The following is a 115,343-nucleotide window of genomic DNA, read 5'->3' as shown; positions in this document are numbered from 1 at the left end:
AGCATCAAGGGCCAGGCGATCTACGCCTACGTCACCCTGAACCATGGCGAAGAGCCGTCGCCGGAGCTGTATACCGAGGTACGCAACTGGGTGCGGAAAGAGATCGGCCCGCTTGCCACCCCGGATGTGCTGCACTGGACCGACTCGCTGCCGAAAACCCGCTCCGGCAAGATCATGCGTCGTATTCTGCGCAAGATTGCCGCGGGGGATACCAGCAACTTAGGCGATACCTCAACGCTCGCCGATCCTGGCGTGGTGGACAAACTGCTCGAAGAGAAGCAGGCCATCGCCATGCCATCGTAACGCCACACCCTCACCCTAACCCTCTCCCTTAAAGGGAGAGGGAATAAAAACAACCCCTCCCCCTACAATACGTCTGGAGACTCTGTGATGAATGATAATATTTGTCAGCAGATAGAGAATAGTGCGCACTACAGGGAGCTCGTCGATAAGCGGCAACGGTTTGCCTTCACTTTATCTATCATCATGTTAATCATTTATGTCGGCTTTATTCTGCTGATTGCTTTTGCCCCACACTGGCTGGGCACACCGCTGCACGCCGGGACCAGCGTCACCCGCGGTATCCCTATTGGGATCGGGGTGATCGTCATTTCGTTTGTGCTGACCGCCGTGTACGTCATTCGTGCTAACGGTGAGTTCGACCGTCTGAATAAAGCCGTTCTGCGTGAGGTAAAAGCATCATGAAGAGAGTTCTGACGGCGCTCGCCGCCACCCTCCCCTTTGCGGCAAATGCCGCCGATGCCATTACCGGCGCAGTTGAACGCCAGCCAACCAACTGGCAGGCGATCGTGATGTTCCTGATCTTCGTGGTGCTGACGCTGTATATCACCTACTGGGCCTCGAAACGCGTGCGCTCCCGTAATGATTACTACACCGCAGGCGGCAACATCACCGGTTTCCAGAACGGCCTGGCGATCGCGGGCGACTTTATGTCGGCGGCCTCCTTCCTCGGGATCTCCGCGCTGGTGTACACCTCAGGCTACGACGGGCTGATCTACTCCCTCGGCTTCCTCGTCGGCTGGCCGATTATTCTGTTCCTGATCGCCGAACGTCTGCGTAACCTCGGACGCTATACCTTTGCCGACGTGGCCTCCTATCGCCTGAAGCAGGGGCCGATCCGTACCCTCTCCGCCTGCGGCTCGCTGGTGGTGGTGGCCCTGTACCTGATCGCCCAGATGGTGGGTGCCGGTAAACTCATCCAGCTGCTGTTTGGCCTGAACTACCATATCGCGGTGGTGCTGGTGGGCGTGCTGATGGTGATGTATGTCCTGTTTGGCGGCATGCTTGCCACCACCTGGGTGCAGATCATCAAAGCCGTACTGCTGCTGTTCGGTGCCAGCTTTATGGCCTTTATGGTAATGAAGCACGTCGGTTTCAGCTTCAACAACCTGTTCAGCGAAGCGATGGCGGTCCACCCGAAAGGGGAAGCGATCATGAGCCCGGGCGGGCTGGTGAAAGATCCGATCTCGGCGCTGTCGTTAGGCCTGGGCCTGATGTTTGGTACCGCCGGTCTGCCGCATATCCTGATGCGTTTCTTCACGGTGTCAGATGCGCGCGAAGCGCGTAAGAGCGTGCTCTACGCCACCGGCTTTATGGGTTACTTCTACATCCTGACCTTTATCATCGGCTTTGGCGCCATCATGCTGGTAGGCGCAAACCCGGCGTTTAAAGACGCGGCGGGCGCGCTGATTGGCGGCAACAACATGGCGGCGGTGCATCTGGCTGACGCGGTGGGTGGCAACCTGTTCCTCGGCTTTATCTCCGCCGTGGCCTTCGCCACTATCCTGGCGGTGGTCGCAGGCCTGACGCTGGCCGGTGCCTCTGCGGTCTCCCATGACCTCTATGCCAACGTCTGGCGTAAAGGCGCCTCCGAGCGCGAGGAGCTGAAAGTCTCCAAAATCACGGTGCTGGTGCTGGGCGTGGTGGCGATCCTGCTGGGTATTCTGTTCGAGAACCAGAACATCGCCTTTATGGTGGGGCTGGCCTTCTCGATTGCCGCAAGCTGTAACTTCCCGATCATTCTGCTCTCCATGTACTGGTCAAAACTGACCACCCGTGGGGCGATGATTGGCGGCTGGCTGGGCCTGCTCACCGCGGTGATCCTGATGATCCTCGGCCCAACCATCTGGGTGCAGATCCTCGGCCACGAAAAAGCCATCTTCCCGTACGAATATCCGGCGCTGTTCTCCATCGCCGTGGCGTTCATTGGGATCTGGTTCTTCTCAGCCACGGATAACTCGGCGGAAGGGAACCTGGAGCGTGAGAAGTTCCGCGCCCAGTTTATCCGTTCCCAAACCGGCCTGGGTGTTGAACAGGGCCGCGCGCACTAAAATCCCCTCCCCGGCCGCTGGTCGGGGATCACATTTTTTTCCCCTTCAGGTGACGTTTATCACGTCACCAAAACAGAAAAAGCCGATGCGCATCACAGGCTTTATCTGCGATCCGCAAAGGCCATCACACTTTTCCCGATTTCACGCCAATCCACGGCTTTCCCTCTGCCCCCCGTACAGACAATCCCCCTTCCAGTTTTTATGCTTTAGTCACAGCGACTCGCTCAGGCTTCTGGCAAAGCGCTCCAGCCGCGCCGGGCTCAGCAGTAGCGGCAGGAATAGCGGGCCGCTGGCGGGCGGGTCCACCAGCCAGCGATCCAGGGTATCGGCGTAGTGAAGCAGCCGTTGCTGATGCTTCTGCAGGGTATCAGCAGGCAGGCTGTTCGCACCGTAATGGTCGAGCCAGAGCACGTCGGTCACGGCGGCAGCCACGTGGGAGAACATCTGGCTGTAGATCTCCGCGCTGCGCCAGGCAGCCAGCAGGATCGCCAGCGTGTCGTCCGGGCAGGTAATACGCGGCATCAGCTCACGCAGGTTTTGCAGCGTGCGGGATGCGAGGAAGCAGGCGGCCTCTTTCTCCAGCGCCATCCGCTCCCGCTGCTCTTTGCCAAGCTCGGGATCGTCGGTGGGCATCAGCGGCTGCCAGGCGTGCAGCCAGTTGGCGCTGCGGGTGTCCATATGCAGCAGCTGTTGCGCCTGAGCGATGCTCTCCGGGATCTGGCTCTGATAGTGCAGCCGTCGCCCGAGGAGGTTCGGCGTTTTACACAGCCAGTCGTAGCTGGCATGCACGATGGCCGAGAGCTGATGCTTGTCCTGTAGGGAGCGAAAGCCGAGCTGATGATGTTCCGCCCAGCGATCGAAGGTGGCGGGCAGCGCTGCGTCGGCGGCCTGGTTGGCGGCGGTAAGGCCGAACAGGTTGATGGCGTTGGCGGAGTCCATCACCCGGCTGTCGGGTAGCCACTGCCAGCTCACGCGGGAGGTAATAGCTTCAATTTCGTTTTCAGCGACGCTGAGCGCCCAGCTTAAGCGGCCGCTGATCTCATCGGCCAGATAGCACGGCAGCGCGGTCCAGCCGTAGCCGGTGCCAAAGAGGTCGTACTCGATCCACTTTTTATGCCCCGGCAGGGTGGCGATGTGCGGATGGTTGGCAAAGCCGGGGTGGTAATCCAGCTCGGTGGCTTTTACCGAGGCGCGCACGTCGTCCGGGAGCGTCGCCAGAATGTTAGCGAGCTGCTGGCGCGGCCAGCTGTTATCAATAAAGTCGCGCAGGATGAGCTTTTTGCCCCGGGCGCGCAGCAGGCTCCAGACATCATGCAGGCTTTGCTGCCAGCGGGCGGTCTGAAAGTCCGGCGTCGTCAGGCTGAGAATAAGCCCGCTGAGATGGGGCAAGGCGTGTAATAGCGGATGCAATATCGCGGCATAAAAATGGTGCCAGAAATCCGGCGCGCTTTTTTCGTCGAACGTCAGTTCCGGAAATTTACGCTTAATAATGTCGTCATTGGGCGCGGCTTCACCCTGAAGCCAGAACGACAGATTATTTTCCGCCAGATAGCGATCGACGCGGATTAAATATTGCAGGGCGTAATGTTGCTGATGAATAAGGTTCTCGACGTTGAGCTTCTGGCTTAACGGCGAGGGCGTCGCAAGTACCGAAAGCAGTTCCTGTTGGTGCAGGATGATCCCAGTGAAACCGTGCTGCTTCGCGCTTTTTACTCCCTGAATAAACCAGGGCCAGTGCCAGATAAAAGTGCTGTTCAGCTCCATCAGCTGATGTGGAATACGTTTCATTGCGTCACCTTGCTGATATTTATTTTGCTACTTTAGCTGAGGATGCCATGAAAAAATATGCTCTGGTCGGGACCGGTGGGCGTGCCGGTTTATATATTTCCGCCATCGGGGGGGCCTGGCGGGAAAATGCCAGAATGGTCGCGTTCTGCGATACCAATACCACGCGCATGCACTATGCCAATCAGCTCTTAAAAAACGAAGGGGCGGCGCCGGTTTCCACCTGGCAGGCGACGCAGTTTGAAGAGATGATCCGCGAAACACGCCCCGATGTGGTTATCGTCACCACCATGGATCGTACCCATGACGACTACATCGTTCGCGCCCTGCACGCCGGCTGCGATGTAATCACCGAAAAGCCGATGACCATCGATGAACAGCGCGCCCTGCGCATTCTCGACGCCATCGAAGAGACCGGTCGCAGCGTGCGCGTGGCCTTCAACTACCGCTACGCCCCGCACCACAGCAAGGTGCGCGAGCTGCTGATGCAGGGGACGATTGGCAAGGTCACTTCGGTGCACTTCGAATGGCTGCTCAACACCGAACATGGCGCAGACTACTTCCGCCGCTGGCACCGGGAAAAACGCAACAGCGGCGGCCTGCTGGTGCATAAATCCACTCACCATTTTGACCTGATGAACTTCTGGCTGGACAGCTACCCGGAGCGCGTTTACGCCGAAGGCAGCCTGCAGTTCTACGGCAGGGAGAACGCGGAGAAGCGCGGCGTGACGCACTTCTACCCCCGCGCCCACGGCTTCGCCGAGGCGAAAGCGGATCCCTTTGCCCTGCAGATGGCGGAGAACGCCCAGCTTAAAGCGCTCTATCTCGACGCCGAACACGAAGATAACTACTTCCGCGACCAGAGCGTGTTCAGCGACGGCATCACCATTGAAGACACGATGTCGGTGCTGGTGAAGTATCAGAACCAGGTCCAGCTCACTTACTCCCTCAACGCCTACCTGCCGTGGGAAGGGCTGAACGTGGTCTTTAACGGCACCGAAGGCCGGCTGGAGATGAAGATCGTCGAGAAGTCCTACGTTAACGCCGGGGGCGAGCGCGAAAACGAGGGCAGCCTCGAGCAGTGCGATCTCGCCGTCTTCCCGATGTTTGCCGAACCCTGGAAAGCAACGTTCAGCCTCGGCGAAGGGGGCCACGGCGGCGGCGACAACGCCATGCTGGCCGACCTGTTTGGTACGCCGGGCCACGACCCGCTACAGCGTGCGGCGGACCACCGTGCCGGGGCGATGTCGATCCTCACCGGGATTGCGGGCAACATCTCCATGCAGCAGCAGCGTCCGGTCAACTTTAAGGAGTTTGAGCTGGTTTCCCGTCTGACGAAACGCTAAAGGCATGGGGAAGGCGCGGCAGGAGACCGCGCCGGAGCCACTGGTCAGTATTGTGCCGTTACTCACCTGTTTAATAATAAAAAATCCGGAGATAAATAATGAATAAACTCCTGTCAGGTGTCATCGCATCGCTGTTATTTTCCTGTACCTCTACATGGGCGCAACCCGTTGAATTACGTATGTCGTGGTGGGGTGGCAACAGCCGCCACCAGGCCACGCTGAAGGCGCTCGACGCCTTCGAAAAAGCACATCCGGATATTAAGGTGAAGCCCGAATACACCGGCTGGGACGGGCATCTTTCGCGCCTGACCACCCAGATGGCGAGCGGCACCGAGCCGGATGTGATGCAGACCAACTGGCCGTGGCTCATCATCTTTTCCAAAAACGGCGAAGGTTATTACGATCTCGACAAGCTGAAAGCGGAGCTGGATTTAAGCCAGTACCAGGCCCAGGATCTGCAATCCACCACCATCAAAGGCAAGCTCAACGGCCTGCCGATCTCGGTCAATGCCCCGGTCTTTTACTACAACGACGTAACCTGGCAGAAAGCCGGGCTGGCGTACCCGAAAACCTGGGATGACTTTTTTGCCGCCGGGAAAGTGTTCCAGCAGAAGCTCGGCAACAGCTACTACCCCTACGCGATGGTCGATCAGGACGTCATCCTGCTGCTCAATGCCTGGATGATGCAGACCCACCATAAGCCGATGTTCAACAGCGATGGTACCTTCGCCTGGAACGACGCCCAGTGGGAGGAGGCCTTCAGCTTTGTGAAGCGCCTGAGCGACGACCATGTTCTCCCGTCGCCAAAGACCCTCTCCTCCTACGGCAAAGGCAATCTCTATGAGATGAAGCCGTGGATTAATGGCGAATGGGGCGGCCTGTTCACCTGGAACATCACCATCCGCATGTTTGCCAACAACATGACGCCGCCGGCAAAGCTGGTGCTGGGCGACTATGTAATGCACCCCGGGACGGAAGAATCAGGTGTGTACTTCAAAACGGCGCAGATGCTGTCGGTGGCGAAATCAACGAAGCATCCAAAAGAGGCGGCGATCCTGGTCAACTACCTGCTCAACGATCCGCAGTCGGTTGAAGCCCTGGGGCTGGAGCGCGGCATTCCGCTCAACAAGGCGGCGGAGGCGCAGCTTATGGAGAAAGGGGTAATTGACCCGCAGGATCCGGTCATTGCCGGGCTGCGCCAGGCGCAGGCGCTGCACACCACGGTTGTCGCCACGCCCTATATTGAGGACTTGCAGGTAATCGACAGGTTTACCTCGGCGCGGGAAAAGCTGGAGCAGGGGCAAACGCCCGCTCAGGTCGCGGCGGATTTCCGCCAGCAGGTGGAGCGGATTGTACGGCGTGTGAACCGTTAGCATTGTCGGGTGGCGCTACGCTTAACCGGCCTACAGAACCGTAGGCCCGTGCAAGCGCAGCGCCGCCGGGCAAAACTCAGAACATCAACCAGCCCACCAGCGGGGCCACCAGCACCATCACCACCCCGGAGAGCATCATCACCAGGCTGGCGACCACGCCCTCCTGCTGGCCCAGCTCATAGGAGCGGGCGGTGCCGGCACCGTGGGAGGCCGCGCCAAACCCGGCTCCTTTCGCCATCCCTTCGCGGATCGAGAGCCGCAAAAACAGCATATCCCCCACCGCCATGCCAAACACCCCGGTGACCACTACGAACAGCGCCACCAGATCCGGCTGCCCGCCGAGCGGTTTTGCCGCGGCCAGGGCAAAAGGCGTGGTGACGGAGCGCACCGCGAGGCTGCGCTGGATCTCATCCGACAGGGTAAACAGCCGCGCCAGCCAGACCGAGCTGGTGACGGCTACCACCGTGGCGGTGATCACCCCGGCGGAGAGCGACATCCAGTGGCGTTTGATCACCGCGAGGTTGTCGTACACTGGCACCGCAAAGGCGATGGTCGCCGGGCCGAGCAGCCACAGCAGCCAGTGCGCTTCACCGATATAGTTCTGCCAGGAGATATGGCCCCACACCAGCATCATCACCAGCAGAATCGGGGTGAAGACCAGCGGCATCAGGGGCAGTTTACGAAAACGGCGGTAGAGACGTTTGTTGGCAAAATAGATAACCAGCGTCACCACCAGGCAGAGGACGCTGACCTGAAAGTTAGTCATGTTTCTGCCTGCTGATTTCATAGCGATAGACTTTATCCACCACCCACGCGGTGGCACCCAGCACCATTAGCGTGCTCAGGGCGATCACCACAAAGATACGCCAGCCGTCCACCATCAGCAGCTGGACGTAATTGACCACCGCCACCACCGCCGGCACAAAAAAGAGCAGCATTTCCGCCAGCAGCCAGCGCGAGCCCGCCCGCACCCAGTTCAGGGGAATAACGCGACAGAGGATCAGGCTGAACATCAGCACCATGCCGACCAGATTGGCCGGCAGGGGCAGATGCAGCCAGCCAACAAGGTATTCAGCGAAGACAAAAAGACCCGCATAAAGCAGTACCTGAACCGGTACCTGGAGTCGTTGCACGACGGCAGGCGTAACGCGACCTAACGCCACGGTCATGGGGATTTCCTAAAAATGAGAGGGAGCGCCAGTATAGTCAGCGCCCGTAATTGACTGAAATGAATTAAAATCATCAAAGGTATAGTTTCGAGGAATAGTCATGGACATACGCACGCTGCGTTACTTTGTCGAAGTGGTACGCCAGCAGAGTTTCACCCGCGCCGCGGAGAAGCTTTTTGTCACCCAACCCACCATCAGCAAAATGCTGAAAAACCTCGAAGATGAACTGAACTGTACTCTGCTGATCCGCGACGGACGCAAGCTGCTGTTAACCGACACCGGCCGGGTGGTGTTTGAGCGCGGGCTGGCGATCCTCGCGGAGTTTCGCCAGCTGGAGGCCGAGCTGGGCGACATCAACCACCTCAACAAGGGGATACTGCGCCTCGGTATTCCCCCGATGGTGGGGATGATGATGGCCGGGCCCATCGGCCTGTTTCGCCAGCGCTATCCCGGCGTGGAGCTGAAAATTTCTGAATTTGGTGGTTTAACCGTCCAGCAGGCGGTAATCAACGGCGAGCTGGATCTGGCGATGACCGCCCTGCCGGTAGAGGAAGACAGCGGCCTGACGGCCCTGCCGCTGTTCAGCCATCCGCTGTGCGTTCTGGTGCCGCGCTCCGGCAGCTGGCTGACGCTTAAGGCTATTAATCCGGCGCTGCTGGCCGAGCACCCGTTACTGATCTACAACGAAGATTTTGCCCTCAGCCGCCAGCTGATGCAGCTCTTCAGCCAGCACGGCGTTAAGCCGCGCATTGCGGTGCGCAGCGGGCAGTGGGACTTTCTGGCGGCGATGGTGCAGGCGGGGGTGGGAATTGCGATACTGCCGCAGCCCATCTGCGAGCGGCTGGATAAAAACACCCTGCGCTGGATCCCGCTGCAGAGCGATCTGCACTGGCAGCTGGGGATGATCTGGCGGGAAGGGGTGTATTTGTCGAACAGCGCCCAGGCGTGGCTGAAATGCTGTGAAGGATTTTGGACTTCGGTGGAATAACGCCGGGTGGCGGCTTCGCCTTACCCGGCCCAGAGTTTAACAGGCCCGGTAAGCGTAGCGCCACCGGGCAATCAACGGCTACTGCTTCTCAATCAACAACGCTTCCATCAAATCGAGATCGTGCAGCAGCTTTTGCAGCGTCTCGTTGCTGATCTCCCGGGTGGCGCGCAGGTGATACAGCTCCGCGCGTTCAGAACGCAGCGCGGCAAGGCGGAAGCGGCGCTCGAGGTTCTCTTCCATCAGCGAGCTTTCCACGTCGTTGCGGCCATCCGCACGGCGGCGCAGGTTACCAATTACTCGCGAACTCACCTCTTTCAGCAGTTGGTTATCGATGTTCTCTTCGGTATCCGCGGCCAGACGTTCCTCCATCTTCTGGATGGCGACAATGGCTACCTCCGCCGTTGCCGCCCGTGCGATACGCGCCTCTTTATGCTGCTGAACGTGATCGCCCACCTCCATGTGTTGCAGCAGGATCGGCAGCATCACCACGCCAACAAACAGTGAGAACAGAATCACCCCTGCGGCGAGGAACACCAGCTCGTAGCGGGCCGGGAAGACGTCGCCGGTCGGCAGCAGCAGCGGAATGGAGAGTACACCGGCAAGGGTAATGGCCCCACGCACCCCGGCGAAGGTGGAAATCAGCAGCTCACGGGTGGTCCAGGAGCCAAACTCCATCGGTTTCTTTTTCAGGAAACGCATGCTGAAGTTTTTCATCGTCCACAGCCAGCCAAAACGCACCAGCATCAGCGCGGCGTAAATCAGCACGATGTCGGTAAACAGCATCCAGGTTTCGACATTCGGATCGGCCTCGGCCGCCACCAGCGAGGACTCAAGGATGCCCGGCAGCTGGAGGCCCAACAGCAGGAACACCATGCCGTTAAAGACAAACTCCAGCATCGACCAGGTGCTGTTGGCGCGCAGGCGCATCGCCAGCGGCGCGCGGCGCATAACCCCGGCGCGGGTGATGGTCATCCCGGCCGCTACCGCCGCCAGAATGCCCGATACGCCGATGTGTTCCGCAATCAGGTAAGAGGCGAACGGCAGCAGGAACAGCAGCACGATCTGCGTGGCGGGCTCGTCGCCGCCCCAGCGGCTGAGGAAGCGCAGCGAGCGACCGTACAGCCAGCTCACCACAAACCCCGCCAGAATGCCGCCAATGGCCACTTTAAAGAATTCAACGGACGCCCCGCCGATGGTGAAGACCATGGTGCCCATCGCCACGGCGACGGCAAACTTCAGCGCCACCAGGCCGGAGGCGTCGTTCATCAGCGCCTCGCCCTGCAGGATGCCCATGATTTTCTTCGGAATGCGTCCTTCGCCAACAATTCCGGACAGCGCCACGGCATCGGTGGGCGACAGTACCGCCGCCAGCGCAAAGGCCGGTATCAGCGGGATCCCCGGCACCACCCAGTAGATGAGAAAACCAATCCCCACCACGGTGACCACCACCAGCGCCAGCGCCAGACCGAAGATCTCGCGCCCATGCTCGAGAAACTCACGGGTTGGGGTTTTCCAGCCGTCGGCAAACAGCAGGGGCGGAATAAACAGCACCAGAAACAGTTCGGGATCAAACTCGACATGCAATCCGAACGTCGGCCACGCCAGCAGAGCACCGATGGCGATCTGCATCAGCGGCAGCGGTAACTGGAAGGGCAGTACGCGGGTAACTACCCCGGAGAGGGAGACCAAAAGGGTCATGATGAGTATTGTGAAAAAGATTTCCATGCGTTCCCTGTTTGCGAGATTTCTGTACGTTTACATCACTGGCATCTTGCCACAGTGTATCTCCCCCAGAGTAACGCATAAGGCAACAAGATGTGTTCCGAAAATAAAAACGGGCGGCCTGAGCCACCCGTCTTTTTACGCAGTTGACGGCTTAGATAGCCCAGCCGCCCGCGTAGAAGGCCACCAGCGCCACGGCAATCACCACCGTACCGATGTTCAGCTTACGCCATTCGCCGGAGACGATGCGGCCGATCACCAGCGATGCGAAACCGATCATGATGCCGGTCACGATGTTACAGGTCAGCACGATGAACACCGCGGTGATCAGACCGGCCATCGCGTCAACGAAGTCGGCAAAATCAATTTTCGCCACGTTGCTCAGCATCAGCAGACCAACGTACATCAGCGCAGGCGCGGTCGCATACGCCGGAACCAGATACGACAGCGGAGCGAGGAACAGGATCAGCAGGAACAGCACGCCGATGGTAATCGCCGTCAGACCGGTTTTACCACCTGCCGCCGTACCCGCCGCAGATTCGATATACACCGCCGCCGGGGCTGCACCCACCAGACCGGAGAAGACGCTGCTCAGGGAGTCGGTGGTCAGCGCTTTGCCGCCATCGATAATCTGACCGTCTTTATCCAGCAGGTTCGCCTGGCCCGCCACCGCGCGGATGGTGCCGGTGGCGTCGAAGACCGCAGTCATCACCAGCGCCAGCACGCTTGGCAGCACAACCGGGTTCAGCGCGCCCATGATATCCAGACTGCCGATCAGGGAGTTGCCGTTTTCATCGCTCAGGGATGGCATGGCGAACACGCCGGAGAAGTGCACCGCGGGATCGAAAATCAGACCCACAACAGAGACGCCAATGATGGTCAGCAGAATGCCGCCCGGCACTTTCAGTTTTTCCAGACCGATGATCACCGCCAGGCCAATCAGGGACATGATCACCGGGAAGCTGGCGAAATTACCCAGCGCAACCGGCAGACCGTCCAGCGGATTCTTGATCACAAGGCCAACGCCGTTGGCGGCAATCAGCAGGAGGAACAGGCCGATACCAATCCCGGTGCCGTGCGCAACGCCCTGCGGCAGGTTGCGGAGGATCCAGCTACGGATGCCGGTAGCGGAGATGATGGTAAACAGCACACCCATCAGGAACACGGCGCCCAGCGCAACCGGGACGCTGATCTGCTGGCCCAGCACCAGGCTGAATGCGGTAAAGGCAGTCAGGGAGATGGCGCAACCGATCGCCAGCGGCAGGTTGGCCCACAGCCCCATCACGATGGAGCCGACACCGGCCACCAGACAGGTGGCGACAAAGACCGCCGCCGGTGGGAAACCGGCTTTGCCCAGCATACCCGGCACCACGATCACGGAATAGACCATGGCCAGGAAGGTCGTCAGACCGGCAACGATCTCCTGACGCACGGTGCTGCCGCGAGCAGAAATTTTGAACATGGCGTCGAGTGAACCGCCGGTACGCGCAGATGGCGTAGACATAGAAAACATCCCCTGAAAATGATAATCGTCGTCGGTCAGCGTGATGGACACTCCACGACCAGCGAAACGTCATATCCCTGTGCTGCGTTTATGACAAAAAGGGGCGTCATAAAAAAAGCAAACGTTTAGCTTCGCGCTGACAAAACGGGTGTTGAATTAAAGGCAAACGATTATCCGTCCTGAAGATGGGCGTTTTCAACTTAACTTTGCCGTTTTTCGCTAATTTCCCTGCGCAGTGGTGAAGAAGTAGACAGAGTATGCGCAAACGTTATCGTGAATGCGCAATTTGATAACATTTTCAGGACTCGCCAGGGATTTCGAACGGACCGCCCTGCTGGATCGCACGCTGCCAGGCGGGACGCATTTCGACATTTTTCTTCCACGTCTGCAGGTGAGGGAGATCCTTGATACCGCCACGTTCCAGCAGGGCAAATACCGGAAAGCTCATTTGGACATCCGCCATGCTGAGGCGATCCCCGGCAAACCAGCGGTGATCCTTAAGCCAGGATTCCAGAAAACGGGCGTGGGTTTCCAGCTGGCGGTTGAGATACGCTTTCTGCACCCCCTGCCCCAGCACTTTGCCCAGCGAGCGCAGGCCAAACGGGATCGGCGGTTTACCGAGGCTGGAGAAGACCAGCTTCATCAGCAGCAGCGGCATCAGGGAGCCTTCCGCGTAGTGCAGCCAGAATCGGTAGTGCAGTTTCAGCTCGCGATCCTGCGGCTTAAGCTGCGACCCGGGATCGTAGGTCTCCTGCAGGTATTCAAGAATAGCGCCCGACTCCGCCAGGATCAGACCGTTATCTTCCAGCACCGGAGATTTACCCAGCGGGTGGACTTTGCGCAACGCGGCGGGTGCCATCATGGTTTTATCGCGCTCATAGCGCTCAATCTGATAGGGCAGCGAGAGCTCTTCCAGCGCCCAGAGCACGCGCTGGGATCGGGACTGGTTGAGGTGGTGGACCTTAATCATGGTCATCTCCAGTTGGGCTTATCCACTAACTATAGAAAATTGCACAACCTGGCGAAAAAATTTCGCCGAGTTTTTGCTCAGTGACGCTGGCAAACCCGGGCCCCCGGCCTAGACTTAAATTGTCAGCACAAACCGGAACCTCCAAAGCATGCTCGACTGAGGGGTGTTGATGTCGGGGGAAACCCTCCTGTGAACCAGCGGGATAGAGAGAAAGACAAAGACCGGGAATAAACTAAAGCGCCCTGTTGTGGCGCTTTAGTTTTTTATGCGTCGGGCTAATCCTCTTCCAACAGCCGCGCGCCGGTGCCCTGCTCGCCCAGCTTATCGCCAGGGTTACGCAGCGGACAGTCGCTGCGCGACAGGCATCCGCAGCCAATGCAGCCGTCAAGCTCATCGCGCAGCGCTTCCAGGGTGTGGATGCGCCGATCCAGTTCGTCGCGCCACTGGGAGGAGAGCGCTTTCCACTCTTTCGCACTCAGGGTATGCCCCTCCGGCAGGATACCGAACGCCTCGCCAATGGTGGCCAGCGGGATGCCGATACGTTGGGCAATCTTAATGATCGCCACGTAGCGCAGCACGTCGCGGGTATAACGGCGCTGGTTGCCGGTGTTGCGGATGCTCTTAATTAACCCTTTGCTTTCATAGAAATGCAGCGCTGACACCGCCACGCCGCTGCGCCTGGCCACCTCGCCCGGGGTGAGCAGCGGTTTTATCCGCGGTAATTTCTTTTCCATAAAACCTCTTTACCTCAAGTTAACTTGAGGAATTATACTCGCCCGCAGACAAAACGACGAATTAACCGATACAGGTGTAACCAGAAAGAGGCTGCTCTATGTCGCATCAACAAATTATTCAGACACTTATTGAATGGATGGATGACCATATCGATCAACCCTTGAGTATCGATGTGGTGGCTAAAAAGTCGGGTTATTCGAAGTGGTACTTACAGAGGATGTTCCGCGCCGTTATGCACCAGACGCTCGGCGAGTACATTCGTCAACGCAGATTATTGCTGGCCGCCCAGGCGTTACGCACCACCCAGCGCCCTATTTTTGATATCGCCATGGATCTGGGTTATGTCTCCCAGCAGACGTTTTCCCGCGTATTCCGCCGCGAGTTTGATCGGACCCCCAGCGACTATCGTCATCAGCTGAATTAATGGCTGTGGGCGAGTGTTGCCGCGACAGGCTGTTGCTGCCAGGTCATGAAATCCTGCGGCGACATTGCCTTTGCAAAGTGCCAGCCCTGACAATACTGCACGCCGCGCTTGTTTAACCACGTGACCTGTTCCGCCGTTTCCACCCCTTCCGCGATGGTTTTTAAGCGCAGGCTTTGGGCCATTTCGATAATGTGCTCGACGATCAGATGGCTGGTGCTGTTGGTGGTCAGCGTATCAATAAAAGATTTATCGATTTTCAGGATATCCACGTTCAGCGAGTAGAGGTTGTGCAGGTTGGAATAGCCGGTACCAAAATCATCGATCGCCACTTCATATCCTGCCTGTCGAAACGCCTGAATCACCGGCGTCGTTTTCGGCACGTCGATAAACCCGCGCTCGGTCACTTCGATTTTGATTTGCTGGGCCCGGACGTTGTAGTGGCGGGCTTTATCGGAGATCATGGCAATCAGGCGTGAAGAGTGAAAGTCCGTGGCCGACAGGTTAATGGAGATATAGATATGTGGGTTGCAGGCCAGGAAAGGACCCAGATCGCTGAAGACTTCTTCCACCACGTAGTCGGTAATGCGCTCGCTCATGCCCTCTTTTTCTGCCAGCGGGATAAACTCTACCGGGCTCATCACCGGACCGTTAAACCCAGGCCATCGCAACAGTGCCTCTGCCCCGACACAAAGGTTGGTTTTAATATCGATAATCGGCTGGTAGTGCAGACAAAGCTGTCTTTTATTTAATGCCCGATGCAATAAGCGACCCGGGGAGTTAAATTCGCGTCGTGTTCTCGACCACATCAGTAAAATAATAATGCTGCTGATCATCCCCAGCGGCAGGGTTAATGTCGCCTGATGATAGAGCACTTCATAAAAGCGCTGGTTAGTCGTTGAAACAATAGCGGCAATCGGGCGCTTGTCCGAGCGAACAATAGTATAAAAGCGGCCTTCATTCTGGAACGCCAGATCGTTATCGCTAATCAGCGTTTTTAATTCATTCTGATTGGCCTGTTCGCTGACGGAGAAAAAGGCATTGGTTATCGTATCAAATACGCCCCATGCCAGAGAACGATCCGAAGACATCACTTCGCTATAGGTCAGCGGATTAACCACCACCACATAATGACCTAATTGCATATAAGTCATCTTATATCCCGCATAAAATGGGGTGTCGCGGTAATAATAGATAGAGACGTCAGGCTGGCGTTGGTAATTGGCGGCGGAAATAATATAGGGATTATCGGGGGTGCTCGTCGTTGAGCAGAGGAATTCACGCCCTTCAGCATAGAGCAGGTCGGCAATGTAAAGCCGGCCCCGGACGATATTTAACATATTTTGCCGATGTGCCGGCGTGCAAATATCACCCGAATACTGTTCAGCCGCCTGCCGGGCCAGATCCACCTGCTGAATGACCAGTTCAGTTTTGTCTAAAGCGAGTTGGGCAAAGGATCGAAGCTGACTACTTGTTTCGTTGACCGCGCGTTGCTGGGCAAACCATAACGCAAGCATCACAGGTAGCAAAACTACCATGATAACCCCGACTATCCTCAGCACCTTGTCCCGTGCGCTACGATTCATTTCCGCCCTATATCCCTGCTTTTTATGTGCCTGTAATCATGAAGGCCGGATGCTTTGCTAAACAGGTGATTACGTTGCATGAATCATGCGAAGTTAGCAACTGACTTTTAACACCAATAACCTAATATTTGGTTATGCCGATAATATTTGTCCGTAAGCCAAACTGAAAGTATTCGTTTCCTGTTTATTAAGTAAAATAATTACCGGTGGCGAAAGCCAGGCTCCCGGATAACTCAACAGAATGTCGTCGATTAAGTCAAACTACCGACAGCGTCAAAAAAGCGCAACTTCATCATGAAATTTTGTGCTATTTATCCCATGATAATGATTAAAGTGATTTATAAATAATCAACCGCGACGATTGTTTTTCCTCTTCCCGCGCGTTTGGCATCATAAAGTGCCTTATCTGCGCTAATGAGTAGCGAGGAGGTATCGTGCTGTTCACCGCTTACCTCCACCACCCCCGCGCTAAAGGAGAGGATCAGCGTCCGGCTGCCAACGTTAAGCGGCGTCACGGACAGCGCCTTGCGAAGCCGGGTGGAGAGCTGCACCGCCGCGTCGCTGCGGCTCTTCGGCATCAGCAGTAAAAACTCCTCTCCACCGACCCGGCCCAGCGCCGAACCGGGCGGGATCAGCGCCCGCAGGCAGTCGCAGAAGTGCACCAGCGCGGCATCCCCCACCAGGTGGCCCCACTGGTCATTAATCTGTTTAAAGAAATCCAGGTCAAACATCAGGACCGAGAAATGGCTGTCGACCTCCTGCCGCCGGCTGGCCTCCAGGGCAGCGGCAATCCGCTGCAGGATGGCAAAGCGATTTAAACAGCGCGTCAGATCGTCGGTCATGGCCTTCATCTCCAGCTGTCGCTCCGCTTTTTTACGGGCGGTGATATCGAGCCCGATATTGAGGATCGAGCCGTCCGGCAGGGCGATATTCGACCACAGGACCGTCAGCTGCGTACCGTCCCGGCGTACCGGGTGCCATTCATACATATCGTTCAACGGGGTGCTGTTCACCGACTCGTGCACCCGGCGTCGCATCTCCGGGTCAGGATAAAACAGCGCCAGCGGCTCGGCATGGGCGTTAATCTCCGCCATCGACCAGCCAAACACCTTTTCGCATTCGGCATTCCACAATACGCAGCGGCTATGCCTGTCGAAAGAGTTCATCAGCACCGGCGCCCGTTCAAACAGCGTTTTGTACTGGGCGATCATCCGCTGCATCTCTTTTGCCGTGCGTTCACGCGCGACAAGCCCGGTGACAAAATCCTTTAGCTTTTCTACCAGGATAATCACCACCTCTTTCAGCACGGTGATAGTGCTTTGCGGTTGCGTAAACCCCAGGAAGAAGTAACCGTGCTGATGCGGGGCCATTTGACACAGCACCCCGCACTGTAACTGGCGATGTCCCGGATGCCCTGGAGGAAATATCAACGCACCCATATTCTCTTTCCAGCCGATGACCTGCCACGGACGGCGATGGCGTTGCAATAACAGGCTGGCAAGAAATGCATTAATTTCCAGCGGATGGCAGGTTAATTCCCCGGCACTGACAAACTGCGGCTGGCCCGTATCATCCTGCATCATCACCCAGCTAAGCTGGGCACCAAAGGTATGATTAATCGTCTCCAGCAGATCCGTTAAGGTGGCGTGGGACGATAATTTTGGCATTAATTTAGCTAATGCGTGCAGGGCTCGGGTACTGTCTTTAATATTCTCTCGATTTACTTGCGTCATTGTTTATTCGCAGCTCATTAACGAGACAGAAATACCGCAACGAATTAATCAGGAATAAAGTGATATTCAGTCAGCATACATTAATGCGACTCTCTTACTGGGATGCGTGTGTAAAAATAAAAGGACAAAGAATAATAAACAACAAAAAGCACAAGCCTGATTTATTTATTACGAACAGAGTAAGCAACGGAAAGAAGCATAATCTATAGCCCTGAGGCTGTAAATATTGTACATCAGCTGCCGCGCTGTACATGTTTTCTTATCCCGATGAATTATCAGTAAAGTTGTCATAAATACACCGGTTAGCAGGCTAAATATATATTTTCGATCGCAATAACCACGTTAATAGAAAGGTTATAAAAAGCCATTTTTATGCATTTGCCCAGTGGCGAATAAAAGAACAAACGTGATATAGTTCACATATCTTATGTAACAAGAAACATCGTTTCATTGTTGTGAGTCTGAGCCTGCCGATAGCCAGTTTGCCACAGCGTGTGGGCAACGTCGCGCTTTACCCGGCGGCGGTTATCTTTGAGGATCGTTTTATGGCAGCTATTACCGCCGGTGTTGTGTTTGCACGCTGGGAGTTGTTGAGCGCAGTGCTGATGTTTCTGGCCAGCACGCTGAACATTCAATTTCGTAAATCGGATTACACCGCGCTGGCGGTGATCAGCACCTGTCTGGGTCTGGCGGCGGCATGCTGGTTCGCGACCGGCCTGCTGGGCATCACCCTGCTGGATGTGGCCGTTATCTGGAACAACGTTAAAGCGGTAATGGTCGAGGCGATGAGCCATACGCCACCAGACTGGCCAATGATGTACACCTAGTAGATATAAAAAAACCCAGACATCGTCTGGGTTTTTTGTTGTTACGAAAGGCAGGTTCTGATTATCAGAACGGGATATCGTCGTCGAAATCCATTGGCGGTTCGTTGGACTGTGCCGGTGCAGACGGCTGCTGCTGCGGACGGGACTGTGCGCCGCCGCTGAACTGGTTGCCGCCCTGCGGCTGCTGAGGCTGACCCCAACCGCCCTGCTGCTGCTGGCCGCCACCTGCTGGTGCGCCACCGCCCTGACGGCCACCCAGCATCTGCATGGTGCCGCCAACGTTGACCACCACTTCGGTGGTGTATTTTTCTGCGCCGGACTGATCGGTCCATTTGCGGGTACGCAGCTGGCCTTCGATATAGACCTGGGAGCCTTTACGCAGATATTCACCGGCCACTTCGGCCAGTTTGCCAAACAGCACAACGCGGTGCCATTCGGTCTGCTCTTTCATCTCACCGGTCGCTTTATCACGCCAGGATTCGGAAGTAGCCAGCGTAATGTTGGCCACTGCACCACCACTCGGCATATAGCGTACTTCCGGGTCCTGGCCCAGATTACCGACGAGAATCACCTTGTTTACGCCTCTGCTGGCCATGATCGTGTCTCCTGAAAACTTGTCTGAATAGTGTAAGCGCGCGAGTGTACCATTTCCACGTGGTCTTCCGATAGTTGGGAAGCATCTTCCAGACTTCTCACGAAGGATACATTGTTGCACAAGTAATCAGAATTTGCATTCCAATACTGTATATCCAGCCAGGTCAATTTGTGTCATAATTAATCGTTTCTGCCGGTTGTCCTTCAAACAAACCAGGCATTCCGTGTATCTACCTACCGGGAAAGGTGAATGGATAAGATAGAAGTTCGGGGCGCCCGCACCCACAATCTCAAGAATATCAACCTCGTCATCCCTCGCGACAAACTGATCGTCGTGACCGGGCTTTCAGGCTCAGGCAAATCCTCACTGGCTTTCGACACCCTGTATGCCGAAGGGCAGCGTCGTTACGTTGAATCGCTCTCTGCATATGCGCGCCAGTTCCTGTCGCTGATGGAAAAACCGGACGTCGACCATATCGAAGGGTTGTCGCCGGCCATCTCCATTGAGCAGAAGTCGACTTCTCACAACCCGCGCTCCACCGTCGGGACCATCACCGAAATCCATGATTACCTGCGTCTGCTGTATGCCCGCGTGGGCGAGCCGCGCTGCCCGGACCACGATGTCCCGCTGGCGGCCCAGACCGTCAGCCAGATGGTGGATAACGTGCTGGCGCAGCCGGAAGGCAAACGCCTGATGCTGCTGGCGCCAATCATTAAAGAGCGCAAAGGCGAGCACACCAAAACGCTGGAAAACCTGGCCAGCCAGGGTTATATCCGCGCCCGTATCGACGGGGAAGTGTGCGATCTCTCCGATCCGCCGAAGCTGGAGCTGCAAAAGAAACACACCATCGAGGTCGTGATCGACCGCTTTAAGGTGCGTGATGACCTGACCCAGCGCCTGGCGGAGTCGTTCGAAACCGCGCTGGATCTCTCCGGCGGTACGGCCGTGGTGGCCGATATGGACGACCCGCAAGCGGAAGAGCTGCTCTTCTCTGCCAACTTCGCCTGCCCGGTGTGCGGCTACAGCATGCGCGAGCTGGAACCGCGCCTGTTCTCGTTCAACAACCCGGCTGGCGCCTGCCCAACCTGTGATGGCCTGGGCGTGCAGCAGTATTTCGATCCTGACCGGGTGATCCAGAACCCGGAACTGTCGCTGGCTGGCGGCGCGATCCGCGGCTGGGATAAGCGTAACTTCTACTACTTCCAGATGCTGAAGTCGCTGGCTGAACACTATAAATTCGACGTCGAAGCGCCGTGGGGCAGCCTGAGCCCAACCGTGCACAAAGTGATCCTGTTCGGTTCCGCTAAAGAGAACATCGAGTTTAAATACATGAACGATCGCGGCGATACCTCGGTGCGCCGTCATCCGTTTGAAGGCGTGCTGCACAACATGGAACGCCGTTACAAAGAGACGGAATCCAGCGCGGTACGTGAAGAGCTGGCGAAGTTCATCAGCAACCGCTCCTGCGCCACCTGTGACGGTACCCGTCTGCGCCGCGAAGCGCGCCACGTGTATGTTGAGAACACGCCGCTGCCGACCATCTCAGACATGAGCATCGGCCATGCGATGGACTTCTTCAACAACCTGAAGCTCTCCGGTCAGCGGGCGCAAATCGCTGAGAAAGTGCTGAAAGAGATCGGCGATCGCCTCAAGTTCCTGGTCAACGTCGGTCTGAACTACCTCACTCTTTCCCGCTCGGCAGAGACCTTGTCCGGCGGTGAAGCCCAGCGTATCCGTCTGGCGAGCCAGATCGGCGCGGGCCTGGTGGGGGTGATGTACGTGCTGGATGAGCCGTCCATCGGCCTGCACCAGCGCGACAACGAACGTCTGCTCGGGACGCTGATCCATCTGCGTAACCTCGGCAACACTGTGATTGTGGTTGAGCACGATGAAGACGCGATCCGCGCGGCCGACCACGTGATCGACATCGGCCCCGGGGCCGGCGTCCACGGCGGCCAGGTGGTAGCGGAAGGTCCACTGGACGCCATTATGGCGGTACCAGAATCCCTGACCGGCCAGTACATGAGCGGCAAGCGCAAGATTGAAGTGCCGAAACAGCGCGTACCCGCCAACCCCGAAAAAGTGCTGAAGCTCACCGGGGCGCGCGGTAACAACCTGAAAGACGTGACCCTGACCCTGCCGGTCGGCCTGTTCACCTGTATCACGGGTGTCTCGGGTTCCGGTAAATCAACGCTGATTAACGACACCCTGTTCCCGATTGCTCAGACCCAGCTGAACGGGGCAACCCTGGCTGAACCGGCGCCGTATCGCGAGATCCACGGCCTGGAGCACTTCGACAAGGTGATCGATATCGACCAGAGCCCGATCGGTCGTACGCCACGCTCGAACCCGGCCACCTATACCGGCGTGTTTACGCCGGTACGTGAACTCTTTGCCGGCGTGCCGGAATCGCGTTCGCGCGGCTATACGCCTGGACGTTTCAGCTTTAACGTCCGCGGTGGCCGCTGTGAAGCCTGTCAGGGCGATGGGGTGATCAAGGTCGAAATGCACTTCCTGCCGGATATCTACGTGCCGTGCGACCAGTGCAAAGGCAAACGCTATAACCGCGAAACGCTGGAGATTAAGTACAAAGGCAAGACCATCCACGAAGTGCTGGATATGACCATCGAAGAGGCCCGTGAGTTCTTTGATGCCGTTCCGGCGCTGGCGCGTAAGCTCCAGACCCTGATGGATGTCGGTCTGACCTACATTCGTCTGGGCCAGTCGGCAACCACCCTGTCGGGCGGCGAGGCGCAGCGCGTGAAGCTGGCGCGTGAGCTCTCCAAACGCGGCACCGGGCAGACGCTGTACATTCTGGATGAGCCGACCACCGGTCTGCACTTTGCCGATATCCAGCAGTTACTCGACGTGCTGCACCAGCTGCGCGATCAGGGCAACACTATCGTGGTGATTGAGCACAACCTGGACGTGATTAAAACCGCGGACTGGATTGTCGATCTCGGTCCGGAAGGCGGCAGCGGCGGCGGCGAAATCCTGGTTTCCGGCACCCCGGAAACCGTCGCGGAGTGCGAAGCCTCGCACACGGCCCGCTTCCTTAAACCACTTCTGTAGTCGTCACACTGACAGCTGCTGCCGGGTCATCTCCGGCAGCAGTTCCACCGCCTGCTTGTACGAGGCATCCACCAAATAGTAAATCTGCGAATCCGGTATCGACCCATCCAGATAGACCGTGCTCCAGTGCGCTTTATTCAGGTGCTTGCTGGGACGCACGTCGGTGTGCTGCTGGCGCAGCAAATCCGCCAGTTCCGGGCTGGTTTTTAGCGAGGCCGCCGGACGCCCCTCCACGTCTTTCACCATCGCAAACAGCACGTCTGCGACCTTGATCTGGGTGGCCTTCCAGTCACTGTGTACGCTTTGCTCCGCACCCGGCTTATTCATGCAGTACTGAAGTATCTCCGAAATGGTCATCATTATTCCCCTTGTAGCGTAGCGATAATTTTGCGCGAACCGCCATGGATACGGTGTTCTCCCAGCCAGATCCCCTGCCAGGTGCCGAGCTGCACGCGGCCGTGATTCACCGGCAGCAGCAAAGAGACGCCCAGCAAGGAGGATTTAATATGGGAAGGCATGTCGTCTGGCCCCTCATCATCATGTTCCCAGCGGGCATCGTCGGGAACGGTTTTGAGAAAATGCTGCTCCATATCGGAACGGACGGTGGGATCGCAATTCTCGTTGAGGGTGAGGGAGGCTGACGTGTGTTGCAGCAACAGATGCAGTAAACCGACGTTAATGCGGGGAAGATCGCGGATCTGTCCAAGGACCTCGTCCGTCACCAGATGAAAACCACGAGACCTGGCGCGCAGGGTCAGGGTTTGCTGATACCACATGTGCTGCTCCGTTTTACAGGATAATCCTTCTAAGTGTGCAGCAATACGACGAAAGGTAAAACCCGTAGCGGGAAAATGTGCTTAAAAAAGCGTCTTTTCTGCCCGAACACTCAGTATTCTGAATTGACGATCACCTCTTCGCCAAACGCTCCCGCCTGTGGGAGCGGTTTGTACGTCGAGTTGGAGGCGCGCAGCACCCGGATGCCTCTGGCACCCGCCTCGCGAGCCGCAGTTATGTCGCTGTCCGCATCGCCGTAGTAAATCTTGATCTGCTTCTGCTCCATCCACTGGGCTTTGTTGTTTCTGCCAGATTTCTCACCGGCAAAAATGACCGGATTCATGGCCGCGGCGGGGATCAGGAAAGCGTCCTGCAACGTTTTGGTGACGGTTTCGGTTTTAGTGGGATGACGCCCGGTAATAAACCAGATCCTGTCGCCACGCTTGACGTGCATGGCAATCAGCGCGCGGGCCACCTCTTTCGGAATGCTGAACTCGTCCCAGCCGTTGTTCATCTGCTGCCAGAAGGCCGGGTTTTTCAGGTAGTCATCACTGTCCGGTGACCAGGTTTTTTTACCCCGCCAGAAGCCCGGGCTGGAGAACAGCACGGTGTCATCAATATCAAATCCCACCGACATGGGCGGACGCCCCATCAGGCTGTTTTCAATCTGGGCAACAGACACCCAGTGGATCGGTGCCTGCTCGGCCAGTCTGGCGGTGGTGGTGCCGGTGTATAACGGTGGAGGTGATGAGGGGCGCGCCACCACCGGGTGGCTGAGCGGGAGCAATAAGCAGACGGCGCTGAGCGCCAGTTTGATTTTGCGCATGTTTTCCCCTGAATATTGAAACCGTTATTTTTTATTTTGAGCGGATGGTCAAAAACCACCTCGAAAATAACCGTAGCCGGAGGGGAATGAAAGGGAATTCTTTATATAAACCATAATAAAAAGAGGGGTATCACAAAGCGGGGTTTACCTATTCCGGCCCCCTTCGCCAACGGAAGGAGACCGTGAGTAAGTGCTTACATCACAGCGGCAAAAGCCTGCGCCACGCGCTGAACGTTGCTGCTGTTCAGACCCGCCACGCACATGCGTCCGCTGGCAATCAGGTAGACGCCAAACTCATCACGCAGGCGATCCACCTGCTGCGCGCTGAAGCCGGTGTAGCTGAACATGCCGCGCTGCTGTAGCAGGTAGTCGAAGTTGTGCCCCGGAACCGCCTCTTTCAGCACGTCGACCAGCGTCTGACGCATGGAAAGGATACGGGTACGCATCGCTTCCACTTCCGCCAGCCACTCGGCCTTGAGTTCATCATCGCCCAGCACGGTCGCCACCACCTGCGCGCCAAAGTTTGGCGGGCTGGAGTAGATGCGACGCACGGTGGCTTTCAGCTGGCCGAGCACGCGTCCGGCAGCATCCTGATCCTCGCAGACTACCGACAGGCCGCCGACACGCTCGCCATACAGCGAGAAGATTTTGGAGAAGGAGTTACTGACCAGTGCCGGCAGGCCTGCGCTGGCGATGGCGCGAATGGCGTAGGCGTCCTCTTCCATCCCGGCACCAAAGCCCTGATAGGCAATGTCGAGGAACGGGATCAGGTTGCGGGCCTTCAGCACTTCAATGACCGCATCCCACTGATCGTTGGTCAGATCGGCACCGGTCGGGTTATGGCAGCACGGGTGCAGCAGCACAATGCTGCGTTCCGGCAGGGTGCTCAGTTTTTCCAGCAACGCGCCAACGCGCACGCCGTTGCTCTGATCGTCAAACCACGGGTAGGTATTCACCGTAAAGCCTGCGCCTTCAAAGATGGCGACGTGGTTTTCCCAGGTCGGGTCGCTCACCCAGACCCCGGACTCCGGGAAATACTTGTGCAGGAAGTCGGCCCCGACTTTCAGCGCGCCTGAGCCGCCCAGGGTCTGGATAGTGGCAACGCGCTTTTCCACCAGCACCGGATGCTCTGCGCCAAACAGCAGCGGAGCAATGGTGTGACGATAGCTGTTCAGCCCTTCCATCGGCAGATAGAGCGACGCGCCGTGTGGCGTGGCATTAAGACGCGCTTCGGCTTTGGCCACCGCCTGCAGCTGCGGAATAATGCCTGCTTCGTTGTAGTACAGACCGATACTGAGGTTAACTTTATCGCCCCGGGGATCTTCTTTGAAACGCTCCATTAAGGAGAGGATGGGGTCGCCAGCATAGGCGTCGACTTTCTGGAACACGCGATGGTTCTCCGGATAATAATGAGGCAGGGAATTCAACAATAAACCGGAAGCAGCAGAAGATCGAGAGGATGTTAAGGAAGATGGGGGTTGGGCAACAGAACCTGCTTTACTCCCTCTCCCATCAGGAGAGGGAACATAGCCGTCAGTCGAGGTAGTGCATCGCCACCCGCGACGTCAGGCGTGTAATAAGTTCGTAAGCACTCACTTTTGTGATTTCCGCGATCCGCTCTACGGGTAAACCTTCGCCCCAAAGGGTCACCGGATCGCCCGCTTTCTCCTGCGCCTCGGGCCCGAGGTCAATACAGATCATGTCCATCGCCACGCGTCCGACGATGGTCACTTCGCGGCCGTTCACCAGCACCGGCGTACCGGACGGCGCGGCGCGCGGGTAGCCGTCGCCGTAGCCCATCGCCACCACGCCCAGACGGGTATCGCGCTCGCTGACCCAGGTGCCGCCATAGCCCACCGGCTCCCCGGCTTTATGCTCGCGCACCGCAATCAGGCTGGAGGTGAGCGACATCACCGGCTGAAAACCAAAGTCTGGCCCCCAGGGTTTACCCTCCAGCGGCGAGACGCCGTAGAGGATAATGCCCGGACGTGTCCAGTCGAAATGGGACTGCGGCCACAGCAGAATGCCGCCGGAGGCCGCAATCGAGCGCATCCCCGGCTTGCCTTCGCAGAAGGTGTTGAAGATATCGAGCTGCTGCTCGGTCGCACCGCATTCGGGCTCGTCGGCCCGGGCGAAATGGCTGACGATATTGACCGGCTGGTGAACGTTCTGGCACTGGCTTAAGCGCTGATAAAAGGCCTCTGCCTGCTCCGGGCGAACGCCCAGACGGTGCATGCCGGTGTCGAGCTTCATCCAGACGGTGACAGGCTCGCTGAGTACCGCGTTCTCCAGCGCCTCGAGCTGCTCCAGGTTGTGCACTGCGGTATGCAGCCGTTTTGCGGCGATGGTCGGCAGGTCGGTGGCGTTAAAGAAGCCCTCGAGCAGCAGGATCGGCTGGGTGATCCCCCCTTCGCGCAGGCGCAGGGCTTCTTCGAGACGGGCGACGCCAAAGGCGTCGGCATCGGGGAGCGTTCGCGCGGTCTCGATCAGACCGTGTCCGTAAGCGTTCGCTTTCACGACTGCAACCAGTTTGCTGGCGGGCGCCAGTTCACGCAGGCGTTGCAGGTTGTGTCGCAGAGCGCGGCGGTTAATGACTACAGTTGCCGCTTGCATTGCAATTCCTTGTTAAAAGAATGTCGGAGAGTTATTCATCGTCGTATTGCGGTCCCGCATAATTATCAAAGCGCGACCACTGGCCGTTAAAGGTCAGCCGCACCGTACCGATCGGGCCGTTACGCTGCTTACCGATAATAATTTCGGCGATCCCTTTCAGGTCGCTGTTCTCGTGATAGACCTCATCACGGTAGATGAACATGATCAGGTCGGCATCCTGCTCGATGGAGCCGGATTCACGCAGGTCGGAGTTGACCGGGCGCTTGTCGGCGCGCTGTTCCAGGGAGCGGTTAAGCTGCGACAGCGCCACCACCGGTACCTGTAGCTCTTTCGCCAGCGCTTTCAGCGAGCGGGAGATTTCGGCAATTTCCAGGGTACGGTTGTCCGAGAGCGACGGAACGCGCATCAGCTGGAGGTAGTCAATCATGATCAGGCCGATGCCGCCATGCTCGCGGGCGATACGGCGCGCGCGGGAGCGCACTTCCGTCGGCGTCAGGCCGGAGGAGTCATCGATATAGATGTTTCGTTTTTCCAGCAGGATGCCCATGGTGCCGGAGATCCGCGCCCAGTCCTCATCGTCGAGCTGGCCGGTACGAATGCGGGTCTGGTCCACGCGCGACAGCGAGGCCAGAGAACGCATCATGATCTGCTCGGAGGGCATCTCCAGACTGAAGATTAAAACCGGTTTATCCTGCAACATCGCCGCATTTTCGACGAGGTTCATTGCAAAGGTGGTTTTACCCATCGACGGACGCGCGGCGACGATAATCAGATCCGACGGCTGGAGCCCGGCGGTCTTTTTATTCAGATCGTCATAGCCGGTATTGACCCCGGTGACCCCGTCGTGCGGCTGCTGGAACAGCTGCTCAATACGCGAGACGGTGGCATCGAGCACCTCGGCGATGTTTTTCGGCCCTTCGTCTTTATTGGCGCGGCTTTCAGCGATTTTGAAGACCCGCGACTCGGCCAGATCGAGTAGCTCGTCGCTGTTACGCCCCTGGGGGTCGAAACCGGCTTCGGCGATCTCGTTGGCGACGGAGATCATGTCGCGCACTACCGCACGTTCACGTACGATATCGGCATAAGCGCTGATGTTCGCCGCACTTGGCGTGTTTTTCGATAACTCGGCCAGATAGGCGAAGCCACCCACCGACTCCAGTTGCCCCTGACGCTCCAGCGATTCCGCGAGCGTGATCAGGTCGATGGGGCTACCGGATTCCTGCAGACGCGCCATCTCGGTAAAGATATGGCGGTGCGGGCGGGTATAGAAATCGTCGGTGACGACGCGCTCGGCAACGTCATCCCAGCGCTCGTTATCCAGCATTAAACCGCCCAACACCGACTGTTCCGCTTCAATCGAGTGCGGCGGGACCTTTAACCCGGCTAACTGCGGATCGCGCTCGCGGGGCTCAGTCTGTTTGTTGAAGGGTTTGTTTCCTGCCATAGTGAATGGAGTTACCGAGATAGAGAGTGGGTCGAAAGATTACCATATTTTCTAAGTCTAATGGAGGGAGCATGGCAACGCGTATTGAATTTCATAAGCACGGCGGCCCGGACGTTCTCAGGGCGGTAGAGTTTACCCCCACCGCGCCTGGCGATAACGAAGTCCAGGTGGAAAACAAAGCCATTGGCATTAACTATATCGATACCTATATCCGCGGCGGCCTCTATCCGCCCCCGGCCCTGCCAAGCGGACTGGGCACCGAGGCGGCCGGAGTGGTGGTCAAAGTGGGCAGCGCCGTGAAGCATATAAAGGAGGGCGACCGCGTGGTGTATGCGCAATCCGCCCTCGGCGCCTACAGCTCGGTCCACAACGTCCCGGCGGATAAAGCCGCCATTCTGCCGGATGCCATCTCCTTTGAGCAGGCCGCCGCCTCCTTCCTGAAAGGGCTGACGGTCTTTTATCTGTTACGCAAAACCTATGAGATCAAACCTGACGAACAGTTTCTGTTCCACGCAGCCGCAGGCGGCGTCGGGCTGATTGCCTGCCAGTGGGCAAAAGCGCTGGGGGCCAAGCTGATCGGCACCGTCGGCAATGCGCAAAAGGCGCAGCGTGCGCTGCAGGCGGGTGCCTGGCAGGTGATCAACTATCGCGAAGAGAGCATCGTCGAGCGGGTGAAAGAGATCACCGGCGGTAAAAAGGTGCGCGTGGTCTATGACTCGGTGGGCAAAGATACCTGGGAAGCCTCGCTGGACTGTCTGCAACGCCGCGGCCTGATGGTCAGCTTCGGCAACGCCTCCGGCCCGGTGACCGGCGTCAATCTGGGTATTCTTAACCAGAAAGGTTCGCTGTTCGCCACCCGCCCTTCGCTACAGGGCTACATCACGAATCGTGACGAACTGGTTGAGGCCAGCAACGAGCTGTTCTCGTTGATTGCCAGCGGCGTGATTAAGGTGGATGTGGCAGAGGCGCAGAAGTATCCGCTGAGTGACGCGCAGCGTGCGCATGAGGTGCTGGAGAGCCGGGCGACACAGGGTTCAAGTTTACTGATCCCCTAAAAAGAAATTGGGCTTCCCGTAGGAAGCCCTTTTCTTTTCTTTTTTTAGTTCGGCTGTATGTAGGGTACAGCGCGATGAATTCTTTAACGGCGGCAATAGTGACAGATTCGATAACTAAATCCTATTCTGTTCTAAGCAATGCTGCCGTAAAAGTTGCAAGGATGTGACGAACCACTCAATACCTTAGTAACGAAAGCGGTTATTGCGCTGATAGCGTGGGATTTTTGGCGATTTAATCGCCCGTATCGCCCACACCACCGCCACGGCCAGCAGCAACCACGGCAGCAGTTTCAGCATCAGGGCAAACAATCCGCCGATAAACATCACCACGGTAGCGACCACCAGTGCGGCAACAATACCCAGCAGTGAGACGCCGGTGACCAACAGCATGACAAAAAATCCAATCACAAAAAGTAGTTCCAGCATGGCTCTCTCCCGAATGCATCACAACGATACGCTGGTATCACCATTACAAGATCCGTGCCAAAAATTAACCTATTGATATAAAAAGAAAACGCCCGGCAATGCTGCGCCGGGCGTGGTGAATTTGACGAACTTTTAGTGAAAATTATCGCTTGTCTGCCACCAGACGCAGCGCCTGCTCCAGCACCTCGATATCGGCGCCCGCCTTATGGGCGTTTTCACTCAGGTAGCGGCGCCACTGGCGCGCGCCCGGGATCCCCTGGAACAGACCCAGCATGTGGCGGGTCACATGGCCCAGATAAGTACCATTGCTTAGCTCGCGCTCAATGTAGGGGTACATCGCCCGCACCACCGCCACCGGATCGCGATCGGCGGCGTCCATACCAAAGATTTCGCGGTCCACCGCTGCCAGCACGCCCGGGTTCTGGTACGCCTCGCGCCCTACCATGACGCCGTCCATATGCTGTAAATGCGCTTTCGCCTCGTCAAGAGACTTGATGCCGCCGTTGATCGACATGGTCAGCTGTGGGAAATCGCGCTTCAACTGATAAACGCGTGGGTAATCCAGCGGCGGGATCTCACGGTTCTCTTTCGGGCTCAGGCCCGAGAGCCAGGCTTTGCGGGCATGGATGATAAACATCTCGCACTCGCCCTTGCCGGCCACCGTGCCGATGAAGTCACAGAGAAATTCGTAGCTGTCCTGCTCGTCGATGCCGATACGGGTTTTGACCGTCACCGGAATGGAGACCACATCGCGCATCGCTTTCACGCAGTCGGCCACCAGCTGCGCATTACCCATCAGACAGGCGCCAAACATGCCGTTCTGCACGCGATCGGACGGGCAGCCGACGTTGAGGTTAATCTCGTCGTAACCGCGCGCCTCTGCCAGCTTCGCACAGTGCGCCAGCGCGGCCGGATCGCTGCCGCCAAGCTGCAACGCCACCGGATGCTCTTCTTTGCTGAAGGCGAGATAGTCGCCCTTGCCATGAATAATCGCCCCGGTGGTCACCATCTCGGTATAGAGCAGGGTATGGCGCGACAGCTGGCGCAGGAAGTAGCGGCAGTGTCTGTCGGTCCAGTCGAGCATCGGCGCGATGGAAAAACGGTGAGCAGGATAGAGGGACGAGTATTCTGACGACATGGCGAAGTTTTAAGCATCTGCTGAAAATGGGGCGCTACTATAGCACATATTCGCCGGAGGCAGAGCGCCTCCGGATCCCGTCAGAAGGTGACGCTGAACTGCGCCCCGGCACCCCAGGTTTCATCTTCGCCGTAAATGCCGGTTAAATCGATATGCACGGTATTAAAGGGGGCGAAGCCAAAGCCGCCGGTGAAGACGTTACTGTCGTTGCCCTTCACGTCCCCGCGAAAGCCGCCGCGCACCGCCAGCCAGCCCAGCAGGGACACTTCTGCCCCCACCCCGACATACTGCGAGTCTTCTTCACTCCTGAAGCCCCGGGTTTTGGTCAGATCGCCATCGGCGCTGAGGGTGAGCAGGCCGGTATGCCAGGCCACCCCTGCCGTGACCAGAGGGCGGATCTGGTACGTGTCCTGATAGCTCACCTCCTGCCCGGTACGCCCGTTGAGAATGCGAATATCGTTGGTATCAATATCCCGTGAGAACAGGTTCTGCCCGCTCAGGCCGACCGTCCAGTTTTCACCGAAGTCGACCGCGACGCCGACATCGACGTTAAAACTGGTATCGTCATTGCGGTTACGACTGCTGTTAAAATCGCTGCTGTCGTAGGTATAGATGGAGGTGGTGTAGTTGTAGAGCCAGGTTTGCTGCAGTTTTGGCGTCACGCCGACCGAGACTGGCAGGCCGTTGAAATCAAACTGGCGGGCAACCGCCACGCCGTAGTCGGAAACGATCGCCGCCCTGCCCATGGCGACGGAATTCAGGTTGCGGGTAATCACGTCGCTGCCGTTCCGGGCCGCCCCCAGCGCCATCTGGTTAGTCATGCCTGCGTTGCCCTGCAATCTGCGCAGGAATGCAATGTCCTGCTGATCGATCTCCGAGCTGATGCGCGCGTGAGCATTGGCCTTAGCGACAAACGCCAGCGACAGCCCCGAACCCGGAATGCTGACGGCTATCCCTGCCCCCGCGTTGCCGTGGGCGGTTTTTCCTTCGAGGAACTCCAGCTGATCGGCCAGATTGCCCGCGGCCCCCTGAAGCTCACTGAGCGTTCCCTGCGGATCGGCCAGGATCCGCGCCACGGTCAGATCGTCGATCATCTCCCGATCGGCCCTGATCTCATCGCTGATCTCATCGATCTTGTCCTGCAGATTGTCTTTATCGCTGATCTGCGCCCCCACCGAGGGGAATATAATGGCGACGTCGTCTTCTGCTTTGGATTTTGCCAGCAGGGCCGGGTTGATCAGCACCCCGCTGCTATAATGCGCCGACGCAACGCCCGTTCCACCCATTGCATCGCCGCGTGCTTCCGTCCAGGTATTTGCTGCTCCAGCCTGATTAGCCAAAAGAATACCGGTGGCAATTCCCGCCACAGAAAATTTGAATTTTATTTTCACAGGACACCTGACTTATTTTGGGTGAATAAACCCCGGCGGCTAAATACCGCGCAGGGGCATACGTCCTTTGTGAAAAAAGTATGAGGAGCCGAATTTATCTAAACTTTAGTATTAGATTAAGTTATTGATTTCCTTATTTCTTTAATATGTATAGAACAAGAAATTACTTTTGCCCTGGTTTTCCGTCATGAGGACCAAAAAATTGCGGGGGATGATCGATCCAGCGATCTTCACGCGTGGCGGCATATACCGCATTCAGCGGATAATAAATTCGGTTATGTTTTTTATTCGCCTCTCCCACCACTAATAACCGCACTTCTTCACTGGTATTATTAATAAAGGTGTGGCAGACGCCCGTCCCGGCAGGAAAACCGACGCTGTCTCCTGGCTCCAGTTTCCATAAATAACCGTTTATCCAGGCTTCGGGATAACCCTCGAGCACAAAGATGAACTCCTCTTCATCGCTTTCGGCATGCGGGTACGAAGTACGGCGCCCTGGCGGGAGGCGCTCATGATGGATACCAAGGCGGCCCAGCCCCAGCGCACGGGCCAGCGGCGCGCCAATGGAGAAACGCTCTGTGCTGTCGGGATAGGTCGAGTTGTCGGCGCCTTCTACTTCGCGCCAGTGTCGAATGCAGTCCGGTCTTTTCATCTTTTCACCCCCAGTGGTTTTTCGACAGGGTAGCACACCCGGTGGATCTCGGCGTTTAGGTCAGAACATGGTAAACTGGCGGTTTGTTATTCCACGTCATTCGAGGTGCAAAATGGAAACGACCACAATGCAGGCACTGTTAGCGCAAGCCGAAAAGCTGTGCGCGCAACGCAATGTGCGCCTGACTCCGCAGCGCCTTGAAGTGTTGCGTCTGCTGAGCCTGCAAAACGGGGCCATCAGCGCCTACGATCTGCTCGACCTGCTGCGCGAGAGCGAGCCTCAGGCCAAGCCGCCCACCGTCTATCGGGCGCTCGATTTTTTACTCGAGCAGGGCTTTGTGCATAAAGTGGAGTCAACCAACAGCTACGTGCTGTGCCATCTGTTCGATCAGCCGACCCACACCTCAGCGATGTTTATCTGCGACCGCTGTGGCAGCGTGAAGGAAGAAGGCGCTGAAGGGGTGGAAGATATCATGCACACTCTGGCCGCGAAGATGGGCTTTGCCCTGCGCCACAACGTAATTGAAGCGCACGGCCTGTGCCGCAACTGCGTTGAAGTGGAAGCCTGTCGCCATCAGGAGGATTGTCAGCACGATCACTCCATCCAGCTGAAGAAAAAGCCGCGCTGAGGGCAAAAAAAGGGGCGACCTGAAAGGTCGCCCTAGGCGTACATCCGTGTACCTGCGGGTATAGGTTAATTACCAGCGATAGTTGTTACGGGTTTCCCAGTCACCAACCTCTTTCTCCGCCTGGTCTTTCTCATAACCATAGCGTTCCTGAATTTTACCCACCAGCTGGTCACGTTTACCTTCAATGACGGTCATATCGTCATCAGTCAGGTCGCCCCACTGTTCTTTCACTTTACCTTTAAATTGCTTCCAGTTACCGCCGACTTGGTCTTTATTCATCATCGATTCCTCTTCGTTCGGTCGTTAAGGTTAAGTTCGTCCTGAAATACGTTTCGTGCTGGACGTGATAATAATTATAGATAAGCCTGCGGCGTTGGGTTTGTTATTCGGAATCTTTTACCATTCAGTCGGGTGAAGCCGCTATGAAAACCAGCTGCCGTTGCGCCAGTGCCGGTGCCAGATCCAGGCCAGAGAGAGCCCCCGCAGGGCAAGAAACACGCACAGAGCCAGCCACAGACCATGATTACCCAGCCACGGCAGGGTGAACAGCGTCAGGCCAAAACCGGCGGCCGCTACGGCCATGCTGTTGCGCATCTCTGCCCCGCGGGTTGCGCCGATAAACATCCCATCCAGCAAATAGCACCAGACGCCCACCACCGGTAAAACCACCTGCCAGATAAGATAGTGGCTCGCCAGCGCGCGCAGTTCGGGCAGCGAAGTCAGCAGGGCAATGATCCGATCGCCTGCCAGGGCGTAGACGAGCGCGAAGGCGAGCGCCACCAGGCCGGACTGACGGCAGGCCGCCCGCCACACTTCCCGCAGCTGGCCGCTTTCCCGTGCGCCATAGGCCTGCCCGGAGTGGGCCTCAACCGCGTAGGCGAAGCCATCCAGCGCGTAGGCGGTAAAGGTCAGCAGGGTCATCAGCACGGCGTTGACGGCGATAATCTCCGGCCCCAGCCGCGCGCCCATTACCGTCAGCGCCCCGAAACAGAGTTGCAGCAGCAGCGAGCGCAGCATGATGTCGCGATTGAGGGCCAGCAGTTTGCGGATGTTGCCCCGCCAGCTCGCTTTCAGCAGCGCCAGCGAAATACCGCGCAGGGCCAGCACCCGCCAGACCATCCATAAGCCGATCAGCAGGGTGGCGTACTCTGCGATAGCGGTCGCCAGCGCAGCCCCCTGCACGTTCATCTGCAGGCCCATCACCAGCCAAAGATCCAGCACGATGTTGAGCAGGTTCCCCACTACCAGCAGGATCACCGGCGCCCGGGCATACTGCACCCCCAGCAGCCAGCCGAGCAGCACCAGGTTAGCCAGCGATGCCGGGGCGCTGAGCCAGCGGATCTCCAGGAAGCGCCTCGCCTGATGAAGAACGGCCTCGCTGCCGCCAACGATATGCAGCGCCAGATCGATGAGCGGTGTGCGCAACAGCACAATCAACAGACCGGCACCGAGGGCCAGGATCAGCGGCTGCACCAGCGCGCGGGCCAAACGCTGTGGATCCTTCGCGCCATAGGCCTGGGCAGTAAGCCCGGTGGTACTCATGCGCAAAAAGAGCAGCAGCATAAACAGGAAGCTGGTTGCCGTCGCGCCGATGGCGACACCGCCCAGATAGACGGGCGAATCGAGATGACCAATGACAGCCGTATCCACCAGCCCGAGCAGAGGGACGCTGATATTGGAGACGATCATGGGAAGTGCAAGACGCCACAACGCCTTGTCTGAAGCAGTCAGGAGAGACATGAAAATGTTCGCCGGAGGCAGGAAAAGCAGACTGCGACAGGGTCGCAGTCTGTCAGAAAGGCGTTATAACCACTCACCGTTGCGGATGACGCCAACCGCAAGACCTTCGATGGAGAAGTTATTTTCACGCAGGTCGACAACAATCGGGGAAAACTCGCTGTTTTCCGGCAGCAGCTGCACGGTGTTGCCCTGCTTTTTCAGACGCTTAACGGTGACTTCATCATCGATACGCGCCACAACCACCTGACCGTTACGCACGTCCTGCGTTTTGTGTACTGCCAGCAGATCGCCATCCAGAATACCGATGTCTTTCATCGACATGCCGCTCACGCGGAGCAGAAAGTCTGCGCTCGGTTTAAACATGCCCGGATCGACCTGATAGTGGCCTTCAATGTGCTGCTGCGCCAGCAGCGGTTCCCCGGCGGCGACGCGGCCGACGAGCGGAAGGCCCTCTTCGGCTTCAACCAGCAGGCGAATACCGCGAGACGCTCCGGAGACAATCTCAAGCACACCCTTACGCGCCAGTGCCTTAAGGTGCTCTTCAGCGGCATTTGGAGAACGGAAGCCCAGACGCTGCGCGATTTCTGCACGCGTCGGCGGCATACCCGTCTGGCCGATATGATCCCGAATGAGATCAAACACCTCTTGCTGCCTGGTCGTTAACGCTTTCATTCCGCCCCCTGGGTGTATATACAGTTATGCTGTGAGTATATACAGCTAAAGGTGATTTTGGAACCACAAACCGCATAAAAAACCAGAGACTTGTTCGGTTTCTGAAGGCTTATCGTAAATGTCCCCAAAGCAGCGTGACCCAGGTAAACAACGCAACGATAATCGCCATCAGCACCGCGGCAGAACCCATATCTTTTGCCCGGCCCGAGAGCTCGTGAAAGTCAGTGCCGATACGGTCGACCACCGCCTCGATCGCACTGTTCAAAATTTCGACTATCATCACCAACATCACCGAGCCAATCAGTAATACGCGAGTGATGGGATCAACATCCAGCCAGCAGGCAATAATAATCGCCGCGACGACAGCAACCCCCTCCTGGCGAAATGCGGCTTCATTGATCCAGGCAGCACGGATGCCTTTCCATGAATAGCCGGCAGCTTTAATGATTCGGGTTAACCCAGTGGTATTATTGGCCATTAAAAGAAACCTTTCTTCGAAAATAGCGTCAGAAACGGTGGTTTAAGCGCCTGGCGCAGCCACCGGAAGTATGACGGGTAACAACAGAAATTTTGCGCGCTTTCTGTTATCCTTGCGCCGCAATTGCATTTTTAACCAGAGGCTTTACATCGTTTATGTCTGGCTGGCCACGAATTTACTACAAATTACTTAATTTACCATTAAGCGTCCTGGTAAAAAGCAAGTCTATTCCGGCGGTTCCCACGCTGGAGTTGGGACTCAATACCTCGCGTCCTATTATGTACGTTTTGCCTTATAACTCGAAGGCCGACTTGCTGACGCTGCGCGCCCAATGCCTGGCGCACGATCTTCCCGATCCGCTGGAGCCGCTGGAGATCGACGGCACTCAGCTGCCGCGCTACATCTTTATCCACGGTGGCCCTCGCGTGTTCACCTGGTACACGCCGAAAGAAGAGTCGATCAAGCTGTTCCATGACTACCTCGACCTGCACCGCAGTAACCCGCTGCTGGACGTGCAGATGGTGCCCGTATCGGTCATGTTTGGCCGTCGTCCGGGGCGTGATAAAGGCGAAGAAAATCCGCCGTTGCGCATGCTTAACGGGGTGCAGAAATTTTTCGCCGTTAACTGGCTCGGCCGCGACAGCTTTGTCCGTTTCTCGCCGTCAGTCTCACTGCGCCGCATGGCCGATGAGCACGGTACGGATAAGACCATCGCCCAGAAGCTGGCCCGCGTGGCGCGCATGCACTTTGCCCGTCAGCGTCTGGCCGCGGTAGGCCCACGCCTGCCGGCACGTCAGGATCTGTTTAACAAGCTGCTGGCCTCGAAAGCGATCGCCCGCGCCGTCGAAGACGAAGCGCGCAGCAAAAAAATCTCCCACGAGAAGGCGCAGCAAAACGCCATCGCCCTGATGGAAGAGATTGCGGCCAACTTCTCCTACGAGATGATCCGCCTTAGCGACCGTATCCTGAGCTTTACCTGGAACCGTCTCTATCAGGGGATCAACGTGCACAACGCCGAGCGTGTGCGCCAGCTGGCCCACGACGGCCATGAGATTGTTTATGTGCCCTGCCACCGCAGCCACATGGACTATCTGCTGCTCTCGTATGTGCTCTATCACCAGGGGCTGGTGCCGCCGCACATCGCTGCGGGTATCAACCTCAACTTCTGGCCGGCTGGCCCGATCTTCCGCCGTCTGGGTGCGTTCTTCATTCGCCGTACCTTTAAGGGCAATAAGCTCTACTCTACCGTGTTCCGTGAGTATCTGGGCGAGCTGTTCAGCCGCGGCTACTCTGTGGAATATTTCGTGGAAGGCGGCCGTTCCCGTACCGGGCGTCTGCTCGATCCGAAGACCGGCACCCTGTCGATGACCATTCAGGCGATGCTGCGTGGCGGTACGCGTCCAATCACTCTGGTGCCGATTTACATCGGTTACGAGCACGTGATGGAAGTGGGTACTTACGCCAAAGAGCTGCGCGGCGCCACCAAAGAGAAAGAGAGCCTGCTGCAGATGCTGCGCGGCCTGAGCAAGCTGCGCAATCTTGGTCAGGGATATGTTAACTTCGGCGAACCTATGCCGTTGATGACTTATCTCAATCACCGTGTGCCGGAGTGGCGCGAGTCCATCGATCCGATCGAAGCGGTGCGTCCGGCCTGGCTGACGCCAACGGTGAACGCCATAGCCGCCGATCTGATGGTACGTATTAACAACGCCGGGGCGGCCAACGCCATGAACCTGTGTTGTACCGCTCTGCTGGCCTCTCGCCAGCGCTCGCTCACCCGTGAACAGCTGACCGAGCAGCTCGACTGCTACCTGAACCTGATGCGCAACGTGCCGTACGCGGCTGATGCCACGGTGCCGACCGCCAGCGCCAGCGAGCTGATCGAGCACGCGCTGCAGATGAACAAGTTTGAGGTCGAGAAGGACACCATCGGCGATATCATCATTCTGCCGCGCGAGCAGGCGGTACTGATGACCTACTACCGCAACAACATTGCGCATATGCTGATGCTGCCGTCGCTGATGGCGGCCATCATCACCCAGCATCGCCAGATCACCCGTCAGGCGCTGCTGGAGCATGTCACCGCCCTCTACCCGATGCTGAAAGCCGAGCTGTTCCTGCGCTGGGAAAACGACGAGCTGGCAGAGGTGCTGGATAAGCAGATTGAAGAGCTGACCCGCCAGGGACTGATTTCGCAGAAAGATGACCTTCTGCTGATCAACCCGTCCCGGGCACGCACGCTGCAGCTGCTGGCGGCGGGCGCACGCGAAACCGTGCAGCGCTATGCCATTACCTTCTGGCTGCTGAGCGCCAACCCGTCGATCAACCGCGGGACGCTGGAGAAAGAGAGCCGCACGCTGGCACAGCGTCTGTCGATGCTGCACGGCATCAACGCGCCGGAGTTCTTCGATAAAGCGGTCTTCAGTTCGCTGGTGTTGACGCTGCGTGACGAGGGCTACATCAGTGACAGTGGTGATGCCGAGCCGGAAGAGACGATGAAGGTGTACCAGATGCTGGCGGACCTGATTACCTCGGACGTGCGCTTAACGATTGAGAGCGCGACGCAGGGGGAATAAAAAACGCCCGGTGGCGCTAACGCTTACCGGGCCTACAGGGTTTGCCAGATCGTAAGCCGGGTAAGGCGAAGCCGCCACCCAGCTTTTTTTATGCCCAGTAACTCGCCGCCAGGCCTAAAAACAACACCAGCCCCACATAGTTATTATTCAGAAACGCTTTAAAACAGGCGTCGCGCTCGCGGTTGGCGATAAGCTTTTGCTGGTAGATAAACAGCACCCCTGCCGCCGCGACCGCCGCGTAAAAGGCCCCGTTCAGCTGGTTCAGATAACCAATCGCCACCATCAACCCCAGCACCGCGACCTGCAGAATCCCGATGATCAGCTTGTCCTGACGCCCAAACAGAATGGCGGTGGATTTGATGCCGATCTTCAGGTCATCGTCCCGGTCGACCATCGCGTACTGGGTATCGTAGGCCACCGCCCAGAGGATGTTGGCCAGGAACATCAGCCAGCAGCTCAGGGGCACGCTTTCGCTGACGGCGGCAAACGCCATCGGGATCGACCAGCCAAAGGCGGCACCCAGCACCACCTGCGGCAGATGGGTGTAGCGCTTCATAAACGGATAGACCCAGGCCAGGGCCAGCGCTGCTACGGAGAGCAGAATGGTCATGGTATTCAGGGTCAGCACCAGCAGGAACGAGAGCAGGACCAGCACTACAAACAGCGTGCGCGCCTCTTTCTCGGTGACATCGCCGCTCGGTAGCGGACGATTAGCGGTGCGTTTCACATGGCCGTCAAACTTACGGTCGGCATAGTCGTTGACGACACAGCCTGCCGCGCGCATTAACCAGACGCCCGCCACAAACACCGCCAGGATCCACAGCGGCGGCAGCCCGGGGGTCGCCACCCACAGCGCCCACAGGGTCGGCCACAGCAGCAGCAGCGCACCAATCGGCTTGTCGGTTCGCATCAGGCGGTGGTACGCCAGCAGCTTGTTCTGCGTCAGACTCCACTCCATTTTCTCTTCCTCTTAGTACAACGGCGACGCCGGTAAAAACAGCTCGGTCAGCATCAGGGGTTTACCACTTAAGCGCAGGCGGGAACGGCGTCCCAACAGCCCGGCATCGCGACCAATCTCAATAAAATCTCGGGTAAGCTCGGAGGAGGTAAACAGATAGCGGCCCAGCGGGGTTTTGCCCATCTGCTGCAGCGCCAGCTCCGGTCCGGTGAGGGTGGATTCAGGCACCACGGTGCGTCCGGCCAGCCACGGCTCGCCGTCGGCACAGAGCAGGATCTCCCGCAGCCAGTAGCGTGCCTCTTTCGGCAGTAATGGCAGTTCGTCCGCTACCGCATCAGGCGTGACAAATCCCTCCTGAATGAGGGTGACGGTAACCTTTTTGCCCTGCTGCTCAAAACGTTTGGTCATGGAATCTTCCAGCAGCAGCCAGTCGAGCTGCTCCGGTTCCAGCGCAGGTATTTCGTCAAAATAACGCAGCGCGCGCAGGAGCAAAAGCGCGGGGTGTGACATGCCAGACTCTCCGATACATAACGTGAAGCTATTGTATCGCAGAAACGCGGAATGGGGGCGGGCAAACGTGAACTAGCGAACATTATCGCAACAGAGGTGCAACAGCGGCAGAGATCGCAAAAAAAGTGCGCCCGCAAGGGCGCACCAAACTACTGACAAAATCAGCACTGTGGGGAGACGGTCACCCCTTGCCTTTTACACTGCTGATAAAGGTGGAACGGGCAGTGGTCGAGCCTAAACGCTCGGCTTCATCAAGGAGTTTCAGCGCCTTGTCGACATCGCCTTTATCTACTGCCTGTTTAATGGCCTGATTGAAGTAGGTTTCGGTGTCGTTAAGCACCGGCTCGCTCTTCTTCGCGGCGACCGGGGCAGCGACAGGAGCAGCAGCGGTGGCAGGTGCTGCGGCTGGCGCGGCATAGACCGGGGCAGGTGCTGCGGTGTTACCCACGGTGACCGGGCCCGGGCCGGAGGAGCCAAACAGTGGGCCGACCAGCACGCTGGAGGCGCTGTTGGTGGAGACTTTCAGCTTCAGCTCACCATCAGTGACGTGACGGGCAAGCGGGTCCGGAATATCCGGTACGGCATTGCCGGTGCCTTTGGCATAGGCTTTTGCCGGGTTGATAAGCTTGGTGGTTTTTTGCAGATCGCTATCGGTGGTAAACACCAGCACATAGAGTTTTTGCTGGCCCAGCGCAGGCGTCAGGCGCATGACCCCTTCCAGGCGGTCGGCGCTCATGACGCCCGGCTCCTGATAGGTGAAGTATTCGCTTGGGAAGTAGGCCGATGGCGTCAGGTTCTGATCCAGTATCAGCACGTTCGGTGCGAATACGCTGGTTTGTTTGTTCACTTCACTGGTCAGCGTAAGCGTGATTTCACCGATATTGGCCGGCACGCTGTAGGCTGCCACCGGGCCGGTGATGCCCGCCACATTCAAGGACTGGCCGCCGGTTGAAAGCTGGGTGGTCTGGGCTTTGGACTGATCGACAGGTGTCCAGACTAACTGTTGCAACGCGGCAGCCGGGACAGCAGGCGCGGCGCTGGTGTTTTGCGGTACAAAATTAACGTTGGCGAGCGTGATGGCTGGAGCACCTGCCAACAACCCTGCGGAGAGGCACAGCGCGACGAGACTTTTCTTCATTTTCATTGTTTTTACCTCAGATAGCATAAGCACTGCGGTGGCCAGGCAATAGCGCGCAGAACTCTATGAAAAGAGGGGCTTGCGCCCCTCTTTCAGGTCAATACATCAGATACTACGTATTACCACCAGATTTCCATCTGGGCACCGAAGGTCCACTCATCGTTGTCGCCACGGCTGAAGGTACGTGCAGAAGTGTCGTTATACGCTACGCCAGAGGTGTAGCCTGCATTCGTGTCGCCGTTGTTTGCGTAACCCCATTTCTCATCCCACTTGGCGTAGGTTGCGAAGACACGGATAGCCGGACGAGACCAGATGCTGTCGCCTGCCTGCCACTGTTGCGCCAGGGTAATTTTGTACTGGCTGTTGGTGTCGTCAGTTTTCTGAGATTTGACGTTGTCGTAGCCCACTTCCAGCAGGGTGGACATGATTGGCGTCCATTTGAACATCGGACGAACACCGACGGTCCACCACTCGGTACCGTTGTTGTTGTCCAGGTCGATGTTCTGGTACATACCGACGTACATCAGATCCCACTGGTCAGCCAGAGTGATTGCACCGTGGTCGATGACGCGAATCAGGGAGCCGTCGTTGTTCAGGCTTGCACCCTGCGGAATACCTTTACCGTTGGAGGTCATGGAATCCGTTGCGTACTGCACAACAAACTTGTTGAAGCCTTTCATCATGCTCTGGGTATGTTCAGCGGTGAACATCCAGCCATCTTTAGAGGCGCCAGGCTGCAGATAGTAGTCGTCAGGAATGTTGGTGTGGCCGTAGTCAACGCCCAGCTCCAGGGTACCGCCTGGGTTGATTTCCATACCGGCTAAACGGATATCGAAGACGTCGTTTGGTACAACGTTGTCGTAAATACGGTCGCCGTTTGCATCGAAATCTGCGAACGCGGAAGAGCCGCCGGATTCAGATGAGCGGGTCGCTGCCATAGACAGTTTACCGAAGCCCAGATCGATGTTTTCGATACCGGCACCAGGACCTGAAATATCCCAGTAGTAGAAGTCGATCATGTGAACGTCATGACGCTGATAGAAGCGCTTACCGGCCCAGATAGTGGAGCCTGGCAGCCATTCGATCAGGTTTTTACCCTGCACGTTTGCTTCACGGAATGCCGGATCGGTGGCTTCCCAGTCATTACGCTGAGAAACGGAATACGCTACGTTGGTGTCGAAGTAGAAGCTCTTGTCACCCTCTTTCCACACTTCCTGGCCAAGTTTCAATTCAGCATAGGTTTCACATTCGTTACCAAGACGGTATTTACTTTGTGCACCTGTTGCCTGGAAACACTGCTGTTCGCCACCACTCCCGGTCCAGCCAATGCCAGAACGAGCATAACCTTTAAAGTCTACAGCGCCGGCCTGGGCAGACAGGATGCCTGCCGCAATGGCGACCGCCAGAGGGACTTTGCGCAGAGTAATCATTATTCTATCTCCTGAGATCATTGCTTTTCTTTGAACACTTCACCTGATGGTTTCGTGCTTATTATTGGGATTCCTTAAACGCCTGGCTCCTGGTGCAGCCGACGACATGCAGTGCCATCTTCCCGGAAGAGATGGCAGCGCTCTGGCGGCAAGCCGATAGCGAATGTGGCACCCTCTTTTACCAACACCACGTCATTCTGGCGGTACACCAGGTTCTGACGAATGGCGGGGATCTGGATATGAATCTGTGTTTCATGACCAAGTTGCTCAACCACCTGAACCTCGCCTTCCAGCGTCACATCAGCGATGTGGCTCGGCAGCAGATGCTCAGGGCGGATCCCGAGGGACATGTTCGCCCCCACGTTGACGTTTGCACTGTCTACCGGTAACCACACCTGCTGGCGGTTCGGCAGTTCAACCTGAACCTGTTCAATGGCGGTGGCGGTGACTTTGACCGGCAGGAAGTTCATCTTTGGCGAGCCAATAAAGCCCGCAACAAAGCGGTCTGCCGGGTAGTGATAGAGTTCCAGCGGTTTACCTACCTGCGCCACGCGACCGGCATCCAGCACCACAATCTTGTCGGCCAGAGTCATCGCTTCGACCTGATCGTGGGTGACGTAAATCATGGTGCGGCCCAGACGCTTGTGCAGGCGGGAGATCTCAATACGCATCTGCACGCGCAGCGCGGCGTCGAGGTTCGACAGCGGTTCATCGAGCAGGAACACGCGCGGTTCCGCCACCAGCGTACGGCCAATCGCCACACGCTGACGCTGACCACCGGAAAGTGCCTTCGGCTTACGCTCCAGCAGGTGCGCCAGCTGCAACACTTCGGCAACCTGGGTCACACGCTGGTTGATAATCTCTTTTTTGGCGCCGGCCAGCTTCAGGCCGAACGACATATTCTCGGCAACGGAGAGATGGGGATAGAGGGCATAAGACTGGAATACCATCCCGACGCCGCGTTCCGCTGGCGGGATATCGTTCATCCGGGTATCGCCAATCATCAGATCGCCGCTGGTGATCGTTTCCAGACCGGCAATCATGCGCAGCAGTGTGGATTTACCGCAGCCTGACGGGCCCACAAAAACCACGAATTCGCCTTCCTGGATATCGAGATTGATATCTTTCGACACCACCACGTCACCCCAGGCTTTCGTTACGTTACGCAGTTCTACGCTCGCCATGCCCTACTCCCTTCGTTACAACCTGTCATCGACAGAAACATTCAATATGGGCTGACTATGCGGTATCGCGCGGCACCGCGAATCCTCCACCCCCTGCCTTTTTTATGGGGGAGGAGGCGGGAGGATGAGAGAGAGGACTCAGCCAGCGCGACCCGGGGGCTGAGGCTAAATTCGTGATGTCACTGGCAAAATTCAGCGTACTTTTATGTGCGCTGGGACACATAACTCAATTTTATGCAACGCAGATCACATAAAACGGGGGTGGGGCGTAGGGGACGGGAGGATGGAAAGAGGATGTCAAATAAGGAGACTGAGCGACGTTGAACTACCTCATGTATCCACAGCACATCACCAAAAAGGATGGCAGATATGAATATCAAGACTGGCGCACGCGTTTTCGCATTGTCCGCCCTTGCAGCAATGATGATCTCCGCTCCGGCGCTCGCCAAAATTGAAGAAGGTAAGCTGGTAATCTGGATTAACGGCGACAAAGGCTACAACGGCCTGGCCGAAGTGGGTAAGAAATTCGAGAAAGACACCGGCATCAAAGTCACCGTTGAACACCCGGACAAACTGGAAGAGAAATTCCCGCAGGTTGCGGCGACCGGCGACGGCCCGGACATTATCTTCTGGGCGCATGACCGTTTCGGTGGCTACGCACAGTCTGGTCTGCTGGCGGAAGTCTCTCCGGATAAAGCCTTCCAGGACAAGCTGTTCCCGTTCACCTGGGATGCCGTGCGTTACAACGGCAAGCTGATTGCTTACCCGGTCGCGGTTGAATCGCTCTCCCTGATCTACAATAAAGACCTCGTACCGAACCCGCCGAAAACCTGGGAAGAGATCCCGGCTCTGGATAAAGAGCTGAAGGCGAAAGGTAAGAGCGCGCTGATGTTCAACCTGCAAGAACCGTACTTCACCTGGCCGCTGATTGCTGCCGATGGCGGCTACGCGTTCAAATTTGCTGACGGCAAATATGACGTGAAAGACGTCGGCGTGGACAACGCAGGCGCGAAAGCGGGTCTGACCTTCCTGGTTGACCTGATCAAGAACAAACAGATGAACGCGGACACCGATTACTCCATCGCCGAAGCCGCGTTCAACAAGGGCGAAACCGCGATGACCATCAACGGTCCGTGGGCGTGGTCCAACATCGACAAGAGCAAAATCAACTACGGCGTCGCGGTGCTGCCAACCTTCAATGGCAAGCCGTCTAAACCGTTCGTTGGCGTGCTGAGCGCCGGTATCAACGCCGCCAGCCCGAACAAAGAGCTGGCGAAAGAGTTCCTGGAAAACTACCTCCTGACCGATCAGGGTCTGGAAGAAGTGAACAAGGATAAACCGCTGGGTGCCGTGGCGCTGAAATCCTTCCAGGAAACGCTGGCGAAAGATCCACGCATCGCCGCCACCATGAGTAACGCCGAGAAAGGCGAAATCATGCCGAACATCCCACAGATGGCTGCCTTCTGGTATGCCACCCGTACTGCGGTGATCAACGCCGCCAGCGGTCGTCAGACTGTGGATGCCGCGCTGAAAGATGCTCAGGGTCGTATTACCAAGTAGTAAGTAACAGCGGCGGGTGGCGCTTCGCTTACCCGCCCTACAACTACGGTTCGAACCGTAGGTCAGGTAAGCGGAGCGCCACCTGACAATAAGTTTTCACAGTTGTAGAGGAAGATCCCCATGGATGTCGTTAAAAAGAAACACTGGTGGCAAAGCGACACGCTGAAATGGTCAGTGATTGGTCTGCTGGGCTTGCTGGTGGGTTACCTTATTGTTGTAATGTACGCCCAGGGGGAGTACCTGTTTGCCGCCATGACGCTGATCTTAAGCGCGGTCGGCCTCTATATTTTTGCGAATCGTAAAGCCTACGCCTGGCGTTATGTCTATCCGGGCGTGGCCGGGATGGGGCTGTTTGTCCTGTTCCCCCTGATCTGCACCATCGCCATTGCCTTCACCAACTACAGCAGCACCAACCAGCTCGCGCAAGAGCGCGCCCAGCAGGTGCTGATGGATCGTTCCTATCAGGCCGGTAAGACCTTCAACTTTGGCCTCTACCCGTCCGGTGACGAGTGGAAGCTGGCCCTGACCGACGATGCCGCGGGCAAATACTACGTTTCCGATGCCTTTAAATTTGGCGGCGAGCAGAAACTGGCCCTGAAAGAGGCAGACGCGCTGCCGGAAGGGGAACGCGCTAACCTGCGTGTTATCACCCAGAACCGCCAGGCGCTGACCCAGGTGACCGCCGAGCTGCCGGATGAAAGCAAAGTGATCATGAGCTCGCTGCGCCAGTTCTCCGGCACACGTCCGCTCTATACGCTGGGCGATAACAGCACGCTCACCAACAACCAGACCGGCGTGAAGTACCGCCCGAACAATGAGATTGGTTTCTACCAGTCCGTCAATGCCGACGGTAACTGGGGCGACGATAAGCTCAGCCCGGGCTACACCGTCACCATCGGCTGGGACAACTTTACCCGCGTCTTCACCGACGAAGGCATTCAGAAGCCGTTCTTCGCCATCTTCGTCTGGACCGTGGTCTTCTCGATACTGACCGTGATCCTGACCGTGGCTGTCGGCATGGTGCTGGCCTGCCTGGTCCAGTGGGAAGCGCTGAAAGGGAAAGCGATTTACCGCGTCCTGCTGATCCTGCCCTATGCCGTGCCGTCGTTCATCTCGATTCTGATTTTCAAGGGTCTGTTCAACCAGAGCTTTGGTGAAATCAACATGATGCTGAGCGGGCTGTTTGGCATCAAGCCGGCCTGGTTCAGCGATCCGACCACCGCCCGCACCATGATCGTCATCGTCAACACCTGGCTTGGCTATCCGTACATGATGATCCTGTGCATGGGGCTGCTGAAGGCCATCCCGGATGACCTGTACGAAGCCTCGGCGATGGACGGTGCGACCCCGTTCCAGAACTTCTTTAAAATTACGCTCCCGCTGCTGATCAAGCCGCTGACGCCGCTGATGATTGCCAGCTTCGCCTTTAACTTTAACAACTTCGTGCTGATTCAGCTGTTGACCAACGGTGGCCCGGACCGTCTCGGCACCACCACGCCAGCCGGTTATACCGACCTGCTCGTAAGCTACACCTACCGTATCGCCTTCGAAGGCGGCGGCGGCCAGGACTTCGGTCTGGCGGCAGCGATTGCCACCCTGATCTTCCTGCTGGTAGGCGCGCTGGCGATTGTAAACCTGAAAGCTACTCGCATGAAATTTGACTAAGGAGGGCACTGATTATGTCTATGGTTCAACCCAAATCTCAGAAGTTGCGCCTCTTTGCGACCCACCTGGGCCTGCTGATTTTTATCGCGGCGATCATGTTCCCGCTGCTGATGGTTATCGCCATCTCCCTGCGTTCGGGTAACTTCGCGACAGGCAGCCTGATCCCGGATGAGATCTCCTGGGAGCACTGGAAGCTGGCGCTGGGCTTCAGCGTGGAGCACGCCGATGGCCGCGTGACGCCGCCGCCGTTCCCGGTGCTGCTGTGGCTGTGGAACTCGGTGAAAGTCGCCACCATCACCGCGATCGGTATCGTGACCCTCTCCACCACCTGCGCCTACGCGTTTGCCCGTATGCGCTTCAAAGGGAAAGCGACGCTGCTGAAAGGGATGCTGATTTTCCAGATGTTCCCGGCGGTACTGTCGCTGGTCGCCCTGTACGCCTTGTTTGACCGCCTCGGCCAGTACGTGCCGTTCATCGGCCTGAACACCCACGGTGGGGTGATCTTCGCCTACCTCGGCGGGATCGCGCTGCACGTCTGGACCATCAAGGGCTATTTCGAAACCATCGACAACTCGCTGGAAGAAGCGGCCTCGCTGGATGGCGCCACCCCATGGCAGGCGTTCCGCCTGGTGCTGCTGCCGCTCTCCGTGCCGATTCTGGCGGTGGTCTTTATTCTGTCGTTTATCGCCGCCATCACCGAAGTGCCGGTCGCATCACTGCTGCTGCGGGATGTGAACAGCTACACCCTGGCGGTAGGGATGCAGCAATACCTCAACCCACAAAACTACCTGTGGGGCGACTTTGCCGCAGCCGCCGTACTCTCCGCTATCCCGATCACCGTCGTGTTCCTGCTGGCTCAGCGCTGGCTGGTGAACGGCCTGACCGCGGGGGGTGTGAAAGGTTAAGTTTCATTGTTATGCCACTGCAACCCTCAACTTTGCCTTGATGTCTTGATCCAAACTTGTGACTGTATTCGGCGGCCCTCGGGCCGCCCTTTTTTTATTCCCGTTTTAATCGCTTCGAGTTGCACAGCCAGAGTGTGACCACCAGCAGCAGGATTGCCGCCGAGTAGAGCAGCACGTCGAGGGGCGATTTATGATCGACGATAATCAGTCGCACAATCGCGGTGATACCAATGTAGATAAAGTAGCGCAGCGGGAAGTGAAAGCCAGACTGAAAGTACTTCACGATCAGGGCGATAAATTCGAAGTAGAGAAAGTAAACCACCAGCCCTTCAACCAGCTCGTATTTGCTGGTTTGCTCAGGGGCAAAAAGCACATCAGCCAGATGCACCGTCTCTTTACCGAGGAAGACGACCAGGATCAGGCCAAGGCTCAGCAGACCCAGGTTCAGCACGGTCTGCAGAATGGTTGAGATAAACTCAACGCGTGGGCGAGTCAGGGATGTCATACAGCACCTCATTCTCCGGGGCGAGGTTCCTGTATAACGCAAAAATGTGACGGGGATCTATATTTTTTGTTTATATTTTGTGCAGATCTGCCGGGCGGCACTCCGTTTGCCCGGCCTACGGGGTTTTGTAGGCCCGGTAAGCGTAGCGCCACCGGGCACACAGACCGCAGCAGACTTACTTATGCGCGCCAGGCTTTATAACGGTTAATCAGACCGTTGGTGGAGCTGTCGTGGCTGTTGATATCCTGGTTATCACCCAGCTCTGGCAGAATGCGGTTAGCCAGCTGTTTGCCCAGCTCTACGCCCCACTGGTCAAAGGTGAAGATATTCAGGATTGCGCCCTGGGTGAAGATTTTATGCTCATACAGGGCAATCAGCGCGCCCAGACTGAACGGGGTGATCTCACGCAGCAGGATGGAGTTAGTCGGACGGTTGCCTTCGAACACTTTGAACGGTACCACGTGGTCCAGCGTCGCCGGATCTTTACCCTGATCGCGATACTCCTGCTCAACCACATCACGCGCTTTACCGAACGCCAGCGCTTCAGTCTGCGCGAAAAAGTTCGACAGCAGCTTCGGATGGTGGTCAGACAGCGGGTTATGCGTGATGGCCGGGGCGATGAAATCGCAAGGAACCATCTTGGTGCCCTGGTGGATCAGCTGGTAGAACGCGTGCTGACCGTTGGTGCCTGGCTCGCCCCAGATGATTGGGCCAGTCTGGTAATCCACGGCGTTGCCGTTACGGTCAACGTATTTACCGTTGGATTCCATGTTGCCCTGCTGGAAGTAGGCCGCGAAACGGTGCATGTACTGGTCGTACGGCAGGATCGCTTCGGTTTCAGCGCCGAAGAAATTGTTGTACCAGATGCCGATCAGCGCCAGCAGTACCGGCAGGTTTTTCTCTGGGGCGGTGGTGGAGAAGTGTTTATCCATCGCGTGCGCGCCGGAGAGCAGCTCAACAAAGTTGTCGTAGCCCACGGAGAGGATGATCGACAGGCCGATAGCGGACCACAGGGAGTAGCGTCCGCCAACCCAGTCCCAGAATTCAAACATGTTGGCAGTGTCGATACCGAACTCGCCTACCGCTTTGGCGTTGGTGGAGAGCGCCGCGAAGTGTTTCGCTACGTGCTGCTGGTCACCGGCCGTTTTCAGGAACCAGTCGCGCGCGCTGTGGGCGTTGGTCATGGTTTCCTGAGTGGTGAAGGTCTTAGACGCCACCAGGAACAGGGTGGTTTCCGGGTTCACGTTTTTCAGCACTTCCGCGATGTGGGTGCCATCGACGTTAGAGACAAAGTGCATGTTGAGGTGGTTTTTGTACGGACGCAGCGCTTCGGTCACCATGAACGGGCCGAGGTCGGAGCCGCCGATACCGATGTTCACCACGTCGGTGATCGCTTTGCCGGTGTAGCCTTTCCATTGACCTGAGATGATCGCTTCAGAGAAGGATTTCATCTTTTCCAGGACGGCGTTCACTTCCGGCATCACATCTTTGCCGTCAACGATAATTGGGGTATTGCTACGGTTACGCAGGGCCACGTGCAGCACCGCGCGATCTTCGGTGCGGTTGATCTTCTCACCGGAGAACATGGACTTGATGGCACCGCTCAGATCGGTCTCTTTCGCCAGATCCTGCAGTTTTGCCAGCGTCTCTTCGGTGATGCGGTTTTTGGAAAAATCCACCAGCATCCGATCGTCGAAGGTCGCGGAGAACTTGCTGAAACGATCGCCGTCTTTCGCGAACAGGTCCGCGATGGTGACGTCTTTCATTTCTTCAAAATGTTTCTGTAATGCCTGCCAGGCTGAAGTCTGCGTTGGATTGATATTTTTCATAGCAATACTCTTCTGAATTGAGAATTGTGACCTCGGTCGATTGTAGCCTCTGTCGCTGAAAATTGTGATGGTTTTTATGCCATTGGCCTGGCCTGTATCAAGTGCGGCGCAAAAGCCCCAAAAGTATAGCTGTTATAAGTCCTGTTTCTCATATGGAAGGCAGCATGAAAAATCCGCATAATCCCGGCGTTGACAGGATCCTCCACACATTTTATTTATACACACGGTATTTGCGCCTGCACCGATAAAACTATTTTGTCCTTGTGCCATGGTCGCTTTTTTCCTTCCCTGACACGAGGTTGTTATGACGAGTTTTGTTGTCGCCAAATTTGGCGGTACCAGCGTGGCCGATTACGATGCCATGAACCGCAGCGCCGATGTGGTGCTGGCCGATCCTGATACCCGCCTGGTGGTGTTGTCCGCTTCGGCTGGCGTCACCAATCTGCTGGTCGCCCTTGCTGAAGGGCTGGAAGCGAGCGAGCGCCAGGCTAAGCTCGAAGCGCTGCACAAAATTCAGTTCGATATTCTTAGCCGCCTGCGCGATCCGAGCGTGATTAGCGAAGAGATCGAGCGCCTGCTGGAAAATATTATCACCCTGGCGGAAGCCGCCTCTCTGGCCACCTCTACCGCCCTGACCGACGAGCTGGTCAGCCACGGTGAGCTGATGTCGACCCTGCTGTTCGTCGAAGTGCTGCGCGAGCGTAACGTTCAGTCGCAGTGGTTTGACGTGCGTAAAGTGCTGCGCACCAGCGACCGCTTTGGCCGCGCCGAGCCGGACGTTACCGCTATTGCCGAACTGACGACCCAACAGCTGGCGCCGCGCCTGGCGGAAGGGATTGTCATCACCCAGGGCTTTATCGGTAGCGAAGCCAAAGGCCGTACCACCACGCTGGGCCGCGGCGGCAGCGACTACACCGCCGCCCTGTTGGGTGAAGCCCTGCAGGCCTCCCGCGTCGATATCTGGACGGACGTGCCGGGCATCTACACCACCGACCCGCGCGTGGTGCCTGCGGCAAAACGTATTGATGTGATCGCCTTTGAAGAGGCCGCTGAGATGGCGACCTTTGGCGCGAAAGTGCTGCACCCGGCAACGCTGATGCCTGCCGTGCGCAGCGACATTCCGGTGTTCGTGGGCTCCAGCAAGGATCCAAAAGCGGGCGGTACCATGGTGTGCAACACCACTGAAAACCCACCGCTGTTCCGCGCTCTGGCGCTGCGTCGCAAACAGACCCTGCTGACCCTGCACAGCCTGAGCATGCTGCACTCCCGCGGCTTCCTGGCCGAAGTGTTCAGTATTCTGGCGCGCCACAGCATCTCGGTAGATCTCGTGACCACTTCAGAAGTGAACATCGCCCTGACCCTGGATACTACCGGCTCTACCTCCACCGGCGATACCCTGCTGACGCAGTCTCTGCTGATGGAGCTTTCGGAACTGTGCCGTGTTGAGGTGGAAGAAGATCTCGCCCTGGTGGCGATCATCGGTAACGAGCTGTCCCGCGCCAGCGGCGTGGGCAAAGAGGTGTTTGGCGTGCTGGAGCCGTTCAACATCCGCATGATTTGCTATGGTGCTTCCAGCTACAACCTGTGCTTCCTGGTGCCTGGCGCCGAAGCCGAGCAGGTCGTGCAGAAACTGCATCATAACTTGTTTGAGTAACAGAAAAATGGCCCGGGAAACCGGGCCATTTTTTTATCCTGCCAGTACCGTTCTCATCAGCAGCGAATCCAGCGAGGCTATCTTGCCATTACGGCTGTCCGGCAGCGTAGGAGGGTTTTCACCCCGCGCCAACTCCTGAGTGATGAAAGCATGCAGCAAAGGCCGTCTGGGGCCGTATTGCGCTTCTCCCGCACGCTGTTTTATCGCCAGCAGGTCATCGATTTCCTGACGTAACGGCGCATCAAGCTCGCTTCCCGCCAGCAGTTCGGCAAAACGCATCGGTGGCATACCTTTTCCGGCCTCCACCCACCGCACCGCTAATAGAGGACGCAGGACGTAAAAGTACTTTTTCAGCCGGACCTCTGCGTCCTGCAAATAGCCGCGGAAATTTTTGCGCGCCATAGAGTAGTAGTGCCAGCGCGCACGCACGGGGGAGAACCAGGCGGGCACCTGCGTGCGTAGCTCGGTTATCACCTTGTCGCTCTGCTGATAGACCACCGGCGAATCCAGCCACTCGATAAGCGTGGGGTTAGCCGCTTTCAGCAGGCCAAGCGCCTTGCGCCACTCCCAACCGCTCACGTCAAGTTCGTCGTCTATGGGCAGCTCAATGACATCCCGCTGCGGCTCGACGCGCAAATACCAGTCAGGTTTATGCACATACAGGAAGCGCACGTCATAATCGCTATCCGGCGATGCAAAGCCCCAGCCGCGGCTGCCCGATTCACAGGCATATAGCACGGTCACATTGAATCGTTGCTCTATTTCGTTGAGTTGCTGCCGCACACGCTCGCGCATGGCGGTATCCACACCGTTATCAGCCATCTGCTTTATCCTTTTACACATACTACCTGGCGCAACGTATGGACGATTTCGACCAGGGATGCTTGCGCCGCCATGACGGCATCGATGTCTTTATAGGCCATCGGGATTTCATCGATGACCTCGTTGTCTTTTCTGCACTCGACGTGGGCCGTGGCGCGGATCTGATCGGCAACGGTGAAGCGTTTTTTGGCCGCCGTGCGGCTCATCACCCGTCCTGCCCCATGGCTACAGGAGCAGAAGCTCTCCTCATTGCCCAGGCCGCGCACGATAAAGCTCTTCGCCCCCATCGAGCCGGGGATGATGCCCATTTCGCCCTTCTGTGCCGACACTGCCCCTTTGCGGGTCACCAGCACCTCTTCACCAAAATGACGCTCTTTCTGCACATAGTTGTGATGGCAATTCACCGCCTCCTGCTGGGTCAGAAAAGGCTTTGGCACGATGCGCGACAGCGCGGCCAGCACGCGCGACATCATCACCTCGCGGTTATGGCGGGCAAAATCCTGCGCCCACTCCACGGCCTCGATGTAGTCGTTATAGTGTCGGCTCCCCTCCTGGAAATAGGCCAGATTCCTGTCAGGAAGGTTGGCGATATGCTGCTGCATATCCTTCTGCGCCAGGGTGATAAACACGTTGCCAATCGCATTACCCACGCCACGTGAGCCGCTGTGCAGCATGACCCACACGCGCTGCTGCTCGTCCAGGCACACCTCGATAAAGTGGTTCCCGGTGCCCAGCGTCCCCAGATGCTGATGGTTATTGGTTTTCAGCAGTTGCGGATACTTATCCGTCAGCCGCTTAAAGCGCGGCGCCAGCTGTCGCCAGTGGTTATCCACTTCATCCGGCGTCTTTTCCCACGCCCCCTTGTCGCGACGGGAGCGGGTGTTGGTGCGCCCGTGCGGCACCGCCTGTTCAATGGCGCTGCGCAGCCCGTGAAGGTTATCCGGCAGATCGCCTGCCAGCAGCGACGTCCGCACGGCGATCATCCCACAGCCGATATCTACCCCCACCGCCGCCGGAATAATGGCCCCTTTGGTGGGGATCACGCTGCCAATGGTGGACCCTTTCCCGAGATGCACATCCGGCATCACCGCCAGATGTTTGAAAATAAAAGGCATCTTCGCAGTGTTCAGCAACTGCTCGCGCGCCTCTGGCTCTACGGGCACCCCGTGCGTCCACATTTTTACCGGTGCGCTGTGATGCGCCGTTAATACGTCAAAATCATTCTGTTTCATGGTGCTCACCCTCAGGGATGTCTGTTACTGAGAAGTATTGCCAGAAGCGTGCCAGAATATTAAGCCTTCATAAATAAAACATATCCTTTTGATTATATTTACTTTAATTCACATAGTTTCTTCAGACATTGCTTAAGCCGCAGAATATTTTTATCTTTTAGTATCAGTTTTTATCTTGAAGGATAAACATGAAAAAGCGGCGAGTGGTTATTGGGGTCCTGGGCACGGTGATGGACAAACGCGGCAAGCGGGCCAACCGCTTACGCAAATGGCGCCCGACGGTCGGGCTTTGCCAGCAGCCCGACCTCCCCGTCGACAGGCTTGAGCTCCTCCACCAGCCCCAGGATCGGGGGATGGCGGAACAGATAACGGAAGATATCAGGCTGCTCTCGCCCCATACCACCGTGCGCCCGTGGTCCGTCACCATTGCCGATCCCTGGGATTTTGAAGAGGTCTACGCCGCGTTCCTCGACTTCGCCACCCACTACAAGTTTGACACCGAGCATGAAGAGTACCTGGTGCATATCACCACCGGCACGCACGTGGCGCAGATCTGCTGGTTTTTGCTGACCGAAGCGCGGTATCTTCCCGCTAGCCTGATCCAGACCGGCCCTGCCAGCAGGGATGCGCCCGAAGAGGCAGTGCCTGTCGGACGTTACTCGATCATCGACCTGGATTTAAGCCGCTATGCCGCGCTGACCAGCCGCTTTCAGCGCGAGCAGCAGGAATCCGTTTCGTTCCTCAAAGCCGGGATTGATACCCGCAATGCCACTTTCAACGCCCTGATCGATCAGATTGAACGCGTGGCGCTGCGCTCGACCGCCCCTGTATTGCTGACGGGCCCAACGGGGGCCGGAAAATCCTTCCTCGCCAACCGTATTTACCAGCTTAAGCAATCCCGCCATCAGCTGACGGGCAGGCTGGTGGCAGTAAACTGCGCCACGCTGCGGGGTGACAACGCCATGTCGACCCTTTTCGGTCATGTCAAAGGGGCATTTACCGGGGCGGCAACGGCGCGTGCCGGGCTGCTGCGTGAGGCCGACGGCGGCGTGTTGTTTTTAGATGAGATCGCCGAACTGGGCCTCGACGAACAAGCCATGCTGTTGAAGGCCATCGAAGAAAAAACCTTCTTCCCGTTTGGCTCTGATAAAGAGGTCAGGAGCGATTTTCAGCTGATTGCCGGTACGCACCGGGATATGCGCCAGTGGGTGGCGGAAGGTCGCTTCCGGGAGGATCTCTGGGCCCGTATCAATATGTGGAGTTTTGCCCTGCCCGGCCTGGCGCAGCGTCGGGAGGATATCGCCCCCAACGTGGGGTACGAACTGCAACGCTTCGCGACTGAAGCGCAATCCCAGGTGCGTTTCGACAGAGAGGCACGTGAGCGCTATCTGCGTTTTGCTGACTCGCCTCAGGCGTTGTGGCGGGGTAACTTTCGTGAACTGGGTTCCTCTGTGGCGCGGATGGCCACGCTTGCCGAACAGGGGCGCATCACCTTAGCGCTTGTTGAGGAAGAGATCGTCAGGCTGCAGGAGAGCTGGCAAATCGCCACGCCATCCGCGGCGATGGCGCTCGATCTCTTCGACCAGCGACAGCTGGAAACCGTGCTGGAGGTGTGCCGTCGTAGCGCCTCATTATCCGAGGCCGGTCGCGAACTCTTTGCAGTCTCCCGGATGAAAAAGGTCAACCCCAACGATGCCGACAGGCTGCGCAAATATCTCACCCGCTTTGGGCTGAGCTGGGAAAGTCTTCACCCGGGATCATGAAGAAAATTTGGTTGAACAAAATTCATTAGCAGGATAAACAATATCTCTAAGCCGGGCTCGAACCCGGCTTTTTTATAACTACATGACACAACACAATCGCAAGGAATCCGTATGTTATCCGCCATTACCCGGCTGTTCCCGTTATGGGCGCTGCTGCTCTCTGTTCTCGCGTATTACACGCCATCCACCTTTACCGCTATCGGCCCGTGGGTCACCACGCTGCTGATGCTGATCATGTTCGGCATGGGCGTGCACCTGAAAGTCGACGATTTTAAACGCGTGCTGTCACGCCCGGCCCCGGTCGCGGCGGGTATTTTCCTGCACTACCTGGTGATGCCGCTGGCGGCATGGGCGCTGGCTATCGCCTTTAAGATGCCGCCTGACCTCTCCGCCGGGATGGTGCTGGTGGGAAGCGTGGCCAGCGGTACAGCCTCCAACGTGATGATCTATCTGGCGAAAGGCGATGTGGCGCTGTCGGTGACCATCTCCTCCGTCTCCACGCTGGTGGGCGTGGTAGCAACCCCGCTGCTGACGCGTCTGTACGTGGATGCCCACATTCAGGTGGATGTGATGGGAATGCTGCTGAGCATTCTGCAGATCGTGGTGATCCCGATTGCGCTGGGGCTGATTATCCACCATCTGTTCCCTCGACTGGTGAAAGCCGTGGAGCCGTATCTGCCGGCGTTTTCGATGGTCTGTATTCTGGCCATTATCAGCGCCGTGGTCGCCGGTTCTGCGGCGCATATCGCCTCTGTCGGTTTTGTGGTGATTATCGCCGTGGTTCTGCATAACACCATCGGCCTATTGGGCGGTTACTGGGGCGGAAAGCTATTCGGCTTTGACGAATCCACCTGCCGCACGCTGGCGATTGAGGTCGGGATGCAGAACTCCGGCCTGGCCGCTGCGCTCGGCAAAATTTACTTCTCGCCGCTGGCGGCTCTGCCGGGTGCGTTGTTCTCGGTATGGCATAACCTGTCCGGCTCGCTGCTGGCGGGTTACTGGTCGGGTAAGCCGATCGATGAACAAAAGAAACGCGATGTGGTGAAGGAAGGTTAATTCAGCTTCGCGACTGCGAAGGCATGCTTTACACTGAAGCCTCTCTCACAGGAGGCTTCAGGTATGTCCACACCGAGATTGACCCAGAAAGACATGACGGAAAGCGAGCAGCGCGAACTGAAAACCCTGCTCGATCGCGCCCGTATCGCCCATGGCCGACTGCTGACCAACGCCGAAACCAATCACGTAAAGAAAGAGTACATCGACAAACTGATGGCGCAGCGTGAACTGGAAGCCAAACAAGCCCGCAAGCTTAAAAAAGCGCAGGCTTATAAGGTGGATAAAGAGGCGACATTCTCCTGGTCGGCGAATACCCCAACCCGTGGAAGGCGCTGATCAGCGCCCTTTCTTTTTACGCCCTGGCTGGGTAAAGCGTTTTCCGTTCCCGGCCGGTTTGGCTTTACTTTTCTCTTCCGCCTGTGGGGCCTTGACCACCGGTCGCTTGATGCCCTGCATTTTCGGTTTTGCCTTCGCTTTCGGCTTCGCTTCTGAGGATGAGTTCTCGATCAGCTTAAACAGCTCAATCAACTCGTCCCCGGTCAGATCGCGCCACTCGCCCAGCGGAATGCCGGAGAGGCTGACGTTCATGATGCGCGTACGCTCCAGCTTCGTCACTTCAAAGCCAAAATGTTCGCACATACGGCGGATCTGGCGGTTTAAGCCCTGAACCAGGGTGATACGGAAGGCGAACGGCGCCTCTTTCTTCACCTTGCACTTCTTCGTGACTGTGCCGAGGATCGGAACGCCCGCCCCCATCCCGCGAATGAATTCGTCCGTCACCGGCTTGTTGACCGTGACGATGTACTCTTTCTCGTGGTCGTTACCGGCCCGCAGGATCTTATTCACCAGATCGCCGTGGTTGGTGAGGAAAATTAATCCCTGGGAGTCTTTATCCAGACGGCCAATCGGGAAGATACGGCTGCTGTGGTTGACGAAATCAACGATGTTGTCGCGCTCGCCATCTTCCGTGGTACTGACAATGCCAACCGGTTTATTCAGCGCGATAAACACCAGGTCTTCTTCGTCCCGGGGCTCGATCAATTGACCATTCACTTTGACCACGTCGCCAGGGACGACCTGATCGCCAATGGTGGCGCGTTTACCGTTGATAAACACGTTGCCCTGTTCAATGTAACGGTCAGCCTCGCGGCGCGAGCAGATCCCGCTCTCGCTAATGTATTTGTTTAATCGGGTAGATTGAGTTGGCAGCATAATTTCTCCTGTAGAGGCGAAATATACCCCAGGTTTGGGCTGGTAAAAAGCTAAGTACCAGGAAATACGAGACGCATTCAGTATGGTCCTGGCTATCTTGCGCAAGCCCCCGGCGTCGTTGCCCGCGCCAAAGGCTTAACGCAGATTAATACTCATCCCGGCCATCATCTTCATCCGGCTGCTCCATCACGCTGTACGCCACCGCGCAGAACAGGGAGTTCAGACGCTTCATGTCGCCCAGTAGCCCCATATGCAGGGAGCTGGTCTCGATACTTTGCACGTTCTGCTGGTGCAGCCGGTCAACGTGCGCGTGGGAATAGCGGCGGTTGAGGATGCGGAAACGGTGCTTGTTACGACGCAGGCGACGGGCGCTGGCCAGATCGCTGGAGAAAAAGACCGACATCGCCAGCTTGAGGTTGGCAAGCAGCTGATCGTGCAGCGCATCCAGCTCTTTGACCCCTTCGAGGGAAAACGCCCGGCGGGCCGCCAGCGATTTGTCAGCGATTTCACTCCCCATGCGTTCGACGATATCGGAGGCTTGCTCCAGGTTGAGCGACATCTCTATGATCTCCGCCCAGCGGCGGGACTCTTCTTCCGCCAGCTCATCTTTTGGCATCCGCGCCAGATAGAGCTTGATGGCGGTATAGAGCACGTTGATGTCATCCGCGAGCTTGCGCAGCGCTTTCTCTTCCCGCGGTTCGCCGTGCATCACCTTTTTCAGCCCCTCCAGCATCTGCTCCATGGCATCGCCCATGCGCAGCGTTTCCCGGGCGGCATTGGCCAGCGCCAGCGCCGGGGTATCCAGAGCTGAGGTGTCCAGATGTTTCGGTTTCAGGCGCGCATCGAGCTCGGGTTCATCGCGGATAATCCGTTCACAGAACCGCGCCATCACCCCGGCAAAGGGTACCATCGCCAGGCAGCGCACCAGGTTATAAAAGACGTGGAAGTAGATCACCATCTCCGATTCCGGCAGCGACAGGTTATCCATCAGATTCGCCAGCGGATAGACGAAAGGCAGGATGGCCAGGCTACCCACCAGCTTAAACAGCAGGCTGCCGAGCGCCACGCGACGGGCCGCGGCGTTGGCGGCGCTATTATTGAGTACCGCCAGCAGGCCGGAGCCGAGGTTAGCGCCAATCACCAGACACAGGGCCACCGGGAAGGAGATGATCCCCGCCGCGGTGAGCGTGGCGGTTAGCAGCACCGCCGCCAGGCTGGAGTAGCTAATCAGGGCAAACACCGCGCCAATCAGCGCATCCAGCAGGATATCGCCGGTCAGCGAGGCGAAGATGACCTGCACGCCGCTGGCCTGGGTAATGGGTGTGACGGCCTGGACGATCAGCTCCAGCGCCAGCAGAATCAGGCCAAGGCCGATCCCCACCCGTCCCAGCTGTCCGGCGCGGGTCTGTTTACGGCCAAGGAAAAATATCACGCCGATGAAAATCAGCAGCGGCGACAGCCAGGAGAGATCGAAGGTTAACACCCGCGCCATCAGCGCGGTCCCCACGTCGGCACCGAGGACAATCACCAGCGCAGGGGTCAGCGCCACCAGATCCTGCGCCACAAACGAGGTGACCAGCATGGTGGTGGCGTTGCTGCTTTGCACCAGCGCGGTCACGCCAATGCCGGCGCAGAACGCGAGCGGTTTTTTCTCAACGCTGCGGCTGAGTACAGTACGTAAGCGGGCACCAAAAACACGCATCACGCCGGTACGGACAATGTGCGTGCCCCAGACCAGCAACGCCACGGCAGAAAGCAGATGTAGCAGAGTCAGCACGGATGTAGGTTCTCCTTTTCGTTATCAGTTCCTTAAGCCCACGCCAGAAACGCCGGATGGCGCTTCGCTTATCCGGCCTACGCCTGACCTGAGCTCTTCTCAAGTATAAGGGGTCAAACGTAAGAAAGAGACAGGGCACCCTGTGGGTGCCCTGTTTGTTGTAAGGAAACGTGACGTGAACCGGGCACTGACCGTCGGCGGCGCAGTCAGATTGCACACGGACTGCCCGCAGTGAGGGGAGCGTACACAAAGTACGTGACCCGAGTGAGGACAGCCCTGGTGCAAGCTGGCAAGTAAGCCAGGTCAGTCTGCGTCGTAGCCGAGGTTCGGTGCTAACCAACGCTCCACTTCCGAAACGCTCATCCCTTTACGCAGGGCATAATCCTCCACCTGATCGCGCTGGATCTGCGCCACGGCGTAGTACTTGCTGTCAGGATGGCTGAAATACCAGCCGGACACCGACGCCCCAGGCCACATGGCGAAAGATTCGGTGAGCTTCATGCCGGTATGGGTTTCAACATCCAGCAGCTGCCAGATAGTGCCTTTCTCGGTGTGCTCCGGGCAGGCCGGATAACCCGGGGCCGGACGAATGCCCTGGTAGTTCTCGCGGATCAGCTCCTCATTGCTGAGGTTCTCGTTCGGGGCATAGCCCCAGTACACTTTACGCACCCGCTCATGCAAGTATTCGGCAAAGGCCTCGGCCAGACGGTCGGCAATCGCTTTAATCATGATTTTATTGTAATCATCATGCTGCGCTTCGTAGGCATCCGCCAGCGCGTCCTCCTCCAGCCCGCCGGTTACGGCAAAGGCACCGATGTAGTCCGCTTTACCGCTCAGCTTAGGCGCGACGAAATCGGCCAGGCAGTAGTTGGCAAAACCGACCTTCTCGGTCTGCTGACGCAGATGATGGCTGACCGTCAGCACGTGGGTGCGAGTTTCATCGCGATAGATCTCGATGTCATCGCCCACACGGTTGGCCGGGAACAGCCCCACCACACCGCGCGGGTTGAGGGTTTTCTCCGCGCTGAGCTGATCGAGCAGGTCGTTGGCATCCTTAAACAGGCGCTGGGCCTCTTCACCCACCACTTCATCTTCGAGGATGCGCGGATATTTTCCGGCCAGCGACCAGGTCATAAAGAACGGCGTCCAGTCGATGTAGTTGCGCAGGGTTTCAATGCTGGCCGTCACCTCCTGCACGCCCAGACGATGGGCAACCGGCGGCGTATAGCTTGACCAGTCAAAGGCCAGGTCGTTATCACGAGCCGCGGCCAGGGTGACCGGCGGGGTGCGCGGCTTTTTGCGCGCGTGCTGGATACGCACCGTCTCGTACTCTTTGCGGGTTCTGGCAACAAAGTCGTCGCGCTGGGTTGCTGAAAGCAGCGCCGAGACCACGCCCACCGTGCGCGACGCGTTCTGTACGTACACCGTCGGCCCGCTGTAGTTCTGCTCGATCTTCACCGCCGTGTGCGCTTTCGAGGTAGTCGCCCCGCCAATCAGCAACGGCAGGGTAAAGCCCTGGCGCTCCATCTCTTTCGCCACGTTGACCATCTCGTCAAGCGACGGGGTAATCAGCCCCGAGAGGCCAATCAGGTCAGCATTCACCTCGCGCGCGGTTTTGAGGATTTTATCCGCCGGCACCATCACGCCGAGGTCGATAATCTCGTAGTTATTACACTGCAGTACTACGCCGACGATGTTTTTGCCGATGTCGTGTACGTCGCCCTTCACGGTGGCAATCACCATCTTGCCGTTGCTGGAGCCTTTCTCTTTGCTGGCTTCGATGTAGGGCTCGAGATACGCCACCGCCTGCTTCATTACGCGGGCGGATTTCACCACCTGCGGCAGGAACATTTTACCCTCGCCGAACAGATCGCCGACCACGTTCATGCCGTCCATCAGCGGGCCTTCGATCACCTCAATCGGACGCGCGGCCTGCTGGCGGGCCTCTTCGGTATCCAGCTCGATAAACTCGGTGATGCCTTTTACCAGCGAATATTCGAGACGCTTTTTCACGTCCCACGAGCGCCACTCGGCCTGCTGAACATTGGCGCCGTCGTCGGCTTTGCTGCCGCGATATTTTTCCGCCAGCTCCAGCATGCGCTCGGTGGCGTCGTCACGGCGGTTAAGGATCACATCTTCTACCGCATCGCGCAGCTCCGCTGGCAGATCGTCGTAAATCGCCAGCTGGCCAGCGTTAACGATCCCCATGTCCATCCCGTTGCGGATGGCGTAGTAAAGGAACACCGCGTGGATGGCTTCACGCACCGGGTCGTTACCGCGGAACGAGAACGACACGTTCGACACGCCGCCGGAGATCAGCGCGTGCGGCAGCTCGCGCTTGATGTCTTCACAGGCACCGATAAAGTCCTGGGCGTAGTTGTTGTGCTCTTCAATCCCGGTCGCGACGGCGAAGATATTCGGGTCAAAAATAATGTCTTCCGGTGGGAAGCCGACCTCTTCGGTCAGGATCTGGTACGCGCGGCGGCAGATCTCAATTTTACGCTCGCGGGTATCCGCCTGGCCCACTTCATCAAAGGCCATCACCACTACGGCGGCACCGTAGCGGCGCAACAGTTTGGCATGATGGATAAAGGGCTCAACCCCCTCTTTCATGGAGATGGAGTTAACGATGCCCTTGCCCTGAATGCACTTCAGCCCTTTCTCGATAACTTCCCATTTCGAGGAGTCGATCATGATCGGCACGCGGGCAATGTCCGGCTCACCGGCGATCAGGTTGAGGAAACGCACCATCGCCGCTTCGGCGTCGAGCATCCCCTCATCCATGTTGATATCGATAATTTGCGCGCCGCTCTCTACCTGCTGGCGGGCCACATCCAGCGCTTCGCTGTATTTCTCTTCTTTGATCAGACGCTTGAACTTCGCGGAGCCAGTGACGTTGGTACGTTCCCCGACGTTCACAAACAGGCTCTCATCACCGATGTTCAACGGTTCAAGCCCGGCCAGTCGACAGGCAACCGGCAGCTCGGGTAATTTACGCGGCGGCAGGCCTGCCACGGCGTGGCTCATGGCGGCGATATGCTCCGGCGTGGTGCCGCAGCAGCCGCCGACAATATTCAGGAACCCGGACTCGGCCCATTCGCGGATCTGCGCCGCCATGGTCGCGGCGTCGAGATCGTATTCACCGAAGGCGTTCGGCAGGCCGGCGTTCGGGTGAGCGGTCACGTAGCATTCGGCGATGCGCGACAGCTCCTGTACGTACTGGCGCAGTTCGTCCGGCCCCAGCGCACAGTTCAGGCCAAAGCTCAGAGCATCGGCGTGGCGCAGGGAGTTATAAAAGGCTTCGGTGGTCTGCCCGGACAGGGTTCGGCCAGAGGCATCGGTGATGGTGCCGGAGATCATGATCGGCAGATCCACGCCGAGGGCCTCGAACTCCTCTTTCACCGCATAGATAGCGGCTTTGGCGTTGAGGGTATCGAAGACCGTTTCAATCATGATCAGATCGGAACCGCCTTCCACCAGCGCACGGGTCGACTCGCGGTACGCCGCCACCAGCTGGTCAAAGGTGATATTACGAAATGCCGGATCGTTCACGTCCGGAGAGATAGAGGCGGTGCGGTTGGTCGGGCCAAGCACGCCTGCGACGTAGCGCGGTTTCTCTGGCGTGCGGGCCGTCCATTCGTCGGCACAGGCACGCGCCAGCTTCGCCGCCTCATAGTTGATCTCCGCCGACAGGGATTCCATCTCGTAATCCGCCATGGCGATAGTTGTCGAGTTGAAGGTGTTGGTCTCAACGATATCCGCGCCCGCCTCGAAATAGGCGTAATGAATGGCGGCGATAATCTCTGGCTTGCTGAGCACCAGCAGGTCGTTGTTACCTTTCAGATCGCAGGGCCAGTCGGCGAAGCGGTCGCCGCGAAAGTCGTCTTCACTCAGACGATAGCTCTGGATCATGGTGCCCATACCGCCATCCAGCACCAGAATGCGTTCATTTAACTGCGCACGCAGTTGATCTACTTTGCTGCTCACACTTGCTCCCGCCAACGCTCAACCAGGCCAAAAGGCCAGCAGACCATACTGGCATAATCTTGCAAAGGGGAAAAGTCACACCGCGGTAACATGAGACATGTTCACTATAACTCCTCCGATCAGTAAGGATAGCGGTTGCAAAACAGCCAAATAAAACGAAAATGATTTCCACGATACAGAAAAAGGAGCCTGTCATGGTTGCCACCGTTCCCGCTAAACGCGGCAGAAAACCCGCCGCCGCAACCGCCCCGGCGGGCGGACAAGTCCAGTCCCTGACGCGGGGCCTCAAACTGCTGGAGTGGATAGCCGAGTCGCACAGCAGCGTGGCGCTGACCGAGCTGGCCCAGCAGGCTGGCCTGCCGAACTCCACTACCCATCGCCTGCTTACCACCATGCAGCAGCTGGGCTTTGTCCGTCAGGTGGGCGAGCTGGGGCACTGGTCCGTAGGTGCCCACGCGTTTATCGTCGGCAGCAGCTTTTTGCAGAGCCGTAACCTGCTCGCTATCGTGCACCCGATCCTGCGCAAACTGATGGAAGACTCCGGCGAGACGGTCAACCTGGCGGTGCTCGACCAGAGCGATCATCAGGCGATTATTATCGACCAGGTTCAGTGTACCCAGCTGATGCGCATGTCGGCGCCGATTGGTGGCAAGCTGCCGATGCACGCCTCCGGGGCGGGAAAAGCATTCCTGTCCCAGCTGAGCGAAGAGCAGGTTACCGGGCTGCTGCACCGCAAAGGCTTACACGCCTATACCCATGCGACGCTGGTGTCTCCGGTGCATCTGAAAGAGGATTTGGCCCTGACGCGCAAGCGCGGCTACTCCTTTGATGATGAGGAGCATGCGCTGGGTCTGCGCTGTCTTGCCGCCTGCATCTATGACGAGCATCGCGAGCCCTTTGCCGCCATCTCTATTTCCGGGCCAATCTCGCGAATGACCGATGATCGGGTGACCGAGCTGGGGGCGCTGGTGATTAAGGCGGCGAAAGAGGTCACGCTGGCGTATGGTGGGATCCGTTAAGATGGTTTTGCCGGGTGGCGGCTGCGCCTTACCCGGCCTACATTCGGACCGTAGGCCCGGTAAGCGCAGCGCCACCGGGCGTTAAACCGCAAATCTGATGCTAAACCTCTGCTTACGCCGGTAAGCATACACATCTTCCACATGACCGTTCTGGATGCGCTTTTGCAGGCCCCGCCAGTAGTCGGCGCGAAACAGATCGGCGTGCATCTCCTCAAATAGCGTCCCGATGCGCGGGTCAGCGCAGAGCCAGTGACGAAACTCTTCCGGGAAGACATCTCCCGGTGAGACGCTGTACCAGGGCTCGCTGGCGAGCTCATCCTCCGGGTAACGCGGCGGCGGGATCTCCCTGAAATTCACTTCCGTCATGTAGCAGATTTCGTCGTAATCGTAGAACACCACCCGCCCGTGTCGGGTGACGCCGAAGTTTTTGAACAGCATATCGCCCGGGAAGATGTTAGCCGCCGCCAGCTGGCGGATAGCATTGCCGTACTCTTCGATGGCGTCGTGAAGGGCCTGTCCCTCCGCCTGCTCCAGCCAGATATTGAGCGGCACCATCCGTCGTTCAATGTAGAGATGGCTGATGATAATCCGGTCACCCAGATCGCTGATTTTTCCCGGCGCTTCCTGAAGCAACAGTGCCATCAGTTCCGGCGCAATCTGTCGCTTATCGAGTACGAAGTTCTCAAACTCCTGGGTATCCGCCATTCGCCCGACGCGATCGTGCTCTTTAACCAGCTGATAGCAGGCGCGCACGTGGGCGGCAGACATCTCTTTTTGTGGGGCGAATTTGTCCTTAATCACCTTAAACACCCGGTCAAACCCCGGCAGGGTAAAGACCAGCATCACCATGCCGCGAATACCCGGGGCTTCAATAAACTGCTCGTCGGCATGGGCGATATAGTGCAGATACTCCCGGTAGCTCTCGGTTTTGGCATGCTTCTGACACCCTATCGCCATATAGAGCTCGGCGGTGGTTTTACCCGGAAGGATTTCCCGCAGCCACGCCACCAGCGCGCCAGGCTGCGGGGCATAAACCATAAAATAGGAGCGGGCGAAGCCGAAAACGATGCTCGCCTCGGCGCTGGTGGTCAGGCAGGTATCCACCATCAGCTCCCCTTCATCACTGCGATGAATGGGCAGCAGAAACGGCAGCGTGGCGTCCGGCGTAACCAGCTTGCCCACCAGCCAGGCGGCTTTGTTGCGATAGAAGAGTTCGTTCGCGACCTGCAGATAGCCGTTGCGCAGCTTGTCTGCACCCAGCGTGTCAGAGAGATGGGCGATGATATACCCGACATCACGCGGGCGATTTTGCCAGGGCAGCCGCAGGGGGAGATCGGCTAACACTTTGGTTAACAACGCCTCCCAGCCCTGATCGGGAAAGAAATCTTTCGCCAGCGGTCGCGGCAGGGTGCGAAAACGTTGTCCGGATTGAGAGCTGAAAATAAAGAGCCGCTCCGGTGACAGCGAGCGGTGATCGAACAGCCGACAATAGACGGAATTGAAAAAGCTTTCTGCAATTTCAAAGCGAGGGTAATCCGGCAGCAGATGGGTGTAATGCTCTTTCACACGCAGTAAGAACGCGGCATCGGTACTGGTGTGCCCGGTGATGCAGCGCAATTGCTCCGCCACCAGCCCAACGTGATGATCATAAAGGTGAATACGCTGCTTCATCGCCTGCTGCACGGCGTGCCAGTCGGCCTGCTCAAAGCGCTGTTGCGCCCCGGACGTCACTTCAAGGAAACGACCATACTGGGCATCGAAGCCCTGCAGAATGGTTTGTGCAATCAGTAACTCCAGGCCACGCGACATAGCTTCCCTCTCCCCAGGAAACAGAACCGTAGGCCCGGTAAGCGTAGCGCCACCGGGCGTTTCCGTTATCAGAACTGTGCTTCTTCGGTCGACCCGGTCAGCGCGGTCACGGAGGAGGCGCCGCCCTGAATGATGGTGGTGACTTTGTCGAAGTAGCCCGTTCCCACTTCCTGCTGATGTGAGGCAAAGGTGTAGCCCTTTTGGCTTGCCGCGAACTCCGGCTGCTGGACCTTCTCGACGTAGTGCTTCATCCCCTCGCCCTGGGCGTAGGCGTGCGCCAGGTCGAACATGTTGAACCACATGCTGTGAATGCCCGCGAGGGTGATGAACTGATACTTGTAGCCCATGTCCGACAGCGCCTGCTGGAAGCTGGCGATGGTGTTATCGTCCAGGTTTTTCTGCCAGTTGAAGGACGGTGAGCAGTTATAGGCCAGTAGTTTGCCCGGGTATTTCGCATGAATGGCGTCAGCGAAGCGTTTAGCCAGCGCCAGGTCCGGGGTAGAGGTTTCGCACCACACCAGATCGGCATAAGGAGCATAGGCCAGGCCGCGGCTAATCGCCTGCTCAATGCCGGCATGGGTACGGTAGAAGCCTTCGCTGGTACGTTCCCCGGTAATAAACTGGCTGTCGTAAGGGTCGCAATCGGAGGTGATCAGGTCTGCGGCATCAGCATCGGTACGGGCAATCACCAGCGTCGGAACGCCCAGCACGTCAGCGGCCAGACGGGCAGCCACCAGTTTCTGGATCGCCTCCTGCGTTGGCACCAGCACTTTACCGCCCATATGCCCGCACTTTTTCACCGAGGCCAGCTGATCTTCGAAGTGAACGGCCGCTGCACCGGCTTCAATCATCGATTTCATCAGCTCGAAGGCGTTCAGCACCCCGCCAAAGCCCGCTTCGGCATCGGCGACAATCGGCAGGAAGTAATCCACAAAGCGCGGATCGTTTGGCTCAATGCCGGACGCCCACTGGATCTGATCCGCACGGCGAAAGGTATTGTTGATCCGCTCCACCACCGCCGGGACAGAGTTTGCCGGATAGAGAGACTGATCCGGGTACATGCTGGACGCCAGGTTGGCGTCCGCCGCGACCTGCCAGCCCGACAGATAGACCGCTTCAATGCCCGCTTTCGCCTGCTGCAACGCCTGGCCGCCCGTCAGCGCGCCGAGGCTATTGATGTAACCCTTCTTCGATTCGCCGTGCAGCAGACGCCACATTTTGGCCGCCCCCAGCTGCGCCAGAGTGCACTCGGGGTTGACCGAGCCGCGTAACTTCACCACTTCCTCTGCGCTATAAGGGCGTTCAATGCCTTCCCAGCGCGGTTGAGTCCACTCGTTCTGTAATGCTTCGATTTGTTGGGTACGGGTTTTCATGTGCAGATGCTCCATATTGTTATGTGGTGAAATCAGGCCAGCAGGCGGTAGCCAGGCAGCGTCAGGAAGTCGATGAGCTCATCTGAGGTGGTGATCTGTTCCATCAGGCGTGCGGCGGCGTCGAAGCGGCCGCTGCTGAAGCGGTGCTCGCCCAGCTCGTCCTGAATGTTCAGCATCTCTTCCGACAGCATCTCGCGGAACAGGGCTTTGGTGACCGGTTTGCCGTTGCTGAGGGTCTTCTGATGGTGGATCCACTGCCAGATAGAGGTACGGGAGATCTCAGCGGTGGCGGCATCCTCCATCAGACCGTAAATCGGCACACAGCCGTTGCCGGAGATCCACGCTTCGATGTACTGCACCGCCACGCGGATATTGGCACGCATTCCCTCTTCGGTGCGCTCGCCCTCGCACGGCTCGAGCAGCTGTGCGGCGGTGACTGGCGTATCTTCTTCGCGGGTTACGTGCAGCTGATTTTTGCTATCGCCCAGAATGCGGTTGAACACCTCCATGGCGGTATCGGCCAGTCCGGGATGCGCCACCCAGGTGCCGTCATGGCCGTTGCTGGCTTCCAGCTCCTTGTCGGCCTTCACTTTGTTCAGCACCTGATTGTTACGCTCGCTGTCTTTGCTCGGAATAAAGGCCGCCATGCCGCCCATCGCGAAGGCGCCGCGTTTGTGGCAGGTTTTGATCAGCAGACGCGAGTAGGCATTCAGGAATGATTTGTCCATGGTCACCACCTGGCGATCCGGCAGAACACGATCGGGGTGGTTTTTCAGGGTCTTGATATAGCTGAAAATGTAATCCCAGCGGCCGCAATTCAGGCCAACAATGTGGTCACGCAGGGCATGCAGGATCTCATCCATCTGGAACACTGCCGGCAGGGTTTCAATCAGCAGCGTGGCTTTGATGGTGCCGCGCGGCAGGTCGAAACGATCTTCGGCATAGCTGAAGACCTCACTCCACCAGGCCGCTTCCTGCCAGGACTGGGTTTTCGGCAAGTAGAAATAGGGGCCGCTGCCTTTTGCCAGCAGATTTTTATGGTTATGGAAGAAGTAGAGGGCAAAGTCGAACAGGCTGCCCGGGATCGCTTCCCCGTTCCAGGTAACATGCTTTTCCGGTAAATGCAGGCCGCGCACGCGGCAGACCAGGACCGCCGGGTTAGGTTTAAGCTGATAAATTTTGCCGGCTTCATTGGTGTGACTGATGGTGCCGTTCACCGCGTCGCGCAGGTTGATCTGGCCTTCGATCACTTTGTTCCAGTCAGGCGCCAGCGAATCTTCAAAATCCGCCATAAAGACTTTCACATTGGCATTCAGCGCATTGATCACCATTTTACGCTCTACCGGCCCGGTGATCTCGACGCGTCGGTCCTGCAGATCCTGCGGAATGCCGCGTATCGTCCAGTCACCTTCACGAATGGAAGCAGTTTCCGAAATAAAGTCAGGCAGCTTTCCGTTATCAATGTCTTGCTGCTGCTGGATACGTGCGGCCAGTAACTTATTGCGTTTTGGCGTGAAGCGGGTCACCAGCTCGGTAAGAAACTCAACGGCATCTGGCGTCATAATCTGCTGCTCCTGCTCGCCATGCGGTTGGTTAAAGGCCAGTTCATCGATAATGGTTGCCTGTTGATTCATTCCACTGCTCCTCGTCGTTGATCCAAATTCATTTCCCCACGCGAACGAAAGATCGTTGTGTAGTTTTCGTTCAGCAAAATTAAGACTATCCATATTTATCGCAAAATCAAAAACTATTTCCATTTTTAATTTAAAATGAACTTAAGCGATTGATATTTATTAGATTAAAAATCATTCATCAAGCGGAGGGGATTTCGGAAATAAAAAAGGCACCCGAAGGTGCCTTAACTGGAGAGCTGAAACGCTACAGGATCAAGATCCTCAGAGGATTACTCCAGTGTCGGATTCATGTGGCGCAGATCGTATGGCGTGATCTGGTAGACGTAATAGTTGAGCCAGTTAGTAAACAGCAGGTTGCCATGACTGCGCCAGGTTGCCCGCGGTTTGTTCTGCGGATCGTTTTGCGGGAAATAGTTATAGGGCACGTCCGGGTTCAAACCCGCTTCCACATCGCGGAAATATTCGCTCGCCAGAGTATCGGGATCGTACTCGGGATGACCGGTAACAAAAGCAATACGCTTATCTTTGCTGGCGAACAGATAGGCATCCCCCTCCTCGCTTTCTGCCAGAATCTCCAGATCGGTGTAGTCACGGATCAGTGCTGCCGGGAAATCGGCATAGCGTGAATGGGGAGCCAGGAAGGTGTCATCAAAGCCCCGCGTCAGCAGTGCATGGGGGTGCAGAATATGGTGTTCGTAGACGCCAGAAAGTTTTTCGCTGCGGGTCTGCTTAGGGATACCGTAAAGAATATTGAGTGCCGCCTGCACCGCCCAACAGACAAACAACGTGGAGGTGACGTGATCTTTGGCCCACTCCAGCACCTGCTTAATCTGCGGCCAGTAGGCCACGTCGTTGAACTCAACCAGGCCCAGCGGCGCACCGGTGACAATCAGTCCATCGAAATTGTCGTCGCAGATATCATCAAAGTTACAGTAGAAGTTATTAAGATGCTCCGAAGGCGTGTTGCGGGACTCACGCGCATCAATACGCAACAGCTGAATATCGACCTGGAGGGGGGAGTTTGAGAGCAAGCGGAGGAATTGATTCTCCGTCTCAATCTTCTTCGGCATCAGGTTGAGGATAAGCACCTTCAGAGGACGAATTTCCTGACCTGTAGCGCGCGATGCCTTCATGACAAAGACATTTTCTTCACGCAAGAAATTGACGGCTGGTAGCTCGTCCTGCACCCGAATCGGCATAACCTTAGATCCTCAAAGCATACGTATAAACGTTTAGACATCCAGATAGCTGACAATAACCAGGAATAAGGCAAATGTCGAGTCTGCATGTGAAAGGTGAGAAAGTTTCAAGGAAGGGGGTTGGGTGCGGCAGGATTGCCCGGTGGCGCTACGCTTACCGGGCCTACTAAACCACTGGAAGGCGCAGCCGCCCGGCGGGTTTTTCCGCCGCAACGCAAAAAGCCCATCCGGGAGGATGGGCTTTCGCGTGATTTGATGCCTGGCAGTTCCCTACTCTCGCATGGGGAGGCCCCACACTACCATCGGCGCTACGGCGTTTCACTTCTGAGTTCGGCATGGGGTCAGGTGGGACCACCGCGCTACAGCCGCCAGGCAAATTCTGTTGTTCACCCCGCCCGCAGGCGCAGTGACTAATCTGTATCAGCTGAAAATCTCTCAAATCCGCCGAAACAGCTTCGGCGTTGTAAGGTTAAGCCTCACGGTTCATTAGTATCGGTTAGCTCAACGCATCGCTGCGCTTACACACCCGACCTATCAACGTCGTCGTCTTCAACGTTCCTTCAGGAGCCTTAAAGGCTCAGGGAGAACTCATCTCGGGGCAAGTTTCGTGCTTAGATGCTTTCAGCACTTATCTCTTCCGCATTTAGCTACCGGGCAGTGCCATTGGCATGACAACCCGAACACCAGTGATGCGTCCACTCCGGTCCTCTCGTACTAGGAGCAGCCCCCCTCAATTCTCCAGCGCCCACGGCAGATAGGGACCGAACTGTCTCACGACGTTCTAAACCCAGCTCGCGTACCACTTTAAACGGCGAACAGCCGTACCCTTGGGACCTACTTCAGCCCCAGGATGTGATGAGCCGACATCGAGGTGCCAAACACCGCCGTCGATATGAACTCTTGGGCGGTATCAGCCTGTTATCCCCGGAGTACCTTTTATCCGTTGAGCGATGGCCCTTCCATACAGAACCACCGGATCACTATGACCTGCTTTCGCACCTGCTCGAGCCGTCACTCTCGCAGTCAAGCTAGCTTATGCCATTGCACTAACCTCCTGATGTCCGACCAGGATTAGCTAACCTTCGTGCTCCTCCGTTACTCTTTAGGAGGAGACCGCCCCAGTCAAACTACCCACCAGACACTGTCCGCAACCCGGATCACGGGTCTACGTTAGAACACCAGCCATTAAAGGGTGGTATTTCAAGGATGGCTCCACGCAGACTGGCGTCCACGCTTCAAAGCCTCCCACCTATCCTACACATCAAGGACCAGTGTTCAGTGTCAAGCTATAGTAAAGGTTCACGGGGTCTTTCCGTCTTGCCGCGGGTACACTGCATCTTCACAGCGATTTCAATTTCACTGAGTCTCGGGTGGAGACAGCCTGGCCATCATTACGCCATTCGTGCAGGTCGGAACTTACCCGACAAGGAATTTCGCTACCTTAGGACCGTTATAGTTACGGCCGCCGTTTACCGGGGCTTCGATCAAGAGCTTCGCGTTGCCGCTAACCCCATCAATTAACCTTCCGGCACCGGGCAGGCGTCACACCGTATACGTCCACTTTCGTGTTTGCACAGTGCTGTGTTTTTAATAAACAGTTGCAGCCAGCTGGTATCTTCGACTGATTTCAGCTCCACCCGCAGGGGCTTCACCTACACATCAGCGTGCCTTCTCCCGAAGTTACGGCACCATTTTGCCTAGTTCCTTCACCCGAGTTCTCTCAAGCGCCTTGGTATTCTCTACCTGACCACCTGTGTCGGTTTGGGGTACGATTTGATGTTACCTGATGCTTAGAGGCTTTTCCTGGAAGCAGGGCATTTGTTGCTTCAGCACCGTAGTGCCTCGTCATCACACCTCAGCGTTAACAAGGTTCCGGATTTACCTGGAACCTCCGCCTACATGCTTAAACCGGGACAACCGTCGCCCGGCCAACATAGCCTTCTCCGTCCCCCCTTCGCAGTAACACCGAGTACAGGAATATTAACCTGTTTCCCATCGACTACGCCTTTCGGCCTCGCCTTAGGGGTCGACTCACCCTGCCCCGATTAACGTTGGACAGGAACCCTTGGTCTTCCGGCGAGCGGGTTTTTCACCCGCTTTATCGTTACTTATGTCAGCATTCGCACTTCTGATACCTCCAACATGCCTCACAGCACACCTTCAACGGCTTACAGAACGCTCCCCTACCCAACAACACATAGTGTCGCTGCCGCAGCTTCGGTGCATGGTTTAGCCCCGTTACATCTTCCGCGCAGGCCGACTCGACCAGTGAGCTATTACGCTTTCTTTAAATGATGGCTGCTTCTAAGCCAACATCCTGGCTGTCTGTGCCTTCCCACATCGTTTCCCACTTAACCATGACTTTGGGACCTTAGCTGGCGGTCTGGGTTGTTTCCCTCTTCACGACGGACGTTAGCACCCGCCGTGTGTCTCCCGTGATAACATTCTCCGGTATTCGCAGTTTGCATCGGGTTGGTAAGCCGGGATGGCCCCCTAGCCGAAACAGTGCTCTACCCCCGGAGATGAATTCACGAGGCGCTACCTAAATAGCTTTCGGGGAGAACCAGCTATCTCCCGGTTTGATTGGCCTTTCACCCCCAGCCACAGGTCATCCGCTAATTTTTCAACATTAGTCGGTTCGGTCCTCCAGTTAGTGTTACCCAACCTTCAACCTGCCCATGGCTAGATCACCGGGTTTCGGGTCTATACCCTGCAACTTAACGCCCAGTTAAGACTCGGTTTCCCTTCGGCTCCCCTATACGGTTAACCTTGCTACAGAATATAAGTCGCTGACCCATTATACAAAAGGTACGCAGTCACACCCCAAGGGTGCTCCCACTGCTTGTACGTACACGGTTTCAGGTTCTTTTTCACTCCCCTCGCCGGGGTTCTTTTCGCCTTTCCCTCACGGTACTGGTTCACTATCGGTCAGTCAGGAGTATTTAGCCTTGGAGGATGGTCCCCCCATATTCAGACAGGATACCACGTGTCCCGCCCTACTCTTCGAACTCACAGTGCATGTATTTTTGTGTACGGGAGTATCACCCTGTACCCTGCGACTTTCCAGACGCTTCCACTAATACATACGCTGATTCAGGTTCTGGGCTGCTCCCCGTTCGCTCGCCGCTACTGGGGGAATCTCGGTTGATTTCTTTTCCTCAGGGTACTTAGATGTTTCAGTTCCCCTAGTTCGCTTCGTTAAGCTATGTATTCACTTAACGATAGTGTGTCGAAACACACTGGGTTTCCCCATTCGGAAATCGTCGGTTATAACGGTTCATATCACCTTACCGACGCTTATCGCAGATTAGCACGTCCTTCATCGCCTCTGACTGCCTAGGCATCCACCGTGTACGCTTGGTCGCTTAACCTCACAACCCGAAGATGTTTCACTTCTGATTGCGAAAATTTGAGAGACTCTGACACACCGCTTATCTGCTCTTATTACGGAGAACAGACAGGGCATGTCGTTTCAATTTTCAGCTTGATCCAGATTTTTAAAGAGCAAATATCTCAAACGTAACTCAGAGAGTTAGTTTTGAGATATAAAGGCAGGTGACTTTCACTCACAAACCAGCAAGTGGCGTCCCCTAGGGGATTCGAACCCCTGTTACCGCCGTGAAAGGGCGGTGTCCTGGGCCTCTAGACGAAGGGGACACTGAAGTCTGCTTCGGCAAGACGCCTTGCTTTTTACTTTTCATCAGACAATCTGTGTGAGCACTACAAAGGCAGGTTCTTTAAGGTAAGGAGGTGATCCAACCGCAGGTTCCCCTACGGTTACCTTGTTACGACTTCACCCCAGTCATGAATCACAAAGTGGTAAGCGCCCTCCCGAAGGTTAAGCTACCTACTTCTTTTGCAACCCACTCCCATGGTGTGACGGGCGGTGTGTACAAGGCCCGGGAACGTATTCACCGTAGCATTCTGATCTACGATTACTAGCGATTCCGACTTCATGGAGTCGAGTTGCAGACTCCAATCCGGACTACGACGCACTTTATGAGGTCCGCTTGCTCTCGCGAGGTCGCTTCTCTTTGTATGCGCCATTGTAGCACGTGTGTAGCCCTACTCGTAAGGGCCATGATGACTTGACGTCATCCCCACCTTCCTCCAGTTTATCACTGGCAGTCTCCTTTGAGTTCCCGGCCTAACCGCTGGCAACAAAGGATAAGGGTTGCGCTCGTTGCGGGACTTAACCCAACATTTCACAACACGAGCTGACGACAGCCATGCAGCACCTGTCTCAGAGTTCCCGAAGGCACCAAAGCATCTCTGCTAAGTTCTCTGGATGTCAAGAGTAGGTAAGGTTCTTCGCGTTGCATCGAATTAAACCACATGCTCCACCGCTTGTGCGGGCCCCCGTCAATTCATTTGAGTTTTAACCTTGCGGCCGTACTCCCCAGGCGGTCGACTTAACGCGTTAGCTCCGGAAGCCACTCCTCAAGGGAACAACCTCCAAGTCGACATCGTTTACGGCGTGGACTACCAGGGTATCTAATCCTGTTTGCTCCCCACGCTTTCGCACCTGAGCGTCAGTCTTTGTCCAGGGGGCCGCCTTCGCCACCGGTATTCCTCCAGATCTCTACGCATTTCACCGCTACACCTGGAATTCTACCCCCCTCTACAAGACTCTAGCCTGCCAGTTTCGAATGCAGTTCCCAGGTTGAGCCCGGGGATTTCACATCCGACTTGACAGACCGCCTGCGTGCGCTTTACGCCCAGTAATTCCGATTAACGCTTGCACCCTCCGTATTACCGCGGCTGCTGGCACGGAGTTAGCCGGTGCTTCTTCTGCGAGTAACGTCAATTGCTGCGGTTATTAACCGCAACACCTTCCTCCTCGCTGAAAGTACTTTACAACCCGAAGGCCTTCTTCATACACGCGGCATGGCTGCATCAGGCTTGCGCCCATTGTGCAATATTCCCCACTGCTGCCTCCCGTAGGAGTCTGGACCGTGTCTCAGTTCCAGTGTGGCTGGTCATCCTCTCAGACCAGCTAGGGATCGTCGCCTAGGTGAGCCGTTACCCCACCTACTAGCTAATCCCATCTGGGCACATCTGATGGCAAGAGGCCCGAAGGTCCCCCTCTTTGGTCTTGCGACATTATGCGGTATTAGCTACCGTTTCCAGTAGTTATCCCCCTCCATCAGGCAGTTTCCCAGACATTACTCACCCGTCCGCCGCTCGTCACCCAGGGAGCAAGCTCCCCCGTGCTACCGCTCGACTTGCATGTGTTAGGCCTGCCGCCAGCGTTCAATCTGAGCCATGATCAAACTCTTCAATTTAAGTTTGATGCTCGTGAATTAAACTTCGTAATGAATTACGTATGTTCACTCAGAGACTTTGGTATTCATTTATTGTCCGAAGACATTAAGAATCCATGTCACTTTGAGTGCCCACACAGATTGTCTGATAAATTGTTAAAGAGCAGTGCAACGCGGCTTTCGCTCACCGTTGCGAGGTGGCGTATATTACGCTTTCCTCTTTCAGAGTCAAGCGTTTATTTTCGCTTTTCTCTTCAACCGACCCGGCTGTTTGTGTGAAGTGATTTACATCCGCCGTGTCGATGGAGGCGCATTATAGGGAGTTCTCCGCAGCCCGCAACCCTTAAATGACAGAAAAATGACTGACTGCTGCATTCCCCAGCAAAACCCCGCCTTATACCTGATTACTCACAGACTTATCCACAATGCGACGAAAAAGTGAAAATGTGCGAGCGTTGCGCAAACGTTTTCGTTAAAATGCTCGCGCTAAATAAAGCGGCCCCGCCAGGTGTGTTAGTTGAGTTTTTATGTGGAAAATTCACCTAACGCTCTCTGTAATCGTCAAATCCAGGGGATTTACCATGCAACAACGTCGTCCAGTCCGCCGCGCTCTGCTCAGTGTTTCTGATAAAGCCGGTATCGTCGAATTCGCTCAGGCACTTTCTGCACGTGGTGTGGAGCTGCTGTCCACTGGCGGTACCGCCCGCCTGTTAGCAGATAAAGGCCTGCCGGTAACCGAAGTGTCCGATTACACCGGTTTCCCGGAAATGATGGATGGACGCGTCAAAACCCTGCATCCAAAAGTCCACGGCGGCATTCTGGGTCGTCGCGGTCAGGACGACGGCATTATGGATCAACACGGGATTGCGCCAATCGATATGGTTGTTGTTAACCTCTACCCGTTCGCTCAGACCGTTGCCCGTGAAGGCTGCTCTCTGGAAGATGCGGTAGAGAATATCGATATCGGCGGCCCGACCATGGTGCGCTCCGCCGCCAAGAACCATAAAGATGTTGCCATCGTAGTTAAGAGCAGCGACTACGAGGCCATTATTAAAGAGATGGATGCCAACGAAGGCTCCCTGAATCTCGAGACCCGTTTCGACCTCGCCATTAAAGCGTTCGAACATACCGCCGCCTACGACAGCATGATCGCCAACTACTTCGGTAGCCTGGTGCCAGCCTATCATGGCGAAAGCAAAGATCCTTCCGGCCGCTTCTCACGCACCTTAAACCTGAACTTCATTAAGAAGCAGGATATGCGCTACGGTGAGAACAGCCACCAGCAGGCTGCCTTCTATATAGAAGAAGAGGTTAAAGAAGCCTCCGTTGCCACTGCACAGCAGGTTCAGGGCAAAGCGCTCTCCTATAACAACATCGCGGACACCGACGCGGCGCTGGAGTGCGTGAAAGAGTTCAGCGAGCCGGCCTGCGTGATCGTCAAACACGCGAACCCATGCGGCGTGGCGGTCAGCACCTCGATTCTGGATGCCTACGATCGCGCGTACAAAACCGACCCGACCTCTGCGTTCGGCGGCATTATCGCCTTCAACCGTGAACTGGATGCTGAAACCGCTCAGGCAATTATCTCCCGTCAGTTTGTGGAAGTGATTATCGCCCCTTCCGCCACCGAGGAAGCCCTGAAGATCACCGCGGCGAAACAGAACGTTCGCGTACTGACCTGCGGCCAGTGGGCAGAACGCGTTCCGGGCCTGGACTTCAAGCGTGTGAACGGCGGTCTGTTAGTTCAGGATCGCGATCTGGGTATGGTGACAGAAGCCGACCTGCGCGTGGTCAGCAAGCGTCAGCCGACCGAACAGGAACTGCGTGATGCGCTGTTCTGCTGGAAAGTAGCGAAGTTCGTGAAATCCAACGCCATCGTCTATGCGAAAGAGAACATGACCATCGGGATAGGCGCAGGCCAGATGAGCCGCGTCTACTCCGCGAAAATTGCCGGTATCAAGGCAGGCGATGAAGGTCTGGAAGTGAAAGGCTCCGCCATGGCCTCTGACGCCTTCTTCCCGTTCCGCGACGGTATCGACGCGGCTGCGGCTGTGGGCATCACCTGCGTGATCCATCCTGGCGGTTCTATCCGCGATGACGAAGTCATTGCCGCTGCCGACGAACACGGTATCGCGATGATCTTCACCGACATGCGTCATTTCCGCCATTAATTTCCGGAGCAGAGAATGAAAGTATTAGTGATTGGTAACGGCGGGCGCGAGCACGCCCTGGCGTGGAAAGCGGCGCAGTCACCGCAGGTGAACACCGTCTTCGTGGCACCGGGTAACGCCGGTACGGCGCTGGAGCCCGCCTTGCAGAACGTCGCCATCGGCGTGACCGATATTCCGGCGCTGCTGAGCTTTGCCCAGAATGAAAAGATCGACCTGACCATCGTCGGCCCGGAAGCGCCGCTGGTAATTGGCGTAGTAGACGCTTTCCGAGCGGCGGGTCTGACCATCTTCGGCCCAACCGAAGGCGCCGCCCAGCTGGAAGGCTCTAAAGCCTTCACCAAAGATTTCCTCGCGCGTCATAACATCCCGACCGCGGAGTATCAGAATTTCACCGAAGTGGAGCCCGCTCTGGCGTATCTGCGTGAGAAAGGCGCGCCGATTGTGATCAAGGCCGACGGTCTGGCCGCCGGTAAAGGCGTGATCGTGGCGATGACCCTCGAAGAGGCAGAGGCCGCGGTTCAGGATATGCTGGCGGGTAATGCCTTTGGCGACGCGGGCCACCGCATCGTGATCGAGGAGTTCCTCGACGGTGAGGAGGCGAGCTTTATCGTGATGGTCGACGGCGAGCACGTCCTGCCGATGGCCACCAGCCAGGATCACAAGCGCGTGGGCGACGCCGATACCGGCCCGAATACCGGTGGCATGGGTGCCTACTCCCCTGCCCCGGTAGTGACGGATGAAGTGCACCAGCGCACCATGGACCGCATCATCTGGCCTACCGTGAAAGGCATGGCGGCGGAAGGCAATACCTACACCGGTTTCCTCTATGCCGGCCTGATGATCGACAAGCAGGGCAACCCGAAGGTGATCGAGTTCAACTGCCGCTTTGGCGATCCGGAAACTCAGCCGATCATGCTGCGCATGAAATCCGATCTGGTGGATCTGTGCCTGGCGGCCTGCGAAGGCAAGCTGGACACGAAAACCTCCGAGTGGGACGAGCGTGCGTCGCTGGGCGTGGTGATTGCGGCGGGTGGTTATCCGGGCAACTACAGCACCGGGGATGAGATCCACGGTCTGCCGCTGGAGCAGGTTGAAGGCGCGAAGGTGTTCCATGCCGGCACTACGCTGTCTGATGACGATCGCGTGCTGACCAACGGCGGCCGCGTCCTGTGCGCCACCGCGCTGGGACATACGGTCGCGGAAGCGCAGCAGCGCGCCTATGCCCTGATGGCGGATATTCGCTGGAACGGCAGCTTCAGCCGTAACGATATTGGTTATCGTGCGATTGCGCGTGAGCGAGGGGAGTAACTTTTCCCCCATCCTGACCCTCTCCCTCAAGGGAGAGGGAACTTAAAAACTCTTCTCGGTCGGCTGCCAGGTACAGAAATCTTCGTTAGCCACCAGCAGCAGCTGTGACCCTTCTGGCGCTTCCAGCCACGCCACGCTTACTTCCATAGAGGAGTGGCTCTGACGGCGTCCAATATGTTCCGTCGCCCAGCTATCAAGATCCGGCTTCAGGGTCTGGCCTTCGCAGGTGGTCACGGTGCCATCGGCATGCCAGCGCCCCTGATGCAGCACTACCCGTCCCTGTCGCAGCGCGTCACTGGTCTGACGAACCTGGTCGGCACGGTAGCGATAGAGGTCAATTTGATCGGTGGAGAGTTGCTGCTTAAGACCGCCGATTTCGCGCTGCATAAAGCTCAGCTCACCGTGGTCGTCAAAACGCACCCGCACATGCTCGGGCACCTTGCTGTAGATATTCACGTCAATATAAGCAAGCGTATCACCCTGCCAGCGGTACTCACTGGTGGTGGTACTGCCGCTGTGCCAGGGACTAAAGGCGGAGAGCAGATGGACTTCATCGTCCGTGTCTTTACGCCAGATACGTACCGCACCCCGATCGTCAGCGTAACCGCTGGCGGTAAAAGGCGGCAGAGAGGCGTCATGGCTGCAGGCGGACAGCAAAAGTATGCCTGCGAGCGCTATTGCCTGGCGCCAGACAGACAAAAGGGGCGAAACCGCCCCCTCGATAAAACTGTTCACTGCTACGCGGCTTACTTAACTGCGTCTTTCAGTGCTTTGCCAGAAACAAATGCTGGCACGTTAGCTGCAGCGATTTTGATTTCGTTACCGGTCTGCGGGTTGCGGCCAGTACGCTCAGCGCGGTGGTTCACTTTGAAGGTACCGAAACCTACCAGTTGTACAGCATCGCCTTCTTTCAGAGACTCAGTAATAGCAGCCAGGGTGGATTCCAGAGCAGCTTTAGCCTGTACTTTAGACAGATCAGCCTTGTCCGCAATTACATCAATCAGTTGAGTCTTGTTCATAAGTTATCCTTTCAATGTGTTTATCGCTTGCTAAGCATCGAGTGCGACGAAAATGCCAAAAAAGCACTCTCCTGCATACACGCACCGATAGCCACTTATTTTCGCCCCCCAAATGTAGACCAGACGGGGGGCAGAAGGGAAGAGTACAGGCATGACAAAACAGGCGTAAAATCACGTTTTATTGTTTCACTGGTGAAGATTTATACCAATGTTACTCTCGCCTGCCTCACGCAAGTCTGCACGCAGACCTTTAATCAGCTCGATATCGCGTTCTTCGCACTCTGCCAGCAAACGGAATATTTCCCACTGGATGTCCCATTCCTGCTCAACGGCCGGGTTTAAACGGAGCTCTTCATCGGTCATTTCACGACCTTCCTGGGTCATCTCCAGCATCGCCACGGAAGTAATTGAGGCCTTACTGACTTCGATGGCATGTTCCAGAGTTTCGCCACTCAGGCGCGAGTGAATCAGTTCACTTAATGCCACACAGGCATCGATCGCCGGATAGACGCCATAGACATCATAGTCATCGGCAGCCGGGATCGCCTCTTCCAGCTTATCGAGCTGAGAATCGAAGTTCACCTTCGCATCTTTGACCGTCAGCGTCTCCCATACCAAATCGAGAATACGGCGATACAGCTGGCCGTCACCAAATTCAGTCTGCTTACAGAACATGGCGTAGTTCGGGTACATGCGTTCGCACAGGCAGGCCATAAAGGTGACATGCTGCCAGCTTTCCAGCTTCTCGAGGCGCAGGTGAATCGGGTTTTGTAACATGATGAAGTCTCGAATCGAAAATTAGCCGCAGTTTACCTGAATCAGCGCTGAATTTCCTGCCATCGCACAAAAGCGGGACGGCCGGAAGCCACCGCATCGGCCCAGCGGGTCGGCTCCGGTAATCGATAGCCCTTCATGCAGCGCTGGACCCACGCCAGCGCGGTGTCGGTACTGACGCGATGGCCGGTGGCGATGAACAGCGGATTGCAGCGCGCCTTACTGCGCCAGACCCACGCCAGCTGTTCGCCTTTGTCCATCAAGGGTGCCAGCGCGCCGGGCTCTGCCGACAGAGGTTCAAACTTACCGCAGAGGCGCTTTTTCGCTACCCCGATGGTCGGCACATCCACCAGCATGCCAAAATGGCTGGCAACGCCGAGACGGCGCGGATGGGAGATCCCGTGGCCATCGACGAACATCAGGTCGGGTCTTTGCGAAAGCTGGTCCCACGCGGCCAGCAGCGCGGGATATTCACGAAAAGAGAGGAATCCGGGGATGTAAGGCATGGTGGTGGCGATACGCGCTACCTGATACTCGACCAGCTCCAGTTCGGGCCAGGTCAGGAGTACTATCGCCGCCCGCGTCACCTCACCGCCCTGCTCAAACCCGACATCCGCCCCGGCAATCAGCGCGGGTGGGTCTTTATCCAGCCGGTCTTCACGGGAAACCGACGCAGCAAGTTTAAGTTGTTGAGCGCGAAGTGACGCAAGATCCATAACGACTCCTTACAGGTGATACTGGGCAGAAAGTCGGTGCACCGCCTCCACAAACACGCCTGCATGTTCTGGCGGTACATCCTGATGAATACCGTGCCCCAGGTTAAACACATGGCCTTCGCCCTGACCGAAGCCCGCCAGAATGGTCGCGACTTCTTCTTCAATACGGGCGGCCGGAGCATACAGCATAGACGGATCCATGTTGCCCTGCAGGGCGACTTTGTCCCCAACGCGGCGGCGCGCATCGGCAATATCGGTAGTCCAGTCGAGGCCCAGCGCATCACAGCCAGTGTCTGCCAGGGCTTCCAGCCACTGACCGCCGCCTTTGGTGAACAGGGTCACCGGCACGCGACGACCTTCGTTTTCACGCAGCAGGCCATCGACGATTTTATGCATGTAGTAAAGCGAGAACTGTTGGTAATCGCGGCCCGTCAGCACCCCACCCCAGGTGTCGAAGATCATCACCGACTGGGCGCCGGCTTTAATCTGCGCGTTCAGGTAGAGGGTGACGCTTTTCGCCAGCTTATCCAGCAGGGCGTGCAGCGCCAGCGGATCGGCGTACATCATCTTCTTGATCACGGTGAAGGCTTTGCTGCTGCCGCCTTCGACCATGTAGGTCGCCAGCGTCCACGGGCTGCCGGAAAAACCGATCAGCGGCACGTCGCCTTTCAGCTCGCGGCGAATGGTGCGCACCGCATTCATCACATAACCGAGCTCCTGCTCCGGGTCCGGGATCGGCAGGTTGTCGATGTCCGCTTTGCTCTTAATCGGCGAGCTAAAGCGCGGGCCCTCGCCGGTTTCAAAGTACAGGCCAAGCCCCATCGCGTCGGGGATAGTCAGGATATCGGAGAAGAGGATCGCCGCGTCCAGCGGATAGCGGCGCAGCGGCTGAAGGGTCACTTCACAGGCCAGCTCCGCGTTTTTGCACAGCGACATAAAATCGCCCGCCTGCGCGCGCGTGGCTTTGTACTCCGGCAAATAGCGGCCCGCCTGGCGCATCATCCATACCGGGGTGATATCAACGGGTTGGCGCAGCAGCGCACGCAGATAACGATCGTTCTTCAGTTCGGTCATTTTTGCAGTTCCTTAAGCGTCTTATCTCCAGTGTAACATGTCTCACACATCGTCAGCCCGACACATTGCCACGGTATCTTCTATCAGGCGGCGCGCCACGGTGCCCGGCGGTGGCAGCAGGGGTAAATCGTCGTAGCGATACCAGTCGGCGGACAGCAGCTCTTTCGGATCGATGACGATCTCGCCGCTGTCGTACTCGGCCATAAAGGCGGTCATCAGCGACTGTGGGAACGGCCACGGCTGGGAGGTGACATAACGTAAATTTTTTACCTTAATCCCGCTCTCCTCCATCACTTCTCGCGCCACGGCCTGCTCCAGGGTTTCGCCCACTTCGACAAATCCGGCGAGCACGGTATGCACCCCGTTGCGATGACGGGTGTGTTGCGCCAGTAAGATGGAGTCATCCCGACGGATGGCGACAATGATGCACGGCGCGATTTGCGGGTAATAGCGTTCCCGGCAGTGGCTGCAGAGCATCGCCCACTCGGTTTTGCTCGGGTGCATGGTGTGGCCACAGTAGCCGCAGAACTTATGCGAGCGATAAAACTCGGCAAGCTGCACAGCACGACCCGCCAACTGGAACAAGCCGACATCGAGATCGAGCACCTGGCGCACCGATCCCATATCGTGACGACGATTTTGTTGGATCAACCACACAGAATCGCCCTTCCACTCACCTATATTTAGTGCGTGTTGCCCCGCAAGATCGAAATTTCCGGCCTCGCCATATGGTAATTCACCACTGGGCAACCATAATTTTTGTTCATGGCTGACTAACCACCAGCCACGATCCGATTTTTCAATTATACGATCCATATCTATTGCACTACCTTTGCTTCACAGGCATGTTGGTAACAATACTATTACATTTTGGGTGGGCAGCTTTTAATCTTAACCTTGCGGAGTCAAACATGCTAAACCAGCTAGAAAACCTGACAGAGCGCGTTGGCGGAAGTAACAAACTGGTCGATCGCTGGCTGCACGTGCGGAAACATCTGCTTGTTGCCTACTACAATCTCGTTGGCATTAAGCCTGGCAAAGAGTCCTATATGCGCCTGAATGAAAAAGCGCTGGACGATTTCTGTCAGAGCCTGGTCGACTACCTTTCCAACGGTCATTTCAATATTTATGAACGTTTTATCCGTGAAATGGAAGGCAACAGCCCGTATTTAGCGGCAACCAAACTCTATCCCCTGCTGGAGGCCAATACCCAGCAAATCATGGATTACTATGACTCCACGCTGGAAAACGCCATCGATCAGGATAACTACCTGGAATTTCAGCAGGCGCTTTCCGATATCGGCGAGGCGCTGGAGCAACGCTTTACGCTGGAAGATAACCTGATCGCCCTTGCGCTGGATCACAATCTGAAAGCGAGCAACGAAGATAACGTCGCCCGACCGGCTTGAGTTATTCCTCGTTAACGCGTAGTTTACATTCACTGCTCCCGCTGTAGGGGAGCCTATTCTTGTCGGAGTGCCCAGTGCGAAAGCCGGGCTGAGACCGTTAATTCGGGATCCGCGGAACCTGATCAGGTTAAGACCTGCGAAGGGAACAAGAGTCAATTTATTGTATCGCCCCCGGGCGATCCTCTCTTGCTTCATCCGTCGTCTGACAAGCCACTTCCTGAACTTACTGGAACGAGCTATGTCTGCCACAAAAATGACCCGCCGCGAACAGCGCGCACACGCCCAACACTTTATCGACACCCTGGAAGGCACTGCTTTCCCCAACTCAAAACGCATTTACCTGACGGGTTCGCAGGAGGATATCCGCGTGCCGATGCGCGAGATCCAGCTCAGCCCGACGTTAATCGGCGGCAGCAAAGAGAACCCGCAGTTTGAAGAGAACGAAGCGGTGCCGGTGTACGACACCTCCGGCCCGTACGGCGATCCGGCTGTGGCGATTAACGTCCAGCAGGGTCTGGCGAAGCTGCGCCAGCCGTGGATTGAAGCCCGTAACGACAGCGAAACCCTGAATGCGCAAAGCTCAGCCTATACCCGGGAGCGTCTGGCCGATGACGGGCTGGACGAGCTGCGCTTTACCGGACTGCTCACGCCGAAGCGTGCCAGAGCGGGTAAATGTGTGACCCAGCTGCATTACGCCCGCCAGGGGATAGTGACGCCGGAGATGGAGTTTATTGCCATCCGCGAAAACATGGGCCGCGAGCGCATTCGTGGCGAAGTGCTGCGCCACCAGCATCCGGGAGAAGGCTTTGGCGCCCGCCTGCCGGAGAACATCACCCCGGAATTTGTACGTGACGAAGTCGCCGCTGGCCGCGCCATTATTCCGGCCAACATTAATCACCCGGAATCAGAGCCGATGATCATCGGACGTAACTTCCTGGTGAAAGTGAATGCCAACATCGGTAACTCGGCGGTCACCTCCTCCATCGAAGAAGAGGTGGAAAAACTGGTCTGGTCCACCCGCTGGGGCGCGGACACGGTGATGGACCTCTCTACCGGGCGCTATATTCACGAAACCCGCGAGTGGATCCTGCGTAACAGTCCGGTGCCGATTGGCACGGTACCCATCTACCAGGCGCTGGAGAAGGTGAACGGCATTGCGGAAGATCTCACCTGGGAAGCGTTCCGCGATACGCTGCTGGAGCAGGCCGAGCAGGGCGTGGACTACTTCACCATCCACGCGGGCGTGCTGCTGCGCTACGTGCCGATGACCGCCAAACGCCTGACCGGCATTGTCTCCCGCGGCGGTTCTATTATGGCGAAATGGTGCCTGTCCCATCATCAGGAGAACTTCCTGTATGAACACTTCCGCGAGATCTGCGAAATCTGCGCCGCGTACGACGTATCGCTGTCGTTGGGCGATGGCCTGCGTCCGGGCTCCATTCGCGATGCCAACGACGAAGCCCAGTTTGCCGAGCTACATACCCTGGGCGAGCTGACCAAAATTGCCTGGGAGTATGACGTCCAGGTGATGATTGAAGGCCCGGGCCATGTGCCGATGCAGATGATCCGCCGCAACATGACCGAGGAGCTGGAGCACTGCCACGAAGCGCCGTTCTACACCCTGGGGCCGTTGACCACCGACATCGCACCGGGCTATGACCACTTCACCTCCGGAATTGGCGCGGCGATGATCGGATGGTTTGGCTGCGCGATGCTCTGCTACGTCACGCCGAAAGAGCATCTCGGCCTGCCGAATAAAGAGGACGTGAAGCAAGGATTGATCACCTACAAGATTGCCGCCCATGCTGCCGACCTGGCGAAGGGCCATCCGGGGGCGCAGATCCGCGATAACGCCATGTCAAAAGCGCGCTTTGAATTTCGCTGGGAAGATCAGTTCAACCTCGCCCTTGACCCGTTCACCGCCCGCGCCTACCACGACGAAACCCTGCCGCAGGAGTCGGGCAAAGTGGCGCACTTCTGCTCCATGTGCGGGCCAAAATTCTGCTCGATGAAAATCAGCCAGGAAGTGCGCGACTACGCCGCGGCGCAGACCATCGAAGTGGGGATGGCCGATATGTCGGAAACCTTCCGCGCCCGGGGCGGCGAAATCTACCTCAAAAAAGAGGAGGCGTAATGTATCAACCCAACTTTCCGCCGGTGCCCTTTCGTCTGGGGCTCTATCCGGTAGTCGACAGCGTGGCGTGGATCGAACGCCTGCTTGCCGCGGGCGTACAAACGCTCCAGCTGCGCATCAAGGACAAGCAGGAGGATGAGGTCGAAGCCGATATCGTGGCGGCCATTGCCCTGGGGCGTCGCTACAACGCCCGGCTGTTTATCAATGACTACTGGCGCCTGGCGATTAAACATCAGGCTTACGGCGTGCATCTGGGTCAGGAGGATCTGGAGACCACCGATCTTGAGGCCATTCGTGCCGCCGGGTTACGTCTCGGCGTCTCGACCCACGACGATATGGAGATCGACGTGGCGCTGGCGGCGAGTCCGTCCTATATCGCCCTGGGGCACGTTTTCCCTACCCAGACCAAGCAGATGCCTTCCGCCCCTCAGGGGCTGGAGCAGCTGGCCCGGCATATCGAACGACTGGCGGATTACCCCACCGTTGCCATCGGCGGTATTAGTCTCGAGCGCGCCCCGGCGGTACTGGCGACCGGCGTCGGGAGCATCGCGGTAGTAAGCGCCATCACCCAGGCCGATGACTGGCAGGCAGCGACGGCGCAGTTACTGCAACTGGCGGGAGCAGGCGATGAATGACCGTGACTTTATGCGCTACAGCCGCCAGATCCTACTGGACGATATCGCCATCGACGGGCAGCAGAAGCTGCTCGCCAGCCGGGTCCTGCTGGTCGGTCTCGGCGGATTAGGCGCCCCGGCGGCGCTGTACCTGGCCGGGGCCGGGATCGGCACTCTGGTGCTGGCCGACGATGACGAGGTTCATCTGAGTAATTTGCAGCGCCAGATCCTCTTCACCACCGACGACATCGCCCAGCCAAAGGCGCAGGTAACGCAGCGTCGGCTGCAGCAGCTCAACCCGGATATCCGGCTGATTGCCCTGCAGGCGCGCCTGGAAGGCAAAGCGCTGGAGGAGGAGATCGCCCGCGCCGACGTGGTGCTGGACTGCACCGATAACATGGCCACGCGCCAGGCGATCAACGCCGCCTGCGTGATGCTCAATACTCCGCTCATTACCGCCAGCGCTGTGGGTTTTGGTGGCCAGATGATGGTGCTGACGCCGCCCTGGGCGCAGGGCTGTTACCGCTGTCTGTGGCCGGAGGATGACGAGCCGCAACGCAACTGCCGCACCGCAGGGATCGTCGGGCCGGTGGTTGGCGTGATGGGAACCTTGCAGGCGCTGGAGGCGATCAAGCTGCTCAGCGGCATTGAGACCCCGCGCAATGCGCTGCGCCTGTTTGATGCCCGGGCGGGCAGCTGGCGACAGCTGGGCCTGCAGCGCGCCAGCGGCTGTGCGGTGTGTGGAGGGCAGCATGCAGATCCTGTTTAACGACGAACCGATGCAGTGCGTGGAAGGTTTAACCGTCGCCACCCTGCTCCACCAGCTGCGCCAGTTAAAACCCGGGGTCGCGCTGGCCCTGAACCAACAGATCCTGCCGCGCGAGCAGTGGGATAAACAGCAGGTCCGCGAAGGCGATCGGATCCTGCTCTTTCAGGTGATTGCCGGAGGCTGAGATGTTACGTATTGCTGATAAAACCTTTGATTCGCATCTGTTTACCGGCACCGGCAAGTTCGCCTCGCCGCAGCTGATGGTGGACGCCATTCGCGAGAGCGGCAGCCAACTGGTGACCCTGGCGATGAAGCGGGTCGATCTGCGTCATCACAATGACGCTATTCTGGCGCCGCTGCTGGAGGCGGGCGTGAGCCTGCTGCCCAATACTTCCGGAGCCAAAACCGCGGAGGAAGCCGTGTTCGCCGCCCGACTGGCGCGCGAGGCGCTGGGGACGCACTGGCTCAAACTGGAGATCCATCCCGATGCCCGCTGGCTACTTCCCGATCCCATCGAGACGCTGAAAGCGGCGGAGATGCTGGTCAAAGAGGGGTTCACGGTGCTGCCCTACTGCGGCGCCGATCCGGTGCTGTGCAAACGGCTTGAAGAGGCGGGTTGCGCCGCGGTGATGCCGCTCGGAGCGCCGATAGGTTCCAATCAGGGGCTGGAAACCCGCGCGATGCTGGAAATTATCATTCAGCAGGCGACGGTGCCGGTGATCGTGGACGCCGGCATCGGCGTGCCCAGCCATGCCGCGCAGGCGCTGGAGATGGGTGCCGATGCCGTGCTGGTCAACACCGCCATTGCGGTCGCGGACGATCCGGTGAGCATGGCACGGGCCTTTCGGCTGGCGGTGGAGGCGGGCGTGCTGGCGCGTCAGTCTGGCCCCGGTTCACGGAGCCCTGAAGCCCAGGCCACCAGCCCGTTAACCGGATTTCTGGAGACCTTCTCATGAACACCTTTACCGATCGCTGGCGCCAGCTCGACTGGGACGATATTCGCCTGCGTATCAACAGTAAAACCCCGGCGGACGTTGAACGCGCCCTGAATGCCCGGCAGCCGACGCGCGAGGACATGATGGCCCTGCTCTCCCCCGCCGCCAGCGCGTATCTTGAGCCGATGGCGCAGCGGGCCCAGCGTCTGACGCGCCAGCGCTTTGGCAACACGGTGAGCTTTTATGTTCCGCTCTATCTCTCCAACCTGTGCGCGAACGACTGTACCTACTGCGGCTTTTCAATGAGCAACCACATCAAGCGCAAGACGCTGGATGAACATGAGATTGCCCGGGAGTGTGCCGCGATCCGCGAGATGGGGTTTGAGCATCTGCTGCTGGTGACCGGCGAGCACCAGACTAAGGTCGGGATGGACTATTTTCGTCGCCATCTTCCGGCCATTCGCCGCCAGTTCGCCTCGTTGCAAATGGAGGTTCAACCCCTGTCAGAAGCCGAATATGGCGAGCTGAAAACGCTGGGGCTGGATGGCGTGCTGGTCTATCAGGAAACCTATCACGAGGCGGTATATGCTCAGCACCATCTGAAAGGTAAAAAGCAGGACTTTTTCTGGCGGCTGGAGACGCCGGATCGACTGGGCCGCGCCGGGATCGACAAGATCGGACTCGGGGCACTGACCGGGCTCTCCGACAGCTGGCGGGTCGACAACTTTATGGTGGCGGAACATCTGCTGTGGCTGCAGCAGCGCTACTGGCAGAGCCGGTACTCGATCTCCTTCCCACGGCTGCGCCCCTGTGCCGGGGGGATCCAGCCCGCGTCGATCATGGATGAACGCCAGCTGGTACAGACCATCTGCGCGTTTCGTCTGCTGGCACCGGAGGTGGAGCTGTCGCTGTCGACCCGGGAATCTCCCGCGTTTCGCGATCGCGTCATTCCTCTGGCCATTAACAACGTCAGTGCTTTTTCAAAAACGCAGCCAGGCGGCTATGCCGACAATCGCCCCGAGCTGGAACAGTTTGCGCCGCACGACAATCGTCGCCCGGAAGAGGTTGCCGAAGCGCTCAGCCTGCAGGGATTACAGCCGGTGTGGAAAGACTGGGATAGCTGGCTGGGACGCGCCTCGCAGCCGGGCTGAGAAAGAATGCAACCCGATGAAGTTATTACGAGGCGTCACGTAACCTGATCAACGGGCCATTGCCAGACTGTGCCCGTATTTTTTACGCTTACTTCGTCAGCAGGGGATGCTGACCAGGGCGGAAAGCTTCTTCCTCGTTTCGCCCTGCCTTTCCCCGTTCTGTAACAGTTGTAACCGGTTTCAGAAAATGCGGGTTTCTTTGTGATGCCTCACACACAATCGCGGTAACGCGGTTGTCGAAGCGGGCGGCGCGGGATAATTATCAATAAACACATGTACATTGAGGCTGACTATGAAGAACATCGTTTTATGCTGTGCAGCGGGAATGTCCACCAGCATGCTGGTTCAACGCATGAAAGACGCCGCGCAGAAAAAAGGGGTCGAAGTAACCATTAAAGCCGTACCGGTTGCTGAGTTTAAAGATGAAATCGCCGCAGCCGACATTGTGTTGCTTGGCCCGCAGGTCAAATACGAACTCAATAATCTTCAGGCACAGGCAGAACCGCTGGGCAAAAAGGTCGCGGTTATCGACATGATGGATTACGGCATGATGAAAGGCGATGCCGTTCTCGAAAAAGCCCTCAAACTGCTGGAGTGACCCATGGACGATTTAGAAACCATCATTATGGAGCTGCTGGTGAATGCCGGTGCAGCCCGCAGTTCAGCATTAACCGCCCTGCAGATGGCGCGTAAAGGCGATTTTGCCGACGCAGAAAAGGCGATGGAAGAGTCGCGCGAATTCGTTAAGCATGCGCATACCATCCAGACGAAGCTGATTGGTATGGATGAAGGCACCGGCAAGCTGCCGGTTAACCTGATTACCGTTCACTCCCAGGATCATCTGATGAACGCGATGGTGATTCAGGATCTGGCGGGAGATATGATCGAGCTGTATCGCCGGTTACCGCTGGTGAACTAACACGCCCGGTGGCGCTGCGCTTACCGGCAAAAACCACACCAAACAGACAAAAAAAAACCCGCCGAAGCGGGTTTTTTTATGGGCTGACGTAACGATTACTCGTTGTCAGAACCGCCCAGGCCTGCGTTCAGCAGCTCTGCCAGGCTGGCAGATGCATCTTCAGCAGTCACCTGTGGTGCAGCAGGGATTTCGCCCGCTGCGCGACGGCGCATACGATCCTGGTGGTACGCATAACCGGTACCGGCCGGGATCAGACGACCCACGATAACGTTCTCTTTCAGACCGCGCAGTTCGTCGCGTTTGCCCGCAACAGCTGCTTCGGTAAGCACACGAGTGGTCTCCTGGAACGATGCCGCGGAGATGAAGGACTCGGTTGCCAGAGACGCTTTGGTGATACCCAGCAGGTCACGTGCGAAGGTCGCACTGAGCTTGCCATTCGATTCCAGATCGCGGTTAGCAATCTTGACGCGAGAGTATTCAACCTGCTCACCTTCGAGGAAGTCGGAGCTACCGGCATTCACGATGGTGGCTTTACGCAGCATCTGACGAACGATAACTTCGATGTGCTTATCGTTGATCTTAACGCCTTGCAGACGGTAAACGTCCTGTACTTCGTTGGTGATGTAACGCGTTACCGCGTGCACGCCACGAAGACGCAGAATGTCGTGCGGTGCTTCCGGACCGTCGGAAACCACGTCACCACGTTCTACACGTTCACCTTCAAACACGTTGAGCTGACGCCATTTTGGAATCATCTCTTCGTACGGATCGCTGCCATCCAGCGGCGTGATCACCAGACGGCGCTTCCCTTTGGTCTCTTTACCGAAGGAAATGATACCGCTGATTTCAGCCAAGATTGCCGGCTCTTTCGGACGACGTGCTTCGAACAGGTCCGCAACGCGCGGCAGACCACCGGTAATATCTTTGGTACCGCTGGATTCCTGAGGAATACGCGCCAGAGCATCACCCGCACCGATCTGAACACCATCTTCCAGCTGGACAATCGCTTTACCTGGCAGGAAGTACTGAGCCGGCATGTCGGTGCCCGGGATCAGAACGTCGTTGCCGTTAGCATCAACGATTTTCAGTGCTGGACGCAGATCTTTACCACCCGCGGTACGTTCTGCAGAATCCAGAACCACCAGGGAAGAGAGACCGGTCAGGTCGTCGGTCTGACGAGTAATCGTCTGGCCATCGATCATGTCAGTGAAGCGGATGAAACCACTTACTTCGGTGATAACCGGCATGGTGTGTGGATCCCAGTTCGCTACGGTTTCGCCGCCGGCAACCTGCTCGCCATCACCTTTCGCCATAACAGCACCGTAAGGCACTTTATAGCTCTCTTTGGTACGACCGAATTCGTCGATCAGCTTCAGCTCGGTGTTACGAGAAGTCACAACCAGCTTGCCTGCGGAGTTAACAACAGACTTCGCATTGCTGAGCTTGATGCTACCTTTATTTTTCACCTGGATGCTGGATTCAGCAGCCGCACGAGATGCCGCACCACCGATGTGGAACGTACGCATCGTCAGCTGTGTACCCGGCTCACCGATGGACTGTGCCGCGATAACGCCGATGGCTTCACCTTTGTTGATGATGTGGCCACGCGCCAGGTCACGACCATAGCAGTGCGCACATACACCAAAGTCGGTGTCACAGGATACAACGGAACGTACTTTCACTGAGTCAACAGAGTTGGCTTCCAGCAGGTCACACCAGTGCTCGTGCAGCAGCGTGTTGCGTGGAACCAGGATGTCTGCAGTACCCGGCTTCAGAATGTCTTCCGCAGTAACACGACCCAGAACGCGATCGCGCAGTGGCTCTTTAACATCACCACCCTCGATAACCGGGGTCATGGTGATACCTTCGAGGGTGCCACAATCGTCTTCGGTAACAACCAGATCCTGTGCAACGTCAACCAGACGACGCGTCAGATAACCGGAGTTTGCTGTTTTCAGTGCGGTATCCGCCAGACCCTTACGAGCACCGTGGGTGGAGATGAAGTACTGGAGTACGTTCAGACCTTCACGGAAGTTCGCGGTGATTGGCGTTTCGATGATGGAGCCATCTGGCTTCGCCATCAGACCACGCATACCTGCCAGCTGACGAATCTGTGCTGCAGAACCACGCGCACCGGAGTCGGCCATCATGTAGATGCTGTTGAAGGAAACCTGCTGCTCTTCGACGCCGTCACGGTTAATAACGGTTTCGGTCTGCAGGTTGTCCATCATCGCTTTGGATACACGATCGTTCGCCGCTGCCCAGATATCGATAACTTTGTTATAGCGTTCGCCCGCGGTTACCAGACCAGACTGGAACTGCTCCTGGATCTCAGCAACTTCGGCTTCCGCTTCAGAGATGATTTCGTGTTTCTTCTCTGGGATGACCATGTCATCAATACCAACAGATGCACCTGAACGCGCTGCATAAGCAAAGCCGGTGTACATTGTCTGGTCAGCGAAGATAACGGTCGGCTTCAGGCCCAGGATGCGGTAACAGGTGTTCAGCATCTTGGAAATTGCTTTCTTGCCCAGCGCCTGGTTGACGATGGAGAAAGGCAGACCTTTCGGTACGATCATCCACAGAATGGCACGGCCAACGGTCGTGTCAATCAGGCTGGTTTTCGCAACGAGTTCGCCGTTTTCAGCTTTTTCATACTCGGTGATACGCACTTTTACACGCGCATGCAGAGAGGCCAGGCCAGCGCGATAAATACGCTCAGCTTCTTTCGGGCCAGTCAGCACCATGCCTTCGCCTTTGGCGTTAACACAGTCACGGGTCATGTAGTACAGACCCAGTACAACGTCCTGAGAAGGAACGATAATTGGTTCACCGTTCGCTGGAGACAGGATGTTGTTGGTAGACATCATCAGCGCACGCGCTTCGAGCTGGGCTTCCAGCGTCAGCGGTACGTGAACAGCCATCTGGTCACCATCGAAGTCGGCGTTATATGCCGCACAGACCAGCGGGTGCAGCTGGATAGCTTTACCTTCGATCAGTACTGGCTCAAAGGCCTGGATACCCAGACGGTGCAGGGTTGGTGCACGGTTCAGCAGTACCGGGTGTTCGCGGATCACTTCGTCCAGGATATCCCAAACGACAGCCTCTTCACGCTCAACCATCTTCTTAGCGGCTTTGATGGTGGTGGCCAGGCCACGCAGTTCCAGCTTGCCGTAGATGAACGGTTTGAACAGCTCCAGTGCCATTTTCTTCGGTAGACCGCACTGATGCAGACGCAGGTATGGACCTACGGTAATTACAGAACGACCGGAGTAGTCAACACGCTTACCGAGCAGGTTCTGACGGAAACGACCCTGTTTACCTTTGATCATGTCGGCCAAAGATTTCAGAGGACGCTTGTTAGAACCGGTGATCGCACGACCGCGACGACCGTTATCCAGCAGGGCATCTACCGCTTCCTGCAGCATACGTTTTTCGTTGCGTACGATGATATCTGGCGCAGCCAGATCCAGCAGACGCTTCAGACGGTTGTTACGGTTAATGACGCGACGATACAGATCGTTCAGGTCAGAAGTCGCAAAACGACCACCATCCAGCGGAACCAGCGGACGCAGATCTGGCGGCAGAACCGGCAGAACGGTCAGGATCATCCACTCTGGTTTGTTACCAGACTGAACGAACGCTTCCAGCAGTTTGATACGCTTGGTCAGCTTTTTACGCTTGGTTTCGGAGTTGGTTTCGTTCAGCTCTTCACGCAGAGTTTCACACTCTTGCTCCAGATCCATGCTCTTCAGCAGGGCCTGGATAGCTTCCGCACCCATCTTCGCGTCGAATTCGTCACCGAACTCTTCCAGCGCGTCGAGATACTGTTCTTCGGTCAGAATCTGGTTACGTTCCAGGTTCGTCATCCCGCCTTCGATCACAACATAAGATTCGAAGTACAGAACACGTTCGATATCGCGCAGCGGCATATCCAGCAGCAGACCGATACGGGACGGCAGAGATTTCAGGAACCAGATGTGGGCAGTCGGAGACGCCAGCTCGATGTGGCCCATGCGCTCACGACGCACTTTAGTCTGGGTCACTTCAACGCCGCACTTCTCACAGATCACACCACGGTGTTTCAGGCGCTTGTACTTACCGCACAGGCACTCGTAATCTTTTACTGGCCCGAAAATACGCGCACAGAAAAGGCCGTCACGCTCAGGTTTGAACGTACGGTAGTTGATGGTTTCTGGCTTTTTAACTTCACCAAAAGACCATGAACGGATCATGTCTGGCGAGGCCAGAGCAATTTTGATCGCATCAAACTCTTCGGTTTTAGTTTGCGCTTTCAGAAACTTTAATAAGTCTTTCACGGATTTGCTCCCGTCGGAGTTAGCACAATCTGGTGCCGGAAACTACTCCGGCACCAGTGACCTGTTTGAGCGAGAGTTACTCGTCTTCCAGTTCGATGTTGATACCCAGCGAACGAATCTCTTTCAACAGTACGTTGAAGGATTCTGGCATGCCCGGTTCCATCTGATGGTTGCCGTCCACGATGTTTTTATACATCTTGGTACGACCGTTCACGTCATCAGACTTAACGGTGAGCATTTCCTGCAGGGTGTATGCCGCGCCGTATGCTTCAAGCGCCCACACTTCCATCTCCCCGAAGCGCTGACCACCGAACTGCGCCTTACCACCCAGCGGCTGCTGAGTAACCAGGCTGTAAGAACCGGTAGAACGCGCGTGCATCTTGTCATCAACCAGGTGGTTCAGTTTCAGCATGTACATGTAACCCACGGTTACCTGGCGCTCGAACTGCTCACCGGTACGACCGTCGAACAGTGTGATCTGGCCAGAGCTTGGCAGGCCACCCAGCTGTAACAGTTCCTTGATTTCAGACTCTTTCGCACCATCGAAGACTGGCGTTGCGATTGGCATACCTTTTTTCAGGTTCTCAGCCAGGCGCAGCACTTCTTCATCGCTGAAGGTGTTCAGGTCGACTTTCTGACGAACATCAGTACCCAGATCGTACGCACGCTGGATGAATTCGCGCAGTTTCGCGACTTCCTGCTGCTGTTTCAGCATGGCGTTGATCTTATCGCCAATACCTTTTGCAGCCATACCCAGGTGAGTTTCGAGGATCTGACCAATGTTCATACGAGACGGTACGCCCAGCGGGTTCAGTACGATATCTACCGGCGTACCGTTAGCATCGTGCGGCATATCTTCGATCGGGTTGATCTTAGAGATAACACCCTTGTTACCGTGACGACCTGCCATCTTATCACCAGGCTGGATCTGACGTTTAACGGCCAGATAAACCTTAACAATCTTCAGCACGCCCGGTGCCAGATCGTCGCCCTGAGTGATTTTACGGCGTTTCGCTTCGAGTTTTTTCTCAAACTCGTGTTTCAGTTCGTCATACTGCTCAGCCAGCTGTTCCAGCTGATTTTGTTTCTCTTCGTCGGCCAGGCCCAGTTCCAGCCAGCGGTCACGTGGCAGCTTGTCGAGCTTCTCAGCTTCAACACCACCGGCAACCAGCACCGCGTAGATACGACCAAACAGGCCAGCTTCGAGGATCTGCAGTTCTTCAGACAGGTCTTTCTTAGCCTGCTTCAGCTGCATCTCTTCGATTTCCAGCGCACGTTTGTCTTTTTCTACGCCATCGCGAGTAAAGACCTGAACGTCGATAACCGTACCGGAAACACCGTTCGGCACACGCAGAGAAGAGTCTTTAACGTCAGACGCTTTCTCACCGAAGATCGCGCGCAGCAGTTTCTCTTCTGGCGTCAGCTGGGTTTCACCTTTCGGCGTAACCTTACCAACCAGAATGTCGCCGCCGGTCACTTCTGCACCGATGTATACGATACCGGATTCATCCAGTTTGGAGAGCGCAGCTTCACCCACGTTAGGGATGTCAGCGGTGATCTCTTCTGGCCCCAGCTTGGTGTCACGGGACACACACGCCAGTTCCTGGATGTGAATAGTGGTGAAACGATCTTCCTGAACCACACGCTCGGAGACGAGGATGGAGTCTTCGAAGTTGTAACCATTCCACGGCATGAACGCTACGCGCATGTTCTGACCGAGCGCCAGTTCACCGAGGTCGGTGGACGGACCGTCAGCCAGCACGTCGCCGCGCTCAATTGGCTCACCCAGAGACACACATGGCATCTGGTTGATACAGGTGTTCTGGTTAGAACGGGTGTACTTGGTCAGGTTGTAGATGTCGATACCCGCTTCGCCTGCATGCATCTCGTCTTCGTTAACTTTGATAACGATACGGGAAGCATCGACGTACTGAACAGTACCGCCACGTTTAGCAACTGCAGTAACACCGGAGTCAACGGCAACAGCACGTTCCATACCGGTACCAACCAGCGGCTTATCAGCGCGCAGAGTTGGAACCGCCTGACGTTGCATGTTCGCACCCATCAATGCACGGTTGGCGTCATCGTGTTCCAGGAACGGGATCAGGGACGCACCGACGGAAACCACCTGCTGGGTGGAAACGTCCATGTAGTCAACCTGGTCGCGGCTGAACAAGCTGGATTCGCCTTTGCTACGGCACGTTACCAGGTCTTCTACAAAGTGGCCTTCGTCATCCAGGTTGGAGTTCGCCTGAGCGATGACGTAGTTACCTTCTTCGATAGCAGACAGGTAGTGAATTTCGTCGGTTACAACACCGTCAGTCACTTTACGATACGGGGTCTCAAGGAAACCGTATTCGTTAGTCTGTGCGTACACGGACAGGGAGTTGATCAGACCGATGTTTGGACCTTCAGGCGTTTCGATTGGACATACGCGACCGTAGTGAGTCGGGTGTACGTCTCGAACTTCAAAGCCTGCGCGCTCACGGGTCAGACCGCCCGGGCCGAGTGCAGAGATACGACGCTTGTGCGTGATCTCAGACAGTGGGTTGTTCTGGTCCATAAACTGGGACAGCTGGCTGGAACCAAAGAACTCTTTCACTGCTGCGGAGATCGGCTTGGCGTTGATCATATCCTGAGGCATCAGGGTATCCAGATCGCCCAGAGACAGACGCTCTTTCACCGCACGCTCAACACGTACCAGGCCAACGCGGAACTGGTTTTCCGCCATTTCGCCTACGGAACGGATACGACGGTTGCCGAGGTGGTCGATATCGTCCACTTCGCCTTTACCGTTACGGATATCGATGAGCTTCTTCATCACTTCGATGATGTCTTCTTTGCTCAGGATACCGGAACCTTCGATCGCGTCACGCAGCAGAGAACGGTTGAACTTCATACGACCAACCGCGGACAGATCGTAGCGGTCTTCGGAGAAGAACAGGTTCTCGAACAGGCTTTCAGCCGCTTCGCGAGTCGGTGGCTCACCCGGGCGCATCATGCGGTAGATTTCTACCAGCGCGCTCAGACGATCGGTGGTTGGGTCGACACGTACGGTTTCGGACATGTACGGACCGTGGTCCAGATCGTTGGTGAACAGCGTTTCGATACGCTTGTGGCCAGACTGGCTCAGCTTAGCCAGCAGATCCAGGCTCAGCTCCATGTTAGCCGGGCAGATCAGCTCGCCAGCGGATGCATCAACGTAATCTTTTGCAGCGACTTTTCCAGCAATGTATTCAACCGGGACTTCGATGTGTTTGATATCATCTTTTTCCAGCTGACGGATGTGGCGCGCAGTAATACGGCGGCCTTTTTCCACATACACTTTGCCGTCGGCTTCGATGTCGAACGACGCGGTATCACCACGCAGACGCTCAGGCACCAGCTCCATTTGCAGCTTGTTGTCGCGAATTTCGAAAACAACTTTCTCAAAGAACAGATCAAGAATCTGCTCAGTGGTGTAGTTCAGCGCACGCAGAATGATGGTCGCAGGCAGTTTACGACGACGGTCGATACGGACAAACAGGTTGTCTTTCGGATCGAACTCGAAGTCCAGCCAGGAACCACGGTAAGGAATGATACGCGCGTTATACAGTACTTTACCGGAAGAGTGCGTTTTACCTTTATCGCTGTCGAAGAAGACGCCCGGGCTACGGTGCAGCTGGGAAACGATAACACGCTCGGTGCCGTTGATGACGAAAGTACCGTTGTCGGTCATGAGCGGAATTTCGCCCATGTAGACTTCTTGTTCTTTAATGTCTTTAACGGTGCCTTCCGGCGCTTCGCGCTCGTAGATCACCAGACGCAGCTTAACGCGCAGCGGTGCCGAGTAGGTCACGCCACGGATTTGACATTCCTGAACGTCAAATACCGGTTCGCCAAGGCGGTAGCTGACGTATTGCAGCTCGGAATTACCGCTGTAGCTCTTAATCGGGAACACGGAACGGAAGGCTGCTTCCAGACCGTACTGCCCTTCAGGATCTTGCTCGATAAACTTCTGGAACGAGTCAAGCTGGATAGAAAGGAGATATGGAATGTCCAGAACTTGTGGACGTTTACCAAAATCCTTACGAATACGTTTTTTCTCGGTATAGGAGTAAACCATAGGGTTCCTCAGCTCGCTGACAAGTCGACCCATCTGTCCATTGGCGGACAGTTTGTGCAACACCATTTTGTTGATCGGAAAATCGAACACTTTCCGCAATGCCTGTTGCTATCACGCTTAAACCATTTCATTGCGATTTACCCAGAGCGAGCACCCTGTCGCAGTATATTAAGTCGTCGATAGAAACAAGCATTGTCAGGACAGCCAGCAGTCAAACAGTGTGAAACTCTACTGGCGCCTTACAGCGCAAAAAGGCTGGTGACTAAAAAGTCACCAGCCATCAGCCTAATTTCTCAGGCTGCAACCGGAAGGGTTGGCTTATTTAACTTCAACTTCAGCGCCAGCTTCTTCCAGAGATTTTTTCAGTGCTTCTGCGTCGTCTTTGCTCACGCCTTCTTTCAGCGCAGCTGGAGCAGATTCTACCAGGTCTTTAGCTTCTTTCAGACCCAGGCCAGTTGCAGCACGTACTGCTTTGATTACAGCAACTTTGTTCGCGCCAGCAGCTTTCAGAACTACGTCGAATTCAGTTTTTTCTTCAGCAGCTTCAGCCGGGCCAGCAGCTACAGCTACAGCAGCAGCAGCGGAAACACCGAATTTTTCTTCCATTGCAGTGATCAGTTCTACAACGTCCATTACGGACATAGCTGCAACTGCTTCAATGATTTGATCTTTAGTGATAGACATTTAAATTGTTCCTGAAAATCAGAATAAGTTTATACGTAAGCGAATACTTGATAAAGATGACTGCTATTAAGCAGCTTCTTTCGCATCGCGAACAGCAGCCAGAGTGCGAACCAGTTTGCCAGCCGAAGCTTCTTTCATGGTTGCCATCAGGCGTGCAATTGCTTCTTCGTAGGTCGGCAGGGTTGCCAGGCGATCGATTTGCGATGCCGGGATCAACTCACCTTCAAAGGCTGCAGCTTTAACCTCGAATTTTGCATTCGCTTTCGCGAACTCTTTGAACAGACGAGCAGCAGCGCCCGGGTGTTCCATAGAGTATGCAATCAAGGTTGGACCAACAAACGTGTCTTTCAGGCACTCGAACTGAGTACCTTCAACTACGCGGCGCAGCAGGGTGTTACGAACAACACGCATGTAAACGCCAGCTTCACGACCTGCTTTACGCAGTTCAGTCATTTTATCTACAGTAACGCCACGGGAATCCGCAACTACTGCAGACAGCGCGCCTTTGGCTACTTCGCTGACTTCAGCAACAATCGCTTGTTTGTCTTGAAGATTTAAAGCCATTAGCTTTGCTCCTGGATGTTTGCCGGAACTCATGTTCCGGAACTCACTTCACTCTTCCCAACGGGAAGAGCGTCTTAATACGGTGAGCAGAAACAAGCCAGAGTATCCAAAAATAATCTTAGCGTTCTGTCACCGTCTACGCAGGGCATTAAGTCTCTTGCGAAACACCTGCGGTCTTCGACGGAGGCCTGGATTAGGCCAGGCTCCAACGAACAAATCTTTTAGCCGCTAACTATTGTTAGCAAACGTGGGGGTAAGATTGTAGACAAATCCACCGCCCACGTAAAGGCATTAGTTTGCAGCAGCGCTCAGGCCAGCCTGGTCAACTGCAACACCTGCACCCATGGTGGTGGAGATGCTAACTTTCTTGATGTACACGCCTTTCGCCTGAGTTGGTTTTGCTTTTTTCAGCGCAACCAGCAGAGATTCCAGGTTTTCTTTCAGTTTGTCAGCGTCAAAGTCCACTTTACCGATGGTGGTGTGGATGATGCCGTTTTTGTCGTTACGATAACGAACCTGACCTGCTTTAGCGTTCTTAACCGCTTCAGCAACGTTAGGGGTTACAGTACCAACTTTTGGGTTTGGCATCAGGCCGCGTGGACCCAGAACCTGGCCGAGCTGGCCAACAACGCGCATTGCATCCGGGGAAGCAATAACAACGTCAAAGTTCATTTCGCCTTTCTTGATCTGATCAGCCAGATCTTCCATACCTACCAGTTCAGCGCCGGCAGCTTTAGCAGCTTCAGCGTTTGCACCCTGAGCAAATACAGCTACACGTACGGAACGGCCAGTACCGTGTGGCAGTACAGTTGCGCCACGAACGTTCTGATCGGATTTACGAGCGTCGATACCGAGGTTAACAGCAACGTCAACGCTTTCTACGAACTTAGCGGTAGCCAGTTCTTTCAGCAGAGCGATTGCTTCGTTGATGTCGTATTGTTTGGTCGCATCAACTTTGCCACGGATTACGGACATGCGCTTGGTCAGTTTAGCCATTTCTTAGTCCTCCACTACCAGGCCCATGGAACGTGCAGTACCTTCGATGGAGCGAGTCATCGCTTCAACGTCGGAACCAGTCATGTCGGCAGCTTTGGTCTGCGCGATTTCCTGCAGCTGAGCGCGGGAAATTTTACCAACTTTGTCTTTGTTCGGCTTGCCGGAACCAGACTTGATACCAGCCGCTTTTTTCAGCAGAACTGCTGCCGGCGGGGTCTTGGTAACGAAAGTGAAAGAACGGTCAGCGTAAACAGTGATTACGACTGGGATTGGCAGACCTTTTTCCAGAGATTCGGTTTTGGCGTTGAACGCTTTACAGAATTCCATGATGTTCACACCCTGCTGACCCAGAGCTGGACCAACTGGTGGACTTGGGTTTGCCATACCAGCTGCAACCTGCAGCTTGACATAGGCTTGTACTTTCTTAGCCATTGTAAAATCCTCTGATTGGGTTATAGCGCCTCAAGGAGGCTCCCCGTGATAAAATTCGTTTTACGGATGCAATCCATAAAAACAAAAGGCGCGAAATTGTAGTCCAATCTCGCGCCCTGTGCAACGGTTAAATCGTCGCTTTTTTGATCGCTGCTTAGGCTTTTTCTACCTGGGCAAAGTCCAGCTCTACCGGGGTCGCACGACCGAAGATAGAAACGGAAACTTTCAGGCGGGACTTCTCGTAGTCCACTTCTTCAACCACGCCGTTAAAGTCAGCAAACGGACCGTCATTAACACGAACCATTTCACCCGGTTCAAACAGCGTTTTCGGACGCGGCTTATCACCAACCTGCTGCAGGCGGTTCATAATCGCATCAACTTCTTTGTCGCTGATTGGCGCCGGACGGTCAGACGTGCCGCCGATAAAGCCCATTACGCGCGGTACGCTGCGCACTAAGTGCCAGCTTGCATCGTTCATCACCATCTGAACAAGCACGTAACCCGGGAAGAATTTGCGCTCGCTTTTGCGACGCTGGCCGCCACGGATCTCGACCACTTCTTCGGTCGGAACCATAACTTCGCCAAACAACTCTTCCATATTATGTAATTTGATATGCTCACGCAGCGACGTTGCTACGCGGCCTTCAAAACCGGAAAACGCCTGAACGACGTACCAGCGCTTTTTAGGGGCTTCAGACATCTCAGAACCTCAGGCCAGTGATAAAGGATACCAGGCGAACCAGAATACCATCCAGTCCCCACAGGATCAGTGACATTACAGCGGTAACCGCAGCTACAATCAGCGTGGTGTGCAATGTTTCCTGGCGAGTCGGCCAAATGACCTTACGGACTTCGGTTCTCGCTTCGCGGGCAAAAGCGACGGTCGCTTTACCTTTGGTCGTCAACAGCGCGACACCACCCGCTGCAGCAATCAGAATTACCACTGCCAGCGCGCGTAGCGGCAGCATCATGTCGCGATAAAGGTAGTTGCCAACGATTGCCACGATCAGCAATACAGCTACTACTACCCATTTCATCGCTTCCAGGCCGCGCCCGCTCCCTTGAGCTTCGGTATTCGCACTCATAAACCAACCTGTCAGAAGTATTCTACAAACATTTTCACCCCGCGATAGCGAGGCGAACCAAACCGAAATGCTCTGTTGCGTTTCGGACTAAAACGCCCTCTTCAGAGCCTGTCTCAGCAATGATTATGACAAATAAAATCACTGATGAGCCAGGTTCTGGTTCGAAAGCGTGCAAAAAGGGCATCAAATGATGCCCTTTTCATGCGCATTGCGTCAAATGTTATCAGCAATTAGCCGAGAACTTTAGCAACAACGCCCGCGCCAACAGTACGGCCGCCTTCACGGATTGCGAAACGCAGACCGTCATCCATCGCGATTGGGTGGATCAGGGTAACAACCATCTTGATGTTGTCGCCTGGCATTACCATCTCAACGCCTTCTGGCAGTTCGATGGTACCGGTCACGTCAGTAGTACGGAAGTAGAACTGTGGACGGTAGCCTTTGAAGAACGGAGTATGACGGCCGCCTTCGTCTTTGGACAGGATGTACACTTCAGATTCGAACTTGGTGTGCGGCTTGATGGAGCCTGGCTTAGCCAGAACCTGACCACGTTCGATTTCTTCACGTTTGATACCACGCAGCAGAACACCAACGTTCTCACCGGCACGGCCTTCGTCCAGCAGTTTGCGGAACATTTCAACGCCGGTACAGGTAGACTTGGCAGTCTCTTTGATACCCACGATTTCAACTTCTTCGCCAACTTTAACGATACCGCGCTCTACACGACCGGTAACAACGGTACCACGACCGGAGATGGAGAATACGTCTTCGATAGGCAGCAGGAACGGCTTGTCAATCGCACGCTCTGGCTCTGGGATGTAGGAATCCAGGTAGCCAGCCAGTTCGATGATTTTCTCTTCCCACTCTGCTTCGCCTTCCAGCGCTTTCAGCGCGGAACCGCGAACGATTGGGGTATCGTCGCCCGGGAAGTCGTACTGGGACAGGAGTTCACGAACTTCCATCTCAACCAGTTCCAGCAGCTCTTCGTCATCAACCATGTCGCATTTGTTCAGGAACACGATGATGAAAGGAACGCCTACCTGACGACCCAGCAGGATGTGCTCACGGGTCTGAGGCATAGGGCCGTCAGTCGCAGCAACAACCAGGATCGCGCCGTCCATCTGCGCAGCACCGGTGATCATGTTTTTAACATAGTCGGCGTGGCCCGGGCAGTCTACGTGTGCGTAGTGGCGAGTCGGGGTGTCATATTCAACGTGGGAAGTGTTGATGGTGATACCACGAGCTTTTTCTTCTGGTGCGTTATCGATCTGGTCGAATGCACGAGCAGAACCACCGTAGGTTTTTGCCAGAACGGTAGTGATTGCAGCGGTCAGCGTTGTTTTACCATGGTCAACGTGGCCGATAGTACCGACGTTAACGTGCGGTTTTGTACGTTCAAACTTTTCTTTAGACATCGATTGTCCCTCTAAGACACGGATAAATCGGTGATATCACCACATCAACCAGGCGAAATGCCTGAACTGTTGAATACATTTAAATTGAAACAGAGAGAAACGGGAGGGAGAAGTGAAGTGGTGCTGATACCCAGAGTCGAACTGGGGACCTCACCCTTACCAAGGGTGCGCTCTACCAACTGAGCCATATCAGCACGTATTGGAGCGGGCAGCGGGAATCGAACCCGCATCATCAGCTTGGAAGGCTGAGGTAATAGCCATTATACGATGCCCGCATCCTGAAACTCGGCTACCCAGTTCTTTCTGTAACAAAAAAAGAGATTTCTCTCTTTTTAAGTTCGAGCTGGTCAATTTTTTCCAACCAGCTCCGGCGGCTTTAACGCTGCCAGAAAGTGGTGGTGGGGGAAGGATTCGAACCTTCGAAGTCTGTGACGGCAGATTTACAGTCTGCTCCCTTTGGCCGCTCGGGAACCCCACCGGACTTGATGGTGCCGACTACCGGAATCGAACTGGTGACCTACTGATTACAAGTCAGTTGCTCTACCTACTGAGCTAAGTCGGCATCAAGTAGCGCGCATTTTAGGGAGCCCTGCAGGTTCATGCAACTAAAAATTTGCATAAATCGTTCTTTCGCTCACATTTTGTGCGAGAAGAGAGAATAACGCTGTATTTCCAGGCAAATGCGCGCAAATATTCATCATTTACGGTCCTCAAAAGGGGTGAAACCCGGTCTGTGACGTTTCACGCTTAACGCAACACTCGGCCACTTTTTTTCTTATTATTCGGCCCATCTGGTGTTAACCTCCTGCGCATTGTCCAAAATTAACTATATATGTGATGTGCTCTACCCCGCACGGCTAGCCTCTGGTGTGGGATAAGACGCCTCACTCAAGCGTGCTTATGAGCAAAAAAGAGCAAACGTTAATGACGCCTTATCTCCAGTTTAGCCGCAGCCAGTGGGCTGCTCTGCGTGACTCCGTTCCCATGACCTTAACGGAAGGCGAAATCGCACGGTTAAAAGGGATAAACGAAGACCTGTCGCTTGAAGAAGTGGCTGAAATTTATTTACCTCTCTCGCGTTTGCTGAATTTCTATATCAGTTCCAACCTCCGCCGACAGGCCGTACTTGAGCAGTTCCTCGGTACGAACGGGCAGCGCATTCCTTATATTATCAGTATTGCCGGCAGCGTCGCCGTGGGGAAAAGCACCACCGCGCGTGTTCTGCAGGCGCTGCTGAGCCGCTGGCCGGAACACCGCAGCGTGGAGCTGATCACTACCGACGGCTTCCTGCACCCTAACGAGGTGTTAAAAGAACGCGGTCTGATGAAGAAGAAAGGCTTTCCGCTCTCTTATGATATGCACCGTCTGGTGAAATTCGTGTCGGATCTGAAATCCGGCGTGCCAAACGTGACGGCTCCGGTGTACTCGCATCTGATTTATGACCGCATCCCTGACGGGGACAAAACGGTGGTGCAGCCGGACATTCTGATTCTGGAAGGATTAAACGTTCTGCAGAGCGGGATGGACTATCCTCACGATCCGCATCATGTGTTTGTCTCTGACTTTGTCGATTTCTCTATCTACGTGGATGCGCCGGAAGATCTCCTGCAGAGCTGGTACATCAACCGCTTCCTTAAGTTCCGCGAAGGGGCGTTCACCGACCCTGACTCCTACTTCCATAACTACGCCCAGCTCTCGAAAGATGAGGCTGTTAATGTGGCCACCTCGCTGTGGAATGAGATCAACTACGTGAACCTGAAAGAGAACATTCTGCCGACGCGTGAGCGCGCCAGCCTGATCCTCACCAAGAGTGAGAAACACGCTGTCGACCAGATTCGTTTACGGAAATAGCTATTCACCGCCCCAATAAAAAAACCGGCTTATCGCCGGTTTTTTTATGACTTACGCCAGGGGCTTCTCGCCGTTTTCATCCTGATCGACGGCGAAGCAGGCCACCAGTTGACCGCCGTAGTCTTTTAACTGCGGTTGCAGCTGGGTGCACGGCCCAAAACGACGACGGCAGCGGGCGTTGAAAGCACAGCCCGGCGGCGGGTTGAGCGGGCTTGGCAGCTCGCCGGTCAGCTTAATACGCTCCCGACGTTCATCCGGGTTCAGGCGCGGTGTCGCAGAGAGCAGCGCCTGCGTATAAGGATGGCGCGGGTTATTAAAGATCTGATCTTTCGTCCCCTTCTCCACGCAGCGGCCCAGATACATCACCATCACTTCATCGGCAATGTGCTCCACTACCGACAGGTCGTGAGAGATGAAGACATACGACAGGCCTAAATCCTGCTGCAAATCCATCATCAGGTTCAGCACCTGCGCACGGACGGAAACGTCGAGTGCGGAGACCGGTTCGTCGGCGATCACCACATCCGGGTCGAGCATCAGACCACGGGCGATAGCGATACGCTGACGCTGACCGCCGGAGAACATGTGCGGATAGCGATCGTAGTGCTCGGTCTTGAGCCCCACTTTCGCCATCATCGCCAGCGCCTTCTCGCGACGCTGCTCTTTGCTCAACGTGGAGTTGATCTGCAGCGGCTCCTCCAGAATCTGCCCCACTTTCTTACGCGGGTTCAGGGAACCATACGGGTTCTGGAACACAATCTGGATTTTCTGGCGCCGCAGTTTCTGCGCGTCGGGATCGTGCTTGAGCAGATCCTGCCCCTGATAGTAAAGCTCGCCCCCGGTCGGGGTTTCAATCATGGTCAGCAGACGGCCCAGGGTGGATTTCCCGCAGCCGGACTCCCCCACCACTGCCAGCGTTTTGCCGCGCTCCAGAGTAAAGGAGACGCCATCCAGCGCTTTCACCAGGCGTTCCGGAGCAAACAGCCCCTTCTTGACCGGGTAGTGTTTTTTCAGATCGATAGCCTGCAACAGCGGCTGTTGCATGGTGGCCTCTTGCGAACTCATAGTGTGGGCCTCCCGGCGTCATCGAGTGGGTAGTGGCATTTAGACTGACGGCCATCGTTGAGGGTATAAAGATCCGGCTCATCGATGCGGCATTTGTCCGTGGCATACGGGCAGCGCGGGTTCAGCAGACAGCCGGTCGGGCGGTCATATTTACCCGGTACCACGCCCGGCAGCGACGCCAGACGCGCCTTGTCCTGAGCAAACTCCGGCAGCGCGCGCAGGAGCGCCTGAGTATAAGGATGGCGCGGCGCGCGGAAGATATCGTGCGAGCTGCCGGTTTCAACTACCTGTCCGGCATACATCACGATGATTTTATGCGCCGCTTCGGCCACTAACGCCAGGTCATGGGTGATCAGGATCAGCGCCATGTTCTCTTTCTGCTGCAGCTCCAGCAGCAGCTCGATGATCTGCGCCTGAATGGTCACATCCAGCGCGGTCGTCGGTTCATCGGCAATCAGCAGCTTCGGACGACAGGCAATGGCCATGGCGATCATAACGCGCTGGCTCATCCCACCGGACAGCTGGTGCGGATAGACATCCAGACGCGAGGCCGGGTCAGGAATACCCACCTGGGTCAGCAGGTCGATTGCCCGCTGACGACGGGTTTTCTTATTCCCACCCTGATGCACCTTAATTGCTTCCATAATCTGGAAACCGACGGTGTAGCATGGGTTGAGGCTGGTCATCGGATCCTGGAAGATCATCGCCACTTCGGCGCCAACCAGGTTGCGACGCTCTTTTTCAGAGATCCGCTTCAGATCCTGGCCGTTGAACTCCAGGCTTTCCGCCATTACGCGGCCAGGGTAATCAATCAGCCCCATGATCGCCAGAGAGCTTACCGATTTACCGGAACCTGACTCGCCCACGATGCCGACAACTTCACCCTGATTTACGCTGTAGCTAACCCGATCTACGGCGCGAAACTCGGAGCCCACGTCACCGAAGTGCACCGATAATTTATCTACATTTAATAACGCCATCTCGTGCCTCTTACTGCTTCAGTTTGGGATCAAGTGCATCACGCAGACCATCACCCATCAGGTTAAATGCCAGCACCGTCAGGAGGATCGCCAGACCCGGGAAGGTCACAACCCACCAGGCGCTTTGCGCGAACTGCAACACATCGGAGAGCATGGTGCCCCACTCCGGTGTTGGCGGCTGCGCACCCATGCCAAGGAAGCCAAGAGCGGCCATATCGAGAATGGCGTTAGAGAAACCGAGCGACGCCTGAACAATCAGCGGCGCAAGGCAGTTTGGAAGAATATTGACGAACATCTGGCGCATCGCGCCCGCACCCGCCACGCGAGAGGCGGTCACGTAGTCACGGTTCACTTCCACCAGCACCGCCGCACGCGTTAATCGCACGTAGTGAGGAAGCGCCACGAACGTCAGGGCCAGGGCGGCGTTGCCGATTGACGGCCCAAAGACCGCCACCAGCACCAGCGCCAGCAGCAGGCTTGGCAGCGCCAGCATGATGTCGACAACACGCATAATGATGTTATCCACCACACCGCCGAAGTAGCCAGCCACCAGACCGAGTACCACCCCCATAATCAGGGACAGTACCACTACCAGGCAGCCCACCAGCAGCGAAAGACGCGCGCCGTACATCAGACGGGACAGCACATCACGGCCTACATCGTCAGTACCCAGCAGATGCGTCAGGGTACCGCCGTCCTGCCATGCAGGTGGTGCAAGCAGCGCATCACGGAACTGCTCCGCCGGGTTGTACGGCGCAAGAAAGTTCGCGAACACCGCGATCAAGATCATGATGACAACATACACCAGCCCTACTACCGCGCCTTTGTTGCGTTTGAAGTAGTGCCAGAACTCCTGCAGCGGCGTCATTGGCACCGGTGCAGCGACCACTTTATTTTCAGATACTTGTGACATGATGGCCCCTTACTTCTTATGACGAATACGCGGGTTCACCACGCCGTACAGCAAATCGACCAGCAGGTTGACGAGAATAATCATCGTCGCCACCAGCAGTACACCGCCCTGTACCACCGGATAATCACGGCGTTGCAGCGCGTCAATCAGCCAGCGCCCCAGGCCCGGCCAGGAGAAGATGGTTTCGGTCAGGATCGCCCCTGCCAGCAACGTCCCTACCTGCAGGCCGATAACCGTTACTACCGGCAGCATGGCGTTACGCAGGGCATGAACGATGATCACCCGCATGCGGGTCAGACCTTTGGCGCGGGCGGTACGGATATAATCCTCGCCCAGCACTTCCAGCATCGACGAACGGGTCATACGCACGATAACCGCCAACGGGATCGTACCGAGCACCATGGCCGGCAGGATCATATGCGCCAGCGCATCGATAAAGTTGCCCTCTTCACCCCAGATAGCCGTGTCGATCAGCATAAAGCCGGTCAGCGGGTTGGTGTCATCAAGGAAGACCATATCACTGACGCGCCCGGACACCGGGGTCAGGTTCCACTGCACCGACACCAGCATGATCAGCATCATGCCCCACCAGAAGATAGGCATGGAGTAACCGGTCAGCGCCAGGCCAACGGCGGTATGATCAAAGATAGAGCCACGTTTCACCGCAGCCAGCACGCCCACCGGAATACCCACGGAGACGGCAAAAATCATGGCGCAGACACCGAGTTCCAGCGTTGCTTTAAATCGTGGTACGAACTCTTCCCACACCGGCAGACGGCTTTTCAGCGAAATACCTAAATCACCATGCAACACGCCCCAGATATAGTGGAGATACTGCTGCCACATAGGCTTATCCAGCCCCAGTTCGGCTAACAGCTGCGCATGACGTTCAGGAGAAATACCACGCTCGCCCGCCATAATCATTACCGGGTCACCGGGGATCATATGGACGAAGGCAAAGGTGAGAAGGGTGATACCGATAAACGTGGGGATAACAAGTCCCAGACGTCGGAGGATGAACTGCAACATAACCCGGATTCTCTCTAATGACGTACGCCTGGAGGCGCGACGTCTGTATTGCTCACAAATCTTATTCCCTCCCCTTTCAGAGAGGGAATAAAGCACTGCTGCCGGGTTGCGCTACGCTTACCCGGCCTACATTCCGTAGGCCAGTGCAAGCGCAGCGCCGCCTGGCATTGCTTTTAATTATTCAACAGAAACGTTTTCGAAGTGGTGTTTGCCCAGTGGATCAACCACATAGCCTTTAACTTCTTTACGCACTGGCTCGTACACGGTTGAGTGAGCCACGATCAGCGCTGGTGCCTGTTCATGCATGACAACCTGAGCCTGTTTGTACAGTTCGATACGCTTGTTGTGATCTTCTGCAGCACGTGCCGGCTGAATCAGATCTTCGAACGGCTTGTAGCACCAGCGAGAGTAGTTAGAACCGTCTTTCGCCGCTGCACAACTGAACAGGGTTGCGAAGAAGTTATCCGGATCCCCATTGTCGCCAGTCCAGCCCATCATGACCGCCTGGTGCTCGCCTGCTTTAGCACGCTTCAGGTACTCGCCCCACTCGTAGGTCACGATCTTGGCCTGAACGCCGATTTTCGCCCAGTCAGCCTGAACCATCTCGGCCATACGGCGTGCGTTCGGGTTGTAAGGACGCTGTACTGGCATTGCCCACAGCTCAACGGTAAAGCCTTTATCCTGGCCCGCTTCTTTCAGCAGTGCTTTCGCTTTCTCAACGTCATAGGTGTAATCCTTAACGTCGTCGTTGTAGCCCCACATTGTTGGTGGGATCAGGTTCTTCGCGGCAACACCTGCGCCCTGATAAACGGCCTTGATGATCGCTTCTTTGTTGACCGCGTAGGTCAGCGCCTGACGCACTTTCACATCATCAAACGGTTTTTTCTCGGTGTTGAAAGAGAGGTAGCCGACGTTCAGACCCGCCTGCTCCAGCAGGTTGATGTTTTTGTCCTGCTTCATGCGCGCGATATCAGCCGGGTTCGGGTACGGCATTACCTGGCACTCGTTCTTCTGCAGCTTGGCGTAACGCACGGAGGCGTCAGGCGTGATGGAGAAGACCAGACGGTCGATCTGCGGCTTGGTGCCCCAGTAACCTTCGAACGCTTTGTACAGAATGCGGGAGTCTTTCTGATACTGCAGCAGCTGGAACGGACCGGTACCAACCGGGTTCAGGTCCACTTTCTCCGGCGTGCCGGCTTTCAGCATGTTGTCGGCATATTCTTTCGACAGAATAGAGGCGAAGTCCATGGCCAGGTCAGCCAGGAACGGTGCTTCAGGACGAGTCAGCACGAACTGAACGGTGTTGTCGTCCACTTTTTTGATTTCGCTGATCAGGTCTGGCAGGCCCATGCCTTCGAAGTACTCATAGCTGCCGCCAGAGACTTTGTGGTACGGGTTCTGGGCATTCTTCTGACGGTCGAAGGAGAACACCACGTCGTCTGCATTCAGATCGCGCGTTGGTTTGAACTCTTTGCTGTCCTGCCACTTCACGCCCTGACGCAGGTGGAAGGTATAGGTTTTACCGTCTTCGCTGACTTCCCACTTCTCAGCCAGACCTGGAATAACTTCCGTGGTGCCGGTTTTGAATTCAACCAGACGGTTATAGATAGGTACAGAGCTTGCGTCGTACGTCGTACCAGAGGTAAAGAGCTGTGGGTTAAAGCCTTCCGGCGAGCCTTCAGAACAGTAGACCAGGGTTTTTGCCTGTACGCCTGCTGCGACGGTCATAGCCACCAGGCTCAGACCAAGCTTCAGCATCCCTGACTTCTTCAAGGAAATACTCATTGTTATTCTGCTCCAATGTGATGTTTTTTGTTGTGTTACTCCGCCTGACCTTTAATTTATTTTTTACCCGGTCCGGTCGGTGTTGCCCTGAGGCGTTATAAGGGATGGAGATTCCTTTCAGAAGAGCGACTGAGTTGCAGCGCAGATCCTCCCTGAAGTGCCCCTCGTGCCCTACAATCTGTCAACAGAATGTGAAAACGTCAATACAGGTGACGGGGATTTACGCTAAGTGTGAGAATTGGCAAACAAAGATTAAAAAAACTACCGGAGCGTATTTTCAGCAGGGAAATTTATGCTACCCGCCATGACGCAGCACAACTCTCTACGCAATCTGCTACAACCAGTGATTAACATTTATTCAACCGGGGTAAATTTTCTTACAGAATGGCGATTATCTGCGCACTAAATACCATGAACGTTAAAACGCACAGGGGAAAATGCTGAGGTTATCCATAAGCAACGCGAAAAAAGATCAATCTAAAGATAAAAAAATACAATGGAATATGTCACATAATGGTTAACAGGCAGGGTGAACGAGAGGTAGGCCGTGTTTTGATAAGTCTGTAAAGATAAGGCTTTAATGCGATGGATTTCTGCGGACAATAAATGCAAAAAACCCCGCTCAAAGAGCGGGGTTTTCGAATGTGGTCGGCGAGAGAGGATTCGAACCTCCGACCCACTGGTCCCAAACCAGTTGCGCTACCAAGCTGCGCTACTCGCCGAATGCGGAGCGCATCTTACTGCTACGCTCTGCCTCCGTCAATCCCTTATTTTGCAAAAGCCTTTCAATCGGCTATAAAGTCGCCAGGCCTGTTACTTTGCGGCTTTCACAGCGCCGTCCGGCACTTTACACCAGTTGTTATTCTCGTTAATCCCGCCGTCTGGCGAGGTATAACCGAGGCAACCCAGGATCGTGTCGTACAGCTCCACATGACGACGTGCCACTTTCATATCCGCCTGCTCTTTAAGATGGGCGAACATTTTAGCTTTGTCCGGATTCTCCAGATACTTGTCGGACATCCAGACCATCATCGGGACGCGGAACTGCTCCGGTGGAGCCATCTTGCGCGGCGTACCGTGCAGGTGCTCTTTCTCGTTAATCGACTCACCGTGGTCGGCAGCGTAGAAGACAATCGCCTTCTTATCACGTACCTGGTCAATCACGCTGTCGATAAAGTGATCCACATAGGTCACCGAGTTGTCGTAAGAGTTGATCAGCTGCGCTTTGCTGCAATCTTTATCCACGCCCTTACACTCCGGCGTCCATTTGGCAAAGCTGCGCGGATAACGCTGGGTGTAGTTAAAGTGCGAGCCCTTGGTATGCAGGATGATCAGGTGCTTACCGTCTTCGTTGCCCTGCAGGGAGCGTTGCATCTCGTCGATCAGCAACATGTCGTCCACGTTCTTACCGCGGTTACGCGGCTCGGCGCCAATCTGCTCACGGTAGGCGATGTTGTTGGCCATGGTGTTGCTGTAGAACCACATCTCGCTCTGCATCGCGTAGAGGTCGGAGCTAAAGCCCAGCTGACGCAGTACCGAGAAGACGTTCTGCTCTTTCAGCGTCCGCTGCGGGTTATCGCTCGCCCCGCCCTCGCGCACGAACATACAGCGCAACGAGAGCTTGGTGGCGGTATCACAGGAATAACCGCGGAAGGCGACAAGGTTTTTCTCCTGCGCCAGCTTCGGAGTAGTATCCCGCTCATAGCCCAGAATACCCATATGATCCCAGCGCGTGGTTTCGCCAATAATGAAAATCACGTAGGTATCGTCGATATCAGACGGCGCCTGATAGGTGAATTTCTTCGCCGGGTTCATCAGCGATTTATTATCGGAGGACTCATCCACCTGCGCCCAGGCATATAACCCCAGCGCGGAGATCCAGTTGGACGGCAGATAGGAGTTTGCCACCACGCCGCCGTAGCTCGGCATATCCACGCCGGAGGTACGCTCAACGTTCTTCTGCTGCAAATCCAACAGCCGGATGGGTCCCCAGACCATTAATCCCGCCAGTACCACGACCGCGGCGCTGCGGATGCGCTGCCCTGGGGTACGCAGCTGGCGCAATAACGTATAGCGGCAGCGGTTGTTCCAGATAAGCAGCAGCGGCAGGATGCTGACGCAAACCAGCCAGAGAATAAAGTGTATACCGACCACTTCTTTCGAGAGGTCGATATCCGTGGTCATGACCGAGGCAATAATGCCGTAGCCAATCACCACGTTCATAAAGGTCATGTAATAGCTGGCACCCGCCGAGCACAACACCACCAGCGTGGCGAGTACGCGCCAGATACGCCGTCCAAACAGCGACAGCAGACGCAGCAAAAAGAAGGTGACCAGCACAGTGCCCACCAGTTCAACGACCGCAGCGACTCCTTTCCAGGCGGTAAAATCTTGCGCATAACCATCAAACCGACGGAAAAAAACCGCGCCATTCATAAACAGACCGATGTACAACGCGAGCAAAAAGCTGAGCTTTTGTTGCGTCATCGCTTTGATATATTTCATTAATGCAACCTGGGAAAAGGTAAAGTAGAGCCGCTCCACTCTTGGTCAAAAAGTGAACAGGGTGTTTCATTGCTCAGGGGATCGTTATCGGAAACGTCTTTAAGCGCGGTAAGTAGACCACAGGGAAAAGAAAAAGTGGCAACAGAGAATGTGATCCCTGCAAATATTTACAAAAAAACAAGTCCGGTGACATACCTGCGGCCTGTTCTTTGCCTCCCGAAGAAATAAAAAAGGCCGGAATATCCGGCCTTTAGAGGGAGTTTCAATCAGGCATGCGCTTCTTTAAATATTTCGCGCTGCGGCTGGCGAATAGTGGTGGAAAGCGCCAGGGAGAGGATTAGCAGGGCGAATATAACGCAGAAGGTGACATAAAAACCGCCAAACAGCGAAGCAATAAGCGACCCGCAAATACTGCCGATACCAAAGCCTAAATAAATAACGCCGTAGTTTTTCGCCAGGTTATTCAGGCCGAAGAATTCACTTACCAGCGACGGGAATACGGTAATGGTGCCGCCGAAGTTAAACGCGACGCAGGCGATAGCGGCGA

94 protein-coding genes, 6 tRNA genes, 3 rRNA genes and 1 riboswitch (2 of these 104 cut by a window edge) are annotated in these 115,343 nt (G+C 56.4%); of the genes, 32 read left to right on the top strand and 71 right to left on the bottom strand.

Going from position 1 to position 115,343, the window contains the following annotated elements:
* From acs to actP, 3 genes are all read left to right on the top strand, one after another.
* Positions 1-303, top strand: partial view of an acetate--CoA ligase gene (gene acs / locus GNG27_RS01325; RefSeq protein ID WP_156262702.1) — the end only. 1,656 nt of this gene lie to the left of the window's left edge; only the last 303 of its 1,959 coding nucleotides appear in the window; its start codon lies beyond the left edge, outside the window; the stop codon is at positions 301-303.
* 87 nt (positions 304-390) lie between these two features.
* Positions 391-705, top strand: a complete 315-nt coding sequence (locus GNG27_RS01320) for a DUF485 domain-containing protein (RefSeq protein WP_142487870.1) — start codon at positions 391-393, stop codon at positions 703-705.
* Positions 702-2,351, top strand: a complete 1,650-nt coding sequence (gene actP, locus GNG27_RS01315) for a cation/acetate symporter ActP (RefSeq protein ID WP_142487869.1) — start codon at positions 702-704, stop codon at positions 2,349-2,351. The genes GNG27_RS01320 and actP overlap by 4 nt, the downstream gene beginning before the upstream one ends.
* A gap of 210 nt (positions 2,352-2,561) precedes the next feature.
* Here the strand turns inward: actP and GNG27_RS01310 are convergent, their stop codons facing one another.
* Entirely contained in the window at positions 2,562-4,139 is a 1,578-nt protein-coding gene (locus GNG27_RS01310; RefSeq protein WP_156262701.1) for a hypothetical protein, read from the bottom strand.
* 47 nt (positions 4,140-4,186) lie between these two features.
* Here GNG27_RS01310 and GNG27_RS01305 point away from each other — a divergent pair, with 47 nt between their 5' ends.
* Together GNG27_RS01305 and GNG27_RS01300 are read left to right on the top strand one after the other, a co-directional pair.
* Positions 4,187-5,482 (top strand): Gfo/Idh/MocA family protein, encoded by a 1,296-nt coding sequence (locus tag GNG27_RS01305; RefSeq protein ID WP_156262700.1) that lies wholly within the window; start codon positions 4,187-4,189, stop codon positions 5,480-5,482.
* Between the two features lie 95 nt (positions 5,483-5,577).
* Positions 5,578-6,855, top strand: coding sequence for an ABC transporter substrate-binding protein (locus GNG27_RS01300; RefSeq protein ID WP_231600450.1), 1,278 nt, complete (start codon positions 5,578-5,580; stop codon positions 6,853-6,855).
* Between the two features lie 76 nt (positions 6,856-6,931).
* Here GNG27_RS01300 and GNG27_RS01295 read toward each other — a convergent pair whose 3' ends face one another.
* Complete coding sequence (locus GNG27_RS01295; RefSeq protein ID WP_142487865.1) at positions 6,932-7,621, bottom strand: LrgB family protein; 690 nt, start codon at positions 7,619-7,621, stop codon at positions 6,932-6,934.
* Positions 7,614-8,024, bottom strand: coding sequence for a CidA/LrgA family protein (locus tag GNG27_RS01290; RefSeq protein ID WP_156262698.1), 411 nt, complete (start codon positions 8,022-8,024; stop codon positions 7,614-7,616). The genes GNG27_RS01295 and GNG27_RS01290 overlap by 8 nt, the downstream gene beginning before the upstream one ends.
* 100 nt (positions 8,025-8,124) lie before the next feature.
* On the opposite strand from GNG27_RS01290, the gene GNG27_RS01285 reads away from it, so the two are divergent.
* The gene (locus GNG27_RS01285; protein WP_142487863.1) at positions 8,125-9,012 is read left to right on the top strand and encodes a LysR family transcriptional regulator; all 888 of its coding nucleotides are present in this window, start codon (positions 8,125-8,127) and stop codon (positions 9,010-9,012) included.
* A 78-nt stretch (positions 9,013-9,090) separates the two neighbouring features.
* Here the strand turns inward: GNG27_RS01285 and GNG27_RS01280 are convergent, their stop codons facing one another.
* The 4 genes from GNG27_RS01280 to soxR form a co-directional block, all read right to left on the bottom strand.
* On the bottom strand, positions 9,091-10,737 hold the full coding sequence (locus GNG27_RS01280; RefSeq protein WP_156262697.1) for a Na+/H+ antiporter: 1,647 nt from the start codon (positions 10,735-10,737) through the stop codon (positions 9,091-9,093).
* 151 nt (positions 10,738-10,888) lie between these two features.
* Complete coding sequence (gene ghxP / locus GNG27_RS01275) at positions 10,889-12,238, bottom strand: guanine/hypoxanthine transporter GhxP (protein WP_156262696.1); 1,350 nt, start codon at positions 12,236-12,238, stop codon at positions 10,889-10,891.
* A gap of 298 nt (positions 12,239-12,536) precedes the next feature.
* A complete protein-coding gene (locus tag GNG27_RS01270; protein ID WP_156262695.1) occupies positions 12,537-13,208 on the bottom strand; it encodes a glutathione S-transferase family protein in 672 nt (223 codons plus the stop codon).
* A 275-nt stretch (positions 13,209-13,483) separates the two neighbouring features.
* The gene (gene soxR / locus GNG27_RS01265) at positions 13,484-13,942 is read right to left on the bottom strand and encodes a redox-sensitive transcriptional activator SoxR (RefSeq protein ID WP_142487859.1); all 459 of its coding nucleotides are present in this window, start codon (positions 13,940-13,942) and stop codon (positions 13,484-13,486) included.
* Between the two features lie 98 nt (positions 13,943-14,040).
* On the opposite strand from soxR, the gene soxS reads away from it, so the two are divergent.
* The gene (soxS, locus tag GNG27_RS01260) at positions 14,041-14,367 is read left to right on the top strand and encodes a superoxide response transcriptional regulator SoxS (RefSeq protein WP_039031951.1); all 327 of its coding nucleotides are present in this window, start codon (positions 14,041-14,043) and stop codon (positions 14,365-14,367) included.
* On the opposite strand, the gene GNG27_RS01255 is transcribed toward soxS, so the two are convergent.
* Entirely contained in the window at positions 14,364-15,950 is a 1,587-nt protein-coding gene (locus GNG27_RS01255; protein ID WP_142487858.1) for an EAL domain-containing protein, read from the bottom strand. The two genes, soxS and GNG27_RS01255, sit on opposite strands and share 4 nt — an antisense overlap.
* A gap of 338 nt (positions 15,951-16,288) precedes the next feature.
* Positions 16,289-17,617 (bottom strand): sensor domain-containing diguanylate cyclase, encoded by a 1,329-nt coding sequence (locus GNG27_RS01250; protein ID WP_231600419.1) that lies wholly within the window; start codon positions 17,615-17,617, stop codon positions 16,289-16,291.
* A gap of 611 nt (positions 17,618-18,228) precedes the next feature.
* Between GNG27_RS01250 and GNG27_RS01245 the strand changes: the two genes are divergently transcribed.
* The gene (locus tag GNG27_RS01245; RefSeq protein ID WP_156262693.1) at positions 18,229-18,510 is read left to right on the top strand and encodes a YjcB family protein; all 282 of its coding nucleotides are present in this window, start codon (positions 18,229-18,231) and stop codon (positions 18,508-18,510) included.
* Positions 18,511-18,574: 64 nt separating this feature from the next.
* Here the strand turns inward: GNG27_RS01245 and ssb1 are convergent, their stop codons facing one another.
* On the bottom strand, positions 18,575-19,105 hold the full coding sequence (gene ssb1, locus GNG27_RS01240) for a single-stranded DNA-binding protein SSB1 (protein ID WP_032615999.1): 531 nt from the start codon (positions 19,103-19,105) through the stop codon (positions 18,575-18,577).
* A 249-nt stretch (positions 19,106-19,354) separates the two neighbouring features.
* Here ssb1 and uvrA point away from each other — a divergent pair, with 249 nt between their 5' ends.
* Positions 19,355-22,177 carry an excinuclease ABC subunit UvrA gene (uvrA, locus tag GNG27_RS01235; RefSeq protein WP_142487856.1) on the top strand — a complete coding sequence of 941 codons (2,823 nt, stop codon included), beginning with the start codon at positions 19,355-19,357 and terminating at the stop codon, positions 22,175-22,177.
* Positions 22,178-22,180: 3 nt separating this feature from the next.
* Here the strand turns inward: uvrA and GNG27_RS01230 are convergent, their stop codons facing one another.
* The 6 genes from GNG27_RS01230 to dnaB all read right to left on the bottom strand — a co-directional run bounded on the left by GNG27_RS01230 (position 22,181) and on the right by dnaB (position 27,834).
* Positions 22,181-22,534, bottom strand: coding sequence for an MmcQ/YjbR family DNA-binding protein (locus GNG27_RS01230; protein ID WP_142490045.1), 354 nt, complete (start codon positions 22,532-22,534; stop codon positions 22,181-22,183).
* Positions 22,535-22,536: 2 nt separating this feature from the next.
* Positions 22,537-22,953, bottom strand: coding sequence for a secondary thiamine-phosphate synthase enzyme YjbQ (locus tag GNG27_RS01225; protein WP_142487855.1), 417 nt, complete (start codon positions 22,951-22,953; stop codon positions 22,537-22,539).
* A 110-nt stretch (positions 22,954-23,063) separates the two neighbouring features.
* Positions 23,064-23,777, bottom strand: coding sequence for an acid phosphatase AphA (gene aphA, locus GNG27_RS01220; RefSeq protein ID WP_156262692.1), 714 nt, complete (start codon positions 23,775-23,777; stop codon positions 23,064-23,066).
* A gap of 194 nt (positions 23,778-23,971) precedes the next feature.
* On the bottom strand, positions 23,972-25,165 hold the full coding sequence (tyrB, locus tag GNG27_RS01215) for an aromatic amino acid transaminase (protein WP_156262691.1): 1,194 nt from the start codon (positions 25,163-25,165) through the stop codon (positions 23,972-23,974).
* Between the two features lie 145 nt (positions 25,166-25,310).
* Positions 25,311-26,390: an alanine racemase gene (gene alr, locus GNG27_RS01210; protein WP_156262690.1), complete on the bottom strand. Its 1,080-nt coding sequence runs from the start codon at positions 26,388-26,390 to the stop codon at positions 25,311-25,313.
* Positions 26,391-26,421: 31 nt separating this feature from the next.
* Positions 26,422-27,834 (bottom strand): replicative DNA helicase, encoded by a 1,413-nt coding sequence (gene dnaB / locus GNG27_RS01205; protein WP_032615986.1) that lies wholly within the window; start codon positions 27,832-27,834, stop codon positions 26,422-26,424.
* 71 nt (positions 27,835-27,905) lie between these two features.
* On the opposite strand from dnaB, the gene GNG27_RS01200 reads away from it, so the two are divergent.
* A complete protein-coding gene (locus tag GNG27_RS01200) occupies positions 27,906-28,889 on the top strand; it encodes a quinone oxidoreductase (RefSeq protein ID WP_142487851.1) in 984 nt (327 codons plus the stop codon).
* 183 nt (positions 28,890-29,072) lie between these two features.
* On the opposite strand, the gene pspG is transcribed toward GNG27_RS01200, so the two are convergent.
* From pspG to GNG27_RS01180, 4 genes are all read right to left on the bottom strand, one after another.
* Positions 29,073-29,315, bottom strand: coding sequence for an envelope stress response protein PspG (gene pspG / locus GNG27_RS01195; RefSeq protein ID WP_142487850.1), 243 nt, complete (start codon positions 29,313-29,315; stop codon positions 29,073-29,075).
* Positions 29,316-29,457: 142 nt separating this feature from the next.
* Positions 29,458-30,453 (bottom strand): tRNA dihydrouridine(20/20a) synthase DusA, encoded by a 996-nt coding sequence (dusA, locus tag GNG27_RS01190; protein ID WP_156262689.1) that lies wholly within the window; start codon positions 30,451-30,453, stop codon positions 29,458-29,460.
* Positions 30,454-30,533: 80 nt separating this feature from the next.
* Complete coding sequence (locus GNG27_RS01185; protein ID WP_231600418.1) at positions 30,534-31,844, bottom strand: conjugal transfer protein TraF; 1,311 nt, start codon at positions 31,842-31,844, stop codon at positions 30,534-30,536.
* Positions 31,845-32,007: 163 nt separating this feature from the next.
* Positions 32,008-32,496 carry a cupin domain-containing protein gene (locus tag GNG27_RS01180; RefSeq protein ID WP_156262688.1) on the bottom strand — a complete coding sequence of 163 codons (489 nt, stop codon included), beginning with the start codon at positions 32,494-32,496 and terminating at the stop codon, positions 32,008-32,010.
* Between the two features lie 112 nt (positions 32,497-32,608).
* On the opposite strand from GNG27_RS01180, the gene zur reads away from it, so the two are divergent.
* Entirely contained in the window at positions 32,609-33,124 is a 516-nt protein-coding gene (zur, locus tag GNG27_RS01175; protein ID WP_032615974.1) for a zinc uptake transcriptional repressor Zur, read from the top strand.
* Positions 33,125-33,193: 69 nt separating this feature from the next.
* Here the strand turns inward: zur and GNG27_RS01170 are convergent, their stop codons facing one another.
* From GNG27_RS01170 to GNG27_RS01155, 4 genes are all read right to left on the bottom strand, one after another.
* Positions 33,194-33,403, bottom strand: a complete 210-nt coding sequence (locus tag GNG27_RS01170) for a CsbD family protein (RefSeq protein ID WP_032615972.1) — start codon at positions 33,401-33,403, stop codon at positions 33,194-33,196.
* A gap of 141 nt (positions 33,404-33,544) precedes the next feature.
* Positions 33,545-34,864 carry an MATE family efflux transporter DinF gene (gene dinF / locus GNG27_RS01165; protein ID WP_142487846.1) on the bottom strand — a complete coding sequence of 440 codons (1,320 nt, stop codon included), beginning with the start codon at positions 34,862-34,864 and terminating at the stop codon, positions 33,545-33,547.
* Positions 34,865-34,927: 63 nt separating this feature from the next.
* The gene (gene lexA, locus GNG27_RS01160; protein WP_032615967.1) at positions 34,928-35,536 is read right to left on the bottom strand and encodes a transcriptional repressor LexA; all 609 of its coding nucleotides are present in this window, start codon (positions 35,534-35,536) and stop codon (positions 34,928-34,930) included.
* 109 nt (positions 35,537-35,645) lie between these two features.
* Positions 35,646-36,014 (bottom strand): diacylglycerol kinase, encoded by a 369-nt coding sequence (locus tag GNG27_RS01155; RefSeq protein WP_142487845.1) that lies wholly within the window; start codon positions 36,012-36,014, stop codon positions 35,646-35,648.
* Positions 36,015-36,169: 155 nt separating this feature from the next.
* On the opposite strand from GNG27_RS01155, the gene plsB reads away from it, so the two are divergent.
* On the top strand, positions 36,170-38,590 hold the full coding sequence (gene plsB, locus GNG27_RS01150) for a glycerol-3-phosphate 1-O-acyltransferase PlsB (protein ID WP_156262687.1): 2,421 nt from the start codon (positions 36,170-36,172) through the stop codon (positions 38,588-38,590).
* 88 nt (positions 38,591-38,678) lie between these two features.
* Here the strand turns inward: plsB and ubiA are convergent, their stop codons facing one another.
* From ubiA to malK, 5 genes are all read right to left on the bottom strand, one after another.
* Complete coding sequence (gene ubiA / locus GNG27_RS01145; RefSeq protein WP_156262686.1) at positions 38,679-39,548, bottom strand: 4-hydroxybenzoate octaprenyltransferase; 870 nt, start codon at positions 39,546-39,548, stop codon at positions 38,679-38,681.
* 12 nt (positions 39,549-39,560) lie between these two features.
* Positions 39,561-40,058, bottom strand: a complete 498-nt coding sequence (gene ubiC, locus GNG27_RS01140; protein WP_142487842.1) for a chorismate lyase — start codon at positions 40,056-40,058, stop codon at positions 39,561-39,563.
* Positions 40,059-40,239: 181 nt separating this feature from the next.
* Positions 40,240-41,202, bottom strand: coding sequence for a maltose operon protein MalM (malM, locus tag GNG27_RS01135; RefSeq protein ID WP_142487841.1), 963 nt, complete (start codon positions 41,200-41,202; stop codon positions 40,240-40,242).
* A 113-nt stretch (positions 41,203-41,315) separates the two neighbouring features.
* Complete coding sequence (locus GNG27_RS01130) at positions 41,316-42,629, bottom strand: maltoporin (RefSeq protein WP_142490044.1); 1,314 nt, start codon at positions 42,627-42,629, stop codon at positions 41,316-41,318.
* Positions 42,630-42,700: 71 nt separating this feature from the next.
* The gene (gene malK / locus GNG27_RS01125; RefSeq protein ID WP_156262685.1) at positions 42,701-43,810 is read right to left on the bottom strand and encodes a maltose/maltodextrin ABC transporter ATP-binding protein MalK; all 1,110 of its coding nucleotides are present in this window, start codon (positions 43,808-43,810) and stop codon (positions 42,701-42,703) included.
* Between the two features lie 369 nt (positions 43,811-44,179).
* On the opposite strand from malK, the gene malE reads away from it, so the two are divergent.
* From malE to malG, 3 genes are all read left to right on the top strand, one after another.
* Positions 44,180-45,370 (top strand): maltose/maltodextrin ABC transporter substrate-binding protein MalE, encoded by a 1,191-nt coding sequence (malE, locus tag GNG27_RS01120; protein ID WP_106993919.1) that lies wholly within the window; start codon positions 44,180-44,182, stop codon positions 45,368-45,370.
* A 120-nt stretch (positions 45,371-45,490) separates the two neighbouring features.
* On the top strand, positions 45,491-47,035 hold the full coding sequence (malF, locus tag GNG27_RS01115; protein WP_142487839.1) for a maltose ABC transporter permease MalF: 1,545 nt from the start codon (positions 45,491-45,493) through the stop codon (positions 47,033-47,035).
* A gap of 14 nt (positions 47,036-47,049) precedes the next feature.
* Positions 47,050-47,940 carry a maltose ABC transporter permease MalG gene (malG, locus tag GNG27_RS01110; protein WP_142487838.1) on the top strand — a complete coding sequence of 297 codons (891 nt, stop codon included), beginning with the start codon at positions 47,050-47,052 and terminating at the stop codon, positions 47,938-47,940.
* A 94-nt stretch (positions 47,941-48,034) separates the two neighbouring features.
* Here the strand turns inward: malG and psiE are convergent, their stop codons facing one another.
* Positions 48,035-48,445 carry a phosphate-starvation-inducible protein PsiE gene (gene psiE, locus GNG27_RS01105; RefSeq protein WP_142487837.1) on the bottom strand — a complete coding sequence of 137 codons (411 nt, stop codon included), beginning with the start codon at positions 48,443-48,445 and terminating at the stop codon, positions 48,035-48,037.
* 179 nt (positions 48,446-48,624) lie between these two features.
* Complete coding sequence (gene pgi / locus GNG27_RS01100) at positions 48,625-50,274, bottom strand: glucose-6-phosphate isomerase (RefSeq protein ID WP_156262684.1); 1,650 nt, start codon at positions 50,272-50,274, stop codon at positions 48,625-48,627.
* A 304-nt stretch (positions 50,275-50,578) separates the two neighbouring features.
* Between pgi and lysC the strand changes: the two genes are divergently transcribed.
* On the top strand, positions 50,579-51,928 hold the full coding sequence (gene lysC / locus GNG27_RS01095) for a lysine-sensitive aspartokinase 3 (RefSeq protein ID WP_156262683.1): 1,350 nt from the start codon (positions 50,579-50,581) through the stop codon (positions 51,926-51,928).
* Positions 51,929-51,961: 33 nt separating this feature from the next.
* Here the strand turns inward: lysC and GNG27_RS01090 are convergent, their stop codons facing one another.
* Together GNG27_RS01090 and GNG27_RS01085 are read right to left on the bottom strand one after the other, a co-directional pair.
* The gene (locus GNG27_RS01090; RefSeq protein ID WP_156262682.1) at positions 51,962-52,750 is read right to left on the bottom strand and encodes a nucleotidyltransferase domain-containing protein; all 789 of its coding nucleotides are present in this window, start codon (positions 52,748-52,750) and stop codon (positions 51,962-51,964) included.
* A 5-nt stretch (positions 52,751-52,755) separates the two neighbouring features.
* Positions 52,756-53,982, bottom strand: a complete 1,227-nt coding sequence (locus GNG27_RS01085; protein ID WP_156262681.1) for an RtcB family protein — start codon at positions 53,980-53,982, stop codon at positions 52,756-52,758.
* A 188-nt stretch (positions 53,983-54,170) separates the two neighbouring features.
* Here GNG27_RS01085 and rtcR point away from each other — a divergent pair, with 188 nt between their 5' ends.
* The 3 genes from rtcR to GNG27_RS01070 all read left to right on the top strand — a co-directional run bounded on the left by rtcR (position 54,171) and on the right by GNG27_RS01070 (position 57,137).
* The gene (rtcR, locus tag GNG27_RS01080; protein ID WP_156262680.1) at positions 54,171-55,745 is read left to right on the top strand and encodes an RNA repair transcriptional activator RtcR; all 1,575 of its coding nucleotides are present in this window, start codon (positions 54,171-54,173) and stop codon (positions 55,743-55,745) included.
* A 111-nt stretch (positions 55,746-55,856) separates the two neighbouring features.
* The gene (gene panS / locus GNG27_RS01075) at positions 55,857-56,801 is read left to right on the top strand and encodes a ketopantoate/pantoate/pantothenate transporter PanS (protein WP_142487831.1); all 945 of its coding nucleotides are present in this window, start codon (positions 55,857-55,859) and stop codon (positions 56,799-56,801) included.
* Positions 56,802-56,864: 63 nt separating this feature from the next.
* Positions 56,865-57,137 (top strand): DUF3811 domain-containing protein, encoded by a 273-nt coding sequence (locus tag GNG27_RS01070; RefSeq protein ID WP_142487830.1) that lies wholly within the window; start codon positions 56,865-56,867, stop codon positions 57,135-57,137.
* Here GNG27_RS01070 and rluF read toward each other — a convergent pair whose 3' ends face one another.
* From rluF to metH, 3 genes are all read right to left on the bottom strand, one after another.
* On the bottom strand, positions 57,138-58,013 hold the full coding sequence (gene rluF / locus GNG27_RS01065) for a 23S rRNA pseudouridine(2604) synthase RluF (RefSeq protein WP_156262679.1): 876 nt from the start codon (positions 58,011-58,013) through the stop codon (positions 57,138-57,140). It abuts the gene before it with no gap.
* A 145-nt stretch (positions 58,014-58,158) separates the two neighbouring features.
* Positions 58,159-59,790 (bottom strand): Na/Pi cotransporter family protein, encoded by a 1,632-nt coding sequence (locus GNG27_RS01060; protein WP_156262678.1) that lies wholly within the window; start codon positions 59,788-59,790, stop codon positions 58,159-58,161.
* Positions 59,791-60,093: 303 nt separating this feature from the next.
* Positions 60,094-63,777, bottom strand: a complete 3,684-nt coding sequence (metH, locus tag GNG27_RS01055; RefSeq protein ID WP_156262677.1) for a methionine synthase — start codon at positions 63,775-63,777, stop codon at positions 60,094-60,096.
* 194 nt (positions 63,778-63,971) lie between these two features.
* On the opposite strand from metH, the gene iclR reads away from it, so the two are divergent.
* Positions 63,972-64,796, top strand: a complete 825-nt coding sequence (gene iclR, locus GNG27_RS01050; RefSeq protein WP_156262676.1) for a glyoxylate bypass operon transcriptional repressor IclR — start codon at positions 63,972-63,974, stop codon at positions 64,794-64,796.
* An 81-nt stretch (positions 64,797-64,877) separates the two neighbouring features.
* Here iclR and aceK read toward each other — a convergent pair whose 3' ends face one another.
* The 8 genes from aceK to GNG27_RS01010 form a co-directional block, all read right to left on the bottom strand.
* A complete protein-coding gene (gene aceK, locus GNG27_RS01045; protein ID WP_156262675.1) occupies positions 64,878-66,605 on the bottom strand; it encodes a bifunctional isocitrate dehydrogenase kinase/phosphatase in 1,728 nt (575 codons plus the stop codon).
* A 68-nt stretch (positions 66,606-66,673) separates the two neighbouring features.
* Positions 66,674-67,978, bottom strand: a complete 1,305-nt coding sequence (gene aceA / locus GNG27_RS01040) for an isocitrate lyase (RefSeq protein ID WP_156262674.1) — start codon at positions 67,976-67,978, stop codon at positions 66,674-66,676.
* A gap of 32 nt (positions 67,979-68,010) precedes the next feature.
* Complete coding sequence (gene aceB / locus GNG27_RS01035; protein ID WP_156262673.1) at positions 68,011-69,612, bottom strand: malate synthase A; 1,602 nt, start codon at positions 69,610-69,612, stop codon at positions 68,011-68,013.
* Between the two features lie 269 nt (positions 69,613-69,881).
* Positions 69,882-70,811 (bottom strand): homoserine O-succinyltransferase, encoded by a 930-nt coding sequence (metA, locus tag GNG27_RS01030; RefSeq protein WP_156262672.1) that lies wholly within the window; start codon positions 70,809-70,811, stop codon positions 69,882-69,884.
* A 257-nt stretch (positions 70,812-71,068) separates the two neighbouring features.
* A 5S ribosomal RNA gene (gene rrf / locus GNG27_RS01025) occupies positions 71,069-71,184 on the bottom strand.
* Positions 71,185-71,276: 92 nt separating this feature from the next.
* Positions 71,277-74,182: ribosomal RNA gene (locus GNG27_RS01020) — 23S ribosomal RNA — on the bottom strand.
* A gap of 210 nt (positions 74,183-74,392) precedes the next feature.
* A tRNA-Glu gene (locus GNG27_RS01015) sits at positions 74,393-74,468 on the bottom strand.
* Between the two features lie 86 nt (positions 74,469-74,554).
* Positions 74,555-76,096: ribosomal RNA gene (locus GNG27_RS01010) — 16S ribosomal RNA — on the bottom strand.
* The 16S, 23S and 5S rRNA genes sit together here with 1 tRNA gene alongside, the layout of an rRNA operon.
* 560 nt (positions 76,097-76,656) lie before the next feature.
* On the opposite strand from GNG27_RS01010, the gene purH reads away from it, so the two are divergent.
* Complete coding sequence (gene purH, locus GNG27_RS01005; protein ID WP_156262671.1) at positions 76,657-78,246, top strand: bifunctional phosphoribosylaminoimidazolecarboxamide formyltransferase/IMP cyclohydrolase; 1,590 nt, start codon at positions 76,657-76,659, stop codon at positions 78,244-78,246.
* 15 nt (positions 78,247-78,261) lie between these two features.
* Entirely contained in the window at positions 78,262-79,554 is a 1,293-nt protein-coding gene (gene purD / locus GNG27_RS01000; RefSeq protein ID WP_142487819.1) for a phosphoribosylamine--glycine ligase, read from the top strand.
* A 42-nt stretch (positions 79,555-79,596) separates the two neighbouring features.
* Here the strand turns inward: purD and GNG27_RS00995 are convergent, their stop codons facing one another.
* From GNG27_RS00995 to nudC, 6 genes are all read right to left on the bottom strand, one after another.
* Positions 79,597-80,289 (bottom strand): DUF1481 domain-containing protein, encoded by a 693-nt coding sequence (locus GNG27_RS00995; protein ID WP_156262670.1) that lies wholly within the window; start codon positions 80,287-80,289, stop codon positions 79,597-79,599.
* A gap of 11 nt (positions 80,290-80,300) precedes the next feature.
* Positions 80,301-80,573 carry a nucleoid-associated protein HU-alpha gene (gene hupA / locus GNG27_RS00990; RefSeq protein ID WP_032615913.1) on the bottom strand — a complete coding sequence of 91 codons (273 nt, stop codon included), beginning with the start codon at positions 80,571-80,573 and terminating at the stop codon, positions 80,301-80,303.
* Between the two features lie 186 nt (positions 80,574-80,759).
* The gene (locus tag GNG27_RS00985) at positions 80,760-81,350 is read right to left on the bottom strand and encodes a YjaG family protein (RefSeq protein WP_106996058.1); all 591 of its coding nucleotides are present in this window, start codon (positions 81,348-81,350) and stop codon (positions 80,760-80,762) included.
* A 41-nt stretch (positions 81,351-81,391) separates the two neighbouring features.
* Positions 81,392-82,063 carry a deoxyribonuclease V gene (gene nfi, locus GNG27_RS00980; RefSeq protein WP_142487817.1) on the bottom strand — a complete coding sequence of 224 codons (672 nt, stop codon included), beginning with the start codon at positions 82,061-82,063 and terminating at the stop codon, positions 81,392-81,394.
* 9 nt (positions 82,064-82,072) lie between these two features.
* On the bottom strand, positions 82,073-83,137 hold the full coding sequence (gene hemE / locus GNG27_RS00975; RefSeq protein WP_142487816.1) for a uroporphyrinogen decarboxylase: 1,065 nt from the start codon (positions 83,135-83,137) through the stop codon (positions 82,073-82,075).
* Positions 83,138-83,179: 42 nt separating this feature from the next.
* Positions 83,180-83,953 carry an NAD(+) diphosphatase gene (gene nudC / locus GNG27_RS00970; RefSeq protein ID WP_142487815.1) on the bottom strand — a complete coding sequence of 258 codons (774 nt, stop codon included), beginning with the start codon at positions 83,951-83,953 and terminating at the stop codon, positions 83,180-83,182.
* Between the two features lie 95 nt (positions 83,954-84,048).
* Between nudC and rsd the strand changes: the two genes are divergently transcribed.
* The 9 genes from rsd to GNG27_RS00925 all read left to right on the top strand — a co-directional run bounded on the left by rsd (position 84,049) and on the right by GNG27_RS00925 (position 91,068).
* Complete coding sequence (rsd, locus tag GNG27_RS00965; RefSeq protein WP_142487814.1) at positions 84,049-84,546, top strand: sigma D regulator; 498 nt, start codon at positions 84,049-84,051, stop codon at positions 84,544-84,546.
* Positions 84,547-84,599: 53 nt separating this feature from the next.
* Positions 84,600-84,708, top strand: a riboswitch (TPP riboswitch).
* Positions 84,709-84,784: 76 nt separating this feature from the next.
* Positions 84,785-86,680, top strand: coding sequence for a phosphomethylpyrimidine synthase ThiC (gene thiC / locus GNG27_RS00960; RefSeq protein WP_142487813.1), 1,896 nt, complete (start codon positions 84,785-84,787; stop codon positions 86,678-86,680).
* Positions 86,680-87,315, top strand: coding sequence for a thiamine phosphate synthase (thiE, locus tag GNG27_RS00955; protein ID WP_142487812.1), 636 nt, complete (start codon positions 86,680-86,682; stop codon positions 87,313-87,315). The genes thiC and thiE overlap by 1 nt, the downstream gene beginning before the upstream one ends.
* Positions 87,308-88,063 carry a HesA/MoeB/ThiF family protein gene (locus GNG27_RS00950; protein ID WP_142487811.1) on the top strand — a complete coding sequence of 252 codons (756 nt, stop codon included), beginning with the start codon at positions 87,308-87,310 and terminating at the stop codon, positions 88,061-88,063. The genes thiE and GNG27_RS00950 overlap by 8 nt, the downstream gene beginning before the upstream one ends.
* Complete coding sequence (thiS, locus tag GNG27_RS00945) at positions 88,047-88,247, top strand: sulfur carrier protein ThiS (protein ID WP_142487810.1); 201 nt, start codon at positions 88,047-88,049, stop codon at positions 88,245-88,247. Before GNG27_RS00950 ends, thiS begins: the two co-directional genes overlap by 17 nt.
* Position 88,248: 1 nt before the next feature.
* Entirely contained in the window at positions 88,249-89,019 is a 771-nt protein-coding gene (gene thiG, locus GNG27_RS00940; RefSeq protein WP_156262669.1) for a thiazole synthase, read from the top strand.
* On the top strand, positions 89,016-90,149 hold the full coding sequence (gene thiH / locus GNG27_RS00935) for a 2-iminoacetate synthase ThiH (protein ID WP_142487808.1): 1,134 nt from the start codon (positions 89,016-89,018) through the stop codon (positions 90,147-90,149). Before thiG ends, thiH begins: the two co-directional genes overlap by 4 nt.
* A 292-nt stretch (positions 90,150-90,441) precedes the next feature.
* Entirely contained in the window at positions 90,442-90,747 is a 306-nt protein-coding gene (locus GNG27_RS00930; protein WP_039028885.1) for a PTS sugar transporter subunit IIB, read from the top strand.
* 3 nt (positions 90,748-90,750) lie between these two features.
* Positions 90,751-91,068, top strand: a complete 318-nt coding sequence (locus GNG27_RS00925) for a PTS lactose/cellobiose transporter subunit IIA (RefSeq protein ID WP_106996047.1) — start codon at positions 90,751-90,753, stop codon at positions 91,066-91,068.
* 95 nt (positions 91,069-91,163) lie between these two features.
* Here the strand turns inward: GNG27_RS00925 and rpoC are convergent, their stop codons facing one another.
* From rpoC to GNG27_RS00860, 13 genes are all read right to left on the bottom strand, one after another.
* A complete protein-coding gene (gene rpoC / locus GNG27_RS00920; RefSeq protein ID WP_156262668.1) occupies positions 91,164-95,387 on the bottom strand; it encodes a DNA-directed RNA polymerase subunit beta' in 4,224 nt (1,407 codons plus the stop codon).
* Positions 95,388-95,463: 76 nt separating this feature from the next.
* Entirely contained in the window at positions 95,464-99,492 is a 4,029-nt protein-coding gene (rpoB, locus tag GNG27_RS00915; protein WP_156262667.1) for a DNA-directed RNA polymerase subunit beta, read from the bottom strand.
* A gap of 318 nt (positions 99,493-99,810) precedes the next feature.
* Positions 99,811-100,176, bottom strand: coding sequence for a 50S ribosomal protein L7/L12 (gene rplL / locus GNG27_RS00910; RefSeq protein WP_142487805.1), 366 nt, complete (start codon positions 100,174-100,176; stop codon positions 99,811-99,813).
* Between the two features lie 66 nt (positions 100,177-100,242).
* Positions 100,243-100,740: a 50S ribosomal protein L10 gene (gene rplJ, locus GNG27_RS00905; protein ID WP_001207203.1), complete on the bottom strand. Its 498-nt coding sequence runs from the start codon at positions 100,738-100,740 to the stop codon at positions 100,243-100,245.
* A 291-nt stretch (positions 100,741-101,031) separates the two neighbouring features.
* The gene (rplA, locus tag GNG27_RS00900; RefSeq protein WP_142487804.1) at positions 101,032-101,736 is read right to left on the bottom strand and encodes a 50S ribosomal protein L1; all 705 of its coding nucleotides are present in this window, start codon (positions 101,734-101,736) and stop codon (positions 101,032-101,034) included.
* Positions 101,737-101,739: 3 nt separating this feature from the next.
* The gene (gene rplK / locus GNG27_RS00895; RefSeq protein WP_032615878.1) at positions 101,740-102,168 is read right to left on the bottom strand and encodes a 50S ribosomal protein L11; all 429 of its coding nucleotides are present in this window, start codon (positions 102,166-102,168) and stop codon (positions 101,740-101,742) included.
* Positions 102,169-102,322: 154 nt separating this feature from the next.
* Positions 102,323-102,868, bottom strand: coding sequence for a transcription termination/antitermination protein NusG (nusG, locus tag GNG27_RS00890; RefSeq protein ID WP_003862341.1), 546 nt, complete (start codon positions 102,866-102,868; stop codon positions 102,323-102,325).
* A gap of 1 nt (position 102,869) precedes the next feature.
* Positions 102,870-103,253, bottom strand: coding sequence for a preprotein translocase subunit SecE (gene secE, locus GNG27_RS00885; protein ID WP_003862342.1), 384 nt, complete (start codon positions 103,251-103,253; stop codon positions 102,870-102,872).
* A 230-nt stretch (positions 103,254-103,483) separates the two neighbouring features.
* Positions 103,484-104,668 (bottom strand): elongation factor Tu, encoded by a 1,185-nt coding sequence (tuf, locus tag GNG27_RS00880; protein WP_142487803.1) that lies wholly within the window; start codon positions 104,666-104,668, stop codon positions 103,484-103,486.
* A 118-nt stretch (positions 104,669-104,786) separates the two neighbouring features.
* Positions 104,787-104,862 (bottom strand) — tRNA-Thr (locus GNG27_RS00875).
* A 6-nt stretch (positions 104,863-104,868) separates the two neighbouring features.
* Positions 104,869-104,943: transfer RNA gene (locus GNG27_RS00870), tRNA-Gly, on the bottom strand.
* Positions 104,944-105,061: 118 nt separating this feature from the next.
* Positions 105,062-105,146 (bottom strand) — tRNA-Tyr (locus tag GNG27_RS00865).
* An 8-nt stretch (positions 105,147-105,154) separates the two neighbouring features.
* Positions 105,155-105,230 (bottom strand) — tRNA-Thr (locus tag GNG27_RS00860).
* Positions 105,231-105,568: 338 nt separating this feature from the next.
* On the opposite strand from GNG27_RS00860, the gene coaA reads away from it, so the two are divergent.
* Positions 105,569-106,519 carry a type I pantothenate kinase gene (coaA, locus tag GNG27_RS00855; RefSeq protein WP_142487802.1) on the top strand — a complete coding sequence of 317 codons (951 nt, stop codon included), beginning with the start codon at positions 105,569-105,571 and terminating at the stop codon, positions 106,517-106,519.
* A 51-nt stretch (positions 106,520-106,570) separates the two neighbouring features.
* On the opposite strand, the gene dppF is transcribed toward coaA, so the two are convergent.
* The 8 genes from dppF to GNG27_RS00815 form a co-directional block, all read right to left on the bottom strand.
* Positions 106,571-107,584 carry a dipeptide ABC transporter ATP-binding subunit DppF gene (gene dppF / locus GNG27_RS00850; RefSeq protein ID WP_142487801.1) on the bottom strand — a complete coding sequence of 338 codons (1,014 nt, stop codon included), beginning with the start codon at positions 107,582-107,584 and terminating at the stop codon, positions 106,571-106,573.
* A complete protein-coding gene (gene dppD, locus GNG27_RS00845) occupies positions 107,581-108,564 on the bottom strand; it encodes a dipeptide ABC transporter ATP-binding protein (RefSeq protein ID WP_142487800.1) in 984 nt (327 codons plus the stop codon). Before dppD ends, dppF begins: the two co-directional genes overlap by 4 nt.
* 10 nt (positions 108,565-108,574) lie before the next feature.
* Complete coding sequence (dppC, locus tag GNG27_RS00840) at positions 108,575-109,477, bottom strand: dipeptide ABC transporter permease DppC (protein WP_142487799.1); 903 nt, start codon at positions 109,475-109,477, stop codon at positions 108,575-108,577.
* Positions 109,478-109,486: 9 nt separating this feature from the next.
* A complete protein-coding gene (gene dppB, locus GNG27_RS00835) occupies positions 109,487-110,506 on the bottom strand; it encodes a dipeptide ABC transporter permease DppB (protein ID WP_142487798.1) in 1,020 nt (339 codons plus the stop codon).
* Positions 110,507-110,683: 177 nt separating this feature from the next.
* Positions 110,684-112,291 carry a dipeptide ABC transporter periplasmic-binding protein DppA gene (dppA, locus tag GNG27_RS00830; RefSeq protein WP_142487797.1) on the bottom strand — a complete coding sequence of 536 codons (1,608 nt, stop codon included), beginning with the start codon at positions 112,289-112,291 and terminating at the stop codon, positions 110,684-110,686.
* A gap of 645 nt (positions 112,292-112,936) precedes the next feature.
* A tRNA-Pro gene (locus GNG27_RS00825) sits at positions 112,937-113,013 on the bottom strand.
* A 91-nt stretch (positions 113,014-113,104) separates the two neighbouring features.
* The gene (gene eptB / locus GNG27_RS00820) at positions 113,105-114,796 is read right to left on the bottom strand and encodes a kdo(2)-lipid A phosphoethanolamine 7''-transferase (RefSeq protein ID WP_156262666.1); all 1,692 of its coding nucleotides are present in this window, start codon (positions 114,794-114,796) and stop codon (positions 113,105-113,107) included.
* A gap of 266 nt (positions 114,797-115,062) precedes the next feature.
* A protein-coding gene (locus GNG27_RS00815) for an MFS transporter (protein ID WP_142487795.1) crosses the window boundary here: on the bottom strand, positions 115,063-115,343 show its 3' end. 922 nt of this gene lie beyond the right edge of the window; the window shows 281 of its 1,203 coding nt (coding positions 923-1,203); its start codon lies off the right edge, out of view; its stop codon occupies positions 115,063-115,065.

Source organism: Leclercia sp. 119287 (assembly GCF_009734485.1).
In the GTDB taxonomy this organism is placed as follows: Bacteria; Pseudomonadota; Gammaproteobacteria; order Enterobacterales; family Enterobacteriaceae; genus Enterobacter; species Enterobacter adecarboxylatus_C.
This window is presented reverse-complemented; position numbering and strand designations above follow the sequence as displayed.

What these genes read in the sequence shown, in the direction of transcription:
- GNG27_RS01320 (WP_142487870.1), top strand. Translation starts at nt 391, where the DNA reads ATGAATGATAATATTTGTCAGCAGATAGAGAATAGTGCGCACTACAGG.
- actP (WP_142487869.1), top strand. Translation starts at nt 702, where the DNA reads ATGAAGAGAGTTCTGACGGCGCTCGCCGCCACCCTCCCCTTTGCGGCA.
- GNG27_RS01310 (WP_156262701.1), bottom strand. Translation starts at nt 4,139, where the DNA reads ATGAAACGTATTCCACATCAGCTGATGGAGCTGAACAGCACTTTTATC.
- GNG27_RS01305 (WP_156262700.1), top strand. Translation starts at nt 4,187, where the DNA reads ATGAAAAAATATGCTCTGGTCGGGACCGGTGGGCGTGCCGGTTTATAT.
- GNG27_RS01295 (WP_142487865.1), bottom strand. Translation starts at nt 7,621, where the DNA reads ATGACTAACTTTCAGGTCAGCGTCCTCTGCCTGGTGGTGACGCTGGTT.
- GNG27_RS01290 (WP_156262698.1), bottom strand. Translation starts at nt 8,024, where the DNA reads ATGACCGTGGCGTTAGGTCGCGTTACGCCTGCCGTCGTGCAACGACTC.
- GNG27_RS01285 (WP_142487863.1), top strand. Translation starts at nt 8,125, where the DNA reads ATGGACATACGCACGCTGCGTTACTTTGTCGAAGTGGTACGCCAGCAG.
- GNG27_RS01280 (WP_156262697.1), bottom strand. Translation starts at nt 10,737, where the DNA reads ATGGAAATCTTTTTCACAATACTCATCATGACCCTTTTGGTCTCCCTC.
- ghxP (WP_156262696.1), bottom strand. Translation starts at nt 12,238, where the DNA reads ATGTCTACGCCATCTGCGCGTACCGGCGGTTCACTCGACGCCATGTTC.
- GNG27_RS01270 (WP_156262695.1), bottom strand. Translation starts at nt 13,208, where the DNA reads ATGATTAAGGTCCACCACCTCAACCAGTCCCGATCCCAGCGCGTGCTC.
- soxR (WP_142487859.1), bottom strand. Translation starts at nt 13,942, where the DNA reads ATGGAAAAGAAATTACCGCGGATAAAACCGCTGCTCACCCCGGGCGAG.
- soxS (WP_039031951.1), top strand. Translation starts at nt 14,041, where the DNA reads ATGTCGCATCAACAAATTATTCAGACACTTATTGAATGGATGGATGAC.
- GNG27_RS01255 (WP_142487858.1), bottom strand. Translation starts at nt 15,950, where the DNA reads ATGAATCGTAGCGCACGGGACAAGGTGCTGAGGATAGTCGGGGTTATC.
- GNG27_RS01250 (WP_231600419.1), bottom strand. Translation starts at nt 17,617, where the DNA reads ATGCCAAAATTATCGTCCCACGCCACCTTAACGGATCTGCTGGAGACG.
- GNG27_RS01245 (WP_156262693.1), top strand. Translation starts at nt 18,229, where the DNA reads ATGGCAGCTATTACCGCCGGTGTTGTGTTTGCACGCTGGGAGTTGTTG.
- ssb1 (WP_032615999.1), bottom strand. Translation starts at nt 19,105, where the DNA reads ATGGCCAGCAGAGGCGTAAACAAGGTGATTCTCGTCGGTAATCTGGGC.
- uvrA (WP_142487856.1), top strand. Translation starts at nt 19,355, where the DNA reads ATGGATAAGATAGAAGTTCGGGGCGCCCGCACCCACAATCTCAAGAAT.
- GNG27_RS01230 (WP_142490045.1), bottom strand. Translation starts at nt 22,534, where the DNA reads ATGACCATTTCGGAGATACTTCAGTACTGCATGAATAAGCCGGGTGCG.
- GNG27_RS01225 (WP_142487855.1), bottom strand. Translation starts at nt 22,953, where the DNA reads ATGTGGTATCAGCAAACCCTGACCCTGCGCGCCAGGTCTCGTGGTTTT.
- aphA (WP_156262692.1), bottom strand. Translation starts at nt 23,777, where the DNA reads ATGCGCAAAATCAAACTGGCGCTCAGCGCCGTCTGCTTATTGCTCCCG.
- alr (WP_156262690.1), bottom strand. Translation starts at nt 26,390, where the DNA reads ATGCAAGCGGCAACTGTAGTCATTAACCGCCGCGCTCTGCGACACAAC.
- dnaB (WP_032615986.1), bottom strand. Translation starts at nt 27,834, where the DNA reads ATGGCAGGAAACAAACCCTTCAACAAACAGACTGAGCCCCGCGAGCGC.
- GNG27_RS01200 (WP_142487851.1), top strand. Translation starts at nt 27,906, where the DNA reads ATGGCAACGCGTATTGAATTTCATAAGCACGGCGGCCCGGACGTTCTC.
- pspG (WP_142487850.1), bottom strand. Translation starts at nt 29,315, where the DNA reads ATGCTGGAACTACTTTTTGTGATTGGATTTTTTGTCATGCTGTTGGTC.
- dusA (WP_156262689.1), bottom strand. Translation starts at nt 30,453, where the DNA reads ATGTCGTCAGAATACTCGTCCCTCTATCCTGCTCACCGTTTTTCCATC.
- GNG27_RS01180 (WP_156262688.1), bottom strand. Translation starts at nt 32,496, where the DNA reads ATGAAAAGACCGGACTGCATTCGACACTGGCGCGAAGTAGAAGGCGCC.
- zur (WP_032615974.1), top strand. Translation starts at nt 32,609, where the DNA reads ATGGAAACGACCACAATGCAGGCACTGTTAGCGCAAGCCGAAAAGCTG.
- GNG27_RS01170 (WP_032615972.1), bottom strand. Translation starts at nt 33,403, where the DNA reads ATGAATAAAGACCAAGTCGGCGGTAACTGGAAGCAATTTAAAGGTAAA.
- dinF (WP_142487846.1), bottom strand. Translation starts at nt 34,864, where the DNA reads ATGTCTCTCCTGACTGCTTCAGACAAGGCGTTGTGGCGTCTTGCACTT.
- lexA (WP_032615967.1), bottom strand. Translation starts at nt 35,536, where the DNA reads ATGAAAGCGTTAACGACCAGGCAGCAAGAGGTGTTTGATCTCATTCGG.
- GNG27_RS01155 (WP_142487845.1), bottom strand. Translation starts at nt 36,014, where the DNA reads ATGGCCAATAATACCACTGGGTTAACCCGAATCATTAAAGCTGCCGGC.
- plsB (WP_156262687.1), top strand. Translation starts at nt 36,170, where the DNA reads ATGTCTGGCTGGCCACGAATTTACTACAAATTACTTAATTTACCATTA.
- ubiA (WP_156262686.1), bottom strand. Translation starts at nt 39,548, where the DNA reads ATGGAGTGGAGTCTGACGCAGAACAAGCTGCTGGCGTACCACCGCCTG.
- ubiC (WP_142487842.1), bottom strand. Translation starts at nt 40,058, where the DNA reads ATGTCACACCCCGCGCTTTTGCTCCTGCGCGCGCTGCGTTATTTTGAC.
- malM (WP_142487841.1), bottom strand. Translation starts at nt 41,202, where the DNA reads ATGAAAATGAAGAAAAGTCTCGTCGCGCTGTGCCTCTCCGCAGGGTTG.
- malK (WP_156262685.1), bottom strand. Translation starts at nt 43,810, where the DNA reads ATGGCGAGCGTAGAACTGCGTAACGTAACGAAAGCCTGGGGTGACGTG.
- malE (WP_106993919.1), top strand. Translation starts at nt 44,180, where the DNA reads ATGAATATCAAGACTGGCGCACGCGTTTTCGCATTGTCCGCCCTTGCA.
- malF (WP_142487839.1), top strand. Translation starts at nt 45,491, where the DNA reads ATGGATGTCGTTAAAAAGAAACACTGGTGGCAAAGCGACACGCTGAAA.
- malG (WP_142487838.1), top strand. Translation starts at nt 47,050, where the DNA reads ATGTCTATGGTTCAACCCAAATCTCAGAAGTTGCGCCTCTTTGCGACC.
- psiE (WP_142487837.1), bottom strand. Translation starts at nt 48,445, where the DNA reads ATGACATCCCTGACTCGCCCACGCGTTGAGTTTATCTCAACCATTCTG.
- pgi (WP_156262684.1), bottom strand. Translation starts at nt 50,274, where the DNA reads ATGAAAAATATCAATCCAACGCAGACTTCAGCCTGGCAGGCATTACAG.
- lysC (WP_156262683.1), top strand. Translation starts at nt 50,579, where the DNA reads ATGACGAGTTTTGTTGTCGCCAAATTTGGCGGTACCAGCGTGGCCGAT.
- GNG27_RS01090 (WP_156262682.1), bottom strand. Translation starts at nt 52,750, where the DNA reads ATGGCTGATAACGGTGTGGATACCGCCATGCGCGAGCGTGTGCGGCAG.
- GNG27_RS01085 (WP_156262681.1), bottom strand. Translation starts at nt 53,982, where the DNA reads ATGAAACAGAATGATTTTGACGTATTAACGGCGCATCACAGCGCACCG.
- rtcR (WP_156262680.1), top strand. Translation starts at nt 54,171, where the DNA reads ATGAAAAAGCGGCGAGTGGTTATTGGGGTCCTGGGCACGGTGATGGAC.
- panS (WP_142487831.1), top strand. Translation starts at nt 55,857, where the DNA reads ATGTTATCCGCCATTACCCGGCTGTTCCCGTTATGGGCGCTGCTGCTC.
- GNG27_RS01070 (WP_142487830.1), top strand. Translation starts at nt 56,865, where the DNA reads ATGTCCACACCGAGATTGACCCAGAAAGACATGACGGAAAGCGAGCAG.
- rluF (WP_156262679.1), bottom strand. Translation starts at nt 58,013, where the DNA reads ATGCTGCCAACTCAATCTACCCGATTAAACAAATACATTAGCGAGAGC.
- iclR (WP_156262676.1), top strand. Translation starts at nt 63,972, where the DNA reads ATGGTTGCCACCGTTCCCGCTAAACGCGGCAGAAAACCCGCCGCCGCA.
- aceK (WP_156262675.1), bottom strand. Translation starts at nt 66,605, where the DNA reads ATGTCGCGTGGCCTGGAGTTACTGATTGCACAAACCATTCTGCAGGGC.
- aceA (WP_156262674.1), bottom strand. Translation starts at nt 67,978, where the DNA reads ATGAAAACCCGTACCCAACAAATCGAAGCATTACAGAACGAGTGGACT.
- aceB (WP_156262673.1), bottom strand. Translation starts at nt 69,612, where the DNA reads ATGAATCAACAGGCAACCATTATCGATGAACTGGCCTTTAACCAACCG.
- metA (WP_156262672.1), bottom strand. Translation starts at nt 70,811, where the DNA reads ATGCCGATTCGGGTGCAGGACGAGCTACCAGCCGTCAATTTCTTGCGT.
- purH (WP_156262671.1), top strand. Translation starts at nt 76,657, where the DNA reads ATGCAACAACGTCGTCCAGTCCGCCGCGCTCTGCTCAGTGTTTCTGAT.
- purD (WP_142487819.1), top strand. Translation starts at nt 78,262, where the DNA reads ATGAAAGTATTAGTGATTGGTAACGGCGGGCGCGAGCACGCCCTGGCG.
- hupA (WP_032615913.1), bottom strand. Translation starts at nt 80,573, where the DNA reads ATGAACAAGACTCAACTGATTGATGTAATTGCGGACAAGGCTGATCTG.
- GNG27_RS00985 (WP_106996058.1), bottom strand. Translation starts at nt 81,350, where the DNA reads ATGTTACAAAACCCGATTCACCTGCGCCTCGAGAAGCTGGAAAGCTGG.
- nfi (WP_142487817.1), bottom strand. Translation starts at nt 82,063, where the DNA reads ATGGATCTTGCGTCACTTCGCGCTCAACAACTTAAACTTGCTGCGTCG.
- hemE (WP_142487816.1), bottom strand. Translation starts at nt 83,137, where the DNA reads ATGACCGAACTGAAGAACGATCGTTATCTGCGTGCGCTGCTGCGCCAA.
- nudC (WP_142487815.1), bottom strand. Translation starts at nt 83,953, where the DNA reads ATGGATCGTATAATTGAAAAATCGGATCGTGGCTGGTGGTTAGTCAGC.
- rsd (WP_142487814.1), top strand. Translation starts at nt 84,049, where the DNA reads ATGCTAAACCAGCTAGAAAACCTGACAGAGCGCGTTGGCGGAAGTAAC.
- thiC (WP_142487813.1), top strand. Translation starts at nt 84,785, where the DNA reads ATGTCTGCCACAAAAATGACCCGCCGCGAACAGCGCGCACACGCCCAA.
- thiE (WP_142487812.1), top strand. Translation starts at nt 86,680, where the DNA reads ATGTATCAACCCAACTTTCCGCCGGTGCCCTTTCGTCTGGGGCTCTAT.
- GNG27_RS00950 (WP_142487811.1), top strand. Translation starts at nt 87,308, where the DNA reads ATGAATGACCGTGACTTTATGCGCTACAGCCGCCAGATCCTACTGGAC.
- thiS (WP_142487810.1), top strand. Translation starts at nt 88,047, where the DNA reads ATGCAGATCCTGTTTAACGACGAACCGATGCAGTGCGTGGAAGGTTTA.
- thiG (WP_156262669.1), top strand. Translation starts at nt 88,249, where the DNA reads ATGTTACGTATTGCTGATAAAACCTTTGATTCGCATCTGTTTACCGGC.
- thiH (WP_142487808.1), top strand. Translation starts at nt 89,016, where the DNA reads ATGAACACCTTTACCGATCGCTGGCGCCAGCTCGACTGGGACGATATT.
- GNG27_RS00930 (WP_039028885.1), top strand. Translation starts at nt 90,442, where the DNA reads ATGAAGAACATCGTTTTATGCTGTGCAGCGGGAATGTCCACCAGCATG.
- GNG27_RS00925 (WP_106996047.1), top strand. Translation starts at nt 90,751, where the DNA reads ATGGACGATTTAGAAACCATCATTATGGAGCTGCTGGTGAATGCCGGT.
- rpoB (WP_156262667.1), bottom strand. Translation starts at nt 99,492, where the DNA reads ATGGTTTACTCCTATACCGAGAAAAAACGTATTCGTAAGGATTTTGGT.
- rplL (WP_142487805.1), bottom strand. Translation starts at nt 100,176, where the DNA reads ATGTCTATCACTAAAGATCAAATCATTGAAGCAGTTGCAGCTATGTCC.
- rplJ (WP_001207203.1), bottom strand. Translation starts at nt 100,740, where the DNA reads ATGGCTTTAAATCTTCAAGACAAACAAGCGATTGTTGCTGAAGTCAGC.
- rplA (WP_142487804.1), bottom strand. Translation starts at nt 101,736, where the DNA reads ATGGCTAAACTGACCAAGCGCATGTCCGTAATCCGTGGCAAAGTTGAT.
- rplK (WP_032615878.1), bottom strand. Translation starts at nt 102,168, where the DNA reads ATGGCTAAGAAAGTACAAGCCTATGTCAAGCTGCAGGTTGCAGCTGGT.
- nusG (WP_003862341.1), bottom strand. Translation starts at nt 102,868, where the DNA reads ATGTCTGAAGCCCCTAAAAAGCGCTGGTACGTCGTTCAGGCGTTTTCC.
- secE (WP_003862342.1), bottom strand. Translation starts at nt 103,253, where the DNA reads ATGAGTGCGAATACCGAAGCTCAAGGGAGCGGGCGCGGCCTGGAAGCG.
- tuf (WP_142487803.1), bottom strand. Translation starts at nt 104,668, where the DNA reads ATGTCTAAAGAAAAGTTTGAACGTACAAAACCGCACGTTAACGTCGGT.
- coaA (WP_142487802.1), top strand. Translation starts at nt 105,569, where the DNA reads ATGAGCAAAAAAGAGCAAACGTTAATGACGCCTTATCTCCAGTTTAGC.
- dppF (WP_142487801.1), bottom strand. Translation starts at nt 107,584, where the DNA reads ATGAGTTCGCAAGAGGCCACCATGCAACAGCCGCTGTTGCAGGCTATC.
- dppD (WP_142487800.1), bottom strand. Translation starts at nt 108,564, where the DNA reads ATGGCGTTATTAAATGTAGATAAATTATCGGTGCACTTCGGTGACGTG.
- dppC (WP_142487799.1), bottom strand. Translation starts at nt 109,477, where the DNA reads ATGTCACAAGTATCTGAAAATAAAGTGGTCGCTGCACCGGTGCCAATG.
- dppB (WP_142487798.1), bottom strand. Translation starts at nt 110,506, where the DNA reads ATGTTGCAGTTCATCCTCCGACGTCTGGGACTTGTTATCCCCACGTTT.
- dppA (WP_142487797.1), bottom strand. Translation starts at nt 112,291, where the DNA reads ATGAGTATTTCCTTGAAGAAGTCAGGGATGCTGAAGCTTGGTCTGAGC.
- eptB (WP_156262666.1), bottom strand. Translation starts at nt 114,796, where the DNA reads ATGAAATATATCAAAGCGATGACGCAACAAAAGCTCAGCTTTTTGCTC.